Here is a 112,896-nt window from a genome sequence, read left to right as displayed (position 1 = left end):
TACGCCATCATCGAGTTGGCCAAGAAAAAGGGCCTCAAAGAGGTCTGGGTCCACTGCTTTATGGACGGGCGGGACGTGCCCCCCTCCTCCGGAGCCGACTATGTAAAGGCCCTGGACGAGAAGCTGCAGGAGATCGGTGTGGGCAAGATCGCCACCATCATGGGCCGCTACTACGCCATGGACCGCGACAACCGCTGGGAGCGGGTGGAGAAGGCCTACCAGGCCATGGTGGAGGCCAAAGGGGTCGCCGCCGACGCCCTGGAAGTGATGCCCAACTCCTACAAAGACGAGGTGACCGACGAATTTGTGGTGCCCGCCGTCTGCACCGGCTACACCGGGATGAACGCCGGCGACTCGGTGATCTTCTTCAACTTCCGCCCCGACCGGGCGCGGGAGATCACCCGCACCCTGGTGGATGAGAAGTTCGACGGCTTCGCCCGCGCCAAAGGCTGCTTCCCCCTCTACTACGTCTGCATGACCCAGTACGACGCCACCATGCCCGGGGTTCACGTGGCCTTCAAGCCCCAGTCCCTGGCCAACACCTTTGGCGAGTATATCTCCCAGAAGGGGCTGACCCAGCTGCGGATTGCCGAGACCGAGAAGTACGCCCACGTCACCTTCTTCTTCAACGGCGGGGTGGAAAAGGTCTGTGAGGGGGAGGACCGGGCCCTGATCAACTCGCCCAAGGTCGCCACCTACGACCTGCAGCCCGAGATGAGCGAACCGGAAGTCACCAAGGAGGCCCTGGCCCGGATCGCCTCGGACAAGTACGACGTGATCATCCTCAACTACGCCAACTGCGACATGGTGGGCCACACCGGCGTCTTTGACGCGGCTGTCAAGGCCGTGGAGGCGATGGACGACGGCGTGGGCCAGCTGGTGGACGCCATCCTGCAAAAGGGCGGCGCGGTGCTGCTGACTGCCGATCACGGCAACGCTGACAAACTCTACGACACCGACGGCTCCCCCTTCACCGCTCACACCACCAACCCGGTGCCCTTTGCGGTGATCGGCTGCGGCGACTGCAAGCTGCGGGAGGGCGGCCGCCTGGCGGACATCGCCCCCACCATGTTGAAGATTCTGGGCCTTCCCCAGCCCGAGGAGATGACCGGGGAAAGCATTGTGCTGTAAACTCATTTCAATAAAAAACTGGCTGTCGCCGCGGCGACAGCCAGTTTTTTTATTGGGGCTACAATCCGCCCTTAAGCAGACTGTCTTCTCTTTTTCAGAGCCTCTTTGAACTGGGAGAGCAACCCTGTAGTCGTGTGGAACAGATACTGAAACTCGTCCGTCCTGTGAAACAAAATCAGGTTGACGACATTGGGGACAAGCAGACAGATCACTGCATAGACGACCAGGGTGGTAAAACGCCCCATAGCGGGTAGGAGAGAGCAAATGCCTTGTGTCGCCAACAGCGATCCAAGGGTAATGCCCGCATAGAGCACGTATCTCTGGTAGTAGGTCTTGACACTCTGAAAAAAGACGTTTTTGTAGATGATATAGGGATGGGTCCAGAAGGGAATGATGAACATCTCGATGAGGTTCGCCATCAGCACCCCGTTGACCCCAAAGGGCTTGACCAGGATGATGCCCATAACAACGTTGATGGCCGCCTCAACCAGGGGCAGATACTGGTCGGGCCGGTAAATGCCCGCGCTGGTGCGAACCATCTGCACCGACTGCCGCATTCCCATAACGTAAAAATACAGGGTGAGCAGGGCCAGTGTGTCAAGGGGAAAGACGCCGTTCTCCCCGATCCAGAGGCGGACAAAGGGGGTCGCCAGGGTAAAAAAGGAGACGGTGAAGAAGGAATAGATGAGATAGTTCATAAAGTAGAGGGACTTAAAATTTTTATAGGACTTCTCAGTTGAAGTGGTATTCATCAGGTTGCCAAAGCTGGCAATGATGCCGGTGAACACCTGATCGGAAATGCGAAACAGTCCATTGACAATCATCATGTAGTTGCTGTACAGACCGCTGGCAAGGCTGCCGGCGCCATTGATGATAATCATACTGGAGGTGGAGTTGAGACTAAACCCGCCAATTTTGTGGAAAAGGAGCGCCTTGATGTTTTTAAAAAGCCCTCTGCGTTCCCCCTCGTCCATCTCTGCTGTGGTCTTGAGATCGATGTGCGGGTAGTGCTTGCGGTACCAAAGGGCAATGAATACATTCTCCAAAGCCGTGCAAGTCACCTTGATGATCAAGTAGAGAAAATAGGAGTGAAACAGGGTCAAACTGGTCACCTGGAGAATGCAGGAGACCAACTGTCCCCCTGTGTGCGCCAGAGTATTGACGTAGTTCTTCTGATCGGCAATGAACATGGCCCGCTTGTGGGCGAAGAGATAGGATGCCAATACATCAAAGACATACATCATGAACATGGTGCCCAGCCAGGGCTTTGAGTAATCCTCGGTCACCAGGAAGGGGACAATAAAGGCGGCTACAAACCCGCACCCCAAAACCATCGAGGCGATGAGGCTGTACGCCTTCTTATAAAACTTTAGTAAAACGGCTATCTGGGGATAGTCTTTTTCCGCAATGGGCTTGTACAGCTTGTAGACAATGCCGGTCCCAATCCCCATCTCTACAATACCCAGCATCGAGACGACGTTTAAAAACATCCCCTCAATGCCGGCAATGCTCAGCCCCAGCTGTCGGGAAAACACAGCCCGGGTGAGAAATGAGTTGAGCATTAAAAAGATATAGGAAAAGCAACTGACAAGAATATTGACGAATGAATTTCTTGACCTCACACTGCACCGCCTTCTCTCCGTACCGAAACGGTCATCGGTAGGTAACGACTCCACACACCTGAACAGCTTCCTGCTCCAGCAGGGCCAGGCAGCGCTCAAACACATCGTGTTTGGTCGAACCGTACTTTTCGATGAAGACAACCCCATCTGTCAGCCGAGCAGCCTCTACGGCATTGGCAAAGAGGGACAGAGGCGGTACATCCAGCAGATAGCGAGTCTGCGCGTTTGCGGTCAACAACTGCTTCAGCTCTTCCAAATCGGCAATCTGCTCGACTCCGGGAACAGACAGGGCCAGCGATTCCTTCCCGTCAGTGAATTGAATCAGGCGAATCCCCTGGCTTTCCAGCCGCTCTCCCAGGTCGAGAAAAACGTGCTCCTTCTCACTTTGCAGTCGGGTGCTGGTGGTGACCGCCAGACAGCGCGCTCCCTTCTCCCGATAAAACTGCAAAATTTGATTGGCGGCAAACTGCCTGCTCTCCGCCAGCTTTTCTTCCCTGGTCAGGCGAATGCGTCTCTGTACCATCTCAAACCCCTCCTCTGTTGCCTTTTGACTTAGGCAATTCTCCCAAGACAGGTACATTGTACATCTGAAAATCGCTTTTGCGGTTGATTGTCGGGAAGAACAGGGCAATGCCCATCACGGCGATGATTGCAACCGCAGCGCCGGCAATGCCAAAGGCCACAGTGTATTTGACAAATCCTGTCTTGCTAAAGGCGTTGCTCTTCTCTCGAATCTGCAGCGTCTCGTTGTCCGACTTCACGGTTTTGATATGCTGTAACTGGGCAAAGTCAAAGTCGTTGTTTGCCTGATTTACATAGTTGTAATACCCCTGAGAGACCGCCTTGACAAAATCCGTGTCCACCGAGGTGATGGAGACGGTGATCAGATAGCTGTCCTTGACCTGTTCGACTTTCACCAAGTTTTTCAGAGCCTGGTGCTTCTCCACCGCCCCATCGGGATTGACAGCTCGGAGCTGTTTGTCCATCTTCTCTTTCCCCACAATTTCCTCAGCAGAGGCAACTACGTAATCAAGACAGACATCGGAAGTCAGAATGGCGGTATAGCTCTTGGTGTAGTCTAGTTGCACGGCGCTCAGAGAGGAGGTCGCCAGGCCCTTGCTCTGGTAGGCCTTATCGCTGAGCTTTACATAATAGGTAATGGTCTCATTGTACTGGCCAGGCACCGTCTGCCCCGTGACCCGCTTGGGGTTACCCGACAGAGCCAAACCACCCAGCAGTCCGGTAGCCAAGGCGACCGCAATGATTAGAACTTTGTGTTTCCAGATGGCGTAAAAGGCATCCTTCAAACCGAATCTCTCAAACATCTCGTGTCTTTCCTCCTATTTGTCAAGTATGCCGTCTGCCCGCGCGGCAACTGGCGATACGACCTTGCGCAGAGAGCTCCCAGCGTGTAACAGAGAACCACTGTTGCCCAAAAGCGAGGGGCAATCATAAACTCCATCCAACCGGTGGCAGAGTCGCGGGGAACCAAAAACAGGGTTGTGGCAGCCATCCAACCCAAAACAGAGCGAAAGCCGCCCTGATAGACAAGATACACCAAATACCCCAGTGCAGCACCGAGTAGAATACCAAATAGAAACATTCCGACATAGCCGAAATCAGCATACGTCTCTAAAATGTAAGAGGAGCCCCAGCCTTCTCCTTCTAAATAGGTATCTCTTGCCACATAGGACATGCTGTGGGCAAAACTGTTCCCATACACGGCCTTGTAAACGCTGTTGCTCTCCCCCAACGGGGTGGCGCCAAATAGGGCCTGTGCGATGGTCCCGTGCTGAAACTCGTCGATAAACCCGCCAAACGTATAGCACTTGGGGATCGCATTCGGCAAATTGGGGAGGGCCAAAAAGGCCATGCAGAGCACATCAAAGGACACCCCCTGCCGGTAGATGAGCTCGACCAGGGCGGAAAATAGCCCCATCTGCTCCACCTGTACATCGGCCCGGATAAAATTGTACATGGCCAAAAAAATGATGGCTGCGGGGACGGCCAGCACAATGGCGGTCTTCTCAAATCGCCCGACCCACTTCTCTCGGGGATATTTTTGCAACACATCCCGGATATAGTAGTAGAGCAGCGCAAAGAGCAGGTTGAGGACGATGGGGTTTCTCGCCCCGATGATGAGCATCGGCACCGCGGAGAGCACGTACAGAACCAGAGGGAATACCGTGCGGCTCTTTTTGGGCAGGGTGCTGAGAAAAACACAGAGGGCCGGCTTCATCAGCCCCGATAGAAACCGCACCAAAAAAGGCATCTGCGAGGTAAATGCAATGTAAAAGTCCGTGTACTCCCTCCCGCGCATAAAGAGGAGTTTCTCCAGTTCCATCACGAGATAAAAGAACATTGCCAGATAGAAAAGACAAAGGGACACCACCTGGACCGACTCATTTTTGCTCTCCTCCCAACAGGGGTTGGCGGGCGGCCTTTTGGCAGGTCTGTACAGCCTTTCAAACACCGCCGCACCAATCTGCAGGGCCATTAGAGATAGAAAGCAAACATTGAGGGCAAAGTGTACGGCACTGCTCTCAAAATACCACCACTCGTTTCCCCTAAACATGGAGACCGTTGGCCTGCCCAACAAAAAGACAAAAAAGGTGAGGTTAAATACCAAAAAGAACACTCGCTTTTTGGCGTCGGCGAATCCGTAGATAAGATTGCTCAACAGCATGAGCAGCACGCCGACCAAAATGACATTATAGCGATCAACCACACAGCCAATTCCGAATACTGCCAGGGACGCTACAAAGCTGCTGTATTGAAGATACTTTTTCAAACCATACCCCCCTTCCCAAGCGAACCGATTGGACTTTTATACAGACTCCAATATGTCCTTCCATCTCTCGATCACGACTTCCTGAGAAAACGAATCTATATTTTGCATACTGCTCTCTGAAAAGGAGCGGCGAAGCTGCTCGTCTTCTATCAAACGCTCTATGCGAACCGCCATCTCCTCCACATCTCCCACCGGCACCAAGTAGCCGTCTACACCGTCCCGCACAATCTCCCGCGGCCCGGTCGCACAGTCAAAACTGACAATGGGCAAACCGTTTGCCTTTGCCTCCAGCAACACCATGGGCAGGCCCTCGTGATAGGAGGTGAGGACCACGGCGGCATATTGAGGATAGATTTCGTCCATCGATTTGGCCGCCCCTTTTAAGATCAACTGCTTTTCCAACCCCTGATCTCTAACTTTTTGCTGTACGATGGAGAATTCTTCTCCATCGCCATAGATGTGCCACTGCCAGTCGGGATGGCTAGGCAGTACCCGCTTGGCCACGTCTACCAAAAGAGGGTACCCCTTCACAGGGTCAAATCGCCCCACAGAAAGCAACTTCTTAGATGCCCCGTCATAGGGTCTTTTTTCTCTTAGCCAGGCGGGATCAATACAGTTGTAGTTGTAGGCAAGGCGCTCTTCCCGCAGGTGGAACTTCTCCCGATAGGCCGCTTGGTCCTGCTTGGTGAGGGTCACGATCTTGTCGGCAAACCGCGCCGCCAACCACTGATTGAGATGGCCGAACCAGCCGTAATAGCTGTTTTGCAAGTTGGAGTGCTCGCAGCAAACGGTCTTCACCCCAGTTCCCGCCGCTGCCGCCAGCAAATAGGCATTGGTATTGACTCCAACCGAAAGAGCCACATCAATTTTCTGTTCCTTCAAATAGCGGCGCAGGGGGGAGATGGTCTTGGTCAGCGCCTCCCGTACGCGGGCGTTGTGATCCAAAATCTGAAAGCAGTGAACCCGCTCGTCAAACGGGAAATAAGGGGGGCCCTGCAGGGAGTTCCAAAGCCCCACCACATGGACGCAGTAGTCTTCACAAAGGGCGTTGGCCATGACGGAAAGGATCTTCTCCCTCCCGCCGAAGATCGATAAATCATCTTTTACCAGACAGATGGATTTCATTTGAGAACACACGCCTCCTCACCCCCGCGCCGCCTGGCGGCGCTTTCTCGCGATCTGCCGCAAAAACAGCCGGGGATTGGCGGCTATCATCAAGTAGGCAATCTTTTGATTGCGGGAATTGTATGGGTTTTTTAAAATGGAAAGGAGATTTTTGCGCATCTGTCGGGCAATTTCTCCCACTTCGCGGTGGTAATCTCCCCAGTGGGCAGGATCGACTTGCGAAATGCGCTCCAGCACCTGCTTTTTTGCCCACCAGAGGCGAAACTGCCCCACTGTTTCCAGTGAGGGAAAGTGCTCTCGTATCAGCTGCAAATTGTGCTCGTGGGCGGCCACTACATCGTATACCTTGGGCTCAAAGGCACCAATGGTAATGCTGTCCTGACGCCGCTGATAGAAATACTTCGGTGTGGTGTCCACCACTACCCTGTCCGTCTGAATCAGCAAGTCCACAATGACGAATGCATCCTCATAAAGTCGCCCTATCGGATAGCGAACTTCGTCAAACAGGGCGCGCTTGTACAATTTGTTGACGGCAAAGAGCCCCACACTCCGCCCGGAAAGGAGGTACTCCGCCGCCTCTTCCGCCGTATAGAGAAAATGTCCTTGCTGAATGTCCTGCGGCACCTTGACGTCTCCATAGCAATCGTACAGACCACAGACCGCCATATCTGCCTTGGACTCAATAAGGTTTTGCAGAAGGCTCGCATACATGTCCGGAGCAATCTCATCGTCGCTGTCCACAAAGCCCAGGTATTCACCTCGAGCGGCGTCGATTCCCGCATTGCGCGCATCACTCAAGCCGCCGTTTTCCTTGTGGATCACCCGTACCCGCCGGTCTCCCTGGGCGTAGACATCACACATCTGACCGCAGCGGTCCGGCGATCCGTCATCTACCAAAATCAGTTCAAAATCGGAAAAGGTCTGGTTGAGAATGGATTGCACACATCGATCCAAATAGGCCTCTACCTTGTAGACGGGTACGATGATGCTGATGATGGGGGTGGCCTCTTCCATTGACAAACACTCCTTTCCCCTAAATAGACTACTTCTACATCCTCCACTCGAACACCGTTTTAAAGGGGGTGTTCAGGTCGGTGCGAAAGACCCGCTGGATGTCTTCCATCTGGCAGACCGGGTCGTCGATGCTGATGATGCGGTTGAGGCGGTTTTGCACGGCGGGGTCCCCCATCAGACGGATGGCCTCGACAAAGTCCTCCCGCCCAGAGCGGCTGCTGCCGGCCAGGGTGAGCCCCTTTTCCAGCACATCGCGGGTGTTGACGGCCACCTTGTTCTCGCTGACGCCCAGCAGGATGACTGCCCCCTGGGGTTCGATGGTGCGGATGATGTCGTCGATGGCGTAGTAGCTGCCCTCTCCCCCTGCGCACTCAAAGGCGTGGTCCACCGAAAAGCCCTGCGGCAGGTCGTCGGCGAAGTGGGTGGCCCCCACAAAGGAGAACATGGACAGTTTGCGGGCATTCTTCCCCACCACGTGCAGTTCGATCTGGGGAAAGAGGAAGCGGAGGGTGCAGGCCAGCACAAAGGCCATGCTGCCGTCCCCCCAGATGCCGACGCGGTTTCGCCGGGCATGGGCCAGCCGGTCAAACCGGCGGGCCGCCTGGACGGTGACGCTGACAAACTCGGTGATGGCGGCAATGTGGTCGGGTACCCCGTCACAGGGGACCAGCCGGTCTGCCGGCAGATCGACATACTCCCGCATAAAACCGTCGTACCCGCTGGAGAGAAACCGGCTGTCCCGCCGGTAGTTTTCAGAGATGATGGGGTCGGGGCTCTGGGGGCTGTTGGGGATGGCCACCACCCGTGCCCCCGGCGCAAAAGTCCCGGTGGGGTCCTGCAGCACCCGCCCACAGCACTCGTGGATTAAGGCCATGGGCAACTTTTTGCGGAGCACGTCCTGGCTGCGCTGACCCAGAAAATACCGCTGATCGGCATGGCAGAGGGCCATGAACCGGGGGCGGAGAATCACCTTGTCCGCCAGGTCGGTGGAGGCGTACTCGATGGAGAACACCCCTGGGCTGGCCAACTGATAGATGTGGTTAATCAACGACCTGTCCCCCCACCATGGCCTGGGCGATCTTGTAGTCGCCGACCGTGGTGATCTTCAAGTTGGAGACGTCTCCTTCCACCAACCGCACCGGGGTCTGACGCACCACGCAGATTTTACAGGCGTCGGTGAGGATCGCCTTCTCCTCCTCGTCGAGGCTCTGGTAAAGCTTCTTGAGCAGGGAGATGCGGAAGCTCTGGGGCGTCTGCCCCTGATACATCAGCCGCCGGTCGGGGATCTGGGAGATGGTCTCACCGTTTTCGGAGACGACGATGGTATCCACCGCGGAGACCACTGTGTCACAGGCGCCAAAGGCGCGGGCGGCCTCGATGTTCTCCTCGAGGATGCGCAGGGTGACAAAGGGGCGGACGGCGTCGTGGGTAATGATGAGGTGGTCGTCCGACTCGCCCCAATCCGCCTCAATTTGATTGACGATGTTGAAGATGGTGCTGTTGCGGTCCCCTCCACCGGGGACCAGGGTGACCCGTTCTCTCTGGGGCACCTGGCGCTCCAGCAGGTCCTGCATATGGCCCACCCAGTCGGGGTGGACCCCCACGTAGACCCGGTCCATCCTGTCGCAGAGGAGAAATTTCTCCAGGGTGTGCAGGATGATGGGCTTGTCCCCCAGAGGGAGGAACTGCTTGGGCATGTCCGCAATGTTCATCCGAGAGCCGGTGCCGCCGGCCAAAATCGCGCCAAAAATCATCATTCAATCCTCCGTGCAGTAGTAAATTCCCCGATACTTCTGGTAGCCGTGTTCCAGGTCGCAGAAGAGGCAGTCGTGGTGGGCCACCTGTTTCTCTTTGGGGGGCAGCTGCATGTAGTCGCCAAAGGCGATCGTCAGGTACTGATCATACCCCACCGGCAGGGGCATGGAATGCCCCTCAAACTCCCGGTAGACGGCGCTGTCAAAGGCCGCCCGGGGGTACTCATTTTGCATGTAGTGGGGCCCGGCGCAGAGCTCGGTGATCTTCTCGCACTGGGCGATGGGATACCGGGTCATCTTCCGCTCGGCCAGCTTCCAGAGCTTGTAGCGAAGCCCTTTAAAGGGGACGCAGGTCAGGGCGATCCTGGCCAGCGCCGCCACCTTCTTGCCGTGGTTGGTGGGCACCTGCTGGGCGCAGTAAAGGGAGTAGAGCAGGGCCCAAAACTTCTGCCGCTTGCGCTTCCCCGGGTCGCTGGGACAGCCATCCAGGGGGAGGATGTCCAGCACCACCCCGTGGGGGATGTCCATCTGCTTTTGGTAGGGCTTGATCAGAGTGGTGTCGTTGTCCCGTATGGTGATGAAGAGGTTGCCGTCGATTCTCTCGCGGTTGGCGTAGCAAATACTGTACCGGCTGGTGTCGGCCTTTTGAGGCCAGATTTTCTTGAGCCGCTCGTAGTCGGGGCGGGGCATGAACACATCCACGTCGTCGTCCCAGGGGATGAACCCCCGGTGGCGCAGCGCCCCAATGCAACAACCGCCGCAAAAGTAAAAGAGCAGCCCGTTTTCATCGCATATCCTTTTAAAATAGAGGGTCATCTCCAGTCCTTTTAGCTGGAGCTGCCGAAGCAGTTCAGGCGAAAAGGTCATCTCTCTGTCAGGCACGTTTGCTTCCTCCCGACCATCTCGGTCTCACTCTTTTCCTCTTTCGCAAAGGCAGCGGCACCTACTTGCGCCGCTTTGCCACCAATTCTCTATTTTCTGTGATTTCGTATGAGGGCCTGCCGCACCTCTTCCTTCGCCGGGCAGCCCCGATTCTCTGCTTTGGCCTTCCAGAACGGCAGCCTTGCAAAGCCCACCAGAGTTCCCCAGCCATAGCAGGTGTGGAGAGCAAAAAACAGCGCCGGCAGAAGCAAGAAAAAGGGGGTGAACACCTTCCCTCTGGCAGACAGCACCGTCATGCCGACGGCGCCCGCAAAGTAGAGTCCCAACAGGGCGACCAGCAGCCAGGGGAAGCCAAGACACGCCGCTACCGCACAGATGATAAGCGACAGCACAAACGCGGCAGGCACGTAGTGATACAGAGAAAAACACCGGGGAGAGACGGCCGTGGTAATACCGATCCAGTAACCGTTCCCATATTTTTGTTTTGCCATTCTGGAAAAGCTGTTGCGCGCGTGGTGAGAGGAGTGGACGGCCGGGTCAAAAAGCAACTTGTATCCGGCCTCTCTCATGCGAAAGTGCATCTCGTTGTCCTCTGTGCGGGCCAGCCGCTCGTCGTATCCCCCCACCGTTTCAAACACCTCCCGCGCATAGGCCCCGTGGGCGAGGGTGCTGACGTACTTTTTCTCTTCGCTGTGGCGATAACTGGCGATCCCGCTGCCAAAGAGCGAGGTCTCTGCCAACAAAAGAGCCCGCTGCCAGCCGCTTTTGGCATCGATGATGCTGGGGCGGGGGCCGCCGACAATCTTTTCGCCAGACTCAAAGTTTTTCACATTGGCGCTGATGAAGTCACTGGGAATGGTGCAGTGGGCATCCACCCGGACGATCACATCGCCCCTGCATTCCCGCAGTGCGACATTCCATCCGGCGGGGAGAATCTTTTTGGGGTTGTCAAGCACCAGAACCCGGTAAAAACTCGTCTGCTCCTGCTGGAACGCCTGCATCACCTGTTTGGTTTGATCGGTGGACTGACTGTCCACTAAAATAATCTCGATCTCTTCATGGGGGTAGTCCTGTTCAGTTAAGTCCTGTAAAACCGTCTTGATTTTTTCTTCAGCATTGTAAGCGATGATAAAAAAGGAGACGAGCATAGGCACCTCACGTCATACATTAAAAATCAGTTTATTCATTATACCGCCTTTGTACGGCCTTTTCAACTTCTTCGAAAAAAAGTTACAATTTGTAACCAATTGATCTGTTCGTCTCTCCTCTACAGGCAGCGGCTGGACAAACTGCCTCCTGACCACTATAATATAGGCAGTTTTCAATCTGCCAAAACCAGATGAAAGGGAAAGAAGGACATCATATGAAACTGCTGATTACTGGCGGCGCCGGTTACATCGGAAGCCACACCTGTGTGGAACTGCTGAACGCGGGGCACGAGGTGGTGATTCTGGACAACCTCTGCAACTCCAGCCCCAAGGTGGTGGACCGCATTCAGGAGATCACCGGCAAACCGGTGACGTTCTGTCCGGTCGACTTGCTGGACTATGCCGCCACCGAGGAGGTTTTTCGCGCCCACCACTTTGACGGGGTCATTCATTTCGCCGGGCTCAAGGCGGTGGGGGAATCGGTGGAAAAACCGCTGGAGTACTACCACAACAACCTGACCGGCACCCTGCATCTGCTCAAGTTGATGCGCCAGTACCAGGTTTACACCCTGGTGTTCTCCTCCTCCGCCACGGTGTACGGCTCGCCGGCCACCGTCCCCATCACCGAGGACTTTCCCCTCTCGGTGACCAACCCTTACGGCGCCACCAAGCTGATGACCGAGGAGATCCTGCGGGACCTCTATCGGGCCGACCCTCGCTTCTCCCTGGTGATTCTTCGCTACTTCAACCCCATCGGCGCCCACGAGAGCGGCCGCATCGGGGAAAACCCCAAGGGCATTCCCAACAACTTGATCCCCTACATCACCCAGGTGGCGGTGGGCAAACTGCAGTACCTGAACGTGTACGGGGAAACCTACCCCACGGTGGACGGCACCGGGGTGCGCGACTACATCCACGTGGTGGACCTGGCCAAGGGCCACATCAAGGCGGTGGAGAAGCTGGTGGGCAAGGCTGGGGTGCACGTCTACAACCTGGGCACCGGCAACGGCTATTCGGTGCTGCAGGTGGTGGACGCCTTTGAAAAAGCCAGCGGCCAGAAGGTGCCCTACAAAATCGCCCCGCCCCGGGCAGGCGACATTGCCGAGTGCTGGGCCGACGCCTCCAAGGCCAAGGCCGAGCTGGGGTGGGAGGCGGAGTACGACATCCAGCGGATGTGCGCCGACTCCTGGCGGTGGCAGAGCCAAAATCCCAACGGCTACGACGACTAGATGAAAAAGCAGCTGCAAAAGGGCCTTTGGGGGCCCTTTTGCTTTTTGCACAAAAAACAGACAAAAGTATTGTTCAATAAAAATATTGATTTTCGTTCGGTTAAACTATATATTATAGGTAAGAAAAGGGTTTGTACCAGACCTCCTTTGGTTGTATACCAAAACAGAAAATAGATGAGGAAACTCGTGTACCAAGGCCCTTCAAGACGGAGCCTTATCCACCGTTCAAGGCAAATGTGCAGTGCGCACAGGAGGTATTGTCCAATGGGTAGGTTTCAAATCTGAAAGACAGGCAACCCCAGTTGATTTCAAACTCCGACCATAGCTTGTCTTTGCAAACAGATGCAAAAAGGAGTTTACAGGTGTGCGTAAGAAAGAGCGGAACCGCCGTTTGGAACTGCTCAGGGCCATTCCTTCCAAGGGCTGGTCAAGTTTGGCAGCCTGGTTTCTGAAATCGGATGAATTGGAAAAGAGGGTCCCGTGTGGGGCCCTCTTTTTTGTCTGCCCTTCTCCCTCCCCTCACCCAGTCCGCCGCGATTGCACAGCAGGGCGGGCGGGAGGTATAATGGGCAAAAGGAGGAAGGCCTGTGAACGAACTGTTTGTCACCGAAGTGGCGCTGGACCGGGCAGCCCTGCGGCGGGCAGGGGGCTACCTAAACCGCCTGCCCTGCCTGCGGGAACTGGAGGCACTCGCTTTTTACCGCCCGGTCACCTATTTTGTGGGGGAGAATGGAACCGGAAAGTCCACCCTGCTGGAAGGGCTGGCTGCAGCCCTGGGCCTCAACCCGGAAGGGGGCGGGCGCAACTTTCACTTTGCCTCTAAGGAGACCCACTCCCCACTGCACCGCTGCCTAACGGTGACCAAAGGCCCCTACCGCCCCCAGACCAGCTACTTTCTGCGGGCGGAGAGTTTTTACAACCTGGCCTCCGAGGTGGACCGGCTGGAAGAGATCGGCGACCCGGGCCTCTTTGACAGCTACGGGGGCCGCTCCCTGCACGACCAGTCCCACGGCGAGGCCTTTCTCTCCCTGGTGCTAAACCGCTTTACGCCGCGCGGGCTCTACCTCCTCGACGAGCCGGAGGCAGCCCTCTCCCCCTCCCGGCAGCTGGCCCTTCTGCGACAGCTTCACCTGCTGGCCGGGGAAGGCAGCCAATTCATCATCGCTACCCACTCCCCCCTCCTGATGGCCCTGCCCGGCGCCGCCATCCTCTCCTTTGAGGAGGGGGGCGCCATCCGCCCCACAGCCTACCAGGAGACCAGCCACTACCGGATCACCCGCGCCTTTTTAGAGGCGCCGGAACGGGTGCTGCGAGAACTTCTGGATGAATAATCCCACCAAAACACAAGGAGGAATGCACAGTGGAAAAATTGGAAATGCTGGAGGCCATCCTCGACAGCTACCCCTACCGTGTGGTATTTGTGGACTGCAATCATGTTATTCGCTACCTGAACCGGGCCGCCAAATACCACTATTATCAAGTGCGGGGATACCGGGACCTGGTTGGCCGATCCCTGTTTGACTGCCACCAGGAGCTCTCGCGGGAGCGCATCGAAGCGGCGGTGGAAAAACTGCGCCGCCACGGCAATGAGATCTACCTGGGGGTGACCCCAGACAACCAGCGCTACTACATCAACCCGGTGCGAAACGAGGAGGGAGAGCTTCTGGGGTACTTCGAGCGCTTTGAACTGAACTTGCAGAAATAGCGCGCCGCACTGCCGCTGTATGCGGCAAGACAGCGCCTTTGTCAGAGAGGAGAAACCCCTGTGAAAAGCACCTGACCGCCCTGTTGGGTCTCGTCCTGGTTCTTTTGATGACCGGCTGCGGGGAAAAGAGCGAGGCCTTTTCTTTTCCCCAGGAGGGAAGAGGGTATATCGACCCGGCAGAGTTCTCCCGCGTCTATGCCGACCCGGCCGGCTACCGGGGGAAATACATCAAGTTGGCCGGCCGCGCCATCAGCACCCTGGATCGCCATACCGGCGAATCGTCCTTTCTCTTCATTCCCGAAGGGTACAGTTCCCCCATTGCCGTTCACTCCGCCGATCCCTCCCTTCAGATAGAGGAGGGGGAGATCCTCTTGGTCGACGGGAAGTTCTGGTCCACCAAAAACGCGAGCGCCGACCTGCCCCACCTCGCGGCGGCCGATCTGGTCCACTCCACCTACAAAGACGCCATCCGCCCCACCCTCAAAGAGGTCAGCCCCGCCCTCACCCGGGTACAGGAGGGCTGTTCGGTCACCGTCGAGAAGGTCGAACTTGCAAAAGAGGAGACGCGGCTCTACCTGCGCGTTCAAAACACGGGCGGGGCCAGCGTCTCCTACCAGGCCGGTTACCCGGTGCAAGACGGAGTCCAGTACGCCGAGACATTTAACGTCGAGGCCCGCTACGAGTCCCTTCCAGGCGACATTTTACCCGGCGTCACCGCCGCCGGAGTGGTGGCCTTTCCCGCCCTAAAGGATTCCGGAGCACTGCAAATCAATTTGCAGATTCTGTCTGAGGATTACACCGCGGACTTCGCGCCCTTTGCCTTCTCCCTTTCCCTTTTCTGACAAACTGCAAACCACCCCCGGCAGAGCATTCTGCCGGGGGTGGTTTTTTCTGCAAAAGGGGGATCACTCCTCCTCCTTGAGGGCGCGCAGCTCCTCCGCCGCCTCTCGGTAGGCCTCCTCTAGGGCGGCCTTTTTTTCCAGCGGCGCGGCGGAAATCTCCACTGCCAGCTGGCTCAACCGCATCTCCAGCACCGTTTTGCGCAGGGCGGCGCTCTGCCCACCTCTGCGGGCGGCTTCCTCCCGCCGGCAGCGCCAATCGGCCAGCCCGCCTGCAAAGGCGGTGAGGCCGTCCTCACCGACCCAGAGCAGCTGGTCGGCCACCCCCTCCACAAATACCTCGTCGTGGCTGACCAGCAACAGGGTGCCGGTGTACCCCCGAAGGAGGGATTGCAGGGCCTCCACCGCGGGCAGGTCCAAGTAATTGGTGGGCTCGTCCAGAAAGAGGAGGTTGCAACCGCCCACCAACAGCTTGCAGAGGGCGACCTTCATCCGCTCCCCACCGCTGAGCACCGCCAGGGGTTTGTTGACCGCCTTCCCCCGAAAGAGGAGCCGCCCCAGCACCGTGCGCACCAGGGCAGGGGACTGGCGGGCCCCCTCAAGGGCGTTTTCGAGGACGGTGCGCCCCTCGTCCAGCTGTTCAAACCCCTGGCGCAAAAACCCCAGCTTGGCCTGGGGGGAGAGACGGCACCCGCCGGCCAAGGGAGCCATCTCCCCCGCCAGGGTGCGCAGCAGGGTGGTCTTGCCCGCCCCATTGGGGCCGATGAGGGCGGTTTTGCTGCCGGTTGGGAGGGTAAAACTCGCCCCCTCAAAAAGGGGGACGCCGGCGTAGCCCACCGCCAAATTCTCGGCGGCAAGGGCGGTGCGGGCCCGCAGCGGGGCGGGGTCGATGCGCAGGGCGATGCCGTCGGCCTCAAAGGGTTTCTCCACCCGCTCCATCCGCTCGACGCGCCCCTCCAGCACCTTTTTGCGGCGGGCGATCTTGGCCGATTTCTGGGTGGCCTCCCGCTTGTGGAGGCGGGCCTCGGAATTGCCCATCCGGCTGGGGGCCTTCTTTACGCCGTCGGCCCGGCGGGAGACCTGGCGGGCAGCGGCCAGCAGCCGGGCCCGCTCGCCGGTGTAGGCCTCCCACTGCTGCTGGGCCCGCTCCTCTTCCTGGGCCCGCTGGCGGCGGTAGGCGGCATAGTTGCCGGGGTAGACCCTCACCCGGCCGTCCCGCACCTCCCAAATGGTGTCGCAGAGGGCGTCCAGCAAGGCCCTGTCATGGCTGACCAGCAGCAGTGTTCTCACCTCTGCCAACCGGCGGCGGATTTCCGCCTGTCCCCGTTCATCCAGGTTGGCGGTGGGCTCGTCGCAGAGAAGGAGGGGCGCGCCCTCCTCCAGGGCGGCAGCCAGCTTGACGCGGGTCTCCTCGCCGCCACTGCGGCCCGCCTGGCGAGCCAGGGGGCCTGCCCCCAGGGCGGTCAGCGGACCGGTCATCTGCACTGGGTCAGCTGCCTCCAGCTGCCGGCAGTAAGCCAGGGGGCAGCGCCGCTCCACCCAGCCGGACTCCGGCTGGCGAACACCGGCGATCAGGTCGAGAAGGGTGGTTTTCCCACACCCATTTTCCCCCACGACCCCGATGTGGTCCCCCTCCAAAATTGCCAGTTCGGGGATGTCCAGGAGCTGCCGCTCCCCAATAAAATAGACCAGCCCGCCAATCGAGACCAGCGTTTTTCGTTCAGACAAATGAAAAACCTCCCTTGCAGAAATCACCTGCAGGGGAGGAAAAAGACAGAGGGCACGCGAAAAAAGGGAGGGCTTGCCTCCAGCCGCACACCGTGCTGTTTTCCCCTTTGCCGCGCAGGTGACCAAACAGCCCCCCCTGGGAGGGGACGTTTTGTCCGTTTTCAGTGGTTGCGCACAAAGGTTAAAACAGTCTCATTCGCGGTGTGGTTACCTCGTCTTTCTTCGTTTCTTCGAGTACGAGTATACCAGACATCGCCTCGGGTTGCAAGGGAAGAAAAAAGGGCGGGCCCAGCGCTATTTCGCCGGGGCCCGCCCTCTATATCAGCGATTTAAATTGGTCAGGCTGTTGACAATCAGGTCGATGAAGCGGGGGCGGTCCACATCCTCGCCCATTTTGGTGTTGGGGGGGAAGTGGCGGTCCTCGGTGTGCTTGTAGGTGATAACCGTCTTTCCCTCGGTGAGGATGCCGCGGGTCTCCACATCCACGTGGACATCCACCGTCTGCACCACCGATTCGTCCATCACATAGGCCGCGGTCACCGCGTCGCAGAGGATGCCGCCGGGGCGGCCGCTCTTCTCGGCGTAGCCGACCCGCTCGCCGATGAGTTCGGCCGCCACCTCTGCCACCGGGCCCCCGGCGGCGCGGATGCGCACCAGATCATCGGCGGTGACATAAGCTTTAAAGCAGATGTCCAGCCCCATCATTGCCATGGGGATGCCGCTGGCAAAGACGATCTTGGCGGCGTGGGGGTCGGCCCAGATGTTGAACTCGGCCGCGGCCGTCCAGTTGCCCAGGCCCTTGGCCCCGCCCATGATGGAGATGCGCTTGACATAGTCTTTTAAGTTGGGGTATTTCAGCAGGGCGCCTGCCACGTTGGTCAGGGGGCCGATGGCCACGATCTCCAGCTCGCCCTTGCAGGCCACCGCCTGCTGGTAGATGAAGTCCCAGGCGTACTGGTCCTCCACCTGCTTGTGGGGATCCGGCAGGGTGACCGAGCCCAGGCCGCCCGCGCCGTGGACGTTACCGGCGGTGCGCTCCCCGCAGAAGAGGGACTGGCTGGCCCCTTTGAGGACGGGGATGTCCTCCCTTCCGGTGAGTTCGCACAGCTGCAAGGCATTTCTCTCGCAGAAGGACAGGGGCTTGTTGCCGCAGACCGGGGTGATCCCCTTAATGTCAAAGCGGTCGTCCCCCAGCAACATAAACAGGCAGATCGCATCGTCGGTGCCCGGGTCGCAGTCCAAAATAATGGGGCGTTTGTTCTGATCCATTCTCTTCTCTCCTCCCTTTTTAAGCGTTTTTTAGCAGTTCGCGCACCGCGTCCACATAGCCCTGGCGATCCACGTCCAGCACCACGGTGTGGATGTGGGGGCGGTCGGTCTGGTGCAGTCCGGTGCGGGCGTCGCAGACGCTCATCCCGTCGCAGAGGTCGGAGGCGCACTCGATCTGAATGTCGGCCTTGACGGCGGTGAAGAGCTCGGGCTTCAGCAGGTAGATCACCGGCACCGTGTCGAAGATGAGGGTGCGCTCGCCGGGGAACTCACCCCAGCCGCCGTTCAGGGAGTGGTGGGTAATGCTGTAAAACGCCTTGGCGCAGGGGTTGTCAAACCCCTTCCAGCTGTCGTTGTCGGCGGGGGTGATGTAGGCATTGGTACAGACATCCAACCCGCACATGGCCACTGGCAGCCCAAAGGAGAAAACGGCCTGGGCCGCCTCGGGGTCGGCATAGAAGTTGAGTTCGGCCGCGCCGGTGGTGTTGCCGAAATACATGCCGCCGCCCATGAGGACGATCTCCTCCACCTTCTCCCGCACCAAGTCGGGGTGTTGGAGCATCAGCTTGGCGATGTTGGTGAGGGGGGCCAGGGGGATGAGGGTCACCTTCTCCTCGCTGGAGCGGAGCACATCCACCATGAATTCGACGGCGGACTTCTCCTGCAGGGGCCCCACCTCCTCGCTCAAATCGGGGATGGGCAGCCGGTGCCCTTCGGGGTTGCCGACCCAGCGCTGGCGGACCAAGGGGTTCTGGGAGCCCCGGGCCACCGGGATATCGGCTTTCAGATAGCGCACCAATTCCAGGGTGTTCTGGGTGGTGTTCTCGATGGGCTGGTTGCCCATACAGGTGGTAATACCCAGCACCTCCAGTTCGGGGCTGGCGACGGCCAGGGCGACCGCGCAGGCGTCGTCTCCGCCGGTATCACAGTCAAACAGTACTTTTTTGCTCATTGTGCAGACTCCTCCATTTCCTGGTGTATGGTCTTACCAAATTATTATACTTTAGAATCGGGGACGCGTACAGGGGATGAAAGCGTAGAAGATGCGCCGAAAAAAACAGCTAAAACGCACAAAAACCGACTGCCAGATTTTCTGGCGAGAGAGCAGGCGCTTCACAAATTGTCCATTTATTAATCACGTAGACGGGATATACTAACAGCAGATGAAAGGGGTGCGCGCGATGAAAACACTGTACATTGTAACCGGCGCCTACGGCCACCTGGGCAACGTGGTGGTGCGGCTGCTGGCCAAACGGGGCGAGTGGGTGCGGGGGCTGGCCCTGCCGGGCGATCCGGCTGTCCCCCTGCCCGATGGGGTCGAGGTGGTCCGCGGCGATGTCTGCTGCCCGGCCAGCCTTCACCCCCTCTTTGAGACCGAGGAGCCCTGCCGCCGGGTGGTCATCCACACCGCTGGGATCGTGAGCATCGCCTCCAAATACCAGCAGAGGGTGTGGGACGTCAACGTGGGCGGCACCGCCAACCTGCTGGCGTTCTGCCGCCAGTACGGGGTGGAAAAGATGGTCTATGTCAGCTCGGTCCACGCCATCCCCGAGCGGCCGGAGGGACAGGTGGTGGTGGAGACCGATCGCTTTGACCCCGATTTGGTGGAGGGGCTCTACGCCAAGACCAAGGCAGAGGCCACCGCCCTGGTGCTGGAAGCCGCCAAGGGCGGCCTGCCCGCAGTGGTGGTGCACCCCTCTGGAATCGTCGGGCCCTGGGACTTTGGACACGGGCACCTGGGTGCCCTGGTGGCCGACTGCGCCCGCGGCAAGCTGCTGGCCGGCGTGGAGGGCGGCTACGACTTTGTGGACGTGCGGGACGTGGCTGCCGGGGTGATCGCCGCCGCCGACAGGGGGCGGGTGGGGGAGTGCTACATCCTCTCCAACCGCTATTTCACGGTGCAGGAGTTTTTGGAGCGCTGCCATCTGGCCACCGGCTGCAAGCCCATCCGCCACACCCTGCCCCTCTGGTTTGCCCGGGCCACCGCCCCCCTGGCGGAAGTCTACTATAAGATCCGCAAAGCCCCGCCCCTCTACACCCGCTACTCCCTCTATACCCTGGAGACAAACGCCGCCTTCTCCTGGCAGAAGGCGGCCGACGAACTGGGCTACCACGTCCGCCCCATGGAGGAGACCCTGCGGGACACTGTCCGCTTCATGCGGGTGCAGGGCCGCCTTTAGCAGCCACCGACAAAAGGCCGCCGGTTTTTGACCGGCGGCCTTTTGAGATGCGTTTTTGGGCGGGTCTGCAGGTCGGGCAGCGCCGGTTACTCCTCGACCTGGAAGGGCTCGTAGCCGGCGGCGACGAGCTCGGCGTCAAAGTCGGCCCGGGCGCGCTTCATGGCGTCCTCCATGGTGCCCTCGACGATGGTGAAGGGCACCCCGAACATCAGGTTGAGGGGGGAGTCAAAGTCCTCGATGGTGCAGCCGTTCTCGTCCACCCACTTGCCGTTTTCGTCCTGGTGCTTGGCGCCGGTGAACCGCTCGATCATGGGGCGGGCGTCGTCAATGAAGGCGTAGCAGCGCTGGCCCAGAGCGTAGGCGGCCCCGCACTCCACGCAGGTGCCGGAATCGGGCTCCTGCCCGCGGCGGAAGTCGTTGAGGTTGGCGATGATCATATCCGAGCGGCGGACGTGGTTGATGTCGTGGATGAAGCCGCGCTTTTCCTTCTCCTCGCGGGAGTCGTCCTTGGGGACATAGTCCTTGAACTCGTCGTCCCGGGCGGGGTTGGGGGGGTAGATGCCGTCGATGCCGTACTTGTGGCTCAATTCCACATAGTGGGCGCCGATCTCGTCCCCGTTGGGCCAGAACATGTCAGGGCCGGCCAGATAGGCCACCGGGCGGCGGACAACGCCGTTTTTATCGATAAACAATTCAGATTCGCCTCCTGTTCCGAGGGTTTCCCGCCCAGCCGCACCCCTGGTGCGCCGGGCGAAGGGATACCCGTGTGATCAGTCCTCCACCTGGAAGGGCTCGTAGCCGGCGGCGACGAGCTCGGCGTCAAAGTCGGCCCGGGCGCGCTTCATGGCGTCCTCCATGGTGCCCTCGACGATGGTGAAGGGCACCCCGAACATCAGGTTGAGGGGGGAGTCAAAGTCCTCGATGGTGCAGCCGTTCTCGTCCACCCACTTGCCGTTTTCGTCCTGGTGCTTGGCGCCGGTGAACCGCTCGATCATGGGGCGGGCGTCGTCAATGAAGGCGTAGCAGCGCTGGCCCAGGGCGTAGGCGGCCCCGCACTCCACGCAGGTGCCGGAATCGGGTTCCTGCCCGCGGCGGAAGTCGTTGAGGTTGGCGATGATCATGTCCGAGCGGCAGACGTGGTTGATGTCGTGGATGAAGATTTTTTTCTCCATCTCCTCCGCGCTGTCGTCCTTGGGCTCGTACTCTTTGAACTCGTCCTCCCGGGCGGGGTCGGGGGGGAAGATGCCGTCGATGCCGTACTTGTGGCTCAACTCCACGTAGTGGGCGCCGATCTCATCCCCGTTGGGCCAGAACATATCGGGGCCGGCCAGATAGGCCACCGGGCGGCGAACCACCCCGTTTTTGTCGATGAACATCTAGCAGCCCTCCTTTTCCATGTCCTCTTTGGCCCGGAGCAGGGCGTCGCGGAAGGTCCCCTCCACCATGGTGGCGTGGCCGGAGATCATCAGATTCAGGGGCCCGCCCTCCAGGGTGAGGCCGTCCTTGTCGCGGCGGCGGCCCTTCTCGTCCAGGTAGGTCTCCTCGGTGAACTTTTCGCCGCAGCTGCGCAGATCGTCCAGGTAGACATAGATCTTCTTGCCCCAGATATAGCCCGCGCCAATTTCAAAGGAGGTGCCGGAGTCGGGCTCCCACCCGCGGAAGTTGTTCATGTCGGCCACGATCAAATCGCAGTTTTTGATGGATTCGATGTTCTTTTCAAAGATCACCTTGGCGGTGTCCCGTTTGGTCTTGCAGCCGCTGAAATCGTAGTCGGCAGCCACCGACGGCTCAAACCCCAGCTCTTCGCAGATGGCCTTGTTGGCGGCAAAAATCTCTTCGCTGTTGGGGAAAAAGCACTCCGGCCCGGCAATGTACACCTTGGGCTTCTTGTTCATGCTACACACTCCTTTTTCTTTTCCTTTGGTTTTTTGACCCATAAAACAAATACAAGTTCAGTATACCTGCCCCCTTCTGGCAAAGTAAATGCACGAAAGGGCCAAAGAAAAAGGAAATTTCCCGTCACTTTGATGAAAACGATTTCGCAAGCGTTTGCCGAAAGCGCTTTCTCCCGGCCCAAAGGCCCCCTGCACCGCTGTGTGTGCGGCGCAGGGGGCCTTGGAGTCGGAAGGGAGAAAAAGACAGCCGGGCGGAAAATGGCTTTTCCGCCCGGCTGTCTTTTCCTTATACCTTGCGGGAAACCCGCTAGATCTCGGTGATGTCCACCACCTCGATGCCCTCGACGGTGCGGCCGCTGGCCAGCATTTTGGAGAGGACATCGGCGGTGTCGATGGCGGTGAGGCAGGGAATCTGCCGCTCCACCGCCTTGCGGCGGATGCGCACCCCGTCGCGCTCGGGGGTGCGGCCCTTGGCCGAGGTGGAGATGACGTAGTCGATCTTGCCGCTCTCCAACAGGTCCAGCACATCGGGAGCGCCCTCGCCGATCTTCTTCACGGCGGTGGTGGGGACCATGTTCTTGTTCAGCCGCAGGGCGGTGCCGCCGGTGGCGTAGAGGTCAAAGCCCATCTGGCTGAAGCGGTCGGCAATGGGCACCACCTCGTGCTTGTCCTGGTCGCGCACGGTGATGAGCACCCCCCCGTGGTGCTTGAACTGGTAGCCGGCGGCGCAGAGCCCCTTGAAGAGGGCCTCTTCATAAGTTTTGGCCACCCCCAGCACCTCGCCGGTGGATTTCATCTCAGGGCCCAGCTGGGTGTCCACGTCGTGGAGCTTTTCAAAGCTGAAGACCGGCACCTTGACGGCCACAAAGTCCTTTTCGGGGAAGAGACCGGTTCCGTATCCCATCCCGGCCAGGGACTCGCCCAGCATACAGCGGGTGGCCAGGTCGACCATGGGGACCCCGGTGACCTTGCTGATGTAGGGGACGGTGCGGGAGGAGCGGGGGTTGACCTCGATGACATAGACCTGTCCCTCGTGCACCACGTACTGGATGTTCATCAGCCCCACCACCCCCAGTTCCCGCGCCAGGCGGCCGGTGTAGTCGACGATGGTGTCCTTGAGGGATTGGGAGAGGGTTTGGCTGGGATAAACCGAGATGGAGTCGCCCGAGTGGACGCCCGCCCGCTCCACGTGCTGCATGATGCCGGGGATCAGGTAGTCCTTGCCGTCGCAGATGGCGTCTACCTCGGTTTCGATCCCCATGAGGTACTTGTCGATGAGGACCGGGTTTTCCAGCTCGTGGGCGGTGATGATGCGCATGTACTCCACCACGTCGGCCTCGGAATAGGCGATGATCATATTCTGCCCGCCCAGCACGTAGGAGGGGCGCAGCAGCACCGGGTAACCCAGCTCCCCGGCGGCCTCCACCGCCTCTTCGGTGGTGAAAACGGTATGTCCCTGGGGCCGGGGAATGCCGCAGCGCTCCAACAGGGCGTCAAAGCGCTCTCTGTCCTCGGCCTCGTCGATGGCGTCGGGGGAGGTGCCCAGGATGGGGACCCCCATCTCCTTCAGGGATTTGGTCAACTTGATGGCGGTCTGTCCGCCGAACTGCACCACCACCCCGTCGGGTTTCTCGGTTTCCAGCAGGGCCTTCACGTACTCGGGATTGAGGGGGTCGAAGTAGAGCCGGTCACCAGTGTCGAAGTCGGTGGAGACCGTTTCGGGGTTGTTGTTGGCGATGATGGCCTCGTATCCCTTCTCTTTCAGGGCCCAGGCGCAGTGGACGCAGCAGTAGTCAAACTCGATCCCCTGGCCGATGCGGATGGGGCCCGAACCGAAGACCACCACCTTCTTCTTGCCGCTTTGTTCCCGGGCAATGTGCTCGGCGGCCTCGTTCTCGTCGCCGTAGGAGGAGTAGAAATAGGGGGTCTCGGCGGTGAACTCGGCGGCGCAGGTGTCCACCATCTGGTAGCCGGGGAGCCACTGCTCCGGCAGCTCTCTGCCGGAGAGGCGGGCGATGGTGGCGTCCAAAAAGCCCAGCTTCTTGGCGCGGCGGTAGCTCTCGGCGTCCAGCTGGCCGGCCTTCAGGGCCAGCTCCATCTTGGCCAGGTTTGCAAACTTGGCCAAAAACCACTTGTCGATCTTGGTGATCTCGAAAATCCGGTCAAAGGAGACCCCCCGCTTGATGGCCTCGTAGACCACAAAGAGGCGCTCGTCATCGGTGACCGAGAGGAGGCGGACGATCTCCTCGTCGCTCTGCTCCTCCAGCTGGGGGAGGGTGAGGGTCTCCATCCCCAACTCGATGGAGACCACCGCCTTCATCATGGCCTGCTCAAAGCTGCGGGCGATGGCCATCACCTCGCCGGTGGCCTTCATCTGGGTGCCCAGGGTCTTTTCGGCATAGACGAACTTGTCAAAGGGCCAGCGGGGGAACTTGACCACGCAGTAGTCCAGGGTGGGCTCAAAGCAGGCGCAGGTCTTGCCGGTGACGGCGTTGGGAATCTCGTCCAGGCTGTAACCGATGGCGATTTTGGCCGCCACCTTGGCGATGGGGTAGCCGGTGGCCTTGGAGGCCAGGGCAGAGGAGCGGGAGACCCGGGGGTTGACCTCGATGACCGCGTACTCAAAGCTGTTGGGGTAGAGGGCGTACTGGACGTTGCAGCCCCCCTCGATGCCCAGGGTGGAGATGATGTTGATGGCCGAGGAGCGCAGCATCTGGTACTCCTTGTCGGTCAGGGTCTGGGAGGGGGCCACCACCACGCTGTCGCCGGTGTGGACCCCCACCGGGTCGACGTTCTCCATGTTGCAGACGGTGATGACGTTGCCCTTGCCGTCGCGCACCACCTCGTACTCGATCTCCTTCCAGCCGGAGATGCACTTCTCAATGAGCACCTGGGTGATGGGGGAGAGGCGCAGGCCGTTCCCGGCGATCTCCCGCAGCTCCTCTTCGCTCTGGGCGATGCCGCCGCCCGAGCCGCCCAGAGTGTAGGCGGGGCGGACGATGACCGGGTAGCCGATCTCGGCGGCAAAGGCCAGGGCACCCTCGACGGTGGTCTCCACCCGGGAGGGGATGCAGGGTTCGCCGATAGAGAGCATGGTGTCCTTAAAGGCCTGCCGGTCCTCGGCCTTTTTGATGGTCTCGGGGTTGGCGCCCAACAGTTTGACGCCCTCCTCCTCCAAAAAGCCCTCCTCGGCCAGTTCCATGGCCAGGTTGAGTCCGGTCTGCCCCCCCAGGGTGGGGAGGATGGAATCGGGCCGCTCCTTGCGGATGATCTTCTTGATGATCTCGGGGCGCAGGGGCTCGATGTAGATCTTGTCGGCCATGGCCTTGTCGGTCATGATGGTGGCCGGGTTGGAGTTGACCAGGATCACCTCCAGTCCCTCCTCCTTGAGGGCCCGGCAGGCCTGGGTACCGGCGTAGTCGAACTCCGCCGCCTGGCCGATGACGATGGGGCCGGAGCCGATGACTAAAACCCGCTTGATGTCGCTTCTCTTTGGCATGGCTTATCTGTCCCCTTTCGCGTCTTTGATGCGGTCGATGAATTCGTCGAAGAGATAGGCGGTGTCCTTGGGGCCGGCGCTGGCCTCGGGGTGAAACTGCACGGTGAAGCAGTTGTAGCGCTCGTAGCGAATGCCCTCCACCGTGTCGTCGTTGGCGTTGACGTGGCTGATGCGCCCCAGGTTGGTGTCAAAGCTGTCCCCCTCCACGGCGTAGCCGTGGTTTTGGGAGGTGATGAAGGTGCGGTCCAGGTCTCGGTCCTTGACCGGCTGGTTGGAGCCGCGGTGGCCGTATTTCAGCTTGCAGGTGGCGGCGCCGGTGGCCAGGGCGGTGAGCTGGTGGCCCAGGCAGATGCCGAAGATGGGCACCCCCGAGGGCAGCAGCTTGGCGATCTCGGCGATGATGGCGGTGTTTTCCGCCGGGTCGCCGGGGCCGTTTGAAAGCATGATGCCGTCGGGCCGCAGGGCCAGTATCTCCTCGGCCGGGGTGTGGCCGGGCACCACGGTCACGCGGCAGCCCCGGTTTTGCAGGGAGCGCACGATGTTGCGCTTGTAGCCGTAGTCGCAGAGGACCACATGGTAGTCCCCCTCGCTCCCCTCGGCCTTGGGGAAAGAGGCGGGCGCGGTGCAGGAGACGGCGGCCACCGCGTCGGCAATGGTGTAAGCGCGAATTTGCTCGAGGAGGGCCTCCTTCTTCGACTCGTCGTACACGGTGGTGATGGCCCCGTTCATCACCCCGGACTCCCGCAGTTTTTTGGTGAGGGCGCGGGTGTCGATGCCGGCGATGGCGATGACGTTTTGCGATTTGAGAAAGGTGTCCAGGTCCATGGCCACCCGAAAGTTGGAGGGGGTCTCGCACCACTCGCTGACAATGTAGCCCTTGACCCAGCTGCGGCCCGACTCCATGTCGTCGTTGTTGATGCCGTAGTTGCCGATGAGGGGATAGGTCTGGGCGACGATCTGCCCGTAGTAAGAGGGGTCGGTGAGCACCTCCTGATAGCCGGTCATACCGGTGTTGAAGACCGTTTCCCCCACCGCGGTCCCCTCGGCCCCAAAGGAGACGCCGGGGTAGACCGAACCGTCCTGCAGGACCAGCCAGGCTCTCTTGGTTTCATTCTGTTGCATGTGATGCCTCCCTGTATAAAGCGGTGTTAGTATTCTTATTTGTATATTACCGATCGGTGCGGGCCAGGCCGCGGATCTCGCCCACGGCGGCAAATCCGTGGCGCTCCAGGTACCGCTCGATGCCGTCGATGATGTCCAGGCAGATGTCGGGTTTGACGAAGTTGGCGGTCCCCACCTGCACGGCGGTGGCCCCGGCCAACAAAAATTCCAGGGCGTCGCTGGCAGAGGCGATCCCCCCCAGCCCCACCACCGGGATTTTGACCGCCCCGCAGACCTGATATACCATCCGCAGGGCAATGGGGCGGATGGCCGGGCCGGAGAGGCCGGCAAAGAGATTTGCAAAGACCGGCTGCCGCCGCTCCACGTCGATGGCCATGGCCTGGAAGGTGTTGACCAGGCTCAGGGCGTCGGCCCCGGCGGCCTCGCAGGCCCGGGCCATCTCGACGATGTTCTCGGCGTTGGGGGAGAGTTTGACCATCAGCGGCTTTTTGCAGACCTTGCGCACCGCCGACACCACCTGGTGGGCCGACTGGCACTGGATGCCGAAGGCCATCCCCCCCGCCTTGACGTTGGGACAGGAGATGTTGAGTTCGAGGATGTCGATGTCCGCCTCGCTCAAGAGGGCGGCCCCGTCCAGATAGCTCTGCAGGTCGCTGCCCCCCAAGTTGGCGATGACCGCGGCCCCGCAGCGGCGCATGAAGGGGAGGTCGTCCCGCAGAAAGGCCTCGACCCCGGGGTTTTGCAGGCCGATGGAGTTGATGAGCCCGCTGGGCGTCTCGCAGATGCGCTGCCCCTCGTTGCCGTACTTGCCCCCCATGGTGAGCCCTTTGGAGGAGATGCCCCCCAGCCGGCCCACATCGAAGAAGGGGGCGAACTCCTGCCCAAAGCCAAAGGTGCCCGAGGCGGCGATGACCGGGTTTTTCAGCTCCACCCCGCAGAGGTCGGTTCGCAGATCGCTCACAGGATCACCTCCTCGGCCCGAAAGACCGGGCCCTCTTTGCAGACGCACTTCGCCCCGTGGGCGGTCTTGCAGGTGCAGCCCAGGCAGGCGCCCACCCCGCAGGCCATGTGCCGCTCCAGGGAGAGCAGACAGCGGACCCCGGCGTCCAGGCAGGCCCGGCCCAATTTTTCCATCATCACCTGGGGACCGCAGGTCAGCACCCAGTCGTAGTCGGCCACCGAGAAGAGGTCGGTGACAAAGCCCTTTTGCCCCTCGCGGCCGCTGTCGGTGGCCACCGCCACCCGCCGCACCGCGCCCTGCAAGCTCTCCAGCTCGTAGCTCCGGTCGCGAAAGCCGCAGAAGAAGTCCACCTGGCAGTTTTGCAGGGATTTGGCGGTGTAGACCATGGGGGCCAGGCCGATGCCGCCGGTGACCACCGCCACCCGGCCGCTGACCTCGCCCACCGGGAAGCCGGTGCCGGTGGGGCCCAACAGAGAGACCTGTCCCCCCGCCGGCAGCTGGGAGAGGAGACGGGTGCCCCGCCCCCGCACCTCGTAGAGGAAGGTGACTGTTCCCTCATCGGCGTCGTTGACGCTGATGGGGCGGGAGAGGAGGGGGTCGTTCCCCTCCCAGCCGCGGACCATGTAAAACTGGCCGGGAGCCGGCTGAGGGGCGCCCCCCAGGTCGACTCTCATCTTGTAGACCGTCTCGGTCACCCGGTCATTTTGCAGAATTTTATTTACCGTATACGCTGCAGGCACTGGCGATCTCCTCTCTGGCGCGTAGGACCTCTTTGCGGGAGGCCTCGGCAAACTGTTTTTCATCCCCGTCCTTCTTGTAGGCCAGCAGCACCCCGCGGGAGGAGTTGACCACCCCGCCGTTGCCCCTGCAGAGGTAGCGGGCAATGTCCTCGGCCTTGCCGCCCTGGGCGCCGTAGCCGGGGATCAGGAAGAAGGTGGAGTCCAGGGCGGCGCGGATGGTCTCCGCCTCCAGGGAGGAGGTGCCGCCGATGACCGCCCCCACCGGGGAGTAGCCATAGGTGCCGATGTAGGGCTTGCCCAGCTCCTGCACCTTTCTGCCGACGATGTCGTAGAGGGGCTCCCCCTCGCTGGGCAGGTACTGAAAGTCCTCCCGACCGGGGTTGGAGGTGCGCACCAGGATGAAGAGGCCCTTGCCGCTTTGCTCCACATAGGGGAGGTAGGGGGTGACGCTGTCGAGCCCCATGTAGGGGCTAAGGGTGACAAAGTCGGCCTCAAAGTCGCCGGTGAAGTGGGCCATGGCGTACATCTCGGCGGTCTTGGCGATGTCGCCCCGCTTGATGTCAGCAATGGCGATCAGCTCCCGCTCCCGCAGGTAGGCCAGGGTGTCCTTGTAGGCGCGCAGCCCGTCAAGGCCCAGGGACTCATAGTAGGCGATCTGCACCTTGAAGCAGCCCGCCACATCGGCGGTGGCGTCGATGATCTGCCGGTTGAAGGCAAAGACCGCCTCCCCCGGGGTCTGGTACTTTGCAGCCAGCCACTGGGGCACATAGGAGATGTCGGTGTCCAGCCCGACGCAGATGGGGCCGCGGGCCGCCACCGATTCATACAGTTTGTCGGCGATACAGATGTTCACAGCAGGTTCCTCCTTTGTTTTACGGTTCGTTGTATTTTATCTGTTTATTCCAATCTGTCATTCCCCGTCCCGGGTGTAGGTGATCCTCCCCCCCTTGACGGTGCACTCCACCCGGCCGGTAAAGGTCTTGCCGTCAAAGGGGGTGTTTTGGGATTTGCTGTGCAGCCTGGCCGCGTCGACCCGATAGGCGGCCGACTCGTCCACCAGGACCACATCCCCGTCAAAGCCGGGGCGCAGCAGGCCCTTGTTCATCCCCAGCAGCCGGGCGGGGGCTTGGCTCATCATCCGGGAGAGCGCCTCCAGCGGCAGCCCATTTTCCCGGCAGAGGACGGTGTGGCAGACCGAAAAGGCGGTCTCCAGCCCCACCATCCCCGGCGCGCCGGCGGCCTTGTCCGCTGCGGTGTGGGGGGCGTGGTCGGTGGCGATGGCGTCCACCTCCCCCCTCAGGCAGGCCTGGATGAGGGCTTCCACATCGGCCCCCTGGCGGATGGGGGGATTGACCCGGTAGCCGCTGTCCTTGAAAAAGAGGTGGTGAGGGGCCACCTCGCAGGTCACCCGAACCCCCGCATCCTTGGCGGCGGCGATGGCGGCCATGGCCTCCCGGGTGCTGACGTGGCACAGGTGCAGGTGGGCGCCGGTGTGGGCGGCGAGGGCGATGTCCCGCACGGTGGCCAGGTTCTCTGCCAGCCGGTAGTCGTAGGGGGATATCTCCATCTCCTCGGCGTGGGAGAGGACGGCCATCCCCCTTTCCCGGGCAATGCGCATGGCCCGCTCCATCACCGCGGCGCGGGCCACCCCCCGGCCGTCCTCGCTGATGCAGCGCACCTCATCGGTGAGGGCTTTCAGGTGCTCGGTGGTCTCGCCGTCAAAGCCCTCGGTGACGCTGACACACTGGTGCAGATCCACCAGTCCGACAGCCTGGGCCCGCTCCACCGCGTAGCGGACCCCCTCCATGGAGGAACAGACCGGGTCGGTGTTGGCCATACAGTTGACGGCGGTGTAGCCACCGGCGGCGGCGGCCTGGCTGCCGGTGGTGATGTCCTCCTTCTGGGTGTAGCCCGGGTCGCGGAAGTGGCAGTGCAGGTCTACAAAGGCGGGCAGCACCGTCTTTCCCCCCGCGTCCAGCACCGGGCAACCGGCGGGGACAGCCAGCTCCCGGCCGACGGCCTCGATCAGGCCGTCGCGGATGTAGAGGTCGGCGCGCAGCCGCCCGTTTGCGTCGCAGAGAACGCCATTTTTCACCAGCAGGTCCATCGGTCTCTCCTCTCTCAATCGGCCAGTTGGTCGCAGTACCAGCAGCGCAGCCGGCCGCCCGCCTCCACAAAACGGGGAGGCTGGGTGGGCTCGGCACAGGCCACGCACTTGGGGTTTTGGCAGCGGTGGCCGGGGTGGTCCCCCGCTGGGGTGCGGGTGGGCTCCAGGTGGTTTTTCGCCCCGGTGACCGGGCGGCCGTCGGTGACCCCCAGCACCTTGCAGAGAAGGGCCATCCGGGCAAACATCCCGTACTGGGCCTGCTTGAAGTACCAGGCGCGGGGGTCGGCGTCCACCTCGGTGGCGATCTCGTTCACCCGCGGCAGGGGGTGCAGAATGATGGTGTCGTCCCCCGCCCCGGCCATCTTGGCCGCATCGAGGATATAGCAGTCGCGCAGCCGCTCGTACTGGGCCCGGTCGGCAAAGCGCTCCCCCTGCACCCGGGTCATATAGAGGACGTCCAGCTGGCCGATGCACTCCTCAATGGTGCGCACCTGATGAAAAGCCGCGCCCGCCCCCTCCATTTGGGCAATAATATAGTTTGGCAAAGACAGTTCTTCGGGCGAGATGCAGTAGAAGGTGACGCCTTCGTACCGGCACATGGCCTCGATGAGGGAGTGAACTGTTCTGCCAAACTTCAAATCGCCGCAGAGGCCGATGGTCAGGTGGTCCAGTCGGCCTTTTGCGGTGCGGATGGTGTAGAGATCGGTGAGGGTCTGGGTCGGGTGCTGGTGCCCGCCGTCCCCGGCGTTGATGACGGGAATGCCGGCGTAAAGGGTGGCCGCCCGGGGCGCCCCCTCTAAAAAGTGCCGCATGGCGATGGCGTCGGCATAGGAGCTGACCATGCGGGCGGTGTCGGCCACCGTCTCCCCCTTGGAGGTGGAGGAGGCCGCCGCACTCTGTACCCCAAAGACGCGGCCGCCCAGGCGGAGCATGGCCGCCTCAAAGCTGAGGCGGGTGCGGGTGCTGGGCTCAAAAAAGAGGGTGGCCAGCAACTTGCCGTCACAGGCGTGGGCGTAAGCTGCCGGGTCTTTGACAATGTCGTCGGCCAGGGCAAAGAGCTCGTCCAGCTCCTGGGGGGAGAAATCGGACGGGGAGATGAGGTTTCTTCCTGCAAGCATGGGCATTTCCTTTCTGCGCAGCGGCAGGGCCGGAGGTCTTCTGCAAACAAAACCGGCCCTGTCTCAACAAAGGCGGCTGTCACCAGCCGCTCGCGTTCCTGTCGGGCGTCCTTTATAAAGGAAAAGCAGCGGACAAAAGAAAAGGAAGAACAAAACCCGGTTTTGTTTTTCCCTCCTGTCCGGCGCAGAGCGCCACATATTGAGTTGTATTTTAGCAAGTCATGCCCGATTTTGCAACGGTGTGGAAACCTTTTTCCTGGGGAAAATGCGGTAAGGACAACCGCTTTTTTTGTGAAAAGTTCCAGAGTATTTGCAAATTGCCCGGTTTGGGTTGCGCCTCATCCCTTTTTCCGATATAGTGTAAACAGCTATTTCCCTTTTTAGAGAGGGGCATTTTAGCAAACCAGCGGCTGGCGCAGCTGTTCCCCTGGGGACAGACTGCCCGGCCGCTTTTGGGTGGCCCAAGGATTCTGGCCGCCCGGAAGAGGAGGCTTCCCCGTGAAACTGCAACACCTATTTGATTCGCACGCCCACTACGAAGACGCCCTGTTCGGCGAGGACCGCCACCGCATCCTCGCCGGCCTGCCCGACCAGGGGGTCGAGTGGGTGCTCAACTGCTGTTCCGACCTGGGGGTGGCCCCGCTGGTGGTGGAACTGACCCAGCGGTACGACTTTGTCTACGGCTCGGTGGGAGTGCACCCCCACTGGGTGCTGGAGACGCCGGCAGACTATCTGGACCAGCTGGAACGGCTGGCCCGCTCGCCCAAGGTGGTGGCCCTGGGGGAGATGGGGTTTGACTACTTCTTCGACGAGCCCCGGGACCTGCAGGAAAAAATCTTTCGCGGGCAGATGGACCTGGCGCAGCAGCTGAAGCTGCCGGTCATCATCCACGACAGGGAGGCCCACGAGGACACCTACCAGGTGTTGGAGGAGTACAAACTGCCGGGGATCGTCCACCGCTTTTCCGGCAATGTGGAGGGGCTGCGCCGGGTCCTTGACTGGGGGATGTACGTGAGCTTCAACGGCGACATCACCTGGCCGGAATACAACGAGACCGCCCTCAAGGTGCTGGCCGCCACCCCCATGGAGCGGCTGCTCATCGAGACCGACGCCCCCTATATGCCCCCCAAGGTGCTGGAGGGACAGCTCTGCGACTCGGCCATGCTGCCCCACATCGTCGAGGTGATCGCCCAGCTCAAGGGTCTCGACCCGCAGGAGGTCTGTGACATCTCCGCTAAAAACGCGCGCGAAATTTATGGTATAAATTAACAAACTATACACAGGCGGGTATTGTTTTTTTGGTCTGCACATACTATAATGAGTTTAACCTATTGAAGGTGAAAGGGAGGAACGACTATGAAATTCAGTAAGCTGCTCTCGACCTTGGCGGTGCTGGCTTCCGCCGCAGGGGTCATTTACCTGGCATACAAGTTCTTCAAAAAACACTGTGTCTGCTGCGACGACGACGGCTGCGAATACCTGGACGCCTATACCGATGAGTTCGGCGAGGACGACGAGTATGCCGACGAGTGCGGCTGCTGCTCCGGCGAAGAGGACGAGGATTGCTGCTGCGAGGACTGCGCCGCCGAAGAGACCTCGGCCGAAGAGGGCGACACCTCCGCAGAGGAAGAGGACGAAGAAGAGAAATATTAGTCGAAATGTTTTTGGTCAACACCCGCATTTGGGTGTTGACTTTTTTTTGTCCTGTGCTATAATGAATCTTGCACTTGAGAGATATATCGCGGAGTGGAGCAGTCTGGTAGCTCGTCGGGCTCATAACCCGAAGGTCGTAGGTTCAAATCCTGCCTCCGCAACCAGCCATATTTGCACCGTCAGCGTTGAGCTGACGGTGCAATTTTTTATTCCCCGGCATAACCTGCGCCCTACTTTTTGGGGAAAAATACATCTCTATTCTTCCCTTTTCGACAAATTTTTGCTATCCTGTCATAAAAGGGGGTTATATCATGAAAAAACTGCTGTGTGGCGCCATTGCCCTGTGCCTGATCTGCACCGCCCTGATGGGGTGCGGCAAAAGTGGGGAGACCGTCGCCTCGGTCATTGCAGGTTTGCAGGAAAGGGGGGTTCCCATCTCCTATTCTGTCGTCTATAACGATGCGACCGACCCCAACGGTGAGGGGCCGCACGATTACAAGGAGAAGGGCAATTTTGCCGACAGCCGCCTGGAGACCGCGTACGACGAAAGCGAACCCGAGAGCGGCTCGGTGGAGATTTACAAGAGCGAGGCCGCAGCAAAAGCCCGCGCCGACAAGCTCAACTCGTTTAGCGTTCTGGACCTGCTGCAGTACCAGATCGTCAAAGGCAATGTGCTCATCCGCCTGAACAGCGCCTTTACCGAAGAGCAGGTGGCCACCTACACCGCCGCCATCGGCGGCACCCTGTACCACTCCCCCTCCGCCTCGGTACACCAAAGCCAATACGCCTACGGCAAATTTTTTATGGAACACGCAAAACAGCTCAAAGAGGGGATGACGCTGGCGGAGGCCACCGCCATCATGGGCTTTGCGCCGCGCACCTCCGCCAACACCTCCATCTGGTTTGACGAGGGCAGCAACAGCACCGTGATGGTGATTGCCGAAAACGGCGCGATCAAGACCATCAACGCCATTTTAGTGGAATAGAGGCCAAAAAGAGCGCACCTGGGTGCGCTCTTTCCAGTAAGCAGGAAACCTCTCCCCCTGTATACACGCTCCCCCGCCAAACACCGCCGCCCTCTTTCCGCAAATCCCTTTTATTTTGAGAGAAATGCTGTATACTAACCGAGAGATCAACGCAAAACGCCCCGCTTCGCGGGGGAAGGGTGGTGGCAGATGGAGATCATCAGCAGCAAACACGTGGTGGACATCGTCTGCCGAACCCTTGGGCGGGTCGACCGGCGGCTCACCGGCCACGGGGAACGGGTCGCCAGCCTGGCCCTCCAGCTCCTCCTCACCCAAAAGGGCGGGGCGCTCTCCCGCCGGGAGATGGATTTGGTGCTGGCGGCCCTCTTTCACGACGTGGGGGCCTACAAGACCGACGAGATCGACAGCCTCCTCTCCTTTGAGCGGGAGGGTGGCTGGGGACACGCCCTCTACGGCTACCTCTTTCTCAAAAACCTCTCCCCCCTGGGGACGGTGGCCGACGCCGTCCTCTACCACCACTGTCCCTATCGGGAACTGCGGCAGATCGATACCCCCCACCGGATGGGCGCCGCCCTCATCTGCCTGTGCGACCGGGTGGACGTGCTGGTGCAATCAGGGCGAAGAGCGGAGGTCCCCGCCCTGTTGGCGCGGGAGCGGGGAGTTCTCTTTGACCCGCTGCTGGTGGACCTCTTTTTTCGCGCCGACGGTGAGCGGCAGCTCTTGAACCAGGGGGAGGGTGCCCTCTGCGCCCCCCTCTGGGTGGCCGCCTCCCGCCTCTCCTTTGACGAGGGGGAGAAGCGCGCCTTTCTGCAGATGCTCGCCTACTCCATCGACTTTCGCAGTGAGTACACGGTACTGCACACCATCACCACCGTCAACGTCAGCCTCGCCATCGCCCGGCTGCTGGGACTGAGCGATGGCGACCAGCAGCGCATCTACTACGGGGCTCTCCTCCACGATCTGGGCAAGGTGTCTACTCCCGTCTCCATCCTGGAAAAACCCGGGCGGCTCACCGGGGAGGAGATGGCCGTCATGCGGGAACATGTGGCGGTCACCAGTGAAATTCTGGGCGGCTTCATCCGCGACGACGTCTACCGCATTGCCGTGCGCCACCACGAAAAGCTGGACGGCTCCGGCTACCCGCTGGGGCTGCGGGGGGACAAACTGAACCTGCCCGAACGGGTGGTGGCGGTGGCGGACATCGTCAGCGCCCTGGCCCGCGAACGCAGCTACAAGGAGGCCTATGGCCGGGAGCAGGTGCTGGCCATTCTGGAGCAGATGCAGGCAGCCGGAACCGTCTGCCCAACGGTAACCGCCCTCGTCCGCAGCCATTACGACCAACTGATGGCGAGCGCCCGCGCCGGCAGCGCCCCCATTCTGGCCCTCTATCAGGGGGTGCTGCGAGAATACCGCGCCCTCTCCGCCGAGATTCGGGCGGCGGGCCGGTCAAAGCCGGACCCCGGTCCCGCTTGAATGGGGGATTCTTCGCCGCCGCGCAAAAAAGCGCCGTTCCAGCCGGGACGGCGCTTTTTTAGATGCTATAAAATGGTGTTGACCTGCTCTCCGGCCAGCCATCTCTCGATGTTTGCAAAGACGATCTTGCACCGGGCCTCCATCGACTCGCGGGAGGCAAAGGCCACGTGGGGGGTGACCAGGATGTTTTTGCAGTGCAGCAGGGGGTGGTCGGCGGGAAGGGGAGGCTCCACCTCAAAGACGTCGATCCCTGCGCCGGCGATGACACCGCTGTCGAGGGCCTCCGCCAGGGCCTGGGAATCCACCACCGGACCGCGGGCGGCGTTGAGGAGCAGGGCGCTGGACTTCATCAGTCCCAACTTCTGGGCGTCGATCAGGCCGCGGGAGGAGTCGTTGAGGGGGCAGTGCAGGGAGACGATATCCGACTCTCGCAGGAGGGTCTCAAGGGAGACATACTCCACAATCCCCTTGGCGTTTTCCTTGGGGCGGGGGGCATAGGCCAGGATTTTGCAGCCGAAGGCGGCAAACAGCTGGGCGGTGCGCAGGCCGATGGCCCCGGTGCCCACAATGCCGACGGTCTTGCCTCCCAGTTCACTGCCCACCAGGCCGTCTTTGGTGCCGCCGGTCCGGCACCGCTGGGACACCTGGGGCAGGTTGCGCAGCAGGGAGAGGGCCATGCAGACACAGAGCTCGGCCACCGCCTGGGTGGAGTAGCCGGCGGCATTGCTCACCGCGATTCCCTTGGCGCGGGCGGCCTCCAGATCCACGTGATCGACACCGGTAAAAGCCACATCGATGAACTTCAACTTGTCACAGGCGGCGATCACCTCGCCGGGCAGGGGCATATTGGCCAACATGATGATGTCGGCGTCCTTTGCCCGCTGGATCATCACCGAGGGGTCGGTGTCCTTGGGGTAGGCGGCAAAGGTGTGCCCCGCCTCCACCAGGGGCTTGGCACAGGCGTTCAGGGTCTCCTCAGAGACACCCAGGGATTCCAGCAACACGATATTCACAGGGAAAGCACTCCTTTATCTTTTACAGTTTACCTGTATCATACCACCCCTTGCCCAAAAACCGCAAGGGGCAGTTGCCGCCGCCAGTCCTTCCAAGTAGGCGGGCAGGGCGCCCTTGTTTGGCGGGAAGCAAACAGCTGCGCTTCACACCTCTCCCCGAAATGCCTGCGCGGCTGCCACCGCCCGGGACCAGCCCTCCAGCCGGCGCGCCCGGCCGGCCTCGTCCATTCTGGGCTCAAAGGTGCGGGCCAGCTGCCAGTTGCCGCGAATCTCCTCCTGGCTCTTCCAGTAGCCCACCGCCAGACCGGCCAGGTAGGCAGCCCCCAGGGCAGTGGTCTCGATGCAGGCGGGGCGGTGGACCGGCGCGCCGATGATGTCGGACTGAAACTGCATCAAAAAGTCGTTGGCACAGGCGCCGCCGTCCACCCGCAGGGCCTGCAGCTCCAACCCGGCGTCCGCCTTCATGGCCCCCAGCACATCGGCCACCTGGTAGGCGATGGATTCCAGGGTGGCGCGGATAAAGTGGTATTTGCTTGAGCCCCTGGTGAGCCCAAAGACCGCGCCCCGGGCATAGGGGTCCCAGTGGGGGGCCCCCAAACCGGTAAAGGCGGGCACCACATAGACCCCGCCGGTATCGGGCACCTTTTGGGCCATGTACTCGCTGTCGCCGGCCGACTCCACCAGTTTCATCTCATCGCGCAGCCACTGGACCGCCGCGCCCCCCACAAAGATCGAGCCCTCTAGGGCGTAGGTCACCCGGTCACCCAGCCCCCAGGCGATGGTGGTGACCAGCCCCCGGTTGGAGGAGACCGGCTTCTCCCCGGTGCAGAGGAGGAGGAAACAGCCGGTGCCGTAAGTGTTTTTGGCCTCGCCTGCTGCAAAGCAGGTCTGCCCAAAGAGGGCCGCCTGTTGATCCCCCGCCGCCCCGGCGATGGGGATCTCCCCGCCGAAGATAGAGGGATCGGTAAACCCAAACACCCCGCTGGAAGGGCAGACCTGGGGCAGCATGGAGCGGGGGATCTGCAGCTTTTCCAAAATCTCGTCGTCCCAGTCCAGGGTGTGGATGTTAAAGAGCATGGTGCGGGAGGCGTTGGAGAGGTCGGTCAGGTGACAGCGCCCCTTGGTCAGGTTGTAAATCAGCCAGCTGTCCACCGTCCCAAAGGCCAGCTGCCCAGCGTCCGCCTTCTGCCGGGCCCCTGGCACCGAGTCGAGAATCCAGCGCACCTTGGTGGCGGAGAAATAGGCGTCGATGGGCAACCCTGTCTTGGCGCGAAACCACTCCTCCAGCCCCTGGGCCTTCAGCTCATCGCAGAGGGGGGCGGTGCGGCGGCACTGCCAGACAATGGCGTTGCAGACCGGCTCGCCGGTGCGCCGGTCCCAGACCACCGTGGTCTCCCGCTGGTTGGTGATGCCGATGGCGGCCACGTCCCGGTGGGTGGCGCCGATTTTGTACATGGCCTCCTGCGCCACCCCGATCTGGGTCGACCAAATTTCCATGGCGTCGTGCTCGACCCAGCCCGCCTGGGGGAAGTGCTGGGTGTACTCCTTCTGCGCCAGGGAAACCATCTTCCCCTCGCGGTCAAACAAAATGCAGCGGGAACTGGTGGTCCCCTGGTCCAGCGCCATGATGTAACGGCTCATTGCCGCCTCTCCCCTTCCTCTGCTCCTGCCCCCGCCCGTGGGCCGGCGCAGGGCGTTTCTCCCCTCGCAGGGCGCGGGGGAAAACCGCCGTTTTTTCAAGTATAGCGGCCCCTGTGCGGGGGTGTCAACGGCGGCGCGGCAGTTTTGGCACAAGGCACAAATCCCCACAGGGCAAACCGCGCAAATCGGCCGCCGCCCCTTCGGCAAATTGCGCGGGGTCGGCGGCGCATACTGGTGGGGAATGGGAGGTGCCTGCAAATGGAAAAGACAGTTGTGATTGCCGGGGGCGGCTGGGGCGGCTGCGCCGCGGCCTGCAGCGCCCGCCGGGCCGGGGCGCGGGCGGTGCTGTTGGAGCGCACCGACATGCTGCTGGGAACTGGGCTGGTGGGGGGGATCATGCAAAACAACGGCCGCCTTGCCGCAGCGCTGGAGATGGAAGCCCTGGGGGCGGGGGAGTTCTTCGCCCTCACCGACCGCTGCGCCCGGCACCGGAATATCTCCTTCCCCGGTCACGCCCACGCCACCCTCTACGATGTGGGGCTGGTTCCGGGGGAGACTCTCCGGCACCTGCGCTCCCTGGGGGTGGAGGTGGTCTTTCAGGCCCGGGTGAGCGGGGTCGAGCGGGAGGGGGACCGCCTGCAGGCGGTGCTCTGCAGCGACGGCCGCCGCTTTCCCGCCGACGCCTTTGTCGACGCCACCGGCACCGCCGGGCCGATGGGCAACTGCCAGCGCTACGGAAACGGCTGCGCCATGTGCGTTTTGCGCTGCCCCAGCTTTGGGGGGCGGGTCAGCCTCACCGGCCTCTGCGGGGTGGCCGAGTGGGTGGGGGAGAAGGCGGGGGGCGGGCCCGGCGCCATGAGCGGTTCCTGCAAGCTGCACAAGGGTTCCCTGAGCCGGTCACTGCAGGAGACGTTGGAGCGAGATGGGGTGGCGGTGATCCCCCTGCCCCCGCCGCTGCGGGAGGATCGCCTCGCCCAAAAGGCCTGCCAGCAGTACGCGCAGGCCAGCTACCGCGACAACCTCATCCTGCTGGACACCGGCCACGCCAAGCTGATGACCCCCACCTTCCCCCTGGAAAAGCTGCGACAGGTGCCCGGGTTTGAAAACGCCCGCTACGAGGACCCTTACGCCGGGGGGAAGGGGAACTCCCTCCGCTTTTTCGCCATGGCCCCCCGGGACGACGCCCTGCGGGTGGAGGGGGTAGCCAACCTCTACTGCGCCGGCGAAAAGGCAGGGCTGCTGGTGGGACACACCGAGGCCATCGTCACCGGCACCCTGGCAGGGCACAACGCCGCCCGCCAGTTGGCGGGCCAGCCGCCCCTCATCCTTCCCCGCGCCCTGGCGGTGGGGGAGGCCGTCGCCTACGTGAGGGAGCAGATGGCCACCGCCGAGGGGCGGCGGAAGAAATACACCTTCTCCGGCTCGGTCCTCTGGGAGCGGCTAGAGGGGCTGGGCCTCGGCTCGGTGGACGGCGGGGAGATCGCCGAGCGGGTCGCCCGCACCGGTTTGACCGGCGTCTTTGCAAAGTGACTCATTCCCATCTGTATTATTTTTGCTAAATATAACAAAAGGCCGGAAGGAACACTCCTTCCGGCCTTTTGTGAGGGGTCGTTTTGTTGGCTGCCCTATTCGCAGCGGGGGAGAACCCGCACCCGGACGACCCCTTCGATCTCCTGGATCGCCCCCTCTACCGGACCCGGCAGCTCATCGGCCAGATCCAGCATGGTGTAGGCGTACTCGCCGCGGGACTTGTTGACCAGATTTTCGATGTTCAGCCCCGCCCCGCTGAGGGCGCTGGAAATCTGGGTGATCATGGCGGGGATGTTTCTGTGGATGACGCAGACCCGCACCCGGCCCGAGCGGGCCATCCGGCAGGCGGGCAGGTTGACCGCGTTCTTGATGTTCCCGTTTTCCAGGTAGTCCATCAGCTCTCTGGCGGCCATCACCGCGCAGTTGTCCTCGCTCTCTGGGGTGGAGGCGCCCAGGTGGGGGAGGACGACGACCCCTTCGACCCCCAACAGCTCCTCCTGGGCAAAGTCGGTCACGTAGCAGGCGACCTTCCCCCCCTCGACGGCGGCGAGGAGGGCCGGGGTGTCCACCAGCTCGCCCCGGGCGAAGTTGAGCAGCCGCACCCCGTCTCTCATCTGCGCCAGGGCGGCGGCGTCGATCATCCCCTTGGTGGTGGCGGTGTAGGGGACGTGCAGGGTGATGTAGTCGCTGTTTTGATAGACCTCCTCCAGGCTGGCGGCGTGGGCGATCTGGCGGGAGACCTTCCAGGCGGCCTCCATCGACATGTAGGGGTCGTAGCCGACGACCTCCATCCCCAGGTGGCGGGCGGTGTTGGCCACCTGGATGCCGATGGCCCCCATCCCGATGACGCCCAGGGTCTTGCCGCTCAGCTCGGGGCCGATAAAGGCCTTCTTCCCGGCCTCCACCTTTTTCTGCAAATCCGCCTCTCCCTTGAGCCCCTGTACCCAGGCGAGGGCGGCGGGAATTTTGCGGGAGGAAAGAAGCAGGGCACAGAGGACCATCTCCTTCACCGCGCCGGCGTTGGCACCGGGGGTGTTGAAGACGGCGATCCCCCGGCGGCTGCACTCCTCCACCGGGATGTTGTTCACCCCCGCTCCGGCCCGGCCGATGGCTGCCAGATGGGGGTCAAAGGGGTACTGGTGCAGGTCTGCCGAACGGCAGAGCAGGGCGTCGGGCCGCACGGCGCCGTCGTCCAGGACAAAGCGGGCGGGGTCAAAGGCGCGAAGGCCTGCGGGGCTGATCTGGTTGAGGGTTTTGACAGTGTACATCAATATGCGCTTCCTCTCTCATCTGTCTGATTTTGGGGTGCTGTGTTTGCAGCGCCGGAGTGGGCTGCTGTCGGGAGACAAAAAGGGGGCGCTTCGCCCTGCGGCCAAGCACCCCCTGTCCAATTTACCGGTGATTTGACTCAAACGCCTGCATAAACGCCACCAACTCTTTCACGCCCTCGATCGGCATGGCGTTGTAGATGGAGGCCCGCATCCCGCCCACCGAACGGTGTCCCTTGAGGTTGACCAGTCCGGCCTGCTCCGCCTCTTTCACAAAGGCGGCGTCCAGCGCCGGGTCGCCGGTGACAAAGGGCACGTTCATCAGGGAGCGGTCCTCCCCCTGCACGGTGGGGGAGAAGAGGCGGCTCTGGTCGAGATAGTCGTAGAGCAGCTCCGCCTTCTCGCGGTTTCGCCGCGCCATCTGTTCCAGGCCGCCCATGGGGCCCTGCAGCCAGTCGAGCACCAGCTTGCAGATGTAGATGGCGTAGGTGGGCGGGGTGTTGTACATAGAGCCCGCCTCGGCGTGGGTCTTGTAGTCAAACATAATGGGGGTCTTTTCCATGGCGTGGCCGATCAAATCCTCCCGGATGATGACCACCGTCAGGCCGGCGGGGCCCATGTTCTTCTGGGCCCCGGCGTAGATGAGGCCAAAGCGGGAGATGTCCACCGGCTCACTGAGGATGGAGGAGGACATGTCCGCCACCAGGGGCACGCTGCCAGACGCCGGCAGGGTGCGGGAGGAGAAGGCGGTGCCGTAAATGGTGTTGTTGTAGCAGATGTGCAGGTAGTCGGCCGCCGGGTCCAGCTGGGCGGGGTCCAGCTGGGGGATATAGTTGTAGGTGCGATCCTCTGAACTGGCCACCACCCGGCACTCGCCGTAGACACGGCCCTGTTGCCAGGCCTTTTTGGCCCACTGGCCGGTGATCACGTAGTCGGCTCGGCCCGAACGGGTGAGCAGGTTTAGAGGCACCATGGCGAACTGGCTGGATGCGCCCCCCTGTAAAAACAGGACCTTGTACCCCTCGGGAATGGAGAGCACGCGGCGCAGAGAGGCCTCACAGTCGCCGATGATCTGCTCAAAGGCACTAGATCGGTGGGACATCTCCATAACTGACTGGCCGGAAGACCCGTAACAGAGCATCTCTGAAGAGGCCCGCTCCAATACCCACTCGGGCAGCATAGACGGGCCTGCGCTGAAGTTGTACACGCGGTTGGTTGCCATTGATGTCCCTCCTAAAAAGTGATGGAGTACACGGCTCCACCCGCTCCCGACGGGGCGGGGATGGCGGGGCCGGCCCTCTCTCCCGGGCGGCCTTTCCGCCCGGGGGTTGTTCCCTATTATACGGTGGCTGGATTCCACCGTCCATCCGCTTTCTCCCTAAAAAAGACCTCACATTTCAGCTGTATTCCAGGTAATTTGTTTACAATTCGCGCAAAACTGTCCTCCGCACAAGGACTTTTCCCTTTGTCTCTCATCACTGTCCACAACAAAAAGACAGTCCCTCGGGGAGGGACTGTCTTTTTCACCAGATGGTTGATCCTTTTTTGTCACGGCGCCCGCCGCAGCCGCATCACCGCTTCTCCCCCCGTATCCCGCTCGCCTGTGAAGGCAAAACCAAAGGACTCGTACAGGGCGAGGGCCTGCCGGTTGTCGTCAAACAGGCTAAGATAGATGCTGTCGCACCGGTACTCCGCGAAGAGCCGCTCCAACAGCATCCCCAAAAAGGCGCGCCCATACCCCCTGCCCTGGCAAGTGCAGTCGACGAGCAACCGGTCCAGCCAGACCCGCCGGTAGTTGCGGTAGCGGCCGTACATGGCAAAGCCCACCACCTGCCCGCCGTCGCAGAGGGCCACCGGCCGCCAGGTGGGCTCCTCCTCCGCCTCGGCCAGGCACTGGGCGGTGGTCTCGATAAACCCCTCCTGCCCGGGGGCCACCCGCAGGGCCAGCACCGCGGGCAGGAGTTCTGCCGTGACCGGCCGGATCGCCAACTCCCCTCTGCCGGCCCCCTCTCTTCCCGGCCTCACAGCGCAAAGGCCTCGCAGATGCGCTCAGCCGCCTCCTCCGGGGAGAGGGCGGTGTTGTCCAGCCGCAGGTAGTGCGGCCAGTCGATCTCCCCCGGCAGAGAATTCAGCCGGTGCGCCCCTTCCAACTGGCAAAACAGGGCTTCCGACTGCCGGAGATCGCGCTTGGAGGGCTTGTGCAGCAGCCGGTTTTCGCTGCGGTTTCGCGCCAGCCGCACCGCCCGGTCCGCCGCCAGTTCCACCAGATAGACCGGTGCGTCCCGCCCCTCAAACAGGGCCCGCAGCCGCTGGATGTAAGTCCGGTCCTCGGGGACATCGAAGGCCCACATATAGGTGAAGATCAGCCCCGCCGCGTCGATCTGGGAGAAAGCGTCAAACACCTGCCACCGAAATTGGTCGCTCAAAGGGCCCCAGATGTCGGGCCGGTCGGGGAAGAGGTGGAGCAGCGGCTCCAAGCTCTCGTGGTTGTGGAAGAGGCGCAGGCCGGTGCGCCGCTCCAGGGCCTGGCCCACCGTCATCTTCCCCACCGCGTGGGGACCTGTCAAAATGACCAGCTTCACCGCTACACCTCCCGGCAGGGAGCCCATTCCCAGCTGCCCTCCATGGCCGAATCCAGCCTTGCCCCGCAGAACTGGCAGTTGCCCCCGTGGACGGCGGGGATGGGGCCGCCGCAGCGGGGGCAGACCTCCGGCGTCTCGCCCTGCCCAAAGCCCGGGGCCTGGTAGCAGTAGTCCACCTCGAACTTGCGCTCCTTCTGGCCGTCCTTCACCCCGCACTGAAAGGTGATGACCCGCCGCTCTGCCCGCCGGTCGTAGCCGCTGATGACCGTCTTGCGGACGGTGCCACCGGGGCAGGCGCGGCGCACCGCCCCCTCGGCCAGTTCCTTGGCGCGGGCAATGTTAAAACCGGTGAAATCCCGCTGGATCTGGGGGCCGTAGATGCTGTCGCCATTTTGCAGGGAGCGGGGCTCGGGGGGAAGTTCGCCCTCCTGCCCCACCGCCGCACGGATGACATCGGCCGCCAGGCCGACTGCCGAGTGGCGCATCCCCCACCAGAGCCGCTGCAGCCCCTTCACCGCCGCAAAAAGTAAGATGGCAACCGCCACCAGGGCCAGCAGGGCCCAACCCCATCCAGGCATCGCCGCACACTCCTCTCCTGCGCCCAGGCTCTGCGGCCGGACGCACAGGCGGCGCAAGGCCGCCCCGCTCTTTTTTCCCATGATACCACAGCCGGACGCCCTTGGGAAAGGGTCAGCGGCCGCCAAGGACCCGTTTCTCCAGGGCGCGCACCGCCCGCTCCCCCGTCAGGCCGGCAGGGGGCCAGAAGGGCGCGGGGATGGCTGCTTCCAGCTGGCGGGCAATCGCCGCCAGGGCCGGGCCGTAACCCGCTTCCGGGCTGTGCAGCCACACCCAGTTCTCCCCCAGTTTTGCGCTGGGATAGCAGTCCGCCCGCACCTCGCCGGCAGCTCCCTTCCGGACGGCCTCGGCCTGTTTTTGGGGCAGAAGGGCAAGCCAGCCCAGCACCGCCCCCTCGCCCCTCGCCCCGGCGGGAAAGAAGCGGTAGTGCCGGTGGGGGAGGGCGCGGGTCTCTTGGCGCAGTGCCTCCTCCCCCGGCCGCAAAGCGGGGCCGTAGCCGATCTGCAGCCCCTCCCTGTCGAGGAAATAGCAAAACCCGGCGGCACCGACCCCATCCAGGAGGGACCGGGCAGCCCGCTCTCCCTCCGGCGAGAGGGGGGCCGACCACAAAAAGTCGCCCCCCGTCTGCGTGCAGACCGCCGCGCCGCCCAGCACGGCCAAGGGGGCGGTGAGGGGGATCCCTGTCAACCGGTCCAGCGCCACCGAAGGGGAGCGGGCGGTACAGACGGCCAGAGGCGTTCTCCCCTCGCAGAGCCGGGTCAGCCGCACCCGCACCGCGGGGGAGAGCTCTCCTCCCGGTGCCAGCTGCCCCTCCAGGTCGGCCGCCAGCAGGCAACCGCCATCCCGCCGGGGCAGGCGAATGCCGCCCACCGCCAGCGCCACCAGAATGCCGATGAGGGTGTCCACAATTCGGTGAAAGGCAAAGAGGTAGGGGTTTTCATCTCCCCCGTGGCTGACGGTGACACTCATAAACACCACACAGGAGAGGTAGGCGGACGCCGGCTTTTTAAGGGCCACCGTCAGGGAGAGCAGGGGGATGAGGCAGGCCGCCACCAGGGCGTACCACAAAAGATCGGGGATGGCCGGAAACCAGCTGCGCTGCGCCGCCAACACCAACATCCCCGCCAGGCCGCCCAGAACGGTGGCCACCGTTCGCTCCCGGGCCTTTTGGGTGCTGCTCTGCCAGCTGGGCTGCAGGCAGAGAACCGCCGCAATGGCCGAGTAAAAGGGGATCCCCCCACCCCGAAAGGTGTCGATCGCAAAACAGAGAAAGACCGCCGCCGCGGTCTTCACCATCCGCATCCCCACCCGGGGCGGGGCCAGCCACTCACGCACGGTACCAGCCCTTGAGGGAGCAGCTGTCCAGCAGGTGTCCCTCCATCGCCCGGTAGAGTTCGTTGTAGAGAAAGCCCTGCTCCAGGGGGAGAAGACTGTCCAGGGCGTAGACGCGCAGTTCGTACTGGTGGGGAAAGTCTGGGGGCGCCATGCCGCCGTAGCCGGTGCAGCTTTCCAGCGGCAGCCCCTCGCTGATCCAGCTGTTGACCCCCTGCACAAAATCGCGGGCGGAAAGGCTCTCGTTCTCCTCGAGAAAATCGCGCTGCAGATTGGCCGCCGTCCAGTGGATCCAGGAGAAGCCGGGGGTCACTGCAAAGGCGTCCCGGTCCTCCAGCACCAGGGCGTAGCACCGGGTTCCCTGCGGCGGATCGCAAATCTGCAGGGGGAGGGAGTAGGTGGGCATCTCCCCCGGACCAAACTGTTCCCCCCGCTTGCCGAAGCGATCGGCAATGACCCCCTCTACCACGCCGCTGCTGGTCACATACACCGCGCCCACTCCCTTTCCGGCGCTCCCGCGCCCCTGTTTTCGCCCTCTATTATACCCCGCCGCCCCCCAAAAGAGAAGGGGCGGGGCAAGACAAGGCAAAGTAGGGCAAAGCGGATCAAAACAAAAAAGGGCACGGCCGGATGGCCGTGCCCCTTTTCAGGCAGAAAACTAATCCTGGAATTTGATGACGGTGTCCAGGGCCAGCTGCAGCATGGTGTTCAGGGTCAGCTCGCGCTCCTCGGGGGTCAGGTTTCCACTGGGGTGGTCGGTGACGGTGAGGATGGTCAGGGCGCGAACGTGCTCGCGGGCAGCGATGGTGTACAGGGCAGCGCCCTCCATCTCGCCGGCCAGAACGCCGTACTCGGTGAAGCGGCCGGACTTCTCGTCAGACTCGCCGTAGAACATATCGCCGGAGGAGATGTTGCCGACCTTCACGTCGACGCCGGTCTCCTTGGCGGTGTAGTAGGCGGCGCGAATCAGCTCAAAGTCAGCAGTGGGGCAGTAGATGCCGTTGAAGACATGGTGGTTGAAGTCGTTGTCGGTGCAGGCGCCCATCCCCAGGATGACGTCTTTCAGGCCGACGTGATCCTGCATGGCGCCGCAGGTGCCCACGCGGATCAGGTTCTTCACGCCGTACTCTCTGATTAGCTCGTTGGCATAGATGCTGATGGAGGGAATGCCCATGCCGGTGCCCATGGCGGAGACTTTCTTGCCCTTGTAGGTGCCGGTGAAGCCCCACATACCGCGCACGTCGTTGAATTTGACGGGGTTCTCGAAGAAGGTGTCGGCAATGTACTTCGCTCTTCTGGGATCGCCGGGGAGCAGGATGCTTTCAGCAATATCGCCGGGTTTGGCGCCAATATGTAAACTCATAATCGAATTCCTCCCTTTTTATGTTGTCTTAAAACGCGATAGCGGTGTCGAGGGCGACCTCGAACATATTCTTGAGGCCCTTCTCTTTCTCTTCGTAGGTCAGGTCTCTGTCGATGAACGGGCCATCGCTGACCGACAGCATAGTCAGGGCTCTGCAGCGGTATTTGGCGGCGATGGTGTACAGGGCGGCAGCCTCCATCTCGCCGGCAATCACGCCGTATTTCTTCCACATCTCACCGTCTTCTTTTTTGTTCTCGCCGTAGAACATATCGCTGGACAGGATCAGGCCGGTGTAGGTCTTGATCTCTCTCTCCTTGGCGATCTCGTAGGCCTTGTTGAGCAGCTCAAAATCGGCAGTGGGAGCAAAGTCGCCGTTGAAGATGTGGCGGTTGATGCCGCTGGTGGTGCAGGCGCCGGTGCCCAGGATCAGATCCATCAGCTGCATATCGGGCAGCATGCCGCCGCAGGTGCCAATGCGGATGAGGGTCTTGACGCCGTAGAACTTCATCAGCTCGGTGACATAGATGGAGACCTGGGGCATGCCCATGCCGGTGCCCATGACCGAGACCTTCTCGCCCTTGTAGGTGCCGGTGAAGCCCAGGGCCCCGCGGACCTCGTTGAACTGCTCGGCGTTCTCGAGCATATTTTCGGCGACGTATTTCGCCCGGAGCGGATCGCCAGGCAGAAGAATGCGGGGCGCGATCTCAGCTTTTGGATTGATATGCGGTGTAATCTTCATCTCCATTGATTGTTTTCCTCCCTTTGCGGTTTGTTTTTTCCCAAACGGCAACAAGCCCCGGCGGGGCAAATTCCCCCCTGGGCAGCAAACCGTTTACCCGGTGCCGCACCCGTTTTCCGGCCCGCCGGCCCCCGGCTAGCAAGGGGCGCTCTTTTCGGCCCGCAAAGGGCATAAAAAGGGGCGGACAGCCGCGCAAAACGCTTCCACACAACTGTCTGGATTGGTACAACATCCTACTTTGTATGATACAACATTTGCCGGCATTTGTTAAGAGAAGTTTTGTTTCCATGGGGCGATTTGTGCCTTTCCATAACAATCCTCTTTTAAATTTATGCACTTCTTCCAGAAGATTCAAAAGTGCAATCGCATGCACAAGTTTTCCCACCCCTTTTCGCCCTATTTTGCAAAAATTTTTCTGCATCTGGACGGCCGTCCTTTCCCTGGAAGGCAATTTTTGCTATACTTTTTTTAGACACCGGCGCTGCGGCAAAAAGGGGGAAATTGCCCCCGTCCCAGGGCCGGGACGAAACGGGCGACCGGCAGCTGGCCGGCGCCAGAAGAGAAAGGGAGAATCGTTATGGAGCGCAAAACCGTACTCACCGAACAGGCGCCGGCCCCCATCGGGCCCTACGTGCAGGCCGTCATGGCAGGGGAGAGCCTCTACATCTCCGGCCAGCTGGGCATCGACATGCAGACCGGGGAGATGCCCGCCGGTGTGGCCGAGCAGGCCGAGTGCTCGCTGAAAAACCTCTGCGCCATCCTCGCCGCCGAGGGGATGAGCACCGCCAACCTGGTCAAGACCACCATCTTTTTGACCGATATGGGCAACTTCGCCGCGGTCAACGAGGTCTACGCCAAGTACTTTGACGGGGCCTTCCCCGCCCGCTCCTGTGTGGCGGTGGCCGCCCTGCCCAAGGGCGGCTTGGTGGAGATCGAGGCCGTCGCCGTGCGCGCCTAACCCACACAGTCAAAAGCCCCCGCCTTGAGGCGGGGGCTTTTTTTATTGCGTCGCTAGAGGAAGAGATACCAGCTGCCAAAGAGGAGGAGCGCCAGGGCCGCGCCCTGCGCCTGCCCGCTCAGCGCCACCAGTGCGCAGGCCAGCGCGACGGCGGCGACAGCCAGCACCCGCACCGCCCTTTTCGCAGGACAGCGGGAGAGCAGTCGCCCGCTCACCCCGCCCAAAAAGCCGGAGACCAGGAGGCCGGGGCGGGCCAGGTAGACCCCCCACAGGGGGAAGTGGTACCCCCGCACAAAGGCAGCCGTCAGGTCCGGGGAGAGGGCGATGGCCGCGCAGCCCAGCGCCAGGGCGGCCAGGGCAATGACCATCCCTTTGGCGGGGGACACCTCCTTTTCGGGGGCCCTCCAGCAGCGCCCCAGCGCACAGGCCGCAAACCAGAGCCAGATCGGCCTTGCCAGCAGCAGCGCGCTGTGAAAGGACACCAGGGGATTGAGGAGGGGGGTGTTTGCCAGCTCGGTAAACGACCCCAGATACCCCGTCAGCGGGGGGACGGCGAGGAGAAGCGCCAGCAAACACTGCCAGCGCCACCCCTCTCTCCCCCTGGACGCGACCCGGACAAAGGCGGAGAGGATGAGGGCGCAGAGGAGGTGCAGCGCGACCCACTTGACGACCTGCTGGCCTGGGAGGATATAGGGGCGAAGCGCAAAGGCGCCCCCCACCGCCGCCACGGCGACCAGCCACCCCGCCAAGAGGAAGAAGACCCGCCGTGTCAGGTCCCTTTTTCTGTTCTGTACAGTGCCGTCCATTTCGGTGTGCTCCTTCCCATTTCCAGCGGCCCCCTGTCGCGGCGGGCGACTGCCCTACTGCCCCCAGGGGCCCCGCTGCCGGTTTTGCTGGTACTGGCGAAAGGCCCTGCGGCTCTCCCGGTACTTCCAGCGGTTTTTGATGCGGCCCCAGAAGTCCCCCCCGAAAAAGAGGATCAGGTTCAAAAAGGCCATGACGATGGACAGCCGGGTCGACCAGCTGCCGCCGACGAGGGCGATGCAGTAGTAAAAGGCCCCCAAAAAGCCCAGGTACTTCACCTTGATGGGGAGGAGGAAGAAGAGGTTGACCTCGTACTCGGGGTAGACCAGGGCAAAGGCCAGGAAGATGGACATGTTGAGGTAGGCGCTCCACCCCAAGCCGGTGATCATCCCCGAGAGGATGGCCCCCACCGCCCCCACCAGGTAGAAGACGTTGAACTTGAAGCTGCCCCAGCAGGCCTCCAGCCCGTCGCTGAGGACGCAGTAGAAATAGAGGCTCAAGAGAATCCAGACGGTGTTTCCCTGGGGGACGATGAGAAAGCTCACCAGCCGCCAAACCTGCCCCTGCAAAATCAGCGCCCGGTCAAAGACCAGGTAACTCGAAAAGCCGGCCTGGGGCAGCAGCAGGTCGATGAGAAAGACCACCAGCATCATCCCGGAGAGATACCACATCAGCCGGGGGATGCAGAAGCGGCCAGCCTTTCGCTCCAGCTTGTCCAGCCAGTTCATCGGCCGCCCTCCCCCAAAAGCCCCCGCAGGGCCGCGGCCTTGAGGAGGGCCGCCTGGGTCTTGCCGTCCACCAGCTCGCCCGTGAGGACCTGCTGCACCGCCCGGCGCAGGGGCAGTTTTTCGATCTCCAAAAACTCGTCCTCGTCCAGGTTTTGCCGGGTGAAGGAGAGCTCCTCCGCCAGGTAGAGGTGGATCACCTCCGACGTGTAGCCGGGGGAGGGGTAGAAGCAGCCCAGGTCGGTGTAGCGGCCGGCCACCGCCCCCAGCTCCTCCTCCAGTTCCCGTTTGCCGCATGCCAGCGGGTCCTCGCCCGGTTCCAATTTGCCGGCGGGGGATTCCCGCACCACCTCTTTATAGGGGTAGCGGAACTGGCGCACCAGATAGGTGTTCTCCCCGTCAAAGGGGACCACGCAGACCCCGCCGTGGTGGTAGACCACCTCCCGGCGGGTGCGCTTGCCGTTTTCCAGCTCCACCTCGTCGTCGCAGACGGTGATGATGCGGCCGGAAAACACCGTGTTTTGGGTCACAGTCGTCTCGTTTAATTTCATGGGACAATCCCTCCATCGCGCAAAAAGCTCGGCGGCCGGGCGCCCCCGCCGGGCAAGTTGCGCCCCAGGGGCGCATATACTGCAGGGAGGTGAGCGCATGACCGACCTGTTTTACAAGGAATATCCACAGTATACCACAACCATGGCCCGGTTTGCCAGGATCGCCATCCGCTATCCGGCCGCCAAGGTGTTCTCCATCGGCCGCAGCTGGCTGGGGCGGGAGATCTACGCCATCGGGGTGGGCAACCTGCAGAGCGCCACCTGCATTGTGGGCGGCACCCACGCCACCGAGTACTACGGGGTGTTGGGCTGCTTTCGCTTCTGCGAAGAGGTGCTCGAGAGCCTGGAGAGCGGCACCTTCCCCTACGACACCCCCATGGGCAAGGCCATCGGAGAGCGGGGACTCCTCTTCATCCCCTGTCTCAACCCCGACGGGCTGGAGCTCTGGGTGGGGGGCGTGGACACCGCCGGGGCGCTGCGCACCTTTGTCTTTGCCCACTGCGGCGGGGATTTGCGCCACTGGCAGGCCAATGCCCGGGGGGTGGATCTCAACCACAACTTCGACGCCGGCTTCGACATCGCCCGCCGCCAGGTGGAACAGGCCGGCATCTACCTGCCGGGGCCCACCAAGTACGGCGGCCCCTTCCCCTTTTCCGAGCCGGAGACCCGGGCCCTGGCCGACTTCTGCCGCCTCTACGCCCCGCGGCAGGTGGTGGCCCTGCACAGCCAGGGGGAGGAGATCTACTACCAGTACGGTCCCCGCACCCCCCAGCAGAGCGCCCTCGTCGCCCAGATGCTGGCGTCGGTGGGGGGCTACCGGGTGGCCCAGCCGGGGGGGACCGCCTCCCACGCCGGGTTCAAGGACTGGTTTATTCAGGAGACCGGCCGCCCCGGCTACACCCTGGAAGTGGGGCTGGGGGAGAACCCGCTGCCCCTGGAGGGCTTTGAGGGGGCCTATCAAAAGCTGGGGCCGATGCTGGCCGTCCTCTCCATCGCCTAGGCGGGCGTTTTGCCCCCTCTCCCTTTGCAAAAACTTCACACATTGACGGCAAACTGTGCTATGATAGATTCGACCCATTTTGTCTGGGTCCAATTCAATCTGTCATGGCATATTTGCCGTTGCGGGGCAATGGTAGGTGCAGATGCGAAGGGAATAGCCAAAGTGAGGCCCCGCCATACAGGGACGCGCAACAAGGAGGAGACGGGCAATGAACAAAGTCAAAATCACCATCTGCGGCATTGACTACGTGATCGCCGGGAACGAGGACGAGGAGTACGTGCTAAACCTGGCCCAAAAGCTGGATGCCGAGCTAAAGAAGATGATGGCGCAAAACCCCCGCATCTCGGTGATGACCGCCGCAGTGCTGGCGGCGCTGGACCATCTGGACGAGAGCGTCAAGGCCCAGGAGAGCACCGACAACATGCGGCTGCAGATCAAGGACTACCTGGAGGATGCGGCCAAGGCCCGCATCGAGTGCGAGGAGCAGAAGCGGGAGATCGAGCGGCTCAAGCGGGAGATCGCCTCCCTCAAAACCCGGCTGGACATCCAGTGATGGCGCCCATCGAGATTCTCGCCCCCGCCGGGGGGCCCGCTCAGGCGCGGGCGGCCATCCTCAACGGGGCCGACGCCATCTACCTGGGGGCCAAGCAGTTCAGCGCCCGCAGCGGCGCCCAGAACTTTGACGAGGGGGAGCTGGGGCGCACGGTGGACGACTGCCACGGGCGGGGAGTCAAGGTCTACCTGGCCCTGAACACCCTGCTGCGCCAGAGCGAGCTGCCCCGGGCGCTGGAGGTGGTGCGCCAGGCCCACCGGGCGGGGATCGACGCCCTCATCGTGCAGGACTTGGGGCTCGTCTCCCTGGTGCGCCAGGCCTTTCCCGACCTGCCCCTGCACGGCTCCACCCAGATGAGCATCCACTCCCCGGCCGGAGCGAGACAGTTGGCGCGGCTGGGGTTTTCCCGCGCCATCCTGGCGCGGGAACTCTCTTTAGAGGAGATCGCCGCCATCGCCCGGGAGGGGGCGCTGGAGCTGGAGGTCTTTATCCACGGGGCGCTGTGCATGTCGGTTTCGGGCCAGTGCCTGATGAGCGCCGTCATTGGCGGGCGCTCGGGCAACCGGGGGGACTGCGCGGGCACCTGCCGGCTGCCCTTCTGCGCCGTCTCCTCACCGGAGGAAGCGGCCGCCCTCCCCGGCGGAGCCAAAGACCGCTACGACTTGAGCCTAAAGGACCTCTGCGGCATCGACCACCTCCCCCAGCTGCAGGCGCTGGGGGTCGCCTCGGTGAAGATCGAGGGGCGGCTCAAGCGGCCGGAGTACGTGGGCCAGGTCACCGCCGCCGTCTGGCGCGCCCGGGCGGGGCAGGGGTACGACAAGGGGCTGTTGCAAGACCTCTTCTCCCGCAGCGGGTTCACCGACGGCTACCTGACCGGCGCCATCGGGCCGCAGATGTTCGGCCACCGGCGGGAATCGGACGCCAGGGCCAGCCAAAAGGCCCTCTCCCAGCTGGCGGCCGACCCCCTCTTCCCCCGGCGGGAAAGGGGGGACAAGCTGCCCCTGTGCGCCCGCTTCACCCTGTGCCGGGCAGAGGGGCTCACCCTGACCGCCCGCTGCGGGGAGGCGCAGGCCCAGGGCTCGATCCCCGCCCAGGAGGCGAGGGCCAAGCCCACCGGGCGCGAAGCCCTGCTGCGCTGCCTGGAAAAGACCGGCGACACCCCCTTTTCCCTGGCCGAGGGCAGCTGTGAGGTGGAGGAGGGGCTCTTTGTCCCCGTCTCGGCCTGCAATGCCCTGCGCCGGCAGGTCTACGGAGAGTTGGCCGAGCGCTGCGCCGCCCCGGCGCCCCCGCGGCGGGAGCGCCCGGTGGAGCTGTCCGCCTGCCGCAGGGAGCGCCCGGCCCGGCGGCAGTTGGCCGCCCGGTTTGAGGCGGTGGAACAGCTGCTGGGGGCGCGGGAAGCCTGGCCCCTGCTGGACGAGATCCTCCTCCCCCTGCGGGCCCTGGAGGACCGGCGGCTGGCCCCTTTTTTGGGGGAGCTGCTGCCTAAGCTCACCGGCTGTCTGCCCCGGCTCCTCTTTGCCGGCGAGGGGGAGGAGGCCCAGCGGGCCCGCCGTTGGGCGGCCCAGGGCCTACCCCGCATCGAGGGGGACAACCTGGCCCACCTGGAACTGCTGCGCGGCTGTGGGGCAGAGGTGACGGCCGGCCCGGGGCTCGGCTGTTTCTCCGGCCCTGCCGCCCTCGCCCTGCAGGAGATGGGAGCCGTGCGGGCGACCCTCTCGCCCGAGGTGCAGGCCGCCGAGATCGCCCAGTTTCCCCAGGCGGTCTTTCTGCGCACCCTGGGCTACGGGCGGCTGCCGGTGATGAACCTGCGGGCCTGCCCCCTGCAAAACCGGGGCGGCTGCGCCGCCTGCCGCCAGACCGGCGGGGTGGTGGACCGCACCGGCCGCCTCTTCCCCCTGCTGTGCCAGGGGGGCTGGTCGCAGCTGCTCAACTGCCTTCCCCTGGACATGGGCGACCGGCGGGACGCCCTTGCCCTGGCCGACAGCGAGCTGCTCTGGTTCACCGTCGAGGCCCCGGGGGAGATCGCCCCCACCATCCGCCGCTACGCCGCCGGGCAGCGCAGTGCCCCCCAGGGCGGCTACACCCGAGGACTCTATTTCCGGGCGGTCTAACGACTGCCGCAAGCGAGGAGAGAAACCATTGGACAAGTTGCAGATCAAGCGGCTGCGGGCGGAGGCCAGCCTCCCCCGCCGCGCCACCGCATCCAGCGCCGGGTACGACCTGTGCGCCTGCCTGCCCGAGGAGGGGGAGATCACCCTTGCGCCCGGCCAGGCACACATCTTCCCCACCGGGATCGCCGTGGGGATGCCCCACAGCCAGATGGTGGGGCTCATCTACGCCCGCAGCGGGCTGGCTGTCCGCCACGGAGTGGTGCCCACCAACTGCGTGGGGGTCATCGACGCCGACTACACCGGCGAGCTGCTGGTCTCGCTGCAAAACACCTTTGACGCCCCCTACACCGTCCGCCACGGGGACCGCATCGCCCAGCTGGTGCTGACCCCCATCTTCACCCCACCGGTCCAGGAGGTGGAGGAGCTGGCGGCCACCGGCCGGGGCGAGGGCCGCTTCGGCTCCACCGGCAAGCGCTAGGGCGCCGCGGGAAAGGAGAACGGGATGTACGACTGCAAACACCTGCACCTGGTGCTGGCCTCCTCCTCGCCCCGGCGGCAGGAGTACCTGCACCTGATCACCGACGACTTCACCATTTTGGTCAGCGGGGCCGACGAGACCCTGCCCCGCCCCATGCCCCCGCGGGAGGCAGTGGCCCACCTTGCCCGCGTCAAGGCCCAGGCGGTGCTCGACGAGCTGGGGGGCGGCCACACCGTTTTGGGCTGCGACACCTTGGTGGAACTGGACGGCAGGGCACTGGGCAAACCCCGCGGAGAGGGGGAAGCCCGCACCATGCTGCGCGCCCTCTCAGGGCGGGACCACTGGGTGCACACCGGTGTCTGCCTGCTGCAAGAGGGGGAGAGCCGCGCCTTTGTGGAGAGTTGCCGGGTGACCTTCCGCCCCCTGGCCGACTGGGAGATCGAGCGGTACCTGGCCACCGGCGAACCCTTTGACAAGGCCGGGGCCTACGGCATCCAGGGGGCGGCAGCGGCCTTTTGCCAGCGGGTGGAGGGGGATTACTTCACCGTGCTGGGGCTGCCGGTGGCCCACCTCTGCCAGGCGCTGCAGGAACTGCCCGCGCCAAAATAAGCGGATTTTTGCCCCCGGCCGCTTGCCGGCCGCCCAACCGGGGCATTCTCTCTGGGAAAAAGGGGCCGGCAGGGCCAAATTGTTGGAAAATCTTCATAAAATGCAGTTGAGGTTTGCCCGGACAGCGTTTATAATAGGGAAAGATATGGCCTGCCTGCATTTTGGCAGGGAGAACCAATTTTTTTGACAACATCAGGCGTCCGCCCACTCTCTTCGGCGCGCGCTTTGAAAGGGGTATTTCCATGTTTTCACGCGATATCGGCATCGACCTGGGCACCGCCAACACCCTTGTCTTCATGCGGAGCAAGGGGATCATCATGCGGGAGCCCTCGGTGGTCGCCGTGGACAAAAAGACCGACACCGTCCGCTTCGTCGGACAGGAGGCCAAAGACGTCATCGGCCGGACCCCCGGCTCCATCGTGGCCGTGCGCCCGCTCAAGGACGGCGTCATCGCCGACTTTGACATCACCACCAGCATGCTGCAGATCTTCATCAAAAAGGTCTTTAACGGCAAGATGTTCGCCCGCCCCCGCATCATCATCTGCATCCCCTCCGGCGTCACCGCGGTGGAGCGCCGCGCTGTGCGGGAAGCCGCCCTCAAGGCCGGCGCCAAGCAGGTGTCGGTGATCGAGGAGCCGATGGCGGCCGCCATCGGCGCCGGGCTGCCGGTGGCCGAGGCCATGGGCAGCATGGTGGTGGACATCGGCGGCGGCACCAGCGAGGTGGCCGTCATCTCCCTGGGGGGCATTGTCTCGGCCAAATCCGTCCGGGTGGGCGGGGACGAGTTCGACTCCTCCATCATCAACTACGTCAAGCGGGCCTACAACCTGCTCATCGGCGAGCGCACCGCCGAGATGATCAAGATCGAGATCGGCTCGGCCTCCCCCTACGAGGGCGAGGGCGAGGTGGAAATCAAGGGCCGCGACCTGGCCGACGGGCTGCCCAAAAACATCTCCCTGAGCGCCAAAGAGGTGCGCGAGGCCCTGGCCGCCCCCCTGCAGGAGGTGGTGGACGCCATCAAGACCACCCTGGAAAAGACCCCTCCCGAGCTGGCCTCTGACATCATTGACCACGGCATCACCCTGACCGGCGGCGGCGCGCTGCTGCGGGGACTAGACGAACTGGTGACCCGGGAGACCGGAATGCCGGTGCACATCGCCGAGAACCCCCTGGACTGTGTGGCCGAGGGGACCGGCAAGGTGCTGGAAAACCTGGATTTGCTCAAAGAAGTGCTGTCCGACGACGGCGACAGCAGCTACTGACCGAGCGCGCTCCCTTTGAGGGAAGGGGCCGCCGCGGATCGGCGATCCGGCAACCCATGTAAACGGATAGGCGGGAAATGGCGGCCAGGGCGACGAGCGCCCGCCGTCGGCCCGCCTATTTTAGACCGTTTTCCACAATCCGTCGGTAGGAGGGAAGGCCATGCGTGACTTCTTTAAGACCACCCGCTTCAAGGTAATCCTCTGCGTTTTGGCCCTTCTGTTGGGCTTTATGATTCAGGCCGCGTACAGCGGTACCCTCAGCTCGGTGGCGAGCAAGGCCATCGGCTTCGTCTCCACCCCCTTTCAGGCCGTCTCCTCTGCGGTGACCGGCTGGTTCGGCGGCTTCTTTGACCGGCTCACCCTGGCCGATGAGCTGCTGGAGGAGAACGCCCAGCTGCAGCAGCAGGTGCGCCAGCTGCAGGGACAGCTGGCCGACCTGGACCGCTACAAGAGCGAGAACGAGACCTACCGGGAGATGCTGCAGATCCAGGAGGAGCACCCCACCTTTGAGATGGAGGCGGCCAGCGTCGTCGCCCGGGATTCCAGCAGCCGCTTCTACTCCTTTAAAATCGACCGGGGCAGCGACCAGGGCATCGCCCTACAAGACCCGGTCATCACCCAGGCGGGGATGGTGGGGATCATCAGCGAGGTGGGGCCCAACTACGCGGTGGTCACCACCCTGTTGGACCCGGCCTTCAAGGTGGGGGCCACCGCCACCGCCAGCCGGGACCCCGGCATGGTGGAGGGGGACGTGACCCTCGCCCAGGAGGGAAAGACCAAGCTGCGCTACCTGGCCCCCACCTCAGAGGTGAAGGCGGGCGAGTTGGTGATGAGTTCCGATCTGGGGGGCACCTACCCGGCCGACCTGCTCATCGGCACCGTGCTGGAGGTGCAGATGGAATCCTCCGGCATCTCCAAATACGCGGTGGTGCAGCCGGCAGTAAACGCCTCAGAGGTGACCTCGGTGATGGTGGTCAAGGCCTACTGATCCCGCCGCCGGGCAAAACCGCCGGTGAGATCACCGATTCGTGAAGGGAAAGGGGGGTGAGAGATGCCCACCAAAAAGGGGAAAGAGCGCTTTCTCAAGTGGCTCTTTTACGCCCTGCTGCTCTTTTTCTGCTACATCGTGCAGACCACGCCGGGGCTGCTGGCCATCGGCCCCATTCAGCCGGTGCTGGTGGTGCCGGTCTGCCTGGCGGTGGCCGTCCTCGAAAACGAGCTGGCGGGCGCTGTCTTCGGCGCCCTGGCCGGGTTGATGTGGGACCTGTCCGCCTCCCGCATCTCGGGCTTTTTCGGGATCATCCTCTGCGTCCTCTGTGTGGCGGTCAGCTTCTGCTTCCTCTTCTGGATTCGGCAGAACACCGTCAACTTCACCCTTGCCTGCGCCGTCGCCCTGCTGGTGGCGGTGGGGCTGGACTACCTCTTTAACTTCTTGATCTTCTACCAGGAGGGCAGTCTCTACCTGCTGCTGCACACCCTGCTGCCCACGGCCGGGTACACCCTGGTCTACTGTCCGCCCCTCTTCTGGCTGGCCCGGCGGATCGCCCGCCGCTATGCCGTGGAGGAGTAAGCCCCGCCTGCCCGCCGGGCGCGCCAAAAGGAGGGACCTCCCTTGCGAAACCTGCTGAAAAACCGTCTCTTTTACCTGGCCATCCTCATCCTTCTCGTGGGGGGGCTCTTTTCAGTCTCCCTGTTTAAAACCCAAATCGTCAAAGGGGCGGAGTACGCCGAGCTCAACCGCTCCACCTCGGTCTACACCAACACCACCGAGGCGGCCAGGGGGGAGATCGTCGACCGCAACGGCGTGGCTCTGGCCCGCAACCGCATGTGCTTTAACGTGCAGTTTAACCGCCTCTACCTGCCCGCCGACCAGCTCAACGCCACCATCCTCGCCATGATCGAGATTTTGGAGCAAAACGGCGACAGCTGGAACGACACCCTCCCCATCACCCTCTCCGAGCCCTTCGATTTTGCCCCCTACCAGGTGCCCGACGGGGAGGATGAGCCCTCCGAGGAGAAGGTGGAGGCCACCATCGCCAAGGTCAAGCGGCAGAACAACCTCAACGTCTACGCCACCGCCGAGAACGTGATGGACAAACTCATCGACACCTACGACCTGCAGGACTACGACCGGGCCACCGCCCGCAAGATCGCCGGGGTGCGCTACGAGATGGTGGAGCGGGGCTACTCCAACGGCACCCCCTACACCTTTGCCGAGGACGTGTCCATGACCACCGTCACCATGGTGCAGGAGAAAAATGTCACCTACCCCGGGGTGGACATCGTCGAGGACACGGTGCGGGAGTATCCCAACGGCACCCTGGCCCCCCACCTGCTGGGCTACATCGGCCCCATCTCCGCCGAGGAGTACACCGAGCTCTCCCAGCAGGGGTACAAACTCAACGCCACCGTGGGCAAGGACGGGATCGAAAAGCTCTATGAGTCCTATCTCAAGGGCACCCCGGGCAAGACCCAGGTCTCCCGGGACAAACAGGGCAACATCCTCTCGGTGGAGGAGGTGCAGCAGCCGGTGGCCGGGAACACCGTCCGCCTCACCATCGACGCCCGGCTGCAGGCCACCGTGCAGGAGCTGCTGGACGCCAAGATCAAGGAGATCGCCTCTACCAAGGGGGTGGACAAGGGCAAAGACGCCAACGCCGGCACTGCCGTGGTCATTGACACCCGCACCGGCGAGATTTTGGCGGCTGTCAACTCCCCCACCTACGATGTGAACACCTTTCAGAAAAACTACACCGAACTGCTGGAGGACAGCCGCCGCCCCCTCTACAACCGGGCTTTTAAGGGGACCTACACCCCCGGATCGGTCTTCAAGCCCGCAGTGGCCCTGGCGGGCCTTAGCGAGGGGACCATCACCCCCTCCTCCACCGTCTACTGCGGCCATGTCTACACCTATTACAGCGACTACCGGCCCAAGTGTCTGGGCACCCATGGAAACATCAGCCTGACGAGGGCGCTGCAGGTCTCCTGCAACATCTATTTTTACGATGTGGCCCGCCGGGTGGGGATCGAGCCCATCGGCAAGATCGCCAACCAGCTGGGCCTGGGGGTCAAAACCGGGGTCGAACTGCCCGAGTCCTCTGGCCAGATTTCCAGCCCCGACGTCAAGTCCCAGCTCAACCCCACCGAGAAGTGGGGCCCGGGCGATGTGATCCAGGCCGGTATCGGCCAGGGCTACACCACCGTCACCCCGCTGCAGCTGGCCAACTACGCCGCCACCATCGCCAACCACGGCACCCACTACACCCCCCACGTGGTCAAAAGCATTGAGAAGCACGGCAGCGGCGAAACGGTCTACGAGACCCCCGTTCAGTCCACCCAGGTGGACGTTTCGGAGGAGGACTTTGCCGCCGTTGAAGCCGGGATGGTGGCCGTGGCAAAGGTGGGCAGCGGCCGTTCCGGCTTTGCCAACTACACCTACACGGTGGGCGCCAAAACCGGTACCCCCCAGGTGCCCGGCGGCAGCCCCAATGCCGTGTTCATCTGCTTTGGACCGGTGGGCGACCCCGAGATCGCCGTCTGCATCATCATCGAGCACGGCGGCGACAGCGTCTATCTGCCCACCCTGGCGCGGGACATTATGAACGCCTACTTCTTCCCCCCAGAAGAAGAAACCCCCAGTGACAGCGGGCAGGAGGACACCCCCGCCGCCGGCACCCAGCAGCCCCAGGGCTGATGAGGCCCTCGCCGGCAGTCTCCTTTCCCCGAGGGCGTACAGAAAAATTTGACGGAACCAATTTCTCTATGTTACAATGCGAATAGAGCTTTTTTTGAAAAAATTGGGCAAAAACTATAATTTTAGGGCAAAAAGGACAGGGAAGCGATGGGAGAACTGATGCTGGTCACCTCCGGCAAGGGCGGGGTGGGGAAATCCACCGTCTCGTTTTACACCGGGCTGGCCCTCGCCCTGCGGGGGCGAAAGGTCCTCATCATCGAGCTGGACACCGGGCTGCGCTCTCTGGACGTGATCGCCGGCATCTCCGAGCAGACGGTCTACCACCTGGGGGATGTGACGGCCGGCCGGGTCAAGCCCAGTGAGGCCATCGTCTCCTCCTCCCTCTGCAAAAACCTGCAACTTCTCTGCGCCCCCTTCTCCCCGGAGGACCGCATCGAGCCCCACCGGTTGGCTTGGCTCTGCCAGGGACTGGATCGCTTTTACGACTACACCTTTTTGGACGCGCCCGCGGGGGTCGGCTACGGCTTTAAAGTGGGCTGTACCGCCGCCCGCTCGGCCCTGATTGTCGCCACTCCCGACCCCGTTGCCGCGCGGGACGGGGGGGTGGTCTGCGACTTGCTGGCAGAAGCCGGCATCTCTCGCCGCCGTCTCATCCTCAACCGGGTGGACGCCAAGGCCGTGGCGCGGGGCCCCATCCCCGACCTGGACGAGGTCATTGACACCGTGGGAGCACGGCTGCTGGGCGTGTTGCCCGAGAGCACCGCCCTGCACCTGGCCGCCGTGTCTGGCCGCGCCCTGCCGGAGGGGACGGCCGCCACCGCCTTTTCAAACATCGCCAGGCGGTTGGAGGGGGAGCAGGTTCCCCTGGCAGTACAGTAGAGAATAATTAGACGGGAGGGTCTACTTTGAACATAGCGCTCATCGCCAACGACTCCAAAAAAGAACTGATGGTTCAGTTCTGTATCGCCTACTGCGGAATTTTGAGCCGCCACAACATCTGCGCCACCGGCACCACCGGCCGCCTGGTGGCAGAGGCCACCGGCCTGCCCATTCAGAAATACCTGGCTGGGGCCCAGGGGGGCCAGCAGCAGATTGCGGCGCTGGTCGCCTCCAACGAGATCGACCTGGTGCTGTTCTTCCGCGACTCCATCACCCAGCGCAAGAACAGGGAGGGGGACGACAACCTCTTCCGGCTCTGCGACGTGCACAACATCCCGGTGGCCACCAATATGGCCACCGCCGAGGTGCTGATTCACGGCCTGGACCGGGGCGACCTGGATTGGCGCAACATCGTCAACCCCAAATAGGCTTTTCCCCGCCTAGAAAACGCTTTTTTTGCTCCGGGGCCTTGTGCTTTTACAGGGTTTGGATTATACTGAAAACCGACAGAAAAATGGCTGTGAACAGGAGCAGTAGGCGCGATCACGCCCGCCGAGAGAGTCCCTCCACCGGCTGCAAGGGGGACCGGGTCACCGCGCTGAACGACGTCCTGGGAGCCGGCCCCCCACAATCGCCTGCGGCGAAAGGGCGGCCCGCCTGACCCCCGTTACCGGGTCTCGAGTGGGAGAGGGCGCGCAGCGCTCCCTCCAACAAGGGTGGCACCGCGAGTACGAACCTCGTCCCTTTGGGGATGGGGTTCTTTTTGTTTTTGCCCGCCCCTTCAAAACCGCCCGTGAGAAAGGAAGGAAACCAACATGGCAAAACTGATCACCACCGCCCCCCGCGGCACCCAGGACGTGCTGCCGCAGGAGAGTTACAAGTGGCACTTCATCGAGGGCAAGCTGATGGACCTGGCCCGCCGCTACGGCTTCTCGGAAGTGCGCACCCCCACCTTTGAGCACACCGGCCTCTTTGACCGGGGGGTGGGCGACACCACCGACATCGTCCAAAAGGAGATGTACACCTTTCAAGATAAGGGGGGGCGCTCCATCACCCTGCGGCCGGAGGGGACCGCCGGGGTGGCCCGCTGCGTTTTGGAATACGGCTTGCTCAACAACCCCCTGCCTCTGAAGTTGAGCTATCTCATCAGCTGTTTTCGCTATGAAAAGCCCCAGGCGGGTCGCTTTCGCGAGTTTCGCCAGTTCGGGGCCGAGGTGTTCGGCAGCCAGGACCCGGCGGTGGACGCCGAGGTGATCGCCCTGGTGGCCGACATCTTTGCCACCCTGGGCATCGCCGACATCGCCCTGGAGCTCAACTCCATCGGCTGTCCCAACTGCCGGCCCGCCTATCACGAAAAGCTGCGGGCCTATTTCACCCAGCACATCGACTCCCTCTGCCCCACCTGCAGAGAGCGGCTGGAGAAAAACCCCCTGCGCATCCTCGACTGCAAAAACGACAGCTGCAAAGAGGTGGCCAAGGGCGCGCCCCTGGGGATCGACAACCTCTGCGGCGAGTGCGCCGACCACTTCGCCTCCCTCAAGGAGCGGCTGACGGCCATGGGCATCCCCTTCACCGTCAATCCCCAGATCGTCCGCGGACTGGACTACTACACCAAGACGGTTTTTGAGTTTGTCTCCACCTCCATCGGCGCCCAGGGCACCGTCTGTGGCGGCGGCCGTTACGACGGCCTGCTGGAGACCCTGGGCGGCCCCTCCACCCCGGCCATCGGCTTTGCCGTGGGGCTGCAGCGGCTGCTGGCGGTGATGGAGCAGGACGGCGCCCCCCTGGGCGAGCCCCCCGCCTGCGACGTCTTCCTGGCCTCCATCGGCCAGAGCGCCTCGGTGGAGGCGCAGAAACTGGCCCTGCAGCTGCGCCGGGCCGGGCTGCACGCCGAGAGCGACGTGCAGGGCCGCAGCCTGAAGGCGCAGATGAAGTACGCCGACAAGCTGGGCGCCCGCTACACGGTGGTGTTGGGGGATGACGAGGTCAAGACCGGGCAGATCAAACTGAAGCGGATGGGCGACGGCCAGGTGGAGGAGACCACCCTGGAAGCCCTGCCCGCCCTGCTGTGCAACAAATAGGAGGAATTGCTGATGGAGACCATTCACGGCTTTAAGAGAACCAGTTACTGCGGCGACGTCACCGCCGCCCAGATCGGCCAGCAGGCGAGGGTCTGCGGCTGGGTGCAGAAACAGCGGGACCTGGGCAACCTGATCTTTATCGACCTGCGCGACCGCACCGGCATTGTCCAGCTGGCCTTTGACGACGGCACCGACCGGGATGTTTTTGAAAAGGCCTTCACCGCCCGGGCGGAATTTGTGCTGGCAGTCACCGGCACCGTGCGGGAGCGGGAGAGCAAAAACCCCGACCTGAAAAACGGCGACATCGAAATTTATGTCACCGAACTGCGGGTGCTGGCCAAGGCCAAGACCCCGCCTTTTGAGATCAACGACGCCATCAACGTCAAGGACGAGGTGCGGCTTCGCTACCGCTACCTGGACCTGCGCCGCCCCGAGGTGATGGCCCCCCTGCTGGCCCGCCACAAAATCGTCAAGGCCGCGCGGGACTACTTTGACCGCAACGACTTTTTGGAGATCGAGACCCCCATGCTCATCAAGTCCACCCCCGAGGGGGCACGGGACTACCTGGTGCCCAGCCGGGTGCACCCCGGCGCCTTTTACGCCCTGCCCCAGTCGCCCCAGATGTACAAACAGCTGCTGATGCTCTCTGGCTTTGACCGCTACATGCAGGTGGTCAAGTGCTTCCGGGACGAGGACCTGCGGGCCGACCGGCAGCCCGAGTTCACCCAGATCGACCTGGAGATGTCTTTCGTCGAGGAGGACGACGTCATGTCGGTCAACGAGGGCTTTATGAAGTACGTCTTCAAAGAGATTCTGGGCCGGGACATCCAGACCCCCTTCCTGCGGATGCCCTACCGCGAGGCCATGGAGCGCTTTGGCAGCGACAAGCCCGACACCCGCTTTGGCATGGAGCTGTGCGACCTGGGCGGGGCGCTGAAAAACTCCACCTTCAAAGTCTTTTCCGGCGCGCTGGAGGCCGGGGGCCGGGTGATGGCCATCAACGCCAAGGGCCTCTACGGCGAGCTGAGCCGCAAGCAGATCGACAAGCTGACCGACTTTGTCAAGACCTATCGGGCCAAAGGCCTCGCCTTCACCCGGCTGGGGGAGGACGGCGCCGCCAGTTCCAGCTTTGAGAAATTCCTCACCGAAGAGGAGGTGGCGGCTGTCCGCCAGGCGGCTGATCTGCAGCCCGGGGACGTGCTGCTGGTGGTGGCCGACCCGAGCGAGGAGACGGTTCAGACCGCCCTGGGCGCCCTGCGCTGTGAGCTGGCCGAAAAACACGGTCTCATCGACCCCGAGCGCTTTGACTTCCTCTGGGTCACCGATTTCCCCCTCTTCGAGTACAGCGAGGAAGAGGACCGCTACGTGGCCAAACACCACCCCTTCACCGCCCCCGCCCTGGAGGATGTGGACAAAATCGAGAGCGATCCCGCCCACGCCCGGGCCCGCGCCTACGACATGGTGCTCAACGGCTGCGAGGTGGGCGGCGGCTCCATCCGCATCTCCGACCCCGCGCTACAGGACCGGATGTTTGCGGCCCTGGGCTTTACCGAGGAGGAGGCCCACCGCCGCTTTGGGTTCCTCATCGACGCCTTCTCCTACGGCGTTCCCCCCCACGGCGGCATGGCCTACGGCCTCGACCGGCTGGTGATGCTGATGCTGGGCAAGTCCTCCATCCGCGACGTCATCGCCTTCCCCAAGGTGCAAAACGCCAGCGAGCTGATGAGCGGCGCTCCCGACGCGGTGGACCCCAGCCAGTTGGAGGAACTCTCCATCGCCCTGGTACAGCCCGAATAACCCCCCCTTGTCAACCAAAAAAGAGTGCCCGCATGGGCACTCTTTTTTCTTTTCTTTCAATCGGCACGGGGCGAATCGGCATAGGGGGAAACACCCCCCTGCTTTTTGGCGTTTTTGACCCGGTACATCTCCTCGTCCAGCAGCTGCAGAAACTCGCCAACGCCCAACGCCCCCCGTTCACAGCAGAGGGAGCCGGTGCTGAAGGAGAGCTGTCCGCCTCCGCCGGACTGGCTGTTGAGGGCGGTTCGGGCCTGTTCCAGCCGGCGAAGCAATCCGGTCGCCCGCTTTTCCCCGTCCCGCCAGATCACGACAAACTCGTCGCCCCCGTATCGGGTGGCAACCATCCCCTTGCGCTCACTGCGGCGGATGACCTCGGCCATCTGCATCAACATCTGATCGCCGCACAGGTGCCCGCAGGTGTCGTTGATGACCTTGAGATTGTCCAGGTCGATCATCACCCCGCAGACCTTGCCTGAGCCGGGGCCGGCAAACCAGCGGTCTAGGTATTCGTTCAGCAGCCGCCGGTTGCCCAGGCCGGTGAGAGCGTCGGTGTAGATCAGGCTGCCCTGGAATACCTGGTAGAGCATGAGGGTGGAGAGGGCGTAGCTGCAGATGAGGGAGACGCTCCGAAAGGCGATCTGCACCAGTTCTGCACAGAGGGGGAGGACGGGGAAGAGGAGGAAGGGGAGCAGAGTCTTCCGCTTGACCCAGTTGCGATTTCTGTAAAGGAGCAGCATCACTGCGGCGATGGAGAGGTAGTTGAAGAGGGTAAACGCCCACATCGCCCCGTAGCCGATAGCGATGGTGCCCTCCCCTGAAATGGAGAACATCCACCCGCAAAAGCAGTTGATCAAGACGATGGCTCCGTCCGCGGCAAAGAGGGCGGTGTAGAGGGCGGCGCGGCGGCCCACCGCCCCGGGGAAGAGGGTGTACAGCACAAAGCGCGCCCAGGTCCAGACAATGGCGGCGTTGACCACAAAGTAGGCCGTCTTGGCCGCGGCGATGGCGGCACGCGCCCAGGGGCGGCCATAAAGGGCCAGGTAGGCGACGTCCAGGGCCAAAAAGGCCAGCACCAGCAGGATGATCTGAAAGTAGGCGCGGTTTGCCCTGCCGCTCCTCTCCCGCCCCCGCAGGCCAAACAGCAATATGAAGAGATTGGCCATGGACAGAACGTCCAGGGCAATGCTGCAGTCAATTCGCACCGGTCGCCCCCCTCTCCGGACTTGGCCGGGTGAACGCCCGGAAAGCCTTTTGTTTTACCATTATACTGCCGCTGTCCACTGCCGCGCAACCCACCCCGCCGCAGGGATATTGTAAAAAAGGTTCGCCTCCCCCCTTGACCTTCCCCCTACGTCATAGGGTATGCTAAAGCCAGACCGGTCAAGACAGAACAGCGACAAGGAGGCAGATTCAAGGTGGAGATGGCGGATGAAACCCTGTGGACAGTGGCCCAAGTGGCCCGCCAAGCGGGCATTACGGCCCGCGCCCTGCACCACTACGATCGCATCGGCCTGCTGCGCCCCAGCCAAAAGACCGAGGCGGGCTATCGGCTCTACGGGCAGGCCGAGCGGGAGCGGCTGCAGGAGATTCTCCTTTTGCGGGAACTGGACTTTCCTCTCGGCGAGATCGCCGCCATTTTGGACCACCCCGCCTACGACCGGAAAAGGGCCATGCGCCGCCAGCGGGAACTGCTGCTGCTCAAGCGGCAGCGGCTGGACGGACTGATCGCCCTGCTGGACCGGGCGGTGGCAGGGGATGCCTCCCCCACTTTGGAGGAATTTTCAATGGATAAGATCAATCGGGCCAAAGAGGCCTATCGCGAGGAGGCCCGCGCCCGCTGGGGCGACACCGACGCCTACCGGGAGAGCCAGCGGCGCACCGCCGCCTACACCCCCGACGACTGGGCCGCCCTCACAGCGGAGATGGAGGAGATTTTCGCCGCCTTCTCCCGCCTGATGGCGGAGGGTGCGGCCCCCGACAGCCCGGAGGCCGCCGCCGCAGTGCAGCGCTGGCAGGACTTCATCACCGCCCACTACTACCCCTGTACCGACGAGATACTGGCCGGCTTGGGGGAGATGTACGCCGCCGACCCCCGCTTTGCCGAGAGCATGGACAGAGCCGGCACCGGCACCGCCGCCTTTGTGGCCTGGTGCATTGCCGCCAAAAGCCGGTAGTTTCCGGGGATCTCTGAGAGGAGAGGGCGCTTCGCCGCTGTGCGAAGCGCCCTCTCTTTTTCTGCTTACAGGTCCGATCGCCGGAGGAGGTCGGCCATCTGCCGCAGCAGGGCCGCCTTCTCCCGCGCCCGCTGCAGTTCGGCGTCGCTGCAGCGCAGCCAGTCAAAGGCCTTGATCTCCTGAATGGTCCGCTCCAGCCGCTGCTTTTGCGCCGCCAGCTCCTCCAGGGAGAAGGGAAGGGAGGACGCTGTCTCGTCCCCCTCCGTCACGGCGGTAAGGCGGTAGACCCCCGGCCGCACCAGTTCGATCTCCCCCCGTTCCTTCATCTGGTGCAGCACTGAACGCAGAGCCGCGCTGTCCGACGGCACGGGAAAGCCCCGCCGGGCCAACTCGTCCCTGACTTCGGCGTTCTCGTGCGCCTGGCCGTCGGCGTACACCTGGCGGGCAGCCCGCCGAATTTCACCTGCCATCGACATGAATATCCCCCTCCCGCAAAAGGGTGTGGGTCAGCTGCTCCTGACTCACCCCGGCAAAGGCCGCCACCCTTTCCACCGTCGAGTGCAGCGGCTCAAAAGCCAGCCCCTGCTCATAGCGGTAAACCTGTTGGCGGGAGAGCCCCACCTTTTCCCCCAGCTGCTCCTGCGACAGGTGCAGCGCCGCGCGGACCACCGCCAGATTTTTGCCAAAATACCCCGGCTGTCGCACCGTCTTCTTCTCTGCCACCCGGCTTCCCTCCCTCTATCCGTTTGCCCTATTATAACGCCCTCCCCCCTCTCCGTATACGACGCCCGTTTTACATTTTCTACGAATTTCGCTTTTTTTCGTTCTTTTTTTGCGCGGCCACCGGATGAGATCAAAAGAGCCGGGCGAAATCGCCCGGCTGTGACACCGCTATTTGACGAACATGGTCTTGAGCAGCTCCACCGCCTCGTCGGCCGTGTAGCCGCCGGGGGTGCGGTGAAAGTTGGAGACCGCCTCAAAGCGGCTGCGGCAGCCCTCCGCCTCCTGCGCCGTCATGGCGCAGCCGGTGCGGCAAAGCCGCTGTAAGAGCCGGCAGACCGCCCGCTCGTCCGGCTCGCCCAGGGCCTTTAAAAAGGGGCGGAACAGCTCCCGCGAACAACTCTTGGCCCGCTGGATAAAGGCCGGCAGGAAGGCCCCCGACGCCGTTCCGTGGGGGATGCCGTAACGCTCGGTCAACAGATAGCCCAGCCGGTGGGGGAAACAGGTGCCGCAGCGGTTGAGGGAGAAACCGGCGCAGAGGCAGCCCTCGCTGATCTGGTCGCGCAGCTGGGGCTGGATCTCCACCGCCGCGCCCCTGGCGCTGTCCTCCCAGGCGTCGGCCAGCCGGCAGAGCCCTTCGTAGAGCAGCTCGATCCCCCGCAGGGCGAACATCCGGCTCACCCCGTCGGCGTTCTGGGCAAAATAGCTCTCCACCCCGTGACAAAAGGCGTCCACCGCCGTGGCGACGGTCTGCCGGTAGGGGAGGGAGTAGGTGTACTTGGGGTCGATGAGGGCCAGGCGGGGGAAGGTGTCCTTCCGCCCGACGCTCTGCTTGCGGCCGATCTCGTCGATGGTCAGCACCGCCGTCTGGTCCAGCTCACTGGAGGTGCCGGCAGTGGTGGGGACGCAGACCACCGGCAGAGCGGGGGCCTGCCACTCCCTGTCGTAGAGTGCGCTTTCATCCAGCTGGGGGTTGGCGGCAAAGACCGCCGCCGCCTTGGCCGCATCCATGGCCGAGCCGCCCCCGATCCCCACCACAAAGTCGGCGCCAAAGGCCCGGGCCGCCTCTCCCGCCCGCTTGCAGGTGGAGACGAGGGGATTTTCCCCCACCCGGGAGAATACCTCCCACTCCACCCGGTGCATCTTCAGGGCAGTGCACACGTCCTCCAGAGCGCCGCTCTTGGCTGCCCCGCTCCTGCCAGTGACCAACAGCGCCCTTCCTCCCAGCGACGCCAATTGCTGGGAGTGCAGCAGCACGCACCCGCTCTCAAAATACACCTGGACCGGCATGTAAAAATTCACCGAACGCATCACAGCAGATTCCTCCCCTTGCCGCACCGACCGCCCACGGGCGGCGACACGGCCATTTTGCACCCGTTATCCCGCAAAGCAAAACCGGAATGCCGAGCAGGGGCGACTGCGGTTTGTCCACCTGCCCGGCAGCCATCGGTACAACAGCCGCCTCGCGGCCATTATACCACACCCCTTTGCGCAGGAGGGGGAATTTTGGGAAAGATCAAATTTTCCCCTTTCTTTTTTTGAAAAGCCCCCGTCCCTGTGGTATCATAATAACAGTTTGTTTTTGAAAAGGGGAACCGCTTTTGGAACTGTCGATCCTGCACTTGATCCAGCGCTTTGCCACCCCGCTGCTGGACAACGTCTTCCTCGCCATCACCGTTTTGGGGGAACCGGTGGCCATTCTGCTGCCCATCCTGGTCATCTACTACTGCTACAACAAGAAGATGGGGCTCTTCCTGGCCTTTTCCAGCCTCACCTCCCAGGGGGTGAACACCGGGATCAAGGCCCTGGTGGGCAGGGCCCGCCCCATCGGCCAACCGGGGGTGCGCAGCCTGCGCACCCAGACTGCCGGCGGCTCCTCCATGCCCAGCGGGCACACCCAAGGGGCGGTCACCCTGCTCTACTCCATCTACAAATTCATCAAGCAGAAGTCCATGCTGGCGGTGGCAGTGGTGATCGGGGTGGCGGTGGCCCTCTCCCGGCTCTACCTGGGGCTGCACTGGCCCACCGACGTGGTGGCCGGCTTCCTGCTGGCAGTGCTGGTGTCCGAGGTCTGCTACCGGCTCTTCATCACCACCAAGCGCCCCTGGCTCCTCTTCGCGGCGGCGGCCGCAGCCCTCTTTTTGCTGGCCTGGCCCACCAAGGGGAGCGCCGCCTTTTACAAGCTCGCCGGCGCCTTTGTTGGCCTGGCTGCCGGCGCCTGGTTTGAGGACGCGGCCGTCCGCTTCACCTGCGAAACTTCTCTGCTCAAAAAGCTGGCGCGGGTGCTGTTGGGGCTCCTGCTCCTCTGGCTGCTGGACTGGGGGCTCTCCCTGGTCTTCCCCCAGACGGCGGTGGGAGGCGCCCTGCGCTACGGCACGATGGTCTTTGCCGCCGTCGGCTTCATCCCCCTGCTCTTCAAAAAGCTGTCTCTTTAGACTGCCAAAACAATTGATCGGAAAGGACAATCACCATGGGAATTCAAATCATCGGCACCGGAAAATACCTGCCCGACCGGGTCGTCACCAACGACGACCTGGCGCAGATCGTGGACACCAGCGACGAGTGGATCACCACCCGCACCGGCATCAAGACCCGCCGGGTCGAGACCGAAAAGGCCACCTGGCAGATGGCGGCCTGCGCCGCCAAAGAGGCGCTAGAGGACGCCGGCGTCGCGCCCGCCGAGATCGACCTGGTGGTCTGCTCCACCGTCACCGGCGACTACCTCACCCCCTCTACCGCCTGCCTGGTGGCAGGGGAGCTGGGGCTTGAGAGCCCCTTCTGCCTGGACGTCAACTCCGCCTGCGCTGGATTTGTGGCTGCCGTCGACCTGGCCCAGCACTACCTGACCGGCGGCCAATACCGCTGTGCGCTGGTGGTCTCCAGCGAGATGCTTACCAAACTGACCGACTTTTCCGACCGCGGCACCTGCGTCCTCTTCGGCGACGGGGCCGGAGCAGCGGTCCTGCGCGCCGCCGATGGCCTCTACGAGAGTTTTGCCGGGTCGGACCCCAGCGGCGGCCGCCACCTCTTTGCCCGAGGAGTCGCCCCTGCCAGCCCCTTCCGCCCACAGCCCTTTGACCCCCTGTCCGACGGCTGGAGCCCCTCGGCGGGCCACGCCCTGTACATGAACGGACGGGAGGTCTACAAGTTCTCCACCCGCGTTCTCCCCCTCTGCGTCAAAACCGTCTGCGAGAAGGCGGGGCTGCCGCTGGAACAGCTGGACTGGGTCTTCCCCCATCAGGCCAACCGGCGCATCCTCGAGACAGCGGCCCAGAATTTGGGGCTGCCCTTTGACCGCTTCTATCTGAACATCGACCGCTACGGCAACATGTCCAGCGCCTGCATCCCCATCTGTCTGGCCGAGGCCAGCCGGGAAGGGCTCCTCAAGCGGGGGGACAAAATCTGCCTGGTGGGCTTTGGCGGGGGCCTGGTTTACGCCGGCTGCCTGTTGGAGTGGTAGCTCCTCCTCTCCTGCGCAAAAAGGGCGCTGGACCAAATGGTCCAGCGCCCTTTTTGCACTTATAGCAATTTACCGGTCGCCCTTTTTGCCGAGGGCGGCAAAAGCGGGTTTCTTGCCCGCGCTCTTTTTCTTGCCAAACTGCAGCTTGGCGGTGAGAATCTTGTCGCTGGAAAAGAGGCGCACAGCTAAGAACATGCAGACAGCGAAGAAAACCACCTGATACCCCAGTCCAAAGAAGAAGAGGGGGTAGTTGCCGAACATCATGTTGGGGATGGCCATAAAGGTGTGGGTGAAGGGGATGGCGTAAACCAGGAACCGCGCCACCGCGGGCAGCCCGTTGACATCGGCCAGCAGGCAGATAAAATAGGGGATCATCACCATCACCATCACCGGCATGATGGCCGTCTGCGCCGCCTTGATGTCCTGCGCCAGGGAGCCCAGGAGGATGGAGATGGTCAGCGCCGTGAGGATGGTGGCAAACAGCTGCACCCCAATGAGGAGGTACTGCCCAGTGGAGAGGGCGAGGCCCAGTGCCTTCAGCACCTCGCCGGCGGCGTTCTGGCCGCCGCCCCCCATCAGCTTGCCCATGTAGCCCGAATAGCCCACCATGAACACCGCCGCGTTGAGGAGGGAGACCAGCCCCGCGGCAATCATCTTGGAGGAGAGGATGCTGGTGCGCTTGATGGGGGCCGAGAGGAGGGTCTCCAGGGTCTTGTCATTTTTCTCGTTGACGATGGTGGAGACCACCATCTGCGAGGCAAACATCAGCAGCAAGAAGACGATGATGGGGACCATCATGGTCTGGCTGCTGAGAAAGCCGGACACCGTGCCCGCCGACACCTGCTGGGTGTGTTCCCCCACGGCGGTGTAGTCCTCTGTCTGCACCGGCTCCAAAATGGGACCCGGGTCGGCGATGCCCGCCTTCTCCACCAGGGTGCGGGAGAGGATCGACCCCAGCTGCTGTATCACCTGGCTGTCCACCCCGGCGGAGATGTTGGCGGTGATGGCCGCGCTCTTGATCTCGCTGTACAGCTGAATCTTCTGGGCCACCGGCTTTTCGGCCAGAATGCCCGCGCCAAACCCCTCAGGGATGACGATGGCGCTCTGCCGGCCCTGCTCTCTCGCGTAGTCGATGGGGTTTTCGTAGGCCTTTGTGGTGCGGTGTACCACAAAGCCCGACTGCTCCAGCCCGCCCAACAGCGACCGGGTCAACTCGCTGTCGTCCAGATCGATAACGGCCACCTCGCCTGCATTTTTGGCGGCCTCCTCGGTGACCGAGCCCATAAAGTTGCCCAGCAGCACAAAGATGCCCGCACAGAGGACGATGGAGAGAACCGACTGCAGGGTAATCATCTCCCGCAGCTCTTTTTTCAAAAGGATCCAAAACTTTTTCATCGGCCGCTCACCGCCCTCTCAAATACCTCTTCCAGATTTTGCGCCTCATAGCGCTCCAGCAGCTCCTCGCAGTTGCCGGTGACATGGAGGACGCCCTTGTCGATGATCCCCACCCGGTCGGAGAGGAACTCGATCTCCAACATGTTGTGGCTGGAGAGGAGGAAGCTCATCCCCTCGGCGGCCAATCCCTTGATCATCCGCCGAATCTCCAGGGCGTTGATGATGTCCAGCCCGCTGGTGGGCTCGTCGAGGATGGCCAGGGCCGGGCGGGTCATCACCGCCCGGGAGAGCAGCAGTTTGCGGGTCATTCCCCGGGAATAGGTGCCGATCTTGTCGCCCAGCCGCTCGCCCAGGCCACAGCGCTCCACCGCGTATTCGACGCAGGCCTTGGCCCGCTCTCTGTCGGCCACAAACAGCCCCGCCATGAACTTGAGATACTCCATCCCGGTCATGGACTTGTAGGCCCCTGCCTCGTCTGGCAGGTAGGTAATGGCTTCCCGCACCTTCTCCGGCTCAGCGCGCAGGCTGTGTCCGGCCACCACTGCGTCCCCGTCGGTGGGGGTCAGCAGAGTGGCGATCATTCGAATGGTGGTGGTCTTGCCAGCCCCGTTGGGGCCGATGAGGGCAAAGACTTCGCCTTTGCCCACGTCAAAGCTGATGCCTTTGACCGCCTCTACCTGGCCGTACCGCTTTCGCAGTTGGCGCACTTCAAGTGTTTTCTCCATATGCTCTCCTTCTTCTCTTCCCCAACGGGGCAAATTGCAGCGGTTGCCTCCGGCGGCTTCCATCTGCGGATTTAGAGACAGTATAGCATATCCGCCCCCTGCGACGCCACCTTCAGTGCTGGTCAAACTTCCCCTTTAAGCCCTCTTTTTCTTATTTTTTTGCAAAGGGCGGGGGATGGGCGTATAATAGAGCCACCAAACCTTACATTTGGAGGAAAAGAGAATGAAAAAGGCACTTTGCACGGCCCTGGCCTGCCTACTGGCCCTGGGTCTTTTCGCCGGCTGCAACAGGGATGAGAGCGCGGTCACTGCGGGCGGCTCCATCTCCTCCGCCCAGATCGACCTGCGGCCGACCAATCCCCTCACCGGATTGCGCGTCGACGACGACTACTCCACCGCCCACCGGCCGGTGGGGGTGATGATCAACAACCTGAAGGCCGCCCTGCCCCAGTACGGGCTGGCGCAGGCCGACATCCTCTACGAGGTGGTGGCCGAAGGGGGGATCACCCGGTTGCTGGCCATCTACTCCGACCCGCGCCAGGTGCCCAAAATCGGCTCGGTGCGCTCGGCCCGGCCCGTCTACATCGAGCTGGCCACCGGCCACGACGCCACCCTCATCCACTACGGCACCAGCACCCAGGCCGACGCCCTGCTGCAGAAAAACAGCATCAAGACGGTGGACGGGATGGCCCTCTCCACCGTGGCCTTCTCCTTTGACGAGGAGCGGCACAAGACCTACTCGCGGGAGCACTGCACCTTCACCTCGGGCGAACTCATCCAAAAGGGGCTGGACAAAAAGTCCATCAGCCTTGCGGGCGCGCCCCGTTGCGGCTTTTCTTTCTGCGAGCAGTCCAAGTTCAGCAGCGACCTCTACGCCCCCAACTACGGCAAGGCCGACGAGGTCTCCTTTCCCTTCTCGGGGTATGTCAGCGATACCCTGCGCTACAACGCCGCCACCTGCAAATACGAAAAACACCAGTTCGGCCAGCCCCACATCGACGCCGCCACCGGCGAGACCCTCGCCTTTGACAACGCCCTGCTCCTCTACACCTCCATTCGGGTCATTGACCAGATCGGCCATGTGGATGTGGACCTTAGCAGCGGGACCGGCTACTACTTCACCCGCGGCCAGTACGAGCCCATCCGGTGGAAAAAGGGCGGGATCAACGACCCCCTCACCTTTGCCAAAGAGGACGGTTCGCCCCTGACCCTCAACGCCGGCAAGACCTACGTGGCCGTTGTCAGCGACAAAAACGAGTCCTCCCTCAACATCACCCCCGGCAAGGCAGAGGAGCCGGAAGCCAGTTCTTCCGCCACCTCCTCCCCGGCAGAATAATTGCCTCTTTCCCCGTTGCGCGGGGAAGAGCGGGGCATACTATCTCCAAAGGAAAAAAGGAGAGATGGTATGTCCCGTTTGCTTTCTGTCAACCACCTGACCAAAATCTACGGCTGCGGCCTCCGGGAGGTTCGCGCCCTCTGGGATGTCAACTTTGCCCTGGAAGAGGGGTCTTTCACCGCTGTGCTGGGGGAGGCCGGCTCCGGTAAATCCGCCCTGCTGGACATTCTAGGCGGCCTGGAGGCCCCCACCCACGGCCGCTATCAGTTTCGGGGGGAAGAGGTGACCCGGATGGGGGAGTGCTGCCTGGCCCGGCTGCGGGGAGAGATGGGCTTTGCCCTGCAGTGGGCCCCTCTGGAAAAGGGGGCCAGCCTGCTGGAGGATGTCTCCCACCCCCTGGTGAGCCGGGGCATCCCCACCGCCCAGCGGCGGGAGATGGCCCTGCGGGCCCTCGCCAAAGTCGGGCTTGAGGGGCGCGCCGGCAGCCTGCCGGACAGCCTGAACGACAGCCAGCTGCGGCGGGCTGTCATCGCCCGGGCCATCGCCGCCGGGCCCTCTCTGCTGCTGGTGGAGGAGCCGGGGGAGAGCCACACCGACGTCCACACCGATGTGGGGGCGGTCCTTCGCCAGCTGGGGAGAGAGGGGCTCTCCATTCTCCTCTTCACCCGCGACAAACAGCTGGCCGCCTGCGCCCCCCGGCAGCTCCTGCTGCAGAGGGGGCGGCTGGTGGGCGACCTGGCCACCCCTCCGCAGCGCGGTGTCCGGCTGGCCTGATCGGCCTGCAAACAGCGATAAAAAAAGGGCCATCAGGCCCTTTTTTTGCGCCCGGCTGCCGCCGGGCAAAAGGCGCACCCGCCGGTTTGGCGGGTGTGCCCCTGCCCCCTCTTCACTCAATCCAAAAAGTAGACGTCCAGCGCCCGCTTGCCGTGGGCACAGCTCTGGGCATAGGTGGCGTAGAGCAGGTCAAAATCCACCCGTCCCTCCTTCATGGCCGAGCCGGTCTCGCCGGCAATGGCGTACCCGTAGACAAAGGAGCCGTCGCTGGAGACGATATACATCCGTGTCCCATAGGGGATTTTGGCTGGGTCCACCGCAACGATGCCGGGTACCGGCTTGCGCCCGCTGGCCGTTCCCTGGCCGGGCTTGACGCTGTAGCCGGTGGTGATGGCCCCCTTCATTACCCGGGAGTAGGAGAGGGGGATACCGTCGTCGCCGATGGGCACATCGCCAAAGCGCAGCGTCGAGATCATGGCCCGCTCCTTGCCCTTGAGCACCACCTCGTCTACCGGTTCCACCGTGACCTCCTCGGCCACCACCTGGGGCTCGCCTTCGGGCACCCCGTCCACCAAGCGGGTGCGGGTGGTCACCACTTTCTCCCCGTTTTGCCCCTCCGACTGCAACTGGGTGCGCCCCGGCCCCAGGAGAGAGGTCTCCTCGTACTGGGTGCCGTAGGGCACCTCTTCGGTGTGCTGGGCCTCGGCATAGGTCACCCGAGAGATAGAGATGACCGTTCCCGCCTCCACCAGCTCACCCCGGGCAGGGGCAACTACATCTTCCTCCCCCAAGGGGATACCGGCGGTCTCCAGCACGCTGCGAACGGTGGCCCCAGTGGTCCAGACCACCGTCTCGCCCCCCTCGGCCTGTACCGCCACTGGAAATGCCCTCTGGATGGTGATCTTCTGCAGCCCCCCTGCTGCGTGGGATTTGGCGGTCACCAGATCGCCGGGCCCCACCGAGATGCCCTGCTTTTGCAAAATCGACTCAGGGGCGCTGCCCACACAGAGGATGGCAGTGGTGCGGCTGCTGTCCGAGACCAAGACCACATCGGTCTTTGCGGTGACGAGGGTCGAGACAATCAGCAGCGCCAACAAGAGGCTGGCACAGAACAGCGCCCGGCTGCTCTGCCCCACCCGCTTTATAATCATTCGTGCATTCTGTATCATAGATTCTCCTTTACCAAAGCAAATTGCTTCCTTTGCCAAAGTACGTCCTAGTATACCCGAAGGCCATTTTCCCAGTCAAACCGGGCTTTTGGTCGTTTCAGAAGGAAAAATCCCCTCACCTGGAAGGATTCCCAATTAGCACCCCTATCATTCTCGTTTGCTCTGTCATGGTCCGTTTTTCTCTGTAACCCTTTTGTAACATTTGTCGCAAAAACGCGATTGTTAAGCCATTTTAAAAGAGTAAATCAGCTTCTGTCGAGCGATTTTTACTCCTCTTTAAAGGCCTGTCCTCTCTCCTTATCTCTCTCAAATTATCCTAACAGGATATTTTCGTATTTATAGTACTTTTTGTTTTATTTTGTGCGGCTCTGTTTTTTGCATTCAATATATTAGAATAATTATTCACTTTGTTTCTGTTCCACAGGCACAAAAAATCAGCACAGGCCCATTGCCTGTGCTGATCGGTAGCGGAGAAAAACCTATCTCTTGGAGAACTGGGGGGCGCGACGGGCGGCTTTGAGGCCGTACTTTTTGCGCTCTTTCATTCTGGGGTCGCGAGTCAGGAACCCGGCCTTCTTCAGGTCGCCGCGCAGCTCGGCGTCGAACAGGAGAAGGGCGCGGGACAGGCCGTGGCGGATGGCGCCAGCCTGGCCGGAGACGCCGCCGCCGGAGACGGTGCAGACGATGTCAAACTTGCCTTCCAGACCGGTGAGGGCCAGGGGCTGCTTGACGATGACCTTCAGGGTCTCCAGGCCAAAGTAGTCGTCGATGTCGCGGCCGTTGATGGTGATCTTGCCGGTGCCGTTGTCGTAGACGCGCACTCTTGCAACCGAATTCTTTCTTCTGCCGGTGCCGTAGTAGTAGGGAGTTTTATCGTACATGGATGCGTTCCTCCTTGTTAACCGTTGTAAGCTTCAGGCTTCTGAGACTGGTGCTTGTGTGCGTCGCCCTTGTAGACGCGCAGGCGGGTCATGGCCGCGCGGCCGATGGTGGTGTCGGGAACCATCCCCTTGACCGCCAGGGTCATGGCGCGGTCAGAGTGGGCCTTCATAAAGGTGCGGTAGTTGACCTCTTTCAGGCCGCCGACCCAGCCGCTGTGGTGGCGGTAGAATTTCTGATCCAGCTTGTTGCCGGTGAGGATCGCTTTGTCGCTGTTGATGATGATCACGTGGTCACCGCAATCGACATGGGGGGCAAAGGTGACTTTGTTCTTCCCTCTAAGCAGGTTGGCGGCAATGGCGGCAGTGCGGCCCATCGGTTTGCCAGCCGCGTCGATTACATACCATTTGCGGGTGATCTCGGCGGGTTTCGGCATGGTAGTAGACATGGTCTTTCCTCCTGAATTTTGGTTTCATTCGCTTGTATGAAATGGCCAATCGGCCGGTTACACAAACGTGCAAGTATCATTATATCCACCTGCACCAGCGCTGTCAACACCAAAATTCGATTTTTTCAATCTGCATCTACGCGCCTTCTATTTTCACGCTCAATCTCTGTTATTCTCCCAATTACAAAGTCTCTATTTTACTTTTCACGGCAGTTTCAGCGGGGGGATCGGCCCGGTCAAAGGGCGTGCAGCGGCAAAGGGGGACCCTTTCCCTTTTGCCCCTCTAAAAAACCGCTCTTTTCAGCTCCCTGCTCCACCGCGAAAAAAACCACTAGGAAAACAGCGCCCCAGGCCTTATAATAGGAAGCGCCCGCCGGGAAGGACACCGCTTCCTGCGCCGGCAAACCGAAACAGAGGGAGGCGCGCTCATGCAAAAACTCATGGGGGCAATGCGCAAGGCCATTCAGGATTACGGGATGCTGGCCGACGGCGACCGGGTGGCCGTCGGGGTGTCCGGCGGCAAGGACTCGCTGGCCCTGTTGGCCGGGTTGGCCGGGCTGCGCGATTATATCGGCATCGACTACCAGGTGGTGGGGATCACCATCGACATGGGCAACCCCAAGGTTCCCACCCCTGATTGGGGCAGGGTCGAGGGCTTCTGCCGCGACCTGGGGGTGCCTTACCAGGTCAAGCGCACCGAGATCGGAGACATCATCTTTAACCTGCGGCAGGAGAAAAACCCCTGTTCCCTCTGCGCGCGGATGCGGCGCGGTTCCCTCCACGACGCGGCCAAAGCCGCCGGCTGCAACAAGGTGGCCCTGGGCCACCACAAGGACGACGCGGTGGAGACCTTTTTTATGAACCTCTTCAACGAGGGGCGGCTGGGCTGTTTTCAGCCGGTGACCTATCTCTCCCGCAAAGACCTCACCGTCATCCGCCCCCTGGTGCTGGCCGACGAATTCCTGGTGGGGTCGGCGGCGCGGCGGCTGGACTTCCCAGTGGTCAAGAGCAGCTGCCCGGTGGACGGCCACACCAACCGCGAGCGGATGAAGGAGTACATCCGCCAGCGGGAGCGGCAGGATCACGGCTTCAAGGATCGCATCTTCGGCGCCATCTGCCGGGCCCATCTGGATGGATTTTGATCTCCCCCGGCAGGCGGATATTCCGGTAAAAAAAGCAAAAAAGGGCGGCCCCGCGGAAAACACCGCATGGGCCGCCCTCTTTGTCCTTCCTTTTAAGGGGAAGTCGCCGCGTTCGTTGCCTCCCTCTTTCACGCCAGGGGCGAAGGGGAGGGCTAGGCCTCCTCTGGGGCGACCTTTTTGCCCACCATGTAGATCCAGCTGTGGGGGTGACAGACCGCATAGGTCCAGTAGCCGATGACCACCCCGTCAAAGGGGGCGATCAGCCGATCCACCTCCTGGCCGAACACATCGGTGATAATGGAGAGGGTATCCCCCGCCTTGACCTCGTCCATGGCCTTCTTCACCGGGGTGTGGATGCCGCCGTTGCGGTTGTAGAGGTAGTCAATATCCACGTAGAGGACGTCCTCGGTCTTCTTGGCTTCCCCCTCTAAGATGCCGAAGTAGCGAAGCACGTTGCAGATGCCGGCCTGGATCATGGCCTTGTGCTCCTCCCGCTGGAACATCCGCGTGCACTGGCCGCCGATCTCCGGGGTGATGGCGGGGATGCCCATCTCGTAGGCACATTCGTCCATAATCCCGCTGCCGGCCTTGTAGCCGGTGTTTTTCCACAGCACCTTAAAACCAAACACCTCCGCCATCTCTTTGGATGTCTTGGCGGTCTGATCGCCTTCGCCGCAGTAGAGGACCACCGGCTCCAGGTACTCGTAGTTCCCGCCGCCGTGGAGGGTAATCAGGGCGTCGCAGTGCTTGAGGATGGTCTCGCAGTAGAAGTGGCTCAGATAGTTGGTGATGGAGCCCTTGGGGCTGCCGGGGTAGATGCGGTTGAGATCCTGGGGCACATACTCGGTGGCATTGAAGCGGCACATCTGGGCAAAGGCCTCCAGGTTGACCGCCGGCACCCCGATAAAGTTGCCCTTCATCTCGCTGACATCCAAGTCCTGAAAGGTCTTGATGATCCCCTCGGTGCCCTCGTACTCGTCGCCGTGGTTGCAGCCATCTGCCAGCACGGTGGGCCCGTCCTGCGCCCCCACCGCCAGCATCACCGGCAGGGTGATCCAGGCGCCGTTGGGGCGCTGGGCCACCCGAATCATCCCCCACTCTTTGGTTCCCTTATGGGTCAACTTTTCCTGCAGGTCAAAGGTCTCGTACTCCAAAGCGTTCATTGCTGTTCCTCCTTTATCACCGCCGCGCGGCGTGTATCTCTATCGTCTCTCCCTTTGCGCCGGCTGGCGCCGGTGCAGAGGGGCCTTCGGCGTCGCTGTCACCGGCGCAGGTGCTCCAAATAGGAGATCAGGTCGTTCAACTGGGCCACCAGCCGGTTTTGCTGGCGGCGAAAAGCGGTCAGGGCAAAGAGAAAATCTTCCGGCGGGGTCTCCTCCCGCCGTATCCCCTGGCAAATCCGCAGGCCGGGCAGCCGGCCCACCGCAAAGGTGTTGTCGAAGTGGTAGGGGTCGCAGGCGGTGTAGAGCAGCAGGTTCAGCCGCCCGTACACCCGCTTGGCCTGGCGGTCATTTAGGGGAGGCGCTGCCGTCAGAGCCCGGCGCAGCTCCACCAGGGCCGCCCGGGTCGGCGCCAGGTCAAAGGCCGGGTCACAGTCGGCGGACAGCTCCTCCACCGCCCCCTCAAAGAGGGGGAGCAGGAACGAGGCATCCAGGGGCAGCGCCCGGCTTTGGGCCAAAACCAGCACGGTGTCCAGGGCGATCTCCCCATCCCGGCAGAGCAGGTCAAAATCAGCCTTGTCCCACAGGTCCTGGTCGCTGTGCCACCACCAGCCCCCGCCGCAGCCGGCGCAGTCCCACCGGCCCTTGTCGGGCGGAGCCTGGCAGTAGTCAAAGTGCAGGTGGACCGGCAGATCGGCCCCGAAAAAGGAGAGATCGGCCCCCCGGGAGAGCTTGGAAAAGGCCACCTCCTGCTGCCCGGTGTGGCGCCGAACCACCTGGGCCAGGGCGGGATAAGCCCCCCCCGCCTCCGACAGGCCCACTTCCAGGGCGTTTTTCGAGCCGGGAGAGTCGATGTTCATCAGGCCCACACAGTGCTGCCGCAACTGCTCAAAGTGGGTGTCGCAGTACCAGGTGCTGCCGGCGTACCGCCCGTTGGAGTGTCCCGGCCACCAGGCGATCTTCACCCCCCGCTTCAAGGGGGCCATTCCCGCCAGGACCCGCGCCAGCTCCAGGGCCAGCACATTGCCGGTGCCGTTGTCGGTGACCCCCTGGTGCCAGGAGTCCAGGTGGTTGCCCACCAGCACAAAGGAATCACCATCCCCGGGGATCTCCGCCACCGGAAAGACTGCCTGTCCCAGTTTCCACTCCACCCGGGTGTAGAGGGTAGCGCGGCGCTCCGGGTTGAGACCTGGCCGCAGCCCGGCAAAGAGGCGGATCCCATCGGATTTGGTCACCCCCGCCACCGGCAGGTTTTGGGGTAGGGTGTGGCAGTTGTCCGGCTGGGGGGTGCCCCAGACCGGGCAAACCGTCTCGTTGTGCAGCACCTCTTCATCAGACGTCCAGGCGTGAATGAGGCCCGCCGCACCGTAGCGAATCAGCTTCTGCACGTAGTCCTCGTAAAAGTTATCTGCCAGGACAATGGCTCCGCGGGCGCCCCTGTACCACTCCTCCTCTGCCAAAAGGCCCTGGCGGGCGTGGGCGCGGGTGTCGTAAAAGACGGGGGCTGTTCGCCCCTGGGGGCAGTCGGCTGAGAAGGAGCGGGGGAGGGCGGCAGCCTGCAGCGGCCCGCCCGGGGCCGCCACCTCCACCCGGGCGGACACCGGGTTGGAGAGATAGAGGGGCAGGGAATGGAGGGTGCAATCGATCCCCCACCCCGCCAGCTGGTCGGCGATCCACCTGGCGGCCCGGTCAAAGTCGGGTTCCCCGGTCAGCCGCACAAGGGGCGCCAGCGCCCCCAAGTCCGCCTCCATCCGCTCTCGGGAAAGCCGCCCCCTCACGCCAACAGCTCCCGATGGACGTGCTGAACGGCCTGCAGGGTCTCCGGCTCCTGGATCAGGCGGCAACCGGCGGCAGCCAGGGCGGAGGCGCCCTCTACAATGCCCTGGTAGTTGGCAGGCTGGGTGCCCGCTTCCACCCACTGGGCCGAGTGGGCCGGCCAGTCCTGGTCGATGGTTTTGACCCGCAAACAGCAGCTGGGCACCTGGTTGGTAACGGCCCCAAAGTCGGTGGAACCGGGGTTCCCCCGGGGGGGCATGATGTCGGCACAGCCCAGATCCCGGGCGCAATCCAGCACCAGCTCCGACAGGAGGGGGTTGATGACGGTGTTGGCCAACCTGGCCACCGGAGTTATCTTGCAGGTGGTCTCGGTGGCCATCGCGGCCGCCTCCACCACCTTGTGAGCCCGCCGGCACAACTCGTCCAGGTAACCGATCTGGGTGGCCCGCAACTCCACCTTGACCTTGGCGTAAGGGGCGATGGAGTTGACCGCCTGACCGCCGTCAAGGACGATGTTGTTCATCCGCACCCCGTCGCACACGTGGCCCCGCAACAGGGCCAGGCCGGTCTGCAACAGGGTCACTGCATCCACCGCACTGCGCCCTTTTTCGGGGGCAATGCCCGCGTGAGAAGCGGTGCCAAAATACTCCACATCAAACTCGATCAGGGCTAGGGAGGGGGTGTCGATCTGGGTATAACGCCCCCCGTGAACCATCAGGGCCACATCCAAGCTGGAAAACGCGCCCTGCTCCGCCATCACCGTCTTGCCGCCCTCCAGACTCTCCTCGGCTGGGGTTCCCTGCACCGTCAGCCGGTAGGGGAGGGTTTCCCCCAGGGCGGCGCGGATGGCCAGGGCGGCGCCGATGATGGCCGGCCCCTGCATGTGGTGGGCGCAGCCGTGTCCCTGCCCCGCCAACGCGTCGTACTCGCAGAGAAGCCCGATATTGGGCCCCCCGGCTGCAATCCCGCCCGCCGCTTCCCAAACGGCCTCAAACGCGGTGTCCAAACCGGCAAAGGGCGACTGTACCGCAAATCCCTGAGCTTCTAAATAACTGCACAGGGCCCGGCAGGAACGGTGCTCTTCAAACCCGATCTCCGCCCATTGGTGGATCTGGTCGCTAAGGGCGTTTAACTCTGACGCCACCCGCTTCACCTCTCCGCCAATGGCTCTGTACAGTTGATCTCTCTCCATTTCGCTCATCTCCTTCAAACAGGCGCAGGCTATTATACGCAGGATGTCGGCAGCGGGGCCTCGCCCTGCATCCTTTCCCATTATACATAGTTCTGCATATTTTTTCAATCCCTTTTTTTGAGCCAACCACTCCCGCTGAAAAGGAGACTCTATATTCCCTCTTCCCTGTTGGGCAGTTACTTTTCTTTCCTATCCAGTGGCACCGAGGGAACTCCCCCTTGACCTTTGCTCCAAAAAGACCCGCTTTCAAAACTCCAGAGCGAATAATAATAACAAATTTCTGAATATATATTGCATCTTTCCATTTTCTTCGGTATAATGGGTCTCACGAGTAAGTGGACGGCCTCTCCGGCTGCCCTTTTCTGTGAGATGAAAAAAGAGGAGTGCTACCATGGCAAACAACGCGGCGCAAACGCCCAAAAAGAAAAAGAAGTGGGGGATGCCCCACACCTACATCATCCTGTTCGGGATCGTGCTCATCGTCAGCCTGCTGACCTATGTGATCCCCGCCGGCCAGTTTGAGCGGGTGGAGGACCCGGACTCTGGCCGTTCCCTCATCGTCGCCGGCTCCTACCAGGAGGTGGAGTCCTCGCCGGTGTCCCCCCTGTCCATCCCCCTCAAGTTTGTACAGACCCTCTCCAAGCCGGAGATCAGTGAGATCATTTTCTTCATCTTCATCATCGGCGGCGCCTTTGAGCTGATCATGCGCACCGGGATGATCGCCGCCTTCTGCGGCAAGTTGGGGCGTGCTTTCCGGGGCAAAGAAAAACTAATCATCCCCATCTTTGTGGCCCTCTTTGCCACCGGCGGCTTTACCATGGGGATGTCGGTGGAGGTGCTGGTCTTTGTCCCCATCGGCATCGCCGTGGCCAAGGCGGTGGGGTACGATGCCATCACCGGCACCTCCATGATCGCCATGGGTTCCATCGTCGGCTTTACAGCAGGTATCTACAACCCCTTTAATGTGGGGGTCGCCCAATCCATTGCCGGCATCCCCCTCTTCTCCGGGGCCTGGTACCGCTGGATCATCCTAATTGTTCTGGTCATTGCCACCAGCCTCTACATCATCCACTACGCCGAAAAGGTGAAGCGGGACCCGTCGAAGAACATCCTCAACGGGGTCGACATGGGTGACAGCGGCGCCGATGTGGAGATTCCCGAAGTCAACTTCCGCCACGTGTTGATTCTCCTCACCGTTGTGGCCGGCTTTGCCCTGCTCATCTACGGCGTCTCCTCGCTTGGATGGTTCATCGCCGAAATGGCGGTCATCTTCCTGGTGATGGGGGTCGTCTGCGGGCTGTTGGCTGGCTTTGGCCCCAACAAGGTGTGCGACATCTTTGTGGAGGGTGCCGGCTCCATCGCCTATGGCGCCCTGATTATCGGCGTGGCCGGCACCATTCAGACCGTCATGGCCGACGGCTTGATCATCGACACCATCATCAATGCCTTTGCCCAGGCCATCATGGCTCTGCCCAAAGCCGTTCAGGTGTTGGGGATGTACTGCATGCAGACCATCATCAACCTACCCATCAACTCGGGCACCGGACAGGCGGCCGCCACCATGCCCATCATGGCGCCGGTGGGCGATCTGGTGGGGGTCTCCCGCCAGACCACCGTTCTGGCCTTCCAGCTGGGCGACGGGTTTACCAACGCGATCTTCCCCACCTCGTCCACCATGCTGGGCTTCTTGGCAGCTTCTAAAATCCCCTATGCCAAGTGGTTGAAGTACGTGCTGCCGCTGATGGCGATCCTCTTTGTGTTGGGCGGTATCTTCGTAATGGTAGCCCCGGCGATTGGATACTGATCCCATCCATCCCCCTGCATCAACAAAAAATCCCCGTTGCCCTTTTGGCAGCGGGGATTTTTTTGCCGCCCGCACCCGGGGAAAGGGGGCATTCCCCCTGAGCAGGGGGCGAGACCGGCCCGCTTTCCCCAAAAGGGAAGAAGGAAAGGGCAACGACCCCCTTCCCTTCGGATCACATATGGGATACAGGGGGCTTCTCCCCCTCGACTTGGAGCAGCGAAAATTGGTGTTTGCAAAAGTCAATTAGCCCATCCCGTCGCATCCTCGACAGCTCCCGAGAAAGGGCGCTGCGCTCCACATGCAGATAGTCGGCCATGGCCGCCCGATCCAGGGGCAGAGAGACGGTATTGCTCCCCGCCCGCGCTGCCTCCCGGCGCAGGTAGGCCAATACCTTCTCCCGCACTGTCGGGCGGAGCAGGCAGTCGATCCGCTCGTGGAGCAGCAAACCCTTCTCCGCCGCGACCCCCACGTAGTTGTACAGCAGCCTGTCCGCACCGGGGCAGCCCTTCTGGCAGCCGGCAACCAGTCCCGCAAAGGGAAGGTGCAGTGTCTCCGCCTCCTCGACGGCCCGCACCGTCACCGGGCTCGGCCTTCCCGGCCTGGCCGCCAGGAGGATGCCGATGGCGTCCCCCGGCTTTAAAAGCGCCAGGATGACCGACCGGCCCTGGGTGTCCTCCTTCACTGCCTGGGCCCGCCCCGACAGCAGCAGCCCGAAGGAGGAGACGCCCTCCCCCTCGCCCAAAATCCGCGCCCCCGCAGGGTAGCGCCGGGAAACTGCCCCCACCCCCTGCAGGAGGACAGCGATCTCTCCCTCCTCGACCCCCGCAAACAATTCGGTGTCCGCCAGTGCGATCCCCATCTTTTGCCCCCCTTTCGTTGCGTGTGCAACATATCTTCACTCGCCATTGTAGTACAATGGGCTTCAAAAGGACAGACCCGCAATGAATTGGAGGTATTCTCAATGGACAAGGCTATTATCCGCATCACCCGAACCGCCCTCTTCACCGCCCTGTTGGTGTCTCTGCAGGCTGCGACCCTGCCCTTCGGCAGCACCCTCGTCACCGGCTCGGTGGTCAATCTGCTGCTGATTCTCGCCGCCCTCTTTCTGGACCTGCCCGCCGCGGCGGCGGTGGGCCTTCTCTCCCCGGCGGTGGCCAAATTTCTCGGCATCGGCCCCCTGTGGTCCCTCATCCCCTTTATCGCCCTCGGAAACCTGGTGTTGATCTCTGTCTGGCGGGCGGTGATCCGCCGGTGGGGCCAGGGCTGGCGCGCACTGGGCGCGGCGGCCCTCCTCGCCGCGCCCGCCAAGACCGCCGCCCTCTATCTGGGCATTGTACAGTTCGCCGTCCCCACCCTTCTGCGGCTGCCGCTCCAGCAGGCGTCAGCGGTCTCCGCCCTCTTCTCCCTGCCCCAGTTGGTCACCGCCCTGGTGGGCGGTGCGGCGGCTGTGGCCCTCTTTCCCGCCCTTCGCCTGGCCGTCCCCGAACCGCCCTCGCGCGGCTGACCCGGCGAGACCCCGCAAAAAAGCGGCGAAAGCCCCAGTCTGCCGCCTGGGACTTTGCCGCCCAAAGAGGGGAGGGAAGGGTTCAGAAAACAGGTCGTTTCCGCTTCCTGTCCCCTTCCTTGCCCAAGCCTCCGTCAGTCCCTTTTTGCCCCTTTTAAAGGAGGGGCTTTCGCCGCCCCCGTGCGGTAGATGGGCAGGTCCCGGGTGGGCATTCCCTTGAGGAACTTCCAAAACAGCACACAGGCCATTGCCGCCAGGGCGCACCAGACCACCCAGGGCAGGTAACGCAGGGCAGGGGATTCCGCCAGGTCGTAGAGGTAGCCCGAAAGGAAGTTTCCCAGCACCGTGCCCGCCGCCAGTGAGGTTCCCTGAAAACCGTAATAGGCCCCCACCTTTCCCGGCTCGGCAAAGTCGGTCACCTGCATATTGCGCACCGGCTGGTAGATCATCTGGCCCAGGGTAAAGATGACCGTCCCCACGTAGAGGGCGGGGAGAGCGGGTACAAAGCCCATGATCGCCAGCCCCACCCCGTAGAGGATGTTGGCCAGGGCCAGCGATTCGTTGGCGTGTAGGTGCTGCTTACACCACTTGACCAGGGGCAGCTGCACCGCCACCCCGATGACCGAGGCCAGGGTGTAGATAAAGCCCACATAGGCATAGTTGGGGTCAATGGCCTTGATCCGGGTGGGGATGGTCAGGTCCTTCTGGCTCATGAGGCCGGTGGTGATGGCGGTGATCAGCAAAAAGAGGATATAGGTCTTGTTTTTCAGGCAGGTGCGCACCGTCTCCATGGCGCTGGTCTGGGCGGGAGCAGCCCCGTTTTTTTCGGCAGCCTTTAAGTCGGGGAGGAGAAAAATCGAAAGGGCGATGGTCAGGGCAAAGACCCCGGCCGAGACGATACAGACCCAGCGAAACCCCATCACCATCAAAAAGGTGCCCACGGCGGGGCCGACAATGTTGCCGCAGTTGTTGAGCATCTCCCGCATGGAGAAGAGGGAGGTGCGGTTTTGATCGTTTGCCAGCAGGTCGTAGTAGGAGTAGCAGGAGGGAACAAACAGCGCGCCCCCCAACCCCACAAAGAAACTGGATAGAAAAAACCCCCAAAAGTCGCCCATGAACCCGCAGAGGAAGAGGCCGAACATCCGGATGGCGGCGCCGATGACCATGGCCCGCTTGCAGCCGATCTTATCGCCCACCGCCCCCAGGAAGATGCTGGTCAAATCCTGTCCCAAAAACCGCACCCCGGTGATGTAGCCCACCATGGCCGTGGCCATTCCCAGCCCGTTGACCAGGTAGTTGTTGAGAATGGGGATCAACATAAAAAAGCCGATGCCCATCACCAAGGTGTTGGCGTGCATCAGCAAAACGACGACCTTGTACCGCTTTTCACCCACTGCTTCCACTCCCTTTTCTGCCTCGCTTGCTTCTCTAAACTTGTATTAATTATAGCACAAGACGATCTTTTCTCCTAGGGGACAGAAACCACAAATCCTGTATTGTTTTTCATACAAGATGTGGAGAAAGTGCTGTCCACAGAGAAAAGGGGAAGAACGGGGGAGAACGGGGGCAAAGAGCGAGGGTCCCGGCACGGCTGCTGGGACCCTCGCTCTTTTCAGCTCTTCTATTTGATGATGTGAATTTGTCCCACCAGGGGCAGCTCTCTGGCCTGCCCCTGAGCGGCGTAGATGATCCCCATAATGGAGAGCACCAGGGTGAAAATCCCCACAGCACCCAGGGCAAGGCTGCCAAGGATTCGCACCAGGGGGATAAAGTGGAACACCTTTTGCAGGATGCCGCCGGCCACCCCGATGATAAAGAGCACCAACCCTTGGTTGACGTGAAACTTGGTGTAGGGCGACTGCGGGTACACCAACAGGGGTACAAAGAAGAGAACGCCCAGGTAGGACATCCAGGCCAGGCTTTTGGTCTGATTGACATCGGCAGGGGAAAATTGCTGATTCATAGCGGGATACCGCCCTTTCTCACAGTTGTCGCCCCGGGGACGGGGCCAAAACACTGTCACCAGTATAGCACTTTGTCCCCCTTTTGACAAATCTGTTTTGGCTGTATATTTCCCCTTTTTTGCCTGTTGGATGGGGGACAGCAAAAGAGGGCGCCCCTGCGGGGACACCCTCTCGTCGCTTTTTTCCCTTTGCTTACAGCCCGCGCTTCACATAGGTGGTGTGCAGGATGTGGTGGGCCTTCTCGCTGCCCGGCTCGCCCAGGTAGCTCTCATAGACCTCCTTGATGACGGGGTTGTCGTGGGACTTGCGGATGGCCTTGGCCTCGTCGGCGTCGTAGAGGGCCTTGGCGCGCAGAGCCTTCAGGTCCACGTTGTTGCGGACCGAGGCGTGCTGCACCGGCTGGCCGCCACCGTTGACGCAGCCGCCGGGGCAGCCCATGATCTCGATGAAGTGGTACTGCTTCTCGCCCGACTGCACCTTTTTCAGCAGCTCGTCGGCGTTCTTGGTGCCCGAGGCAACCGCCACGTTGATGTCCATCCCGGCCACGTGGTAGGTGGCCTCTTTGATGCCCGCAGTGCCGCGGACTTCCTGGAAGGTGACATCGGCCAGGGCCTCGCCGGTCAGGGTTTCGACGGCGGTGCGCAGGGCCGCCTCCATCACGCCGCCGGTGGCGCCAAAGATGACGCCGGCGCCGGTGGACTCGCCCAGGGGGTTGTCAAAGGCCTCGTCGGGCAGCAGGGTGAAGTTGAGGCCGGCGCGCTCGATCATCCGGGCCAGCTCGCGGGTGGTGAGGGCCACGTCCACGTCGGGAACCCCCGCTGCGGCCTGGTCATCCCGGCCCACCTCAAACTTTTTGGCGGTGCAGGGCATGATGCTCACCACAAAGATGTTCTTCGGGTCCAGCCCCTCCTTCTCGGCGTACCAGGTCTTGGTGATGGCGCCGAACATCTGCTGGGGGGATTTGCAGGAGGACAGGTTCTCGATCATCTCAGGGTAATAGTGCTCGCAGAACTTGATCCAGCCGGGGGAGCAGGAGGTGATCAGGGGCAGTTTGCCGCCGTTTTTCACCCGGTCGAGGAACTCGTGGGCCTCTTCCATGATGGTGAGGTCGGCGGAGAAGTCGGTGTCAAAGACCCGGTCAAAGCCCAGGCGGCGCAGGGCGGCCACCATCTTGCCCTCCACATTGGTGCCGATGGGCATCCCGAACGCCTCGCCCAGGGTGGCGCGGATGGAGGGGGCGGTGTTGACGATGACGGTCTTCTCGGGGTCGGCCAGGGCCTGCCAGACCAGGTCGGTCTGGTCCTTCTCGGCGATGGCGCCGGTGGGGCAGGCCACGATGCACTGCCCGCAGGAGATGCAGGAGGTGTCGCCCAGGTTCAGGTCAAAGGCACAGCCGATGTGGCTTTCAAAGCCGCGGTCGTTGGGTCCGATGACCCCGACTTTCTGCATCTGGCAGGCAGCCACGCAGCGGCGGCAGAGGATGCACTTGGAGTTGTCGCGGTACATGTGGGCGGCCGAATCGTCGATGTCGTACTCGACATTCTCGCCGTCGTAGTAGCTCTCGTCCTCCACGCCCAGGTCTTTGCAGAGCTTCTGCAGCTCACAGTTGCCGCTGCGCACGCAGGAGAGGCAGGCGCGCTTGTGGGTCGAGAGGATCAGCTGCAGGGTCTTTTTGCGGGAGTCCAGCACCTTGGGGGTGTTGGTGTAGACCTCCATCCCCTCATTGACCGGGGCGCAGCAGGAGGCCACCAGGGTGCGGGCGCCCTTAACTTCCACCACGCAGATGCGGCAGGCGCCGATCTCGTTGATCTCTTTGAGGTAGCACAGGGTCGGCACCTGGATGCCGGCGAGGCGGCAGGCTTCCAAAACGGTGGCGTCTTTCGGCACCGACAGGGGCATGCCGTTGATTTTAATGTTCACGTTTTCCACTGTTTGCACACTCCTTCACTACTGAATGGAAATGGCGCCAAATTTGCACTTCTCGATGCAAGCGCCGCACTTCAAGCACTTCTGCGGGTCGATGACATGGGGCTGCTTGACCGAACCGGTAATGGCGTCGGCCGGGCAGTTGCGGGCGCAGAGGGTGCAGCCTTTGCACTTCTCGGGGTCGATGGTGTAGGTGAGGAGGGCTTTGCAGACGCCGGCGGGGCACTTTTTGTCCACGATGTGGGCCACGTACTCATCCCGGAAGTAGCGCAGGGTGGAGAGCACCGGGTTGGGGGCGGTCTGCCCCAGGCCGCAGAGGGCGTTGTCCTTTATGTAGTAGCAGAGCTCCTCGATCTTGTCCAGGTCCTCCATGGTGGCCTGGCCCTTGGTGATCTTGGTCAGCAGTTCCAGCAGCCGCTTGGTGCCCACCCGGCAGGGGGTGCACTTGCCGCAGGACTCATCCACCGTAAACTCCAGGAAGAACTTGGCGATGTCCACCATGCAGGTGTCCTCGTCCATGACGATCAGGCCGCCGGAGCCCATCATGGAGCCGATCTCGATCAGGTTGTCGTAGTCGATGGCCACGTCGAAGTGCTGGGAGGGGATACAGCCGCCGGAGGGGCCGCCGGTCTGGGCGGCCTTGAACTTCTTGCCGCCGGGGATGCCGCCGCCGATCTCCTCGACGATGGTGCGCAGGGTGGTGCCCATGGGGACTTCCACCAGGCCGGTGTTGTTGATCTTGCCGCCCAGGGCAAAGACCTTGGTGCCCTTGGAGCGCTCGGTCCCCATGGAGGCGAACCAGTCGGCCCCGTTGAGGATGATCTGGGCGATGTTGGCGTAGGTCTCCACGTTATTTAAGAGGGTGGGCTTGTCAAAGATGCCCTTTTGTGCCGGGAAGGGGGGACGGGGGCGGGGCTCGCCGCGCTTGCCCTCGACCGAGCGCATCAGCGCAGTCTCCTCGCCGCAGACAAAAGCGCCAGCGCCCAGGCGGATCTCCAGGTCAAAGCAGAAGTCGGTGCCAAAGATATTTTTGCCCAGCAGGCCGTACTCGCGGGCCTGATCGATGGCGATCTGCAGCCGCTTGACGGCGATGGGGTACTCAGCCCGCACGTAGATGAAGCCGTGGTCGGCCCCGGTGGCGTAGGCGGCGATGGCCATGGCCTCCAGCAGGGCATGGGGGTCGCCCTCCAGCACCGAACGATCCATAAACGCGCCCGGGTCGCCCTCGTCGGCGTTGCAGGCCACGTATTTCTGGTCGGCGTGGTACATGGCGGCCAGCTCCCACTTTCTGCCGGTGGGGAAGCCGGCGCCGCCGCGGCCCCGCAGGCCAGAGCGCTTGATCTCCTCAATGACCTGTTCGGGGGTCATCTCGGTGAGGGCCTTGCCCAGGGCCTGGTAGCCGTCCATGGCGATGTACTCTTCAATGTTTTCGGGGTTGATGACACCGCAGTTGCGCAGGGCCACCCGCTTTTGCTGTTTGTAGAAGTTGGTGTCGTTGAGGGAGATGACCCCGGTGTCGGTCACCGTCTCGTCGTAGAGCAGCCGCTGGACCGGACGGCCCTTCAGCAGGTGCTCCTCGACGATCTCGGCCACGTCGGAGACCTGAACCCGGCTGTAAAAGGAGCCCTCGGGGTAGATGATGACGATGGGGCCCAGGGCGCACAGGCCGAAGCAGCCGGTGCGGACGATCTTCACCTCGTCTTGCAAGTCGGCCTTGGCGACCTCTTGCTCAAATACTTTGCTGATCTCATCGCTGCCGGAGGAGGTGCACCCAGTACCCCCGCAGATTAGAACTTGGGAACGAAACATCCTTCTTTCCTCCTCACTTATTTCGCGCTGGCGCCGATGGTGTATTCCTTGACCACGTTGCCGCCCACGATGTGCTCTTCCACCACGCGGGCCGCCTTCTCAGCTGTCATCTTCACATAGGTGACCTTCTGCTCGCCGGGGACAAAGACCTCCACCACCGGCTCGTACTGGCAGATGCCGATGCAGCCGGTCTGGGAGACCATCACGTCCTGGGTGAGGCCGCGCTTGGCCACCTCTTCGGCAAAGGCGGTGAGCACCGGGCGGGCGCCCGCGGCAATGCCGCAGGTGGCCATCCCGACCACGATCCGCTTGCAGTTTTTATCCTCTTCGCGCAGACCGATGCTGCCCTTCATCTTCTCTTTGATGGCCTGCAGTTCCGCTAAACTTTTCATTCGTAAGCACCTCCGCTTATCTCTTCCGTATTCTCACGGATATAGTCCCGTATAAACGCCTGTACATCCGGCGCCGAGAGGGGAACCCCCTCTAACACCGCTCGAAACTCCCGGCTGTCGGCCGTAAAGGAGCGGCCGTCCACCCTGTGGGTGTAGACAAAGTCGGTCCCCTCGGACACCATCACCAAGCTGCAGTAGGTGGCGGCCATGTCGCCCAGGGGCATGCGGTCCACATGGTCCCACTGAAAGGTGGCCTCCACCGCCGTCCCCTCGCCGGGGGCGGAGCGGATGGAGAACTGCCCCCCCGCCATCTCGCTGGCCATTTTGAAAAAGGGGACGCCCAGCCCCACCTTGCGGGTGGTGCGGGTGGTGTAAAAGGGGTCGACGACCCGCTCGAGCGTCGCCTCATCCATTCCGCAGCCGTTGTCGATGACGGCGATGCGCATCCTGTTTTCCGCCCGGTCGATCTCGATCTCAATGCGCACCAGGTCGGCCCCCGCCTTGATGGAGTTCTGGGCGATGTCGAGGATGTTGAGAGAGAGTTCCTGCACCTTACCGGGCCTGGTAGTCGGCGAGGATGCCGTCGATGTCGTCGGGTACCAGGCGGCCGTACACCTCGTCGTTGACGGTCATGACCGGAGCCAGACCGCAGGCGCCCACGCAGCGGCAGGCCTCCAGAGAGAAGCGGCCGTCGGGGGTGCACTCGCCGGAGGAGATGCCCAGGGTGCGGCTGAGCTTGTCGAACACGTCGCCCGAGCCCTTGACGTAGCAAGCGGTGCCCAGGCAGACAGAGATTTTGTATCTGCCCTTGGGGTTGAGGGAGAACTGTGCGTAGAAGGAGACAACGCCGTAGACCTCTTCCAGCGGCACGCCCATCTTCTCGGCGATGATCTTTTGCACTTCAATGGGCAGGTATCCGTAAATATCCTGCGCCTGCTGGAGAACCGAGATCAGCGCGCCCTGGGTGTCCTTGTGGGCGGCGATGACTTCCAGCAGCTTTTGCTCCTGTTCTTTGGTGCCGTTAAACGGCACCGGCGAAATTTTGTTGGCCATCAATCGTACCTCCTATGAATGATCCCCAAAAGAATTGGTAAATGCGCCGTTTGACGCAGACCATTAGCTCTAAAAATTATAGCAAACTCCCGGTTTCAAATCCACCAAAACCGGCAAATCCTGGCAATTTTCTGAAATTTTGACGGAACCATCAATTTTTAAAATGGAATTTGGTTGTTTTGCTAATAAGAATCCGTTTCCAAATTGGCGCGCAATGGCTTATCATAGAAGGTATCAAGCGGGCGGCGCGCCCCCTCCTCCGGGGGAGGGGAGCCGGGCCTCCGCCCTTTTACAGGGAGGGAACAGCCTTGACCATTGCCGAGATTCAAACCATATTAAACGCCGACTTTATCTGCGGGGAGGAGTGGCGCGACCACGAGGTGCAGACCGCCTGCGGCAGCGACATGATGAGCGACGTGCTGGCCTTTGTCAAAAACCAGTCGGTCCTCCTCACCGGGCTCGTCAACCCCCAGGTGATCCGCACCGCCGAGATGATGGACATGGTCTGTGTCGTCTTTGTGCGTGGGAAGGTGCCCGACAGCGCCATGATCGCCCTGGCCCAGCAGCGGGAGATCGCCCTGCTCACCACCCCGGAGCGGATGTTCACCGCCTGTGGCAAACTGTACGCTGCCGGCCTGGGCGGCGGGGTAAAAGCCTGACGGTTTTCCCCGGCCCCTTAAAACCGGCTCCAGCCTCCACTTCCGGCCTGCGGCTCGCCCCAGATCCAGGGGCTGGGGGGAAGGCCCGATCCTCTTTTCCCAGCCGGCAGGCCTTCCTGCCGGCCAGCGGCGCATCTGCCGTACACCCCGCCGCCGGCGGCTATTATCACAACAAGAGAGGTACACGGACATGGCAGCACTGCTGACCCTTCACTACGACGTGCCGGGGGACGACTTCACCCGGGCGGGAGAAGCCTCTTCCGACGTGAAGAAAAAACTCAAGGCCCTGGGGGTCGACCCCGAGGCCATTCGCAAGGTGGCCATCGCCATGTACGAGGGCGAGATCAACATGGTCATCCACGCCCACGGGGGAACGGTCACCGTCACGGTGGAGCCCGACCACATCCAGATGGTTCTGGCCGACACCGGCCCCGGCATCCCCAACGTGGAGCTGGCCATGACCGAGGGGTACTCCACCGCCCCGGACGAGGTGCGCAACCTGGGCTTCGGCGCCGGCATGGGGCTGCCCAACATGAAAAAGTACACCGACGACATCCACATCGACACCGAGCTGGGGGTGGGCACCACCGTCTACATGACGGTGCAGATCTGACCCTCGCCCACAGCCCCTTTTGCCGATTCAGCACATCAGGAGAGGAGGCGCCTTTATGGCCGAAGCATTCTACCACTCGGTCTCCCTGGACCCGGAGAAGTGCCGCGGGTGCATCAACTGCATCAAGCGCTGCCCCACCGAGGCCATCCGGGTACACAAGGGAAAGGCCCACATCATCAAGGAGCAGTGTATCGACTGCGGCGAGTGCATCCGCATCTGCCCACACCACGCCAAACAGGCCACCTATGACTCGCTCTCCGCGCTGCAAAGCGCCCCTTACAGGTACAAGATCGCCCTGCCGCCCCCGGCCCTCTTCGCCCAGTTCAACAACTTAAGCGACATGGACATTGTGGCCGGTGCCCTGCTGCGCCTGGGTTTTGACGGGGTGTTCGAGGTCTCCCGCGCCGCCGAACTCGTCAGTGACGCCACCCGGCGGATCATGAAGTACGGCGACATCAAAAAGCCGGTCATCTCCTCGGCCTGCCCGGCGGTGACACGGCTCATCCGGGTGCGCTTTCCCCAGCTCGTCAGCCACGTGCTCCCCCTCAACGCCCCGGTGGAGGTGGCCGCACGGATGGCCAAGCGGGAGGCATCTGAAAAGACCGGCATCCCCGAGGAGGAGATCTGCACCGCCTTTATCTCCCCCTGCCCGGCCAAGGTCACCGCCGCCAAGTCCCCCATTGGGGTGGAGCGCAGCGCAGTGGACTACGTGTTGGCCATCAAGGACCTCTACCCGGCTCTGCTGGAGCAGATGACCGAGGAGGGCAATCCCTCCGTCATCTCCACCGGCCGCATTGGGGTGGGCTGGGGCAGCAGCGGGGGGGAGGCCTCGGCCCTCCTCTCGGACAGCTACCTGGCCGCCGACGGCATTGAAAATGTCATCCGGGTGTTGGAGGACATGGAGGACGAGAAATTCGACCGCCTGGACTTTGTCGAGCTCAACGCCTGTTCCGGCGGCTGCGTGGGCGGGGTGCTCACGGTGGAAAACCCCTATGTGGCCAAGACCAAACTGGCCCGGCTGCGCAAGTATCTGCCGGTTGCCTGCAACCGGCTCACCACCCCCATCCCCGACAGCTTTCGCTGGGAGAAGGAGCTCACCTACGAGCCGGTGATGCGGCTGGACCCCGACCTTGCGGTGGCCCTGGAGAAGATGGAGAAGATCGAGGCTTTTGCCGCCTCCCTTCCGGGGCTGGACTGTGGCTCCTGCGGGGCCCCCTCCTGCCGAGCCTTTGCCGAGGACGTGGTGCGGGGCTTCGCCCAAGAGGGGGACTGCATCTTCCGGATGCGGGAGGAACTGGAGGAGTACGAGAGCGGCGAGATGAAGAGCTTCGTCCCCCTCCCCTTTAGAAAGGAGGACCACTCGTGAAACTGACCACCCAAGAACTGCTGTCCTGTCCCTCGTTCTCCCCAGTCTGTGGGGGGGAGGAGGCGCGGCCGGTGGAGGGCATCTACTGCTGTGACCTGTTGAGTTTGGTGATGGGGCGCGCCAAGGCCGGCGACTGCTGGGTCACCGTCATGGGCAACATCAACGCGGTGGCAGTGGCCACCCTGGCCGATGCCGCCTGCATCCTCTTGGCCGAGGGGATGTCCTTTGACCCCGCCGCGGTGGAGCGGGCCCGCCAGCAGGGAATCGCCCTATTTCGGACCGAACTGCCGGTCTACGAGGCGGCCCGTCTGGTGGAGCAGCTGGGCGGCGGTCTCTGATGGGCCGCTTCTCCGCCCCCGCCTACAAGTACGACCTGCACCTGCACAGTTGTCTCTCCCCCTGCGGGGACAACGAGATGACCCCCGCCACCCTGGTGGGGATGGCCAAGGCGCTGGGGCTGGACTTCATCGCCCTCACCGACCACAACAGCTCCCTCAACTGCCCGGCCGCCCTCGAGGCCGGGCGGTTTTACCAGATACCAGTTTTGCCGGGGATGGAGCTCTGCACCGCGGAAGAGGTGCACGTGGTCTGTCTCTTCCCCACCCTTGAGGCCGCCCTCGCCTTCGGGGAAGAGGTCTATGCCGCCCTTCCCGCCATTCAAAACGACCCCGCCATCTTCGGCGACCAGCTGGTGATGGACACCGAGGATCAGGTCGTCGGACGGGTGGACAAACTGCTCATCAACGCCTGCTCCATCCCCCTTTCCCAGGTGCCCGGACGGGTGGCGTCAGGGGGCGGCGTCTGTTGGCCCGCCCACCTGGACAAGGGGGCCAACAGCCTGGTGAGCAACCTGGGGATCATGAGCGGGGACATGGGCTTTCCCATCGGCGAGTTCGCCCGCATCGAACGGGCGGGGCAGATGATCGCCGACGGGCTGGTGCCCGCCGACATCAAAGCCATCACCAATTCCGACGCCCATTACCTCAAGGACATCAAGGACCCCCCGCAGGGGGAGTACCTGCCCGGCGAGATCCGCGCTCTGCTGGAGATCGCCACCGGATAATCAGACCCAAACGCACGTTTAAAATATGCCTTTCGCGATCTTTCCCGAAACAAGGCTCCCCACGGTTAGGCCGTTTGTTCCTCCTATTTAAGAAAAACAAGTTGGATTTTCCCGAAAGAAATTGCCTCGTCGGGGCTTTTCTTTCGGGTTTTTTCCCCTATAATGAAGATAGAGTGTAGGTTTTCTTTCTGGCCTAATTTCTGTATCTGTGCAACAAAAAAGCCAGCTTGTACACAGCAAGTTGGCCAGTATTTTCGAAAAAGGCAGCGCCGTACAACCGAACGAAAACCTACACTTTTTTATCTTTCCCAAACGCGTTTTGAAGAGCCCAACCCCGGAGAAATCCCTTTCACCACTTTCATTTTATGCCTTTTTAAAAGGACTCTGTGCAGTCGCTGCGCCCAGCGGCGGAGATGATTTTTTGCTCCGCCAGTTGCCACTGCGACCCACTGACAGCTGTTCTCGCCACACGGGAACACAAACTTGCGACAAGGAGGGCAGAGCAATGGCAATAGCAATGCAGGAAAAACCTTCAGTGTGTCTGATCATCACCATGTTGGGCCAGTTTTCCATCCGCTATGGGGAGACCGCTCTCAAGCTGGAGCGAAACAACAACACCCGCGCCATGCAGGCGCTGCAGATGCTTCTGTACAGCGGGGCGCAGGGACTTTCCCGCGCCGTGCTGATGGACCGGCTCTACGGTCGGGACGAACGGGTGACCGATCCGGCCAACAACTTAAAAGTCACCATCAGCAACCTGCGCAAGCGGCTGGCCCAGGCGGGGCTGCCGGGGACCACCATCCAGTTTTCCGGCGGCAGCTATCGCTGGCAGAGCAGCCTGCCCACCGAGGTGGATGTGGATTGCTTCTACCGGCAGGCAGAAGCGGCCCTAGCCGAGACCGGCCCGGGGCGGGAGGAGGCGCTGCAGCGCGCCTGTGCCCTTTACGCCGGCGACTTTCTTCCCCATCTGCAGGGGGAGGAGTGGGCCGTGGCGGTGGCGGTTCACTGCCGAGAGCTATATGGCCGCTGTGTGCGCACCCTTACCGACCTGCTGCGCACCCGCGGAGCGAACGCCGAGGTGTTGACGGTGGCCACCCGCGCCGCTGCCCTCTGCCCACAGGAGGAGTGGGACGCCCTGCGCATCGAGAGCCTGCTGGCGCTGGGGCACTACCAGGAGGCCAAAGCCGTCTACGAGGAAACCGTCACCCGGTTGGATGAGACCTTTGGCGTCAAGCCGTCGGAACAACTCGTTGAAACGCTGCGCAAGTTGGAACAGGTGTCCCCGGAACGGGCGGTTTCAATGGAGCAACTGCAGACTGTCCTCGTCGAAGACGCCATTCTTCACGGGGCCTATTACTGCCCTTTCCCCAGTTTTATCGACACCTATCGGGCCGTCGGGAGGATGCTCGAGCGCAGTGGCCAGTCGGCCTATCTGATGCTCTGCTGGCTCACCGACCGGCAGGGCCGGCCCCTGGAGGACAGAGACCGCCTGGCCAAGGCCATTCCCCAGGTGAGCGCCGCCATCCAGATCGCCCTGCGCCGGGGCGACGCCTACACCCAGCCCTGTGCCGGCCGCTTCCTCATCCTGCTAATGGGCATCACTCGCGAAAACTGTACCCTTGTCAGCAACCGAATTGATGCCCGCTTCCGGGCCACTTCTGACCGGGTCAGGGGGATCGTTCTCCACTACAAATCCGCCCCTGTGGGGGGGCCTGGCTGCGTCCAGATAATGGGCGCTGCGCCGGGCTGGAAATAGCCCAACTTACTCTCTTGCCCTCCAACGTCCCCGCGCTATGTGCGCGGGGACGTTTTTTCTATTGGTGAAAAAAGAGGAAAGTTTTTTTGTCCACCCTGCTATTTTAACCGTTTTTTTACCCGCTGCTGATATGGTTAAGTCAGATAGGTGAGAAGAGGGGGAATGGTATGTCCGCACTTGACACTATCCACGCCAAAAATGCCATCCGCATCTGCGTAGACGCTGTGAACGCCGAATCCTTTCACGGCCGGCTCTATCACCGATACAAGCCCGATCCCATTCCGTTTGAGGGGGCAGAACAGATGCTCCTCGCTGCTGAATCACTTTTTGACAACTGGAATTACCCGCAGCCGGGACTGTTTGCTCGCAGTTTCTTCCCCCGGCCGGCGCAAAGGGGGAATAAAATCATGGACAGACAGCCGCTGGAAGATTTGACCGACCACACCGGGGGCCGCGCCACCTTCACCGTTCAAGTGGTCTACCGACAAAACGCCACCTGGCAGGGCACCGTCACCTGGCTGGAAAAGGGCAAACAGAGTTATTTCCGCAGCGCGTTGGAGTTGATCAAACTGATGGACAGCGCCCTAGAAGAAGCTCCACCTTCTGGCGACAAGCCCTCTGCCGCCTTCTCGTGAAGCCGGCACCGCAAAATCTCCATCCACACCATCCCGTTAGGAGGCAGCAATGATGAAACGAAAACTGTTCGGCCGTTTACTCAGCGCGGCACTCGCCACCGCCATGCTGGCAAACTTGACGCCCACTGCCGCCTTGGCCGCTCCCGGCGACGGGGACCCCTCCCTGGGCACCATCCGCACGGTGGACAGCGCCTCCAAGGGCATCCACCTCAACCTCTTTGACTATAACGGAAATCTGGCCACCATCCACCAGAACTACCTCTCCTTCTCCGGGGCCAACGTGCAGGGTCAATACCGCGACACCAGCAAAGTCTGGAACACCTGGACCAGTAAACGAGGGGTTGCACAGGGGGCGGTGCGCTCCACAATGGGCACCAGGGCCGACTATCCCCGGCTGAGCAACTTCTGGGGCACCAGCCTGGGCTACCTGTTTGACCCCACCTCGGTGAACAGCGATTCCCCCAACAAGGGCAATGGGATGGTCTCGGCCCGCACCGGGCTCAACCACTTGTTCTCCCAGGACGCCGATGGCTACTACATCTACGACGCGGGCAAGAACTTCGCCACCATTGTGGACAACAATGACAAGAATTTCAAGGTCTACAACACCCCCTACAAACCCGGCAACACCGAGCCCGCCACCCCCAAGTTCCTCCCCCTCAACGACCTGCAAAACCACGACACCCTCACCGCGGAGACCAACTACCACTTTGGGCTGAGCATGGACTTCAACTTCATGCAACCCAAAAACGGCAAGGTCAACAACAAAGACATGGTCTTTGAGTTCACCGGGGACGACGACGTCTGGATCTACATCGACGGGGTACTGGTTTTAGACATGGGCGGCATTCATGACGCCATGAGCGGCACCATCAACTTCGCCAACGGCGATGTGACCATCGACAAAGTCTATGCCAACGGGAGAAACCAGGTGGTGACCAAAAGTCTCTATGAGATCATGCAGGCGGCCAAGGGCCAGAGTTACGTCAACAACAACTTTGTGCGCAGAGGCGGCCGGTGGATCTTCAAAGACTACCAGTCCCACAGCTTCCGCTACTACTACATGGAGCGGGGAGCCGGCGGCTCCAACTGCCGTATCAAGTTCAACCTCCAGTCCATCCCCGACGACACCATTGTGGTGAGCAAGCAGATTACCGAGACCAACATGGCCGACTTTGCCGACGCCGACTTCCTCTTTAAGTTGGAGCTGAAAAACGGCGCCAGCTACACCCCCTACACCGGCGCCTACACCGTCTACACCGACGTCAGCGGCATCTCCCAGAAGGTGCGGGAGGGGACCACCGCAGACGGCACCTTCACCCTCAAGCACGGGCAGTACGCCATCCTGGCAAACGGGGTTAAGGCCAACACCGTCTACCGGGTCAGTGAGATCGGCGCCTACTCCGACAAGTACGAGGTGGTTATCAACAGCACCACCGCCAAGGTGGTGGGGGCCGACGGATCCACCCAGATCTACCAGTCGGGCGACCTGGTGGTGGAGGAGAGCCCCGCCGTCACCTTTGAAAACCGATGCCTGGTGCAAAACCTCTACAACCTGGCCGTCCAAAAGGTGATGCAGGGGACCAGCGCGGAGGACAGCTTCTCCATGCGGGTGCAGATCGGCGGCAAGGCCTATGTGGGCGAGTACTACCTGATGCACCGCACCGACAGCAGCCTGAACCTGGACAACGGCACCAAAAAAACCACCCAAAACGGGGTGATTCCCCTAAAGGCTGATGAGAAGGCGGTCATCCCTGGGGTCATCTGGGGCAGCAGCTTCCAGGTAACCGAAGTCTCACCCGGAGACAACTACCTGCCTCCTGTCTATCAAGTGGACAATGCCACCTCGATAAGCACCGATGGAAAGGGGGCCGGCAGGATCCCCGAAGGGGTGGTACAGGCCCAGCGGGTCAGCACCGTCACCGTCACCAACCAGCTGAAGAAGGCCGATCTCACCATCCGCAAGGTGATCGAGGGAGATCTGAGCGCCGGCGAACTGGCCGCCCTGAAATCCGCCCTGGCCTTCACCGTCACCGACGGAGACGGCCACACCGCCTTCACCGTCAAGGGGAACAACCCCAGCGGCCGCTGGGACGGCAACACCTTCACCTACACCCAGCAGTTGCTGCCCGGCCAGTACACCCTCTCCGAGACGGGGGAGGAGGTGGAGGGCTACGACGTGAGCGTCGACACCTCCTCCGCCGCCGCCAACCTGCGGCCCGGCCAACCGGCCACCCTCACCCTGGTCAACAGCTACCGACAAAACCATGGCACCCTGCGCATCTACAAGCAGCTCAATCAGGTGAATCTGGAGAAAGGCGACCCCGTCTTTAGTTTCAAACTCACCGGCGAAGATGGGGTGACCCACTACTGTCACATCGACATGAGAGACGCCGCCGGAAATGGCAGCCAGTTGGTGGTCGAGATTGACGTTCCCATCGGCCGTTACACGGTGGAGGAACTGGAAAACCTCAACTACACCCTCTCCGGTGTCAGCGCCAACCGGCCCGGCTACTTCTCCTCTAGCGGGGCGACCGCCACCGTCTGCGTGGGCTTTGACGACCAAGGCTGTGAGACCTACAACAAACAGGCCCTGGATCGGTCGGTGACCTTCCAAAACCGCTATGACGGCGGGAATATTCCCACCGACAGCAGCGCCACTCGCAATCTCTTCGAGGTGGAAAACGGCAATCTGGTCTTTATCATCCCCAAGCAGGACGACCTGATCCCCCCGGCTGATTCCGGCGATGACGAGTAAGTCAGAAAGGAGACACCCATGAAGGCATTTCTGAAAAAGCGCAAAAAGCTGCTGATCTCCCTTCTGGCGGCGGCCATGGTCTTTGGCATCGGCTCTACCCTGGCCTACCAGGCCAGCGGCACCGGCGCCGTCACCAATCGGTTTTCTCCCGCCGACGTCACCACTGAGATCGAAGAGGACGACTCCCTGGGCAACAAGACTGTCATCATCGCCAACGCCGGCAAATCTCCCGCCTATGTGCGGGCACGGATCATGGTCTCCGGCGTCGCCGAGAAGGATCTCCTGTTTGTCTCCAAAAACAGCGCCATGGGCGACCAGAGCAAGGTCTACATCCAGGTCAACCGCACCGACTGGGGAAAGGTCAGCAGCGACCCCTCCAAATCGGGTTTTTACTACTACTGTGCCCCTCTCCCGGCAGGTGAGATCACCCCGCCGCTGATGTACAGCGTCAAAGTGGGCAAGAACCTCTACGGCGGCGAGGGGCAGCCCAAGACCCTGGCGGACTTTCTGGAGCAGACCGGCTTTTCGGTCACCATCTACCAGGAGAGCGTCCTCGCCGAGCCCGGCGGACTGACCTCCCTGCCGGCCATTGCGGCCCTCTTCCAATAACCTGCGGGGGAACACCCATGATCAAAAAAATTTGTAACATCCTCTCTGGCGTTCTGCTGTGCGCCCTGGTTTCCGTGGCTCTGGCCATCCTGCTGCCCATGCTGCTGGGCTACCGGGAGATGGCCGTCCTCAGCGGCAGCATGGAGCCGGCCATTCCGGTGGGCAGCATCGTCTGCGTCAAGCCCACCGAGGCGCCCCAACTGCAAGCCGGCGACATCTGCACCTACCTGCTGCCTGACGGCAGCACCTATGTCACCCATCGGGTTCTTCGGGTGGACAGCGATGCCCGCACCCTGGTAACCCAGGGAGACGCCAATGACGCCCCTGATGGGGAGATCGCCTTTTCCCGGGTGTTCGGAAGAGTTGCTTTTCACCTCCCTCTTCTGGGCTACATCACCACCGGCATTCGGACCCCCGCCGGCATCTTTGCCACCTGCGGCCTGGCCATCCTCATCATCCTTCTCAACTTTATCCCCGCCATCATCGCTGCGGGGGAGAGGGAGAAAACCGATGCCCCCCCGCCGGACGACACCTGATTTCCTTCGGTTCCCGGGGCCTGCAAAGCCCCTTATATAAATCCGTTCCACCGCCAACTTGAAAAGGAGCATTGAAATGAAAAAGAAAAACATCCTCGTCATGACCCTCTCCCTGGCTCTGGTCACCGTGGTGGCCATTGGCGCCACCTTGGCCTACTTTGTCAGCACCACCGAGAAGGTGGAAAACGCCTTCTCCGCCAGCGATGGCCTGTCCATTGATCTCAACGAGCACAACTACATTCAAGCCAGCAACACCCTGGGAACCACCGAAGTCAAGGCCAATACCTACCAGGACATCTACCCCAACAAGATCGTCCCCAAAGACCCCTTTGTCTCGGTTGACACCGTTCCCGTCACCGGTGCGGATATCTACGTGATCATCACCGGGGTAGACGACAACCTTATGAGTCTGGACATCGACTCCAGCTGGGTGAAGATCACCGCCCAAACCGGCACCAACGGCATTTACAAGTACAGTTCCTCGGTCACCGGCGCCGGCGATCTGCCCTCTGTCTTTGAGAATGTGACCTTCGCCAACTACTCCCAGAAGCCCGCTAACATCCCCTCCATCTCTCTCTATGCCTACGGGATCCAGTCCAGCGGGATGACCGGCACCGACACCACCGACGGCCTGGCCCTGGTTGCCCTCAACGGCAAGGCCAGCACCAACTTCACTCTCGCTTAACCAAACCAGCGTTTCGCCAAAACAGCAAAGGGGTTTGATCACCGATGAAAAAGAAAAACGTTTTGATCGCCGCCGCCAGCACCCTACTAGTTGCCATGATCGCTGTGGGAGCCACCTTGGCCTACTTCACCGACACCACTGCCCAGCGGGACAACGTCTTCACCACCGGCAAGGTTGACATCGGCATTGTCGACATCTCCCCGGTCGGCACCGTGGACAGCAAAGAGATGGTTGTCGCCACTGGCGACAACCATGGCAACGGCCTCAGCTACACCGACATCATGCCCGGCGACCTGATCAGCAAGACGGTGGGCGCCACCGTGGAAGAGGGCTCGCAGCCCTGCTACCTGGCCATTCGGGTGACCGCCCAGGCCGAAGTTCCCAACAGCCAAAATGCCAGCGTCAACAGCGCGTCGGTGAGCAGCCAGCTGCTGGACCTGGTCGCCGCTGAAGTCGACACCGACAAATGGATCGTCAGCCGGGACGGAGACGCCCTCCTCTGCTACTACAGGGAGGCCGTCAGCTACACCGCTCCCGCCGCCGGAGAGACCGCCAACCCCGCCAATCAGGTGACCCTGTTTGAGCACTTCACCATCCCCGGCGAGGAGTGGGACAACAACTACGCCCAGGCCGGTTTCTCCCTGAGTGTCTCGGCGGCCGCCGTACAGCAAAAGAACCTGGATGCCCCCAGCCTCATCCCCGCCGCCAACACAGCGGCAATCCAACTTCAGGGGCTGTTTCACTAGTTTTGCCCCTTGCCCCTTGCCCCAGGCAGGCAGGGCCAACCGGTTGGGAAAGGAGGGAGCGCCGTGAGGGCAAAACTTCTCAGCGCTGCAGCGGCGGCGCTGATGATCGGTCTCTCCCTCCTCACCCTTCCCCTGGTTCTGCCCCGGCTGCTGGGCTTTCAGGTCTACTCGGTTCTCACCCCCAGCATGGTGCCAGCCCTTCCGGTGGGCAGCGCCATCTATACCAGGTCTTGCAACCCGGAGGAGCTGGCGGAGGGGGCGATCATCACCTTTTCCCTGGGCAGCGCCACCGAGTTGGTGGAGGTGCACCGGGTGGTGCAAAACGACACCCAAAAAGGGGAGATCACCACCAAGGGCGACGCCAATGCACAGCCCGACGTGACCCCGGTGGCCTACGGCCGGATAACCGGTGAAGTTCTGTTTTCCATTCCGCTTTTAGGCGCCGTCTCCGCGGCTTTACACTCCGTCGGCGGCATCGCGGTCTGCATCGCCATCTTTGCCCTGGCGTGTTTGCTCTGGGCATTTGCAGACAAGATCAAGAAGAGGGAGCGTTTCAAGTGAAGAAGAGATTTTTGCTGATGGGTGCGGCGCTGGTCCTGGTTGCGGCAACCGCCGTCGGCGGCTCTCTGGCCGCCGGCCAGATCGAAGGCGACCGGGCCGTGGGCGCCCCCTTGGCAGCTACCACCCTGCAGATCGGCTGGGCCGACGGCCAGGCCCTCGCCCCGGCGGCCGAGTACCAGCTGACCCAGCCAGTAATGCCCGGTGACACCGTCGCCCTGACCGACGCCGCCGGCAAAACCGGTGTGTACAGCGTGCAAAACGCCGGTTCTGTGCCCGCCTACGTGCGGGTCACGGTGACCAAGTACTGGGCAGATGAAGAGGGCAATGGCAATGGCAATGGCAATGGCAAGCGCACCGATCTGGACGGCTCGGCCATCCGGCTGAGCCCACCGGCCGACAGCGGCTGGCTGGAGTCCAATCCCCCCTTCTCCAGCGGGGAGACCCAGACCTTCTACTTCTGCCGCCCCGTCTCCCCCCAGGAGGCCAGCGAGGACCTTCTCCAGTCTCTCGCGGTGGATGCTGCCCTGGACAACGAGTACACCGACAAGCACATCCGTCTGGAGGCGGTGGCCGAGGGTGTTCAGTTCGCTGGGGTCGCGCACGGCGATGTCAACCAGAAGGGCATTCTCACCAGTTGGGGCGTCCTGGCCCAGCTAGATGAAAACGGCAACATCACAGCCATTGAGCAGTAGCGGCAGAAAGACAGGTGACAAGAGATGAAAAAACGAATGGGCGCAGTGACCCTGATCCTTTCCCTGCTTCTGGCCGTGGCTGCGCCGGCGACCGGCTTTGCCGCTGTGCGCGGCGAAGTTGCCTACACCGGCGACGCGCTGGTCTGCACCGGTCAGATGAGCGGTTTCTCCTCCATCCTCCCGGGGGTAGAGGCAAGCGACACCCTTCTGCTCGAAAACAGGAGCGGGGCGACCACCAACTTCTACATGAAGACCGACGTCCTCAACACCCTTGAAAAGGCCGGCGCCGCCGGGGCGGGATACACCGTCCGCCTCACCTGCAAGAGCGGCGAGACCACCAGCGTCCTCTACGGGTACGACCCCGCCACCGGCGAGACCACCGGCGCGCTGTTGGGCGGCCGCGGCAGCCAGGAGCTAAAGGAACTCAACAGCCAGCTGGAGGGCTACCGCCTGGTGGCCACCCTGGAGGCGGGGGAGCAGGCCGAAGTGACCCTCTCCCTCCTCCCCGACGCCACCTCGCTGGGCAACCCCTACCAGGCCAGTGAAGGGCTGATTCAGTTCACCTTCCAGGCCGCCGAGGTGACTCCCCAGACCGAGACGGTGATCAACCGGGTGCCGGGCAAGACCATCTTCACCGGCGATTACGCCCCCATCTTTCTGCTGGCAGCCTCTGCCTTCATCGCCCTGCCGCTGCTGATTGTTCTGAAAAAGAAACACAGAGAAGAGGAGTGAACGAGATGCGCAACTTGACCAAGCGGCTCTGTACCCTGGCGCTGGCCTTTCTGCTGTCGCTGATGGCGCTGCCCGTTCACGCCGCCGGCAACAAGGGCTATGTGGTGACCTTCCGCCCCGGCGAGTACGGGCGGTTCTCCCCGAGTTACCTGCAAAAAATCGAGGGCACCGGCTATTCCTATCAGTTCAGCAAGGCCACCGGCAGCCTCTCCATCCTGGTGCCGGTCGGGGCCGTCCTGCCCGACGCCCCCAACCCCAGCGAAATTCAGCTGATCGAGACCCGCTACGAAGTGCTTGACGCCGCCCCCGGCTACCAGAACGGGCAGCCGGCAGCCGGTGACATCACCACCGTGGCCAGCTACGGGCTGACCAAGCAGGGCGACACCTACGGCTACACCGTCCGCTTTGTCGACCGGGAGACCGGCGCTGAAGTGGCCCCCGCCCTGCAAGGGGTGGCCAGCAACGCAGCCACCGTCACCTTTAGCGCCCCCACCGTGACCGAGTTCACCGCCCTGGCGGCCAGCCAGGCTCTGACCATCGGCGCCGACAGCAGCACCAATATCCTCACCTTCTACTACGACCCGGTGGTGCACACCAACACCGTCACCGAGGAGGTGCCCCAGTACCAGCAGGCGCCGGGCACTGCCCCGGGAACGCCCCCGGGTACAACCCCCGCCGCCCCCGAAGGGGAGGAGGTTCCAGAGGAGGAGCCCCCGCTGGTTCCCGGCCCGGGCAGTGACATACCAGGGGAACAGATCATCCCCGACCCCGACGTTCCCGAGGCTCCGAGTCCCAACAAATCCCCCCTCAACCCGGTCATGGTGGCCGGCATCGGTGTGGCCGCCATTGCCTTAACCACCCTAGCTGTCGTCTTGATCTGTAAGCGCCGTGGGCGCAAAGACGCCGCGCAGTGATAAAACTTCCGTTGCGAAAAAGAGCGCCTGGACACCGGCACTGCCGTGTTCAGGCGCTCTTTTTCATCTGTTCCCATCCGGCCTTAAGCGGGGTATCTGCCCAGGTCAAAGTCCCTGTCCAGCCGGTAGAGGGCAGCACTCACCAGACGGCCCACCTGTTCCAAGTCGCCCAGGTCCACCGTCTCCATGGGGGAATGGCTGTATCGGTCAGGCGCGCCCAGGTCGATGCAGGGGATTCCCTCGCCCTCCAACTGCAGGTAGGCGGTGTCCGAGAGGGCGCCCCGGGCCGCATGCCGCTGCAGGGGAATCCCCTCCTCCTCGCCCGCCTCCCGCAGCAGCTTTAACAGGCCGCGGTGGGCGATGTTCCCGTTGAGGGTCCCCTTGCCGTGGAAGTTAAAGAGGGTGACCCCCGGGCCGCCGCCCATGGCCACGTTGCTCACCGCCCCGCGCTGGTCGGGGGTGTCGGCAGCCCCCGGCCCCAACAGGGAGAAGGCCAGGTCGGTCTTGACGGTGCGGGCCGCCATCATCGCCCCCCGGGCCGAAAACTCCTCCCAGACGGTGCCCACCAGATGGACGGTGGCGCGGGCCGGCCGCTGGGCCAGGGCCGAGGCGATCTGCACCAGATTGGTCAGCCCGGCAGCCGCATCGATGTAGGAGCCGGCAATCCGGTCGCCCGCCAGCTCGATATAGCGGGGGGCGTAGATGGCGGGGCAGCCCACCTGGATGCCCATCTCCAACACCTCCTGCCGGCTTTTCGCGCCGATGTCGATAAAGAGGTTGCCGATGGGGTCGACCTTGCTCTTTTGCTCGGGGCTCTGGATGTGATAGGCCCGGCAGCCGATGATGCCGTGGTGAAACCCCCCGTCCTCGTCCCCCACCTCGACAGCGATGCCGGGAAGCACCTTTTCCGGCACCCCGCCCATCCGGTCGAAGAAGAGAAAGCCCCCCTCGTCGATGCGGGTGAGGATAAAGCCGATGGTGTCCAGGTGGGAGAGGACCATGGCGCTGGGTGCTTGGGGGTCGGTGCCGGGAAAGGTGGCGATGGCGTTGCCCAGCCGGTCGATCTGTACCGAATCGGTGTATTTTTTCATCTCCTCGCAGAAGCGGCGGGCCATCGGTCCCTCAAAGCCGGAGAGGCGGGGGGTCTCCATAAACTCCCGCAGGATCGGTCTCATCTCTTGTTTGTCAAGCATGTGCGCACCCCTTTCAAATCTCGCGTGGCCGGTTCTGCTCCCATTATACTAAACTGACGCCAGTTTGCAATTGCCCGATTCTCTTTTTTCAACATTCACAACCGTACAGCTAAAGTCTCGACAGATCGGCTGTTTGCTCCTTTTTGCTCCGAAACTATGAAAGTTGCTGCCTTTTGTTCTTGCAATTTTGTCAATTTGGTAGGCAACAAAAGGGTTTCGCCCGCTTTTTTACAGGAGTATAATAAAGGACATATTAAACAACCGCCCTGCGGGGCCTGTCTGTAAGGAGGAGTTTCATGTCCTGGGTCAAAGAGCTGTTTTCCACCGAAAAGCCGATCATCGCCATGTGCCATGTCCGCGCCCTGCCGGGCGACCCCTACTTCGACGAGGAAAAGGGGATGGATTGGGTCGTCGAACGCGCCCGGGAGGACTTCCTGGCCCTGCAGGAGGGCGGCGTTGACGCGGTCATGTTCTCCAACGAGTTCTCCCTGCCCTACTTGACCACCGTCAAGCCCGCCACCACCGCCGCCATGGCCCGGGTCATCGGCGAACTGAAAAAGGACATCCGCATCCCCTTTGGGGTCAACATGCTGTGGGACCCCTTCGCCTCCCTCGACCTGGCCGCCGCCACCGGCGCCTGCTTTGTGCGGGAGGTCATGTCCGGCGTCTACGCCGGCGACCTGGGGCTGTGGAACACCAACACCGGCGAGATCGTCCGCCACCACCGCAACCTGGGGCTGAAGGGGAAGGTCAAGCTCCTCTTCAACATCTTCCCCGAGGCCGCGGCCTATCTGGGGGACCGGGACATCGTCGACATCGCCCGCTCCACCAACTTCAACGACAAGCCAGACGCCATCCTGGTCTCCGGCCTCACCGCGGGCGAGTCCACCGACACCCAGGTGCTCAAAAAGGTGAAGGACGCCCTGCCCGACACCCCGGTCTTCTGCAACACCGGCTGCAAGAAGGAGACCATTGAGACCCAGCTCTCCATCGCTGACGGGGCGGTGGTGGGAACCACCTTTAAGAAGGACGGGAAGTTTGACAACTTCACCGACTACAATCGGGTGGTCGACTTTATGAATACAGTCAAGGCATTCCGGAAATAGAGCTCGCTTCCTGCGCGCAAGTGGCCGGCGGCGAAATTGCATTCGCCGCCGGCCCATTTTATTTTCCGCCCGCGCGCCAAAGCGGGCTTGCGAAAGGGGGACTTCGATGAAACAGTACGTCATGGGCATCGACGGGGGCACCGGGGGGATGCGGGTAGGCATCTACGACCTGGAGGGAAACCCCGCCTGCTTTGCCAACACGCCCTACCCCACCACCCACCTCCACCCCGGCTGGGCCGACCAGGTCCCCGCCGACTGGTGGCGGGCGCTGGTGCAGTCGGTGGGGGAGGCGCTGCGCAAAAGCGGCATCTCCCCCCGGCAGATCGCCGCCCTGGGGGTGGACACCACCAACTGCAGCGTCCTCCTCTGCCAGCGCGACGGCACCCCGGTGCGCGACTGCCTGATTTGGATGGACGTGCGCAGCGCCCCCCAGGCCGCGCGCATCCGCCAGCTGACGGGGGAAAACCTCTCCCCAGAGTGGATGCCCTCCAAGTTGCTCTGGCTCAAGGAAAACGAGCCGGAACACTACGGGGAGGCCCAGGTCTTCTGCGAGTACCAGGACTGGATGACCTACCGCCTCACCGGCCTGTGGAGCATCAACGTCAACTGCAGCTGCAACTGGGGGTACGACGCCCGGCTGGGGGACTTTCACCGGGATTTCTACCGGGCCATCGGCCTGGCCGACGCCCTGGACAAATTCCCCGACGAGCACGTCTTTCGGGTGGGGCAGCCCATCGGAGGGCTCACCGGGGAGGCGGCGGCCCAGCTGGGTCTCTGCCCCGGCACCCTGGTCTGCCAAGGGGGGATCGACGCCTCCATCGGCATTTTGGGGATGGGGGCCTGCCGCCCCGGCCAGGTGGCGCTGATCACCGGCTCCTCCAACCTGGCCATGGTCCTCACCCCCGACCCGCCCCCCTTTGGGGAGGCCACCGTCAACGCCGGGCCGGACAACCTCATCGAGGGATACTACACCGCCTACCGGGGCCAGGTCAGTTCCGGCTCCATCCTCAAGTGGTTCATCGGCGAGTTCTGCAAGGATTTGAGCGCCCGCTGCGAGGAGAGCGGCGAATCGGTCTATGCCCTGCTGGACCAGGAGGCGAAGGGTCTGCCCATCGGCAGCGGCGGTCTCCTCGTCCTGGATTACTGGCAGGGCAACCAGCACCCCTACCTGGACGGAAATGTGCGGGGGCTGGTCTACGGCTTTTCCCTCCACCACACCCGGGCCCATCTCTACCGCGCCCTGTTGGAGGGGATCGCCTACGGCACCGAAAACCTCCTCTTCCAGCTGCGGGAGAACGGCTTTGCGGTGGAGCGGCTGCACATCAGCGGCGGCACCGCCCAGAGCGACCTCTTCTTGCAGATTCACGCCGACATCAGCAACGTGGAGATTCTCGTCCCCCGGGACAAGCAAGCCTCCTGCCTGGGCTCGGCCATCTGCGCGGCGGTGGGGCTGGGGGCCTACCCCGACCTGCCCACCGCCTCGGAGGCCATGGTGGCGATGGAGAAGAGGATCGTCCCCGACCCCGTGCGCCATACCCGCTACCAGGCGTTTTTTGAGCAGTACCGCAAGCTCTACCCCCAGTTAAAGGATTGGATGCACGAGACCACCGCCCTGGGGACAGACGACCAGTGAGCCCTTCTCCCGACAGAAAAGAGCGCCGGCTTAAATGAACCTCCCCAGATTGTGCGGACAGTACAAAAAAGAGCCCTGGTAGGAAATATAGAGTTTTAGTAGGAGAGGCGTCGCGCCAGCGGCGCCTCTCCTGTTTTCAATTGGATGCGCTCGCAGATTTCAGACAGCAAACCATACTTCTTCATGACCCACAGCACAGTTTTGGGGTTGCAGAAAATATTCCGGCTTTTCAGCTATAGCCACATCCGCCGGTAGCCATAGGTATGGAAGCTGCGTTCCCGCTGCTGCGCGATAGCTTCCGCAAGGGCGGCGTCCTTCTC

General features: G+C 62.4%; 109 protein-coding genes, 1 tRNA gene and 1 pseudogene (1 of these 111 only partly in view). 52 read left to right on the top strand and 59 right to left on the bottom strand.

Annotation, left to right across the window (positions count from 1 at the left end; genetic code table 11):
- Nucleotides 1-1,131: the 3' portion of a 2,3-bisphosphoglycerate-independent phosphoglycerate mutase gene (gpmI, locus tag HJY11_RS04880; RefSeq protein ID WP_208074874.1), read on the top strand. 384 nt of this gene lie to the left of the window's left edge; the window shows 1,131 of its 1,515 coding nt (coding positions 385-1,515); its start codon lies off the left edge, out of view; the stop codon is at nt 1,129-1,131.
- A gap of 71 nt (nt 1,132-1,202) precedes the next feature.
- On the opposite strand, the gene HJY11_RS04875 is transcribed toward gpmI, so the two are convergent.
- From HJY11_RS04875 to HJY11_RS04830, 10 genes are all read right to left on the bottom strand, one after another.
- Nucleotides 1,203-2,753: a lipopolysaccharide biosynthesis protein gene (locus HJY11_RS04875; RefSeq protein ID WP_208074873.1), complete on the bottom strand. Its 1,551-nt coding sequence runs from the start codon at nt 2,751-2,753 to the stop codon at nt 1,203-1,205.
- A 31-nt stretch (nt 2,754-2,784) separates the two neighbouring features.
- On the bottom strand, nt 2,785-3,276 hold the full coding sequence (locus HJY11_RS04870) for a hypothetical protein (protein WP_208074872.1): 492 nt from the start codon (nt 3,274-3,276) through the stop codon (nt 2,785-2,787).
- Nucleotide 3,277: 1 nt separating this feature from the next.
- Nucleotides 3,278-4,078: a hypothetical protein gene (locus HJY11_RS04865; RefSeq protein ID WP_208074871.1), complete on the bottom strand. Its 801-nt coding sequence runs from the start codon at nt 4,076-4,078 to the stop codon at nt 3,278-3,280.
- Nucleotides 4,057-5,544, bottom strand: a complete 1,488-nt coding sequence (locus HJY11_RS04860) for an O-antigen polysaccharide polymerase Wzy family protein (RefSeq protein WP_208074870.1) — start codon at nt 5,542-5,544, stop codon at nt 4,057-4,059. The genes HJY11_RS04865 and HJY11_RS04860 overlap by 22 nt, the downstream gene beginning before the upstream one ends.
- Nucleotides 5,545-5,580: 36 nt before the next feature.
- Nucleotides 5,581-6,669 carry a glycosyltransferase family 4 protein gene (locus HJY11_RS04855; RefSeq protein WP_208074869.1) on the bottom strand — a complete coding sequence of 363 codons (1,089 nt, stop codon included), beginning with the start codon at nt 6,667-6,669 and terminating at the stop codon, nt 5,581-5,583.
- A gap of 18 nt (nt 6,670-6,687) precedes the next feature.
- Nucleotides 6,688-7,683, bottom strand: a complete 996-nt coding sequence (locus HJY11_RS04850; protein WP_208074868.1) for a glycosyltransferase family 2 protein — start codon at nt 7,681-7,683, stop codon at nt 6,688-6,690.
- 34 nt (nt 7,684-7,717) lie between these two features.
- Nucleotides 7,718-8,731 (bottom strand): alcohol dehydrogenase catalytic domain-containing protein, encoded by a 1,014-nt coding sequence (locus tag HJY11_RS04845; RefSeq protein WP_208074867.1) that lies wholly within the window; start codon nt 8,729-8,731, stop codon nt 7,718-7,720.
- On the bottom strand, nt 8,724-9,440 hold the full coding sequence (locus HJY11_RS04840; RefSeq protein ID WP_368041542.1) for a 2-C-methyl-D-erythritol 4-phosphate cytidylyltransferase: 717 nt from the start codon (nt 9,438-9,440) through the stop codon (nt 8,724-8,726). Before HJY11_RS04840 ends, HJY11_RS04845 begins: the two co-directional genes overlap by 8 nt.
- Nucleotides 9,441-10,319 carry a phosphorylcholine transferase LicD gene (locus tag HJY11_RS04835; protein WP_368041541.1) on the bottom strand — a complete coding sequence of 293 codons (879 nt, stop codon included), beginning with the start codon at nt 10,317-10,319 and terminating at the stop codon, nt 9,441-9,443.
- Nucleotides 10,320-10,408: 89 nt separating this feature from the next.
- On the bottom strand, nt 10,409-11,467 hold the full coding sequence (locus HJY11_RS04830; RefSeq protein WP_208074866.1) for a glycosyltransferase family 2 protein: 1,059 nt from the start codon (nt 11,465-11,467) through the stop codon (nt 10,409-10,411).
- Nucleotides 11,468-11,682: 215 nt separating this feature from the next.
- Here HJY11_RS04830 and galE point away from each other — a divergent pair, with 215 nt between their 5' ends.
- The 4 genes from galE to HJY11_RS04810 all read left to right on the top strand — a co-directional run bounded on the left by galE (nt 11,683) and on the right by HJY11_RS04810 (nt 15,243).
- The gene (gene galE / locus HJY11_RS04825) at nt 11,683-12,696 is read left to right on the top strand and encodes a UDP-glucose 4-epimerase GalE (RefSeq protein ID WP_208074865.1); all 1,014 of its coding nucleotides are present in this window, start codon (nt 11,683-11,685) and stop codon (nt 12,694-12,696) included.
- Nucleotides 12,697-13,292: 596 nt separating this feature from the next.
- Nucleotides 13,293-14,027 (top strand): AAA family ATPase, encoded by a 735-nt coding sequence (locus tag HJY11_RS04820; protein ID WP_243764236.1) that lies wholly within the window; start codon nt 13,293-13,295, stop codon nt 14,025-14,027.
- 29 nt (nt 14,028-14,056) lie between these two features.
- Complete coding sequence (locus HJY11_RS04815) at nt 14,057-14,401, top strand: PAS domain-containing protein (protein WP_208074863.1); 345 nt, start codon at nt 14,057-14,059, stop codon at nt 14,399-14,401.
- 38 nt (nt 14,402-14,439) lie between these two features.
- Nucleotides 14,440-15,243, top strand: a complete 804-nt coding sequence (locus HJY11_RS04810) for a hypothetical protein (RefSeq protein WP_208074862.1) — start codon at nt 14,440-14,442, stop codon at nt 15,241-15,243.
- Nucleotides 15,244-15,306: 63 nt separating this feature from the next.
- Here the strand turns inward: HJY11_RS04810 and abc-f are convergent, their stop codons facing one another.
- The 3 genes from abc-f to HJY11_RS04795 all read right to left on the bottom strand — a co-directional run bounded on the left by abc-f (nt 15,307) and on the right by HJY11_RS04795 (nt 19,189).
- Nucleotides 15,307-16,968, bottom strand: a complete 1,662-nt coding sequence (gene abc-f, locus HJY11_RS04805) for a ribosomal protection-like ABC-F family protein (protein WP_208074861.1) — start codon at nt 16,966-16,968, stop codon at nt 15,307-15,309.
- A gap of 321 nt (nt 16,969-17,289) precedes the next feature.
- Complete coding sequence (locus HJY11_RS04800; protein ID WP_208074860.1) at nt 17,290-18,237, bottom strand: nucleoside hydrolase; 948 nt, start codon at nt 18,235-18,237, stop codon at nt 17,290-17,292.
- Between the two features lie 19 nt (nt 18,238-18,256).
- Nucleotides 18,257-19,189, bottom strand: a complete 933-nt coding sequence (locus tag HJY11_RS04795; protein ID WP_208074859.1) for a nucleoside hydrolase — start codon at nt 19,187-19,189, stop codon at nt 18,257-18,259.
- Between the two features lie 229 nt (nt 19,190-19,418).
- Between HJY11_RS04795 and HJY11_RS04790 the strand changes: the two genes are divergently transcribed.
- The gene (locus tag HJY11_RS04790; protein ID WP_208074858.1) at nt 19,419-20,417 is read left to right on the top strand and encodes an NAD-dependent epimerase/dehydratase family protein; all 999 of its coding nucleotides are present in this window, start codon (nt 19,419-19,421) and stop codon (nt 20,415-20,417) included.
- 86 nt (nt 20,418-20,503) lie between these two features.
- Here the strand turns inward: HJY11_RS04790 and HJY11_RS04785 are convergent, their stop codons facing one another.
- From HJY11_RS04785 to pyrB, 10 genes and pseudogenes are all read right to left on the bottom strand, one after another.
- Nucleotides 20,504-21,109 (bottom strand): nucleoside 2-deoxyribosyltransferase, encoded by a 606-nt coding sequence (locus HJY11_RS04785; RefSeq protein ID WP_208074857.1) that lies wholly within the window; start codon nt 21,107-21,109, stop codon nt 20,504-20,506.
- Between the two features lie 78 nt (nt 21,110-21,187).
- On the bottom strand, nt 21,188-21,793 hold the full coding sequence (locus HJY11_RS04780; RefSeq protein ID WP_208074856.1) for a nucleoside 2-deoxyribosyltransferase: 606 nt from the start codon (nt 21,791-21,793) through the stop codon (nt 21,188-21,190).
- The gene (locus HJY11_RS04775; RefSeq protein ID WP_208074855.1) at nt 21,794-22,312 is read right to left on the bottom strand and encodes a nucleoside 2-deoxyribosyltransferase; all 519 of its coding nucleotides are present in this window, start codon (nt 22,310-22,312) and stop codon (nt 21,794-21,796) included.
- A gap of 307 nt (nt 22,313-22,619) precedes the next feature.
- Nucleotides 22,620-25,811, bottom strand: coding sequence for a carbamoyl-phosphate synthase large subunit (gene carB / locus HJY11_RS04770; protein ID WP_208074854.1), 3,192 nt, complete (start codon nt 25,809-25,811; stop codon nt 22,620-22,622).
- A 3-nt stretch (nt 25,812-25,814) separates the two neighbouring features.
- Nucleotides 25,815-26,933: a carbamoyl phosphate synthase small subunit gene (locus HJY11_RS04765; RefSeq protein WP_208074853.1), complete on the bottom strand. Its 1,119-nt coding sequence runs from the start codon at nt 26,931-26,933 to the stop codon at nt 25,815-25,817.
- Between the two features lie 46 nt (nt 26,934-26,979).
- Entirely contained in the window at nt 26,980-27,885 is a 906-nt protein-coding gene (locus HJY11_RS04760) for a dihydroorotate dehydrogenase (protein ID WP_208075105.1), read from the bottom strand.
- A gap of 5 nt (nt 27,886-27,890) precedes the next feature.
- Entirely contained in the window at nt 27,891-28,634 is a 744-nt protein-coding gene (locus HJY11_RS04755) for a dihydroorotate dehydrogenase electron transfer subunit (RefSeq protein ID WP_208074852.1), read from the bottom strand.
- A complete protein-coding gene (pyrF, locus tag HJY11_RS04750) occupies nt 28,609-29,487 on the bottom strand; it encodes an orotidine-5'-phosphate decarboxylase (RefSeq protein ID WP_438820424.1) in 879 nt (292 codons plus the stop codon). Before pyrF ends, HJY11_RS04755 begins: the two co-directional genes overlap by 26 nt.
- A 57-nt stretch (nt 29,488-29,544) precedes the next feature.
- Nucleotides 29,545-30,741, bottom strand: a complete 1,197-nt coding sequence (locus HJY11_RS04745) for a dihydroorotase (protein ID WP_208074851.1) — start codon at nt 30,739-30,741, stop codon at nt 29,545-29,547.
- A gap of 203 nt (nt 30,742-30,944) precedes the next feature.
- Nucleotides 30,945-31,859 (bottom strand): annotated as a pseudogene (gene pyrB, locus HJY11_RS04740) (aspartate carbamoyltransferase); the annotation flags it as partial.
- Nucleotides 31,860-32,357: 498 nt separating this feature from the next.
- On the opposite strand from pyrB, the gene HJY11_RS04735 reads away from it, so the two are divergent.
- The 5 genes from HJY11_RS04735 to HJY11_RS04715 all read left to right on the top strand — a co-directional run bounded on the left by HJY11_RS04735 (nt 32,358) and on the right by HJY11_RS04715 (nt 35,971).
- On the top strand, nt 32,358-33,128 hold the full coding sequence (locus HJY11_RS04735; protein ID WP_208074849.1) for a TatD family hydrolase: 771 nt from the start codon (nt 32,358-32,360) through the stop codon (nt 33,126-33,128).
- A gap of 87 nt (nt 33,129-33,215) precedes the next feature.
- Complete coding sequence (locus HJY11_RS04730) at nt 33,216-33,512, top strand: hypothetical protein (RefSeq protein ID WP_208074848.1); 297 nt, start codon at nt 33,216-33,218, stop codon at nt 33,510-33,512.
- Between the two features lie 87 nt (nt 33,513-33,599).
- Nucleotides 33,600-33,676: transfer RNA gene (locus HJY11_RS04725), tRNA-Met, on the top strand.
- Between the two features lie 147 nt (nt 33,677-33,823).
- Nucleotides 33,824-34,498, top strand: a complete 675-nt coding sequence (locus HJY11_RS04720) for a hypothetical protein (protein ID WP_208074847.1) — start codon at nt 33,824-33,826, stop codon at nt 34,496-34,498.
- 189 nt (nt 34,499-34,687) lie between these two features.
- Entirely contained in the window at nt 34,688-35,971 is a 1,284-nt protein-coding gene (locus HJY11_RS04715) for an HD-GYP domain-containing protein (RefSeq protein WP_208074846.1), read from the top strand.
- A gap of 65 nt (nt 35,972-36,036) precedes the next feature.
- Here the strand turns inward: HJY11_RS04715 and HJY11_RS04710 are convergent, their stop codons facing one another.
- The gene (locus HJY11_RS04710) at nt 36,037-36,984 is read right to left on the bottom strand and encodes a 2-hydroxyacid dehydrogenase (RefSeq protein WP_208074845.1); all 948 of its coding nucleotides are present in this window, start codon (nt 36,982-36,984) and stop codon (nt 36,037-36,039) included.
- A gap of 144 nt (nt 36,985-37,128) precedes the next feature.
- Nucleotides 37,129-38,625, bottom strand: a complete 1,497-nt coding sequence (gene glpK, locus HJY11_RS04705; RefSeq protein WP_208074844.1) for a glycerol kinase GlpK — start codon at nt 38,623-38,625, stop codon at nt 37,129-37,131.
- 258 nt (nt 38,626-38,883) lie between these two features.
- On the opposite strand from glpK, the gene HJY11_RS04700 reads away from it, so the two are divergent.
- Complete coding sequence (locus HJY11_RS04700; RefSeq protein WP_208074843.1) at nt 38,884-40,155, top strand: FAD-dependent oxidoreductase; 1,272 nt, start codon at nt 38,884-38,886, stop codon at nt 40,153-40,155.
- Nucleotides 40,156-40,250: 95 nt separating this feature from the next.
- Here HJY11_RS04700 and HJY11_RS04695 read toward each other — a convergent pair whose 3' ends face one another.
- From HJY11_RS04695 to HJY11_RS04650, 10 genes are all read right to left on the bottom strand, one after another.
- Nucleotides 40,251-41,423, bottom strand: coding sequence for a phosphoglycerate dehydrogenase (locus tag HJY11_RS04695; protein ID WP_208074842.1), 1,173 nt, complete (start codon nt 41,421-41,423; stop codon nt 40,251-40,253).
- A gap of 124 nt (nt 41,424-41,547) precedes the next feature.
- Nucleotides 41,548-42,645, bottom strand: a complete 1,098-nt coding sequence (serC, locus tag HJY11_RS04690) for a 3-phosphoserine/phosphohydroxythreonine transaminase (protein ID WP_208074841.1) — start codon at nt 42,643-42,645, stop codon at nt 41,548-41,550.
- Nucleotides 42,646-42,971: 326 nt separating this feature from the next.
- On the bottom strand, nt 42,972-43,448 hold the full coding sequence (locus tag HJY11_RS04685; RefSeq protein ID WP_368041540.1) for an N-acetyltransferase family protein: 477 nt from the start codon (nt 43,446-43,448) through the stop codon (nt 42,972-42,974).
- Nucleotides 43,445-44,005, bottom strand: coding sequence for an AAA family ATPase (locus HJY11_RS04680; RefSeq protein WP_208074840.1), 561 nt, complete (start codon nt 44,003-44,005; stop codon nt 43,445-43,447). The genes HJY11_RS04685 and HJY11_RS04680 overlap by 4 nt, the downstream gene beginning before the upstream one ends.
- 2 nt (nt 44,006-44,007) lie before the next feature.
- The gene (locus tag HJY11_RS04675; protein WP_208074839.1) at nt 44,008-44,583 is read right to left on the bottom strand and encodes a hypothetical protein; all 576 of its coding nucleotides are present in this window, start codon (nt 44,581-44,583) and stop codon (nt 44,008-44,010) included.
- 112 nt (nt 44,584-44,695) lie between these two features.
- Nucleotides 44,696-45,916, bottom strand: coding sequence for an FUSC family protein (locus tag HJY11_RS04670; RefSeq protein WP_208074838.1), 1,221 nt, complete (start codon nt 45,914-45,916; stop codon nt 44,696-44,698).
- A complete protein-coding gene (locus HJY11_RS04665; RefSeq protein WP_208074837.1) occupies nt 45,909-46,403 on the bottom strand; it encodes a YbhB/YbcL family Raf kinase inhibitor-like protein in 495 nt (164 codons plus the stop codon). The genes HJY11_RS04670 and HJY11_RS04665 overlap by 8 nt, the downstream gene beginning before the upstream one ends.
- A gap of 168 nt (nt 46,404-46,571) precedes the next feature.
- Nucleotides 46,572-47,276, bottom strand: coding sequence for a purine-nucleoside phosphorylase (deoD, locus tag HJY11_RS04660; protein WP_208074836.1), 705 nt, complete (start codon nt 47,274-47,276; stop codon nt 46,572-46,574).
- A 28-nt stretch (nt 47,277-47,304) separates the two neighbouring features.
- A complete protein-coding gene (deoD, locus tag HJY11_RS04655; protein WP_208075102.1) occupies nt 47,305-48,009 on the bottom strand; it encodes a purine-nucleoside phosphorylase in 705 nt (234 codons plus the stop codon).
- Entirely contained in the window at nt 47,981-48,400 is a 420-nt protein-coding gene (locus HJY11_RS04650) for a hypothetical protein (RefSeq protein WP_208074835.1), read from the bottom strand. The genes deoD (HJY11_RS04655) and HJY11_RS04650 overlap by 29 nt, the downstream gene beginning before the upstream one ends.
- 192 nt (nt 48,401-48,592) lie before the next feature.
- Here HJY11_RS04650 and HJY11_RS04645 point away from each other — a divergent pair, with 192 nt between their 5' ends.
- Entirely contained in the window at nt 48,593-48,973 is a 381-nt protein-coding gene (locus HJY11_RS04645; RefSeq protein WP_208074834.1) for a RidA family protein, read from the top strand.
- Between the two features lie 53 nt (nt 48,974-49,026).
- Here HJY11_RS04645 and HJY11_RS04640 read toward each other — a convergent pair whose 3' ends face one another.
- From HJY11_RS04640 to HJY11_RS04630, 3 genes are read right to left on the bottom strand one after another with little or no spacing between them, the layout of a single operon-like run.
- Nucleotides 49,027-49,779 (bottom strand): hypothetical protein, encoded by a 753-nt coding sequence (locus HJY11_RS04640; RefSeq protein ID WP_208074833.1) that lies wholly within the window; start codon nt 49,777-49,779, stop codon nt 49,027-49,029.
- Between the two features lie 54 nt (nt 49,780-49,833).
- A complete protein-coding gene (locus HJY11_RS04635) occupies nt 49,834-50,505 on the bottom strand; it encodes a hypothetical protein (protein ID WP_208074832.1) in 672 nt (223 codons plus the stop codon).
- Nucleotides 50,502-51,053 (bottom strand): NUDIX domain-containing protein, encoded by a 552-nt coding sequence (locus HJY11_RS04630; protein WP_208074831.1) that lies wholly within the window; start codon nt 51,051-51,053, stop codon nt 50,502-50,504. The genes HJY11_RS04635 and HJY11_RS04630 overlap by 4 nt, the downstream gene beginning before the upstream one ends.
- Nucleotides 51,054-51,150: 97 nt before the next feature.
- Between HJY11_RS04630 and HJY11_RS04625 the strand changes: the two genes are divergently transcribed.
- The 13 genes from HJY11_RS04625 to aspS all read left to right on the top strand — a co-directional run bounded on the left by HJY11_RS04625 (nt 51,151) and on the right by aspS (nt 65,517).
- A complete protein-coding gene (locus HJY11_RS04625) occupies nt 51,151-52,053 on the top strand; it encodes a M14 family zinc carboxypeptidase (protein ID WP_208074830.1) in 903 nt (300 codons plus the stop codon).
- 208 nt (nt 52,054-52,261) lie between these two features.
- Nucleotides 52,262-52,606: a cell division protein ZapA gene (locus tag HJY11_RS04620; protein ID WP_208074829.1), complete on the top strand. Its 345-nt coding sequence runs from the start codon at nt 52,262-52,264 to the stop codon at nt 52,604-52,606.
- A complete protein-coding gene (locus HJY11_RS04615; RefSeq protein ID WP_208074828.1) occupies nt 52,606-54,717 on the top strand; it encodes a U32 family peptidase in 2,112 nt (703 codons plus the stop codon). The genes HJY11_RS04620 and HJY11_RS04615 overlap by 1 nt, the downstream gene beginning before the upstream one ends.
- 28 nt (nt 54,718-54,745) lie before the next feature.
- A complete protein-coding gene (dut, locus tag HJY11_RS04610; protein ID WP_208074827.1) occupies nt 54,746-55,195 on the top strand; it encodes a dUTP diphosphatase in 450 nt (149 codons plus the stop codon).
- Between the two features lie 24 nt (nt 55,196-55,219).
- Complete coding sequence (locus HJY11_RS04605; RefSeq protein WP_208074826.1) at nt 55,220-55,804, top strand: Maf family protein; 585 nt, start codon at nt 55,220-55,222, stop codon at nt 55,802-55,804.
- Nucleotides 55,805-56,046: 242 nt separating this feature from the next.
- The gene (locus tag HJY11_RS04600) at nt 56,047-57,066 is read left to right on the top strand and encodes a rod shape-determining protein (protein WP_208074825.1); all 1,020 of its coding nucleotides are present in this window, start codon (nt 56,047-56,049) and stop codon (nt 57,064-57,066) included.
- Nucleotides 57,067-57,226: 160 nt separating this feature from the next.
- Entirely contained in the window at nt 57,227-58,054 is an 828-nt protein-coding gene (mreC, locus tag HJY11_RS04595) for a rod shape-determining protein MreC (RefSeq protein ID WP_208074824.1), read from the top strand.
- 63 nt (nt 58,055-58,117) lie between these two features.
- Nucleotides 58,118-58,636 carry a rod shape-determining protein MreD gene (mreD, locus tag HJY11_RS04590; protein ID WP_208074823.1) on the top strand — a complete coding sequence of 173 codons (519 nt, stop codon included), beginning with the start codon at nt 58,118-58,120 and terminating at the stop codon, nt 58,634-58,636.
- 42 nt (nt 58,637-58,678) lie between these two features.
- Nucleotides 58,679-60,760, top strand: a complete 2,082-nt coding sequence (locus HJY11_RS04585) for a penicillin-binding transpeptidase domain-containing protein (RefSeq protein WP_208074822.1) — start codon at nt 58,679-58,681, stop codon at nt 60,758-60,760.
- Between the two features lie 147 nt (nt 60,761-60,907).
- Nucleotides 60,908-61,639, top strand: a complete 732-nt coding sequence (locus tag HJY11_RS04580) for a P-loop NTPase (protein WP_208074821.1) — start codon at nt 60,908-60,910, stop codon at nt 61,637-61,639.
- 26 nt (nt 61,640-61,665) lie between these two features.
- The gene (locus HJY11_RS04575) at nt 61,666-62,067 is read left to right on the top strand and encodes a methylglyoxal synthase (RefSeq protein ID WP_185915391.1); all 402 of its coding nucleotides are present in this window, start codon (nt 61,666-61,668) and stop codon (nt 62,065-62,067) included.
- A gap of 396 nt (nt 62,068-62,463) precedes the next feature.
- The gene (gene hisS, locus HJY11_RS04570) at nt 62,464-63,720 is read left to right on the top strand and encodes a histidine--tRNA ligase (RefSeq protein WP_208075101.1); all 1,257 of its coding nucleotides are present in this window, start codon (nt 62,464-62,466) and stop codon (nt 63,718-63,720) included.
- A 12-nt stretch (nt 63,721-63,732) separates the two neighbouring features.
- Entirely contained in the window at nt 63,733-65,517 is a 1,785-nt protein-coding gene (aspS, locus tag HJY11_RS04565) for an aspartate--tRNA ligase (RefSeq protein WP_243764199.1), read from the top strand.
- 56 nt (nt 65,518-65,573) lie between these two features.
- Here aspS and HJY11_RS15635 read toward each other — a convergent pair whose 3' ends face one another.
- Complete coding sequence (locus HJY11_RS15635; RefSeq protein WP_208074820.1) at nt 65,574-66,719, bottom strand: GGDEF domain-containing protein; 1,146 nt, start codon at nt 66,717-66,719, stop codon at nt 65,574-65,576.
- 219 nt (nt 66,720-66,938) lie between these two features.
- Here HJY11_RS15635 and HJY11_RS04555 point away from each other — a divergent pair, with 219 nt between their 5' ends.
- On the top strand, nt 66,939-67,691 hold the full coding sequence (locus tag HJY11_RS04555) for a MerR family transcriptional regulator (protein WP_243764226.1): 753 nt from the start codon (nt 66,939-66,941) through the stop codon (nt 67,689-67,691).
- A 65-nt stretch (nt 67,692-67,756) separates the two neighbouring features.
- Here HJY11_RS04555 and HJY11_RS04550 read toward each other — a convergent pair whose 3' ends face one another.
- The 3 genes from HJY11_RS04550 to HJY11_RS04540 all read right to left on the bottom strand — a co-directional run bounded on the left by HJY11_RS04550 (nt 67,757) and on the right by HJY11_RS04540 (nt 69,722).
- A complete protein-coding gene (locus tag HJY11_RS04550) occupies nt 67,757-68,167 on the bottom strand; it encodes a hypothetical protein (protein WP_208074818.1) in 411 nt (136 codons plus the stop codon).
- Entirely contained in the window at nt 68,151-68,414 is a 264-nt protein-coding gene (locus HJY11_RS04545) for a helix-turn-helix transcriptional regulator (protein WP_208074817.1), read from the bottom strand. The genes HJY11_RS04550 and HJY11_RS04545 overlap by 17 nt, the downstream gene beginning before the upstream one ends.
- Before the next feature lie 168 nt (nt 68,415-68,582).
- On the bottom strand, nt 68,583-69,722 hold the full coding sequence (locus HJY11_RS04540; RefSeq protein ID WP_243764224.1) for an iron-containing alcohol dehydrogenase: 1,140 nt from the start codon (nt 69,720-69,722) through the stop codon (nt 68,583-68,585).
- Nucleotides 69,723-70,012: 290 nt separating this feature from the next.
- On the opposite strand from HJY11_RS04540, the gene HJY11_RS04535 reads away from it, so the two are divergent.
- Together HJY11_RS04535 and HJY11_RS04530 are read left to right on the top strand one after the other, a co-directional pair.
- On the top strand, nt 70,013-70,846 hold the full coding sequence (locus tag HJY11_RS04535) for a phosphatase PAP2 family protein (RefSeq protein ID WP_208074815.1): 834 nt from the start codon (nt 70,013-70,015) through the stop codon (nt 70,844-70,846).
- A gap of 35 nt (nt 70,847-70,881) precedes the next feature.
- On the top strand, nt 70,882-71,871 hold the full coding sequence (locus HJY11_RS04530; protein WP_208074814.1) for a 3-oxoacyl-ACP synthase III family protein: 990 nt from the start codon (nt 70,882-70,884) through the stop codon (nt 71,869-71,871).
- A gap of 69 nt (nt 71,872-71,940) precedes the next feature.
- Here HJY11_RS04530 and HJY11_RS04525 read toward each other — a convergent pair whose 3' ends face one another.
- A complete protein-coding gene (locus tag HJY11_RS04525) occupies nt 71,941-73,266 on the bottom strand; it encodes an ABC transporter permease (protein WP_208074813.1) in 1,326 nt (441 codons plus the stop codon).
- Complete coding sequence (locus HJY11_RS04520) at nt 73,263-73,991, bottom strand: ABC transporter ATP-binding protein (RefSeq protein WP_208074812.1); 729 nt, start codon at nt 73,989-73,991, stop codon at nt 73,263-73,265. Before HJY11_RS04520 ends, HJY11_RS04525 begins: the two co-directional genes overlap by 4 nt.
- 223 nt (nt 73,992-74,214) lie before the next feature.
- Between HJY11_RS04520 and HJY11_RS04515 the strand changes: the two genes are divergently transcribed.
- Together HJY11_RS04515 and HJY11_RS04510 are read left to right on the top strand one after the other, a co-directional pair.
- On the top strand, nt 74,215-75,327 hold the full coding sequence (locus HJY11_RS04515) for a DUF3048 domain-containing protein (protein ID WP_208074811.1): 1,113 nt from the start codon (nt 74,215-74,217) through the stop codon (nt 75,325-75,327).
- 69 nt (nt 75,328-75,396) lie between these two features.
- Nucleotides 75,397-76,101: an ATP-binding cassette domain-containing protein gene (locus HJY11_RS04510; protein WP_208074810.1), complete on the top strand. Its 705-nt coding sequence runs from the start codon at nt 75,397-75,399 to the stop codon at nt 76,099-76,101.
- Nucleotides 76,102-76,217: 116 nt separating this feature from the next.
- On the opposite strand, the gene HJY11_RS04505 is transcribed toward HJY11_RS04510, so the two are convergent.
- The 3 genes from HJY11_RS04505 to rplM all read right to left on the bottom strand — a co-directional run bounded on the left by HJY11_RS04505 (nt 76,218) and on the right by rplM (nt 78,597).
- Nucleotides 76,218-77,270 carry a 3D domain-containing protein gene (locus tag HJY11_RS04505; protein ID WP_208074806.1) on the bottom strand — a complete coding sequence of 351 codons (1,053 nt, stop codon included), beginning with the start codon at nt 77,268-77,270 and terminating at the stop codon, nt 76,218-76,220.
- Between the two features lie 479 nt (nt 77,271-77,749).
- Entirely contained in the window at nt 77,750-78,151 is a 402-nt protein-coding gene (rpsI, locus tag HJY11_RS04500) for a 30S ribosomal protein S9 (RefSeq protein ID WP_021659011.1), read from the bottom strand.
- 17 nt (nt 78,152-78,168) lie between these two features.
- Nucleotides 78,169-78,597: a 50S ribosomal protein L13 gene (rplM, locus tag HJY11_RS04495; protein ID WP_044992274.1), complete on the bottom strand. Its 429-nt coding sequence runs from the start codon at nt 78,595-78,597 to the stop codon at nt 78,169-78,171.
- Between the two features lie 428 nt (nt 78,598-79,025).
- Between rplM and HJY11_RS04490 the strand changes: the two genes are divergently transcribed.
- A complete protein-coding gene (locus HJY11_RS04490) occupies nt 79,026-79,739 on the top strand; it encodes a tRNA 2-thiocytidine biosynthesis TtcA family protein (protein WP_208074805.1) in 714 nt (237 codons plus the stop codon).
- A gap of 152 nt (nt 79,740-79,891) precedes the next feature.
- On the opposite strand, the gene HJY11_RS04485 is transcribed toward HJY11_RS04490, so the two are convergent.
- The 3 genes from HJY11_RS04485 to HJY11_RS04475 form a co-directional block, all read right to left on the bottom strand.
- Nucleotides 79,892-80,902 (bottom strand): succinylglutamate desuccinylase/aspartoacylase family protein, encoded by a 1,011-nt coding sequence (locus tag HJY11_RS04485; protein ID WP_208074804.1) that lies wholly within the window; start codon nt 80,900-80,902, stop codon nt 79,892-79,894.
- Between the two features lie 98 nt (nt 80,903-81,000).
- Complete coding sequence (locus tag HJY11_RS04480) at nt 81,001-82,677, bottom strand: M28 family peptidase (protein ID WP_208074802.1); 1,677 nt, start codon at nt 82,675-82,677, stop codon at nt 81,001-81,003.
- Nucleotides 82,674-83,867 (bottom strand): M20 family metallopeptidase, encoded by a 1,194-nt coding sequence (locus HJY11_RS04475; RefSeq protein WP_208074801.1) that lies wholly within the window; start codon nt 83,865-83,867, stop codon nt 82,674-82,676. The genes HJY11_RS04480 and HJY11_RS04475 overlap by 4 nt, the downstream gene beginning before the upstream one ends.
- Nucleotides 83,868-84,258: 391 nt before the next feature.
- Here HJY11_RS04475 and HJY11_RS04470 point away from each other — a divergent pair, with 391 nt between their 5' ends.
- Nucleotides 84,259-85,671 carry a YfcC family protein gene (locus HJY11_RS04470; protein ID WP_208074800.1) on the top strand — a complete coding sequence of 471 codons (1,413 nt, stop codon included), beginning with the start codon at nt 84,259-84,261 and terminating at the stop codon, nt 85,669-85,671.
- 172 nt (nt 85,672-85,843) lie between these two features.
- On the opposite strand, the gene HJY11_RS04465 is transcribed toward HJY11_RS04470, so the two are convergent.
- Nucleotides 85,844-86,530, bottom strand: coding sequence for a Crp/Fnr family transcriptional regulator (locus HJY11_RS04465; protein ID WP_208074798.1), 687 nt, complete (start codon nt 86,528-86,530; stop codon nt 85,844-85,846).
- A gap of 102 nt (nt 86,531-86,632) precedes the next feature.
- On the opposite strand from HJY11_RS04465, the gene HJY11_RS04460 reads away from it, so the two are divergent.
- A complete protein-coding gene (locus tag HJY11_RS04460) occupies nt 86,633-87,175 on the top strand; it encodes a hypothetical protein (RefSeq protein WP_208074797.1) in 543 nt (180 codons plus the stop codon).
- Nucleotides 87,176-87,309: 134 nt separating this feature from the next.
- On the opposite strand, the gene HJY11_RS04455 is transcribed toward HJY11_RS04460, so the two are convergent.
- The 7 genes from HJY11_RS04455 to HJY11_RS04425 all read right to left on the bottom strand — a co-directional run bounded on the left by HJY11_RS04455 (nt 87,310) and on the right by HJY11_RS04425 (nt 94,319).
- On the bottom strand, nt 87,310-88,578 hold the full coding sequence (locus tag HJY11_RS04455) for an MDR family MFS transporter (RefSeq protein WP_208074796.1): 1,269 nt from the start codon (nt 88,576-88,578) through the stop codon (nt 87,310-87,312).
- Nucleotides 88,579-88,796: 218 nt separating this feature from the next.
- The gene (locus HJY11_RS04450; protein WP_208074795.1) at nt 88,797-89,138 is read right to left on the bottom strand and encodes a hypothetical protein; all 342 of its coding nucleotides are present in this window, start codon (nt 89,136-89,138) and stop codon (nt 88,797-88,799) included.
- A 193-nt stretch (nt 89,139-89,331) separates the two neighbouring features.
- The gene (locus HJY11_RS04445) at nt 89,332-91,068 is read right to left on the bottom strand and encodes an NADH-dependent [FeFe] hydrogenase, group A6 (protein ID WP_208074794.1); all 1,737 of its coding nucleotides are present in this window, start codon (nt 91,066-91,068) and stop codon (nt 89,332-89,334) included.
- Between the two features lie 18 nt (nt 91,069-91,086).
- Nucleotides 91,087-92,874, bottom strand: a complete 1,788-nt coding sequence (gene nuoF / locus HJY11_RS04440) for an NADH-quinone oxidoreductase subunit NuoF (RefSeq protein ID WP_208074793.1) — start codon at nt 92,872-92,874, stop codon at nt 91,087-91,089.
- A 17-nt stretch (nt 92,875-92,891) separates the two neighbouring features.
- A complete protein-coding gene (locus HJY11_RS04435) occupies nt 92,892-93,266 on the bottom strand; it encodes a (2Fe-2S) ferredoxin domain-containing protein (protein WP_208074792.1) in 375 nt (124 codons plus the stop codon).
- Nucleotides 93,263-93,817 carry an ATP-binding protein gene (locus HJY11_RS04430; RefSeq protein WP_208074791.1) on the bottom strand — a complete coding sequence of 185 codons (555 nt, stop codon included), beginning with the start codon at nt 93,815-93,817 and terminating at the stop codon, nt 93,263-93,265. Before HJY11_RS04430 ends, HJY11_RS04435 begins: the two co-directional genes overlap by 4 nt.
- A 1-nt stretch (nt 93,818) precedes the next feature.
- Nucleotides 93,819-94,319, bottom strand: coding sequence for an NADH-quinone oxidoreductase subunit NuoE family protein (locus HJY11_RS04425; protein ID WP_208074790.1), 501 nt, complete (start codon nt 94,317-94,319; stop codon nt 93,819-93,821).
- Nucleotides 94,320-94,627: 308 nt separating this feature from the next.
- On the opposite strand from HJY11_RS04425, the gene HJY11_RS04420 reads away from it, so the two are divergent.
- From HJY11_RS04420 to HJY11_RS04345, 16 genes are all read left to right on the top strand, one after another.
- Nucleotides 94,628-94,978, top strand: a complete 351-nt coding sequence (locus HJY11_RS04420) for a DRTGG domain-containing protein (protein WP_208074789.1) — start codon at nt 94,628-94,630, stop codon at nt 94,976-94,978.
- Nucleotides 94,979-95,168: 190 nt separating this feature from the next.
- Nucleotides 95,169-95,591 carry an ATP-binding protein gene (locus HJY11_RS04415; RefSeq protein ID WP_208074788.1) on the top strand — a complete coding sequence of 141 codons (423 nt, stop codon included), beginning with the start codon at nt 95,169-95,171 and terminating at the stop codon, nt 95,589-95,591.
- A gap of 55 nt (nt 95,592-95,646) precedes the next feature.
- Nucleotides 95,647-96,957, top strand: a complete 1,311-nt coding sequence (locus HJY11_RS04410; protein ID WP_208074787.1) for a [Fe-Fe] hydrogenase large subunit C-terminal domain-containing protein — start codon at nt 95,647-95,649, stop codon at nt 96,955-96,957.
- Nucleotides 96,954-97,295, top strand: coding sequence for a hypothetical protein (locus HJY11_RS04405; protein WP_368041539.1), 342 nt, complete (start codon nt 96,954-96,956; stop codon nt 97,293-97,295). The genes HJY11_RS04410 and HJY11_RS04405 overlap by 4 nt, the downstream gene beginning before the upstream one ends.
- The gene (locus tag HJY11_RS04400) at nt 97,295-98,020 is read left to right on the top strand and encodes a PHP domain-containing protein (protein WP_208074786.1); all 726 of its coding nucleotides are present in this window, start codon (nt 97,295-97,297) and stop codon (nt 98,018-98,020) included. Before HJY11_RS04405 ends, HJY11_RS04400 begins: the two co-directional genes overlap by 1 nt.
- A gap of 505 nt (nt 98,021-98,525) precedes the next feature.
- A complete protein-coding gene (locus HJY11_RS04395) occupies nt 98,526-99,776 on the top strand; it encodes an AfsR/SARP family transcriptional regulator (RefSeq protein WP_208074785.1) in 1,251 nt (416 codons plus the stop codon).
- Between the two features lie 167 nt (nt 99,777-99,943).
- Entirely contained in the window at nt 99,944-100,411 is a 468-nt protein-coding gene (locus HJY11_RS15095; RefSeq protein WP_243764198.1) for a hypothetical protein, read from the top strand.
- 52 nt (nt 100,412-100,463) lie between these two features.
- The gene (locus HJY11_RS04385) at nt 100,464-103,169 is read left to right on the top strand and encodes a DUF7601 domain-containing protein (protein ID WP_208074784.1); all 2,706 of its coding nucleotides are present in this window, start codon (nt 100,464-100,466) and stop codon (nt 103,167-103,169) included.
- An 18-nt stretch (nt 103,170-103,187) separates the two neighbouring features.
- Nucleotides 103,188-103,778: a hypothetical protein gene (locus tag HJY11_RS04380; RefSeq protein ID WP_208074783.1), complete on the top strand. Its 591-nt coding sequence runs from the start codon at nt 103,188-103,190 to the stop codon at nt 103,776-103,778.
- Between the two features lie 17 nt (nt 103,779-103,795).
- Nucleotides 103,796-104,314: a signal peptidase I gene (locus HJY11_RS04375; protein ID WP_208074782.1), complete on the top strand. Its 519-nt coding sequence runs from the start codon at nt 103,796-103,798 to the stop codon at nt 104,312-104,314.
- Nucleotides 104,315-104,390: 76 nt separating this feature from the next.
- On the top strand, nt 104,391-104,999 hold the full coding sequence (locus HJY11_RS04370; RefSeq protein ID WP_208074781.1) for a hypothetical protein: 609 nt from the start codon (nt 104,391-104,393) through the stop codon (nt 104,997-104,999).
- Between the two features lie 44 nt (nt 105,000-105,043).
- On the top strand, nt 105,044-105,745 hold the full coding sequence (locus tag HJY11_RS04365) for a SipW-dependent-type signal peptide-containing protein (RefSeq protein ID WP_208074780.1): 702 nt from the start codon (nt 105,044-105,046) through the stop codon (nt 105,743-105,745).
- Nucleotides 105,746-105,808: 63 nt separating this feature from the next.
- Nucleotides 105,809-106,306 (top strand): signal peptidase I, encoded by a 498-nt coding sequence (locus HJY11_RS04360; RefSeq protein ID WP_208074779.1) that lies wholly within the window; start codon nt 105,809-105,811, stop codon nt 106,304-106,306.
- Nucleotides 106,303-106,998 (top strand): hypothetical protein, encoded by a 696-nt coding sequence (locus tag HJY11_RS04355; RefSeq protein ID WP_208074778.1) that lies wholly within the window; start codon nt 106,303-106,305, stop codon nt 106,996-106,998. Before HJY11_RS04360 ends, HJY11_RS04355 begins: the two co-directional genes overlap by 4 nt.
- Nucleotides 106,999-107,022: 24 nt before the next feature.
- Nucleotides 107,023-107,730, top strand: a complete 708-nt coding sequence (locus HJY11_RS04350; protein ID WP_208074777.1) for a hypothetical protein — start codon at nt 107,023-107,025, stop codon at nt 107,728-107,730.
- A 5-nt stretch (nt 107,731-107,735) separates the two neighbouring features.
- Nucleotides 107,736-108,644 carry a hypothetical protein gene (locus HJY11_RS04345; protein WP_208074776.1) on the top strand — a complete coding sequence of 303 codons (909 nt, stop codon included), beginning with the start codon at nt 107,736-107,738 and terminating at the stop codon, nt 108,642-108,644.
- A gap of 83 nt (nt 108,645-108,727) precedes the next feature.
- On the opposite strand, the gene HJY11_RS04340 is transcribed toward HJY11_RS04345, so the two are convergent.
- Nucleotides 108,728-109,837, bottom strand: a complete 1,110-nt coding sequence (locus tag HJY11_RS04340) for a M20/M25/M40 family metallo-hydrolase (RefSeq protein WP_208074775.1) — start codon at nt 109,835-109,837, stop codon at nt 108,728-108,730.
- Nucleotides 109,838-110,133: 296 nt separating this feature from the next.
- On the opposite strand from HJY11_RS04340, the gene HJY11_RS04335 reads away from it, so the two are divergent.
- Together HJY11_RS04335 and HJY11_RS04330 are read left to right on the top strand one after the other, a co-directional pair.
- On the top strand, nt 110,134-110,943 hold the full coding sequence (locus HJY11_RS04335) for a BtpA/SgcQ family protein (RefSeq protein WP_208074774.1): 810 nt from the start codon (nt 110,134-110,136) through the stop codon (nt 110,941-110,943).
- A gap of 106 nt (nt 110,944-111,049) precedes the next feature.
- Nucleotides 111,050-112,576, top strand: coding sequence for an FGGY-family carbohydrate kinase (locus HJY11_RS04330; protein ID WP_208074773.1), 1,527 nt, complete (start codon nt 111,050-111,052; stop codon nt 112,574-112,576).
- Nucleotides 112,577-112,896: the final 320 nt, after the last annotated feature.

Source organism: Bittarella massiliensis (ex Durand et al. 2017), assembly GCF_017566145.1.
GTDB classification, from domain to species: domain Bacteria; phylum Bacillota; class Clostridia; order Oscillospirales; family Ruminococcaceae; genus Bittarella; species Bittarella massiliensis_A.
The sequence above is the reverse complement of the archived record's forward strand: the minus strand, read 5'-3'. Positions and strand labels throughout refer to the sequence as shown.

Excerpts from the sequence above, each read along its gene's own strand:
- HJY11_RS04630 (WP_208074831.1), bottom strand. The coding sequence starts at position 51,053 with ATGAAATTAAACGAGACGACTGTGACCCAAAACACGGTGTTTTCCGGC.
- HJY11_RS04580 (WP_208074821.1), top strand. The coding sequence starts at position 60,908 with ATGGGAGAACTGATGCTGGTCACCTCCGGCAAGGGCGGGGTGGGGAAA.
- rplM (WP_044992274.1), bottom strand. The coding sequence starts at position 78,597 with ATGTCTACTACCATGCCGAAACCCGCCGAGATCACCCGCAAATGGTAT.
- HJY11_RS04720 (WP_208074847.1), top strand. The coding sequence starts at position 33,824 with ATGAAAAAACTGCTGTGTGGCGCCATTGCCCTGTGCCTGATCTGCACC.
- HJY11_RS04695 (WP_208074842.1), bottom strand. The coding sequence starts at position 41,423 with ATGTACACTGTCAAAACCCTCAACCAGATCAGCCCCGCAGGCCTTCGC.
- HJY11_RS04435 (WP_208074792.1), bottom strand. The coding sequence starts at position 93,266 with ATGAAAAGTTTAGCGGAACTGCAGGCCATCAAAGAGAAGATGAAGGGC.
- HJY11_RS04865 (WP_208074871.1), bottom strand. The coding sequence starts at position 4,078 with ATGTTTGAGAGATTCGGTTTGAAGGATGCCTTTTACGCCATCTGGAAA.
- glpK (WP_208074844.1), bottom strand. The coding sequence starts at position 38,625 with ATGAGCCGTTACATCATGGCGCTGGACCAGGGGACCACCAGTTCCCGC.
- HJY11_RS04375 (WP_208074782.1), top strand. The coding sequence starts at position 103,796 with ATGATCAAAAAAATTTGTAACATCCTCTCTGGCGTTCTGCTGTGCGCC.
- HJY11_RS04765 (WP_208074853.1), bottom strand. The coding sequence starts at position 26,933 with ATGCAACAGAATGAAACCAAGAGAGCCTGGCTGGTCCTGCAGGACGGT.
- HJY11_RS04415 (WP_208074788.1), top strand. The coding sequence starts at position 95,169 with ATGGCAGCACTGCTGACCCTTCACTACGACGTGCCGGGGGACGACTTC.
- HJY11_RS04490 (WP_208074805.1), top strand. The coding sequence starts at position 79,026 with ATGCAAAAACTCATGGGGGCAATGCGCAAGGCCATTCAGGATTACGGG.
- HJY11_RS04345 (WP_208074776.1), top strand. The coding sequence starts at position 107,736 with ATGCGCAACTTGACCAAGCGGCTCTGTACCCTGGCGCTGGCCTTTCTG.
- HJY11_RS04365 (WP_208074780.1), top strand. The coding sequence starts at position 105,044 with ATGAAAAAGAAAAACGTTTTGATCGCCGCCGCCAGCACCCTACTAGTT.
- HJY11_RS04640 (WP_208074833.1), bottom strand. The coding sequence starts at position 49,779 with ATGGACGGCACTGTACAGAACAGAAAAAGGGACCTGACACGGCGGGTC.
- serC (WP_208074841.1), bottom strand. The coding sequence starts at position 42,645 with ATGGCAACCAACCGCGTGTACAACTTCAGCGCAGGCCCGTCTATGCTG.
- HJY11_RS04475 (WP_208074801.1), bottom strand. The coding sequence starts at position 83,867 with ATGGAGAGAGATCAACTGTACAGAGCCATTGGCGGAGAGGTGAAGCGG.
- HJY11_RS04775 (WP_208074855.1), bottom strand. The coding sequence starts at position 22,312 with ATGAACAAGAAGCCCAAGGTGTACATTGCCGGGCCGGAGTGCTTTTTC.
- HJY11_RS04520 (WP_208074812.1), bottom strand. The coding sequence starts at position 73,991 with ATGGAGAAAACACTTGAAGTGCGCCAACTGCGAAAGCGGTACGGCCAG.
- HJY11_RS04425 (WP_208074790.1), bottom strand. The coding sequence starts at position 94,319 with ATGGCCAACAAAATTTCGCCGGTGCCGTTTAACGGCACCAAAGAACAG.
- HJY11_RS04745 (WP_208074851.1), bottom strand. The coding sequence starts at position 30,741 with ATGGACCTGCTGGTGAAAAATGGCGTTCTCTGCGACGCAAACGGGCGG.
- HJY11_RS04830 (WP_208074866.1), bottom strand. The coding sequence starts at position 11,467 with ATGCTCGTCTCCTTTTTTATCATCGCTTACAATGCTGAAGAAAAAATC.
- HJY11_RS04465 (WP_208074798.1), bottom strand. The coding sequence starts at position 86,530 with ATGGGGATCGCACTGGCGGACACCGAATTGTTTGCGGGGGTCGAGGAG.
- HJY11_RS04525 (WP_208074813.1), bottom strand. The coding sequence starts at position 73,266 with ATGAAAAAGTTTTGGATCCTTTTGAAAAAAGAGCTGCGGGAGATGATT.
- HJY11_RS04530 (WP_208074814.1), top strand. The coding sequence starts at position 70,882 with ATGGGAATTCAAATCATCGGCACCGGAAAATACCTGCCCGACCGGGTC.
- HJY11_RS04635 (WP_208074832.1), bottom strand. The coding sequence starts at position 50,505 with ATGAACTGGCTGGACAAGCTGGAGCGAAAGGCTGGCCGCTTCTGCATC.
- carB (WP_208074854.1), bottom strand. The coding sequence starts at position 25,811 with ATGCCAAAGAGAAGCGACATCAAGCGGGTTTTAGTCATCGGCTCCGGC.
- rpsI (WP_021659011.1), bottom strand. The coding sequence starts at position 78,151 with ATGTACGATAAAACTCCCTACTACTACGGCACCGGCAGAAGAAAGAAT.
- HJY11_RS04605 (WP_208074826.1), top strand. The coding sequence starts at position 55,220 with ATGTACGACTGCAAACACCTGCACCTGGTGCTGGCCTCCTCCTCGCCC.
- HJY11_RS04410 (WP_208074787.1), top strand. The coding sequence starts at position 95,647 with ATGGCCGAAGCATTCTACCACTCGGTCTCCCTGGACCCGGAGAAGTGC.
- HJY11_RS04600 (WP_208074825.1), top strand. The coding sequence starts at position 56,047 with ATGTTTTCACGCGATATCGGCATCGACCTGGGCACCGCCAACACCCTT.
- HJY11_RS04700 (WP_208074843.1), top strand. The coding sequence starts at position 38,884 with ATGGAAAAGACAGTTGTGATTGCCGGGGGCGGCTGGGGCGGCTGCGCC.
- HJY11_RS04675 (WP_208074839.1), bottom strand. The coding sequence starts at position 44,583 with ATGCCTGGATGGGGTTGGGCCCTGCTGGCCCTGGTGGCGGTTGCCATC.
- HJY11_RS04780 (WP_208074856.1), bottom strand. The coding sequence starts at position 21,793 with ATGTTCATCGACAAAAACGGGGTGGTTCGCCGCCCGGTGGCCTATCTG.
- HJY11_RS04385 (WP_208074784.1), top strand. The coding sequence starts at position 100,464 with ATGAAACGAAAACTGTTCGGCCGTTTACTCAGCGCGGCACTCGCCACC.
- HJY11_RS15095 (WP_243764198.1), top strand. The coding sequence starts at position 99,944 with ATGTCCGCACTTGACACTATCCACGCCAAAAATGCCATCCGCATCTGC.
- HJY11_RS04515 (WP_208074811.1), top strand. The coding sequence starts at position 74,215 with ATGAAAAAGGCACTTTGCACGGCCCTGGCCTGCCTACTGGCCCTGGGT.
- HJY11_RS04540 (WP_243764224.1), bottom strand. The coding sequence starts at position 69,722 with ATGCGTTCGGTGAATTTTTACATGCCGGTCCAGGTGTATTTTGAGAGC.
- HJY11_RS04840 (WP_368041542.1), bottom strand. The coding sequence starts at position 9,440 with ATGATGATTTTTGGCGCGATTTTGGCCGGCGGCACCGGCTCTCGGATG.
- HJY11_RS04335 (WP_208074774.1), top strand. The coding sequence starts at position 110,134 with ATGTCCTGGGTCAAAGAGCTGTTTTCCACCGAAAAGCCGATCATCGCC.
- mreC (WP_208074824.1), top strand. The coding sequence starts at position 57,227 with ATGCGTGACTTCTTTAAGACCACCCGCTTCAAGGTAATCCTCTGCGTT.
- HJY11_RS04370 (WP_208074781.1), top strand. The coding sequence starts at position 104,391 with ATGAAAAAGAAAAACATCCTCGTCATGACCCTCTCCCTGGCTCTGGTC.
- HJY11_RS04615 (WP_208074828.1), top strand. The coding sequence starts at position 52,606 with ATGGCGCCCATCGAGATTCTCGCCCCCGCCGGGGGGCCCGCTCAGGCG.
- HJY11_RS04800 (WP_208074860.1), bottom strand. The coding sequence starts at position 18,237 with ATGGATCAGAACAAACGCCCCATTATTTTGGACTGCGACCCGGGCACC.
- HJY11_RS04730 (WP_208074848.1), top strand. The coding sequence starts at position 33,216 with ATGAAATTCAGTAAGCTGCTCTCGACCTTGGCGGTGCTGGCTTCCGCC.
- HJY11_RS04850 (WP_208074868.1), bottom strand. The coding sequence starts at position 7,683 with ATGGAAGAGGCCACCCCCATCATCAGCATCATCGTACCCGTCTACAAG.
- HJY11_RS04470 (WP_208074800.1), top strand. The coding sequence starts at position 84,259 with ATGGCAAACAACGCGGCGCAAACGCCCAAAAAGAAAAAGAAGTGGGGG.
- HJY11_RS04795 (WP_208074859.1), bottom strand. The coding sequence starts at position 19,189 with ATGAGCAAAAAAGTACTGTTTGACTGTGATACCGGCGGAGACGACGCC.
- HJY11_RS04340 (WP_208074775.1), bottom strand. The coding sequence starts at position 109,837 with ATGCTTGACAAACAAGAGATGAGACCGATCCTGCGGGAGTTTATGGAG.
- HJY11_RS04625 (WP_208074830.1), top strand. The coding sequence starts at position 51,151 with ATGACCGACCTGTTTTACAAGGAATATCCACAGTATACCACAACCATG.
- HJY11_RS04715 (WP_208074846.1), top strand. The coding sequence starts at position 34,688 with ATGGAGATCATCAGCAGCAAACACGTGGTGGACATCGTCTGCCGAACC.
- nuoF (WP_208074793.1), bottom strand. The coding sequence starts at position 92,874 with ATGTTTCGTTCCCAAGTTCTAATCTGCGGGGGTACTGGGTGCACCTCC.
- HJY11_RS04400 (WP_208074786.1), top strand. The coding sequence starts at position 97,295 with ATGGGCCGCTTCTCCGCCCCCGCCTACAAGTACGACCTGCACCTGCAC.
- HJY11_RS04870 (WP_208074872.1), bottom strand. The coding sequence starts at position 3,276 with ATGGTACAGAGACGCATTCGCCTGACCAGGGAAGAAAAGCTGGCGGAG.
- HJY11_RS04395 (WP_208074785.1), top strand. The coding sequence starts at position 98,526 with ATGGCAATAGCAATGCAGGAAAAACCTTCAGTGTGTCTGATCATCACC.
- mreD (WP_208074823.1), top strand. The coding sequence starts at position 58,118 with ATGCCCACCAAAAAGGGGAAAGAGCGCTTTCTCAAGTGGCTCTTTTAC.
- galE (WP_208074865.1), top strand. The coding sequence starts at position 11,683 with ATGAAACTGCTGATTACTGGCGGCGCCGGTTACATCGGAAGCCACACC.
- HJY11_RS04485 (WP_208074804.1), bottom strand. The coding sequence starts at position 80,902 with ATGAACGCTTTGGAGTACGAGACCTTTGACCTGCAGGAAAAGTTGACC.
- deoD (WP_208074836.1), bottom strand. The coding sequence starts at position 47,276 with ATGAGTTTACATATTGGCGCCAAACCCGGCGATATTGCTGAAAGCATC.
- HJY11_RS04380 (WP_208074783.1), top strand. The coding sequence starts at position 103,188 with ATGAAGGCATTTCTGAAAAAGCGCAAAAAGCTGCTGATCTCCCTTCTG.
- HJY11_RS04510 (WP_208074810.1), top strand. The coding sequence starts at position 75,397 with ATGTCCCGTTTGCTTTCTGTCAACCACCTGACCAAAATCTACGGCTGC.
- HJY11_RS04645 (WP_208074834.1), top strand. The coding sequence starts at position 48,593 with ATGGAGCGCAAAACCGTACTCACCGAACAGGCGCCGGCCCCCATCGGG.
- HJY11_RS04550 (WP_208074818.1), bottom strand. The coding sequence starts at position 68,167 with ATGTCGATGGCAGGTGAAATTCGGCGGGCTGCCCGCCAGGTGTACGCC.
- HJY11_RS04505 (WP_208074806.1), bottom strand. The coding sequence starts at position 77,270 with ATGATACAGAATGCACGAATGATTATAAAGCGGGTGGGGCAGAGCAGC.
- HJY11_RS04350 (WP_208074777.1), top strand. The coding sequence starts at position 107,023 with ATGAAAAAACGAATGGGCGCAGTGACCCTGATCCTTTCCCTGCTTCTG.
- HJY11_RS04555 (WP_243764226.1), top strand. The coding sequence starts at position 66,939 with ATGGCGGATGAAACCCTGTGGACAGTGGCCCAAGTGGCCCGCCAAGCG.
- HJY11_RS04460 (WP_208074797.1), top strand. The coding sequence starts at position 86,633 with ATGGACAAGGCTATTATCCGCATCACCCGAACCGCCCTCTTCACCGCC.
- HJY11_RS04620 (WP_208074829.1), top strand. The coding sequence starts at position 52,262 with ATGAACAAAGTCAAAATCACCATCTGCGGCATTGACTACGTGATCGCC.
- HJY11_RS04790 (WP_208074858.1), top strand. The coding sequence starts at position 19,419 with ATGAAAACACTGTACATTGTAACCGGCGCCTACGGCCACCTGGGCAAC.
- HJY11_RS04330 (WP_208074773.1), top strand. The coding sequence starts at position 111,050 with ATGAAACAGTACGTCATGGGCATCGACGGGGGCACCGGGGGGATGCGG.
- aspS (WP_243764199.1), top strand. The coding sequence starts at position 63,733 with ATGGAGACCATTCACGGCTTTAAGAGAACCAGTTACTGCGGCGACGTC.
- HJY11_RS04450 (WP_208074795.1), bottom strand. The coding sequence starts at position 89,138 with ATGAATCAGCAATTTTCCCCTGCCGATGTCAATCAGACCAAAAGCCTG.
- HJY11_RS04855 (WP_208074869.1), bottom strand. The coding sequence starts at position 6,669 with ATGAAATCCATCTGTCTGGTAAAAGATGATTTATCGATCTTCGGCGGG.